Here is a 113316-nt window from a genome sequence, read left to right as displayed (position 1 = left end):
CGACTTGCTTGATCATGGCGTTGACTCCTGCACGAACGGATTGTGAATTGTGATTGCTGTGCATCAGGGTGTGGATACGGCATGCCTCATGCCGACCGGCCGTCAGGCACCGATCTCGATCAGCACCTTACGGGCTCTTTCAGGATGGTGGTCGAGCATCTCGATGGCTGATGGCATCTCGTCGAACGGCAGTCGGTGGCTGACCAACGCCGCCCCGTCGAGTGCACCGGATGCCAGTAGCTCGAGCACCTCCGGAAACTTGCGATTGTTAAGTCGTGAGCCGACCAGGGTCAGCTCCTTCTTGATCACCTCCAGCTGTACCAGGTCGCTGGGGGTAGGGTTGAAACCCAGCAGCCCGATACGCCCTGCCGCCGAGGCCAGGCGCAGCATCTGCGGCAACAGCGCAGGCACGCAGGCGGCATCGGCGATCAGCGGCACGCCCTCACCCTCGGTGAGGCGCATGATCTCGGCCTCGACGTCGTCACGGCTGCCATGCAGGGTATGCGACGCGCCGAGTTCGCGGGCCGTGGCCAGGCGTTCATCGATGACGTCGCTGACGATCACCTCTTCGATGCCCCGCGCACGTGCCATCTGCAGCACGGTCAGGCCGATCACTCCAGCGCCATAGACCAGCAGCCGGTCGCCCGGCTCGGGCTGCATGCGGTCGAGGACATTGGCAGCGATACTGTAGGGCTCGACCAGTGCCGCGATATCCAGGGATAGATGCGCCGGCAGGCGATGCAGGTTGGCCGCCGGTACGCTGACGTGCTCTTCGAAGCCACCGTCGCGATGCACACCGATCACCTGCATGGCGGTGCACACATTCGGCCGGCCGATACGGCACGGATAGCAGCGCCCACAGCTAACCACCGGATCGACGCAGACCCGCTCGCCGATGTCGACGTTCTCGACACCCTCGCCCACTGCTTCGACCACCCCGGCGAACTCGTGCCCGGTAATGCGCGGGAAGCGCACGAAGGCGTTGTCGCCATGGATGATATGCATGTCCGACCCGCAGATACCGGCGAACGCCACCTTTACCAGCACCTCGCCCGGCGCCGCCTGGGGTGCCTCAACGTCGGCGATCCGGTAGTCCAACGGCGCCTTGACCTGAAATGCTTTCATGCTCGTCTCCTCACCAGTGCCAGAGGGTGCCGTCCTCGAGCCGATTGACCGGCAGGCTGGCACGCTTGTAGGGGTATTGGGCGGCCAGCGCTTCGTCGATATCGACGCCGTGGCCTGGCGCCTCGCCGACCAGGAAGTGGCCGTCCTCGAAACGGTAGTCGTGGGGAAAGACCTGATCGGTTTCCGCGCTATGCGGCATATGCTCCTGGATACCAAAATTGGGCACCCAGGTATCGAAGTGAACCGCCGCACCCAGACACACCGGCGACAGATCGGTGGGGCCATGGAAGCCGGTACGCACATGGTAGAGCCCGGCCAGGTCGGCAATGCGCCGCACATGGGTAATACCGCCGCCGTGCGAGAGCGGCGTACGGATATAGTCGATCCACTGGTTCTCGAGCAGCTCGCGATAGTCGTGGATCGAGTTGAATACCTCGCCTACCGCCAGCGGCGTGGTGGTGTGCTGGCGAATCAGCCGGAAGCTCTCCTGATTCTCGGCCGGCACGCAGTCCTCCAGCCAGAACAGGTGGTAGGGCTCCACCGCCTTGCCCAGCCGTGCCGCCTCGATGGGCGTCAAGCGGTGGTGGACATCGTGCAATAGGTGGATATCGTCGCCGAAGCGCTCGCGCACCGCGGCGAACAGCTTGGGTACATGATTGAGGTACTTCTCGGTGCTCCAGACGTGCTCGGCGGGCAGCTCGGCATCCGCCGGCTCGTAGCGCTCGCCCTGGCGCTTGGCCACACCATAGATGGTCGGGATACCTGGCACCCCGGCCTGCACGCGCACTGCGCGATAGCCGAGCTTGATATGCGTCTCGACCTCTGCCAGGCAGCTCTCGATATCCCTGCCGGTGCAGTGGGCATAGGTCATCACCCGCTCACGGCTCTTGCCACCGAGCAGCTGATAGAGCGGCATGTCCGCCGCCTTGGCCTTGATGTCCCACAGCGCCAGGTCGACGGCGGCAATCGCGGTCATGGTCACCGGCCCGCGCCGCCAGTAGGCACCGCGGTAGAGGTAGTGCCAGATATCCTCGATGCGGTTGGCATCGCGGCCGATCAAAGCGGGAATCACATGTTCCTCGAGATAGGCCACCACCGCCATCTCGCGGCCGTTGAGGGTGGCATCGCCGATGCCGTAGGTACCCGACTCGGTGACGATCTTGAGGGTGACGAAGTTGCGCCCCGGCGAGGTGACGACGGTATAGGCACGCTCGATTCTCATTGGCTCGCCTCCATGATCAGGGAATCGACCTGCTGCGCCTCGAACATCTCCGGGAAACGCCGCACCAGATCCGGCAATGACTGCAGTATCTCGCGCTGGTGAAGACGCATGGCCTGCTCGGCGCCTTCCACGTCGCGGGCCTCGATGGCCGCGACGATCGCCGCATGCTGGTCGATCAGGCGCGGTATCGGCGTGCTGTCGGGGACGCTGAGATAACGCACCCGGTCGAACTGCGCTTTGACCTCCTGGGTCACCTTCCACGCCGCCTGCTGGCCGATGGCCAGCGCCAGGGTGCGGTGGAAATCTTCGTCGAGGCGGTAGAAGCGATCGAAGTCGTGGGGGTCGATACAGCGTCGCTGACGATCGAGCAACTCATGCAACTCTGCCAGTTCCAACGCCTTCAGCCCCTTGGCGGCGGCACTGCGCACCACCGCCACCTCAATCGCTTCACGCACGAAGCGCGCCTCCAGCACCGCGCGCTGGGAAATTTTCACCACATAGGTGCCGCGCTGCGGGCGCACCTCGACCAAGCCGGCTTCGGAGAGTCGGATGAACGCCTCGCGCACCGGCTGACGGCTGACGGCAAAGGTTTCGGCGATCTCTTTCTCCGACAGCGCCTGACCCGGCGCCAGCACCATATGAATGATCGACTGCCGCAGTACCTGGTAAAGCCGTTGGCGTACTGACTCGGCGTCGTTGGTCTCACGCCAGAGTGTCTTGAGGGTTGTGTTCATAAGCCTCTCTCATCTTCGCCGGCGTTTATCCCGGCAACTGATATGACTAGTATGGTAGTTGCGTGTACAGCCTAGCGCGGTTAGACATTGGTCTAAGCCACCTGTCATTCCTCAAGGCTGTAGCCGCAATAAACGACGATGGCCCGACTAGCGGGCCATCGAAGGAAAGCGTGAAACGAGCATCAGGCTCGACAGTCGATTAGCGGTAACCGTCGCGAATATCCACGATGCGCGGAGCCGCTCGGCACAGGCCGTCGTTAAGATCGAGCATGCGTTCCATCCAGGCATAGACGGGATCAGCGTTGGAGACCAGATCCGCAGCCGATACTACCCGCGCCCACATGAAAGGAGCGAACACCAGATAGTCAGCCGCCGCCGGCGCCTCGCCATCCAGGAAATCCGCCTCTTCGAGACGTCCACGCAAAGGTTCCAAGGCGGCATCCAGTTGACTCAGTCCTCGACTCGGCGAGTGGAAGTCCTCAAGGCTGCGCCCGAAGCGCTTCTCGCGGGTTTCACGGAAGTACGCCCGGTCGCCAGGATGCAGCGCATTGAGCAGATCCATGATGATGGTGCGCATGATCGCCGGTGCCAACGAACGTTCGGCATAGAACTTGAAGAAGCGCGCCCTGGCCTCGGCGTGCTCGTCACCGAACAGCGGCGCACCAGGATAGGTGCGATCGAGATAACGCATGATCGCATAGCTATCGCACACGACCTCCTCGCCATCGACCAGTACCGGCACCGCCCCCTGGCCCGAGAACGCCAGCGCCTCCTTGTCGGCGAAGTGCCAGGGGCGCGTCTCGACATCGAGTCCTTTATGCGCCAGGGCCAACTTCACTCGCCAACAATAGGGCGAAAAGCGCAGCCCATCATCCTTTCCACTAAGGTCGTATAGCACAGGTAACATGTCGGTTTTCTCCTCGCCGGCTGACTTATCATTTCTATGAATCAAAGCATTAGTCGACATCTATCACCACCCCATGCTTCATCGGTTCAATCGACATAACCCATTGTCCATTAGTCGAACCAAGTCGTCATCAGGATGCGAAAAAGCTAAGCAATCCACTCCAAAAACTCATTACTTCCCCTTACTTCTCAATATGTTAACTGATTACACTAGAGCCAAACGCCCACTGGTCATACCAATTATCCACGAGTGGATTCAAAGGCCCTAATGCGATTATCTTGCCACGACCCGTCCATGGCGACGGTTCGCGGGGAGGTCGGCCAGTGCTGACGTCCCATGGACACGCAAGCGTCTCGCTCCCGTTGCTGGCATCGCTGGCGATGCTTGAGTAAAACAAGAGGAATCTTGCCTCATGAATGACTCTGTACTCGCGCTATTGGCGTTCACGCCATTGCTGTTGGCCGGTGTACTGCTGATAGGCTTCCGGATGGCCGCCAAGGTGGCCATGCCGATCGTCTTCGTGGTCTCCGCTCTGATCGCCCTGGTGGCTTGGGACATGACCTTCACTCGGGTCGTGGCCTCCTCGCTACAGGGGCTCATTCTTACCGTTTCGATCCTGTGGATCATCTTTGGCGCCATCCTGCTGCTCAACGCCATGAAGTATTCGGGCGGCATTGCGGCGATCCGTAACGGTTTCTCGGGTATCAGTCCCGATCGCCGTGTCCAGGCGATCATCGTGGCCTGGCTGTTCGGCTGTTTCATCGAGGGCGCTTCCGGGTTCGGCACCCCCGCCGCCGTGGCCGCACCGCTGATGGTGGCTCTCGGCTTCCCGGCGCTGGCCGCCGTCGTCGTCGGCATGATGATCCAGTCGACCCCGGTCTCCTTCGGCGCGGTGGGTACGCCCATCGTGGTCGGCGTCACCGGCGGTGTGAACCGCAGTGCCATCACCGAACGCCTCGAAGCCGACGGCGCCACCTGGCTGGAGTACTTCCGCTTGATCGCCGCAGAAGTGGCGATCGTCCACGGTATCGTCGGCGTGCTGATGCCGCTGATCATGGTAGTGATCATGGTGCGTTTCTTCGGCGCCAACCGCTCGTGGAAGGAAGGCCTGTCGATTGCGCCCTTTGCGATCTTCGCCGGGGTGGCCTTCGTGGTGCCCTACATGCTCGCCGGGGTCCTGCTGGGTCCGGAGTTCCCGTCGATGATCGGTGCCATGGTGGGTCTCGCCATCGTCGTGCCGGCGGCCCGCCGCGGCTTCCTGATGCCCAAGGACACCTGGGACTTCCCGCCCCGCGAGCAGTGGCTCGACGAGTGGATCGGCAAGCTCGAGATCAAGATGGACGACATCGCCGGCAAGCAGCCGCTGTCGACCTTCATGGGCTGGGTGCCCTATGTGCTGCTGGCCGTGCTGCTGGTGATCTCGCGCACCGTCGATCCGGTGCGTGAGGCGCTCAACTCAGTGGTGATCAGCTGGAACAACATCCTAGGGGAAGCCGGTGTATCAGGGGCGATCGCTCCCCTCTACCTGCCGGGTGGTATCCTGGTGTTCGTCGTCCTGCTCACGGCACTGATCCATCGCATGAAGTTCACCGACCTGCAGAAAGCCTTCGGTGAGTCTACCAAGACCATCATCGGTGCAGGCTTCGTGCTGATCTTCACCATTCCGATGGTACGGATTCTGATCAACTCAGGGGTCAACGGCTCGGACCTGGTTTCCATGCCGGTGGCCATGGCACAGTTCGTGGCCAATAGCGTAGGCGACATCTATCCGCTGTTTGCGCCTGCGGTGGGTGGCCTGGGCGCCTTCATCGCCGGTTCCAACACCGCCGCCAACCTGATGCTCGCCGAGTTCCAGTTCAACGTTGCCGAGCAGCTCGGCGTCTCCACGGCCATGATGGTCGCCCTGCAGGCTGTGGGTGCAGCAGCAGGTAACATGATCGCCATCCATAACGTGGTTGCGGCATCTGCCACCGTCGGTCTGCTCGGCCGCGAGGGTACGACCATCCGCAAGACCATTCTGCCGACGATCTACTACCTGACCTTCACCGGCATCATCGCGCTGATCGCCTTCTACGTGATCGGCGTCACGGATCCGCTGATGGGCAATTGACCACGCCCTGACGCAACGTCTGTACCAGCTGCGCCCCACCTTATAGGTGGGGCGCAGTCGTTTGCTGCCAGCGAAACCGCTAAGCTAGTATTACAGTATGACACCTAAGGAGACCCCCATGACGTCGATTACCCACCTCACGGTTGAGGATATTCGCTTCCCTACTTCGCGCTCGCTGGACGGCTCCGATGCCATGAACGCGGCACCCGACTACTCGGCCACCTACGTCACCCTGCATACCGATGCTGGCCTCAAGGGAAATGGCTTGACGTTCACCATTGGCCGCGGCAACGAACTCTGCGTCAAGGCAGTGGAATCCCTGGCCTACCTGGTTGAAGGGGAAACACTCGAGACGATCACAGCTGATATGGGCAGCTTCTGGCGCCGGATCACGACTAGCGACAGCCAACTGCGCTGGACCGGCCCCGAGAAGGGGGTCATCCATCTAGCCACCGCCGCCATCGTTAATGCGCTCTGGGATCTGTGGGCCAAGTCAGAAGGTAAACCGGTATGGAAGTTGCTAGTCGACATGTCGCCTGAGCAACTGGTTAAAAGCCTCGACTTCCGTTTCGTCAGCGACGTTCTCACCCCGCAGGAGGCACTGGGCCTGCTCAAACGCCAAGCCGCCGGTCGCGATGCTCGCGAAGCCGAGCTGCGCGAGCACGGCTATCCCGGCTATACAACCTCGGCAGGGTGGCTCGGCTACCCGGATGACAAGGTACGCCGCCTGGCCCGCGAGGCTCTGGCCGAGGGCTGGACCCATTTCAAGCAGAAAGTCGGCGGGGATCTTGAGGAAGATCGACGCCGTGCGCAGATTCTGCGAGAGGAGATCGGCTGGGACCGCGCGCTGATGATGGATGCCAACCAAATGTGGGACGTCGACGAAGCCATTGCCAACATGCGCCAGCTGGCCGAGTTCGACCCACTATGGATCGAGGAGCCGACCAGCCCCGACGATATCCTCGGCCACGCCGAAATTCGCCACCGCTTGGGCTCGATCGGCGTAGCCACTGGCGAGCACTGCCACAACCGGGTGATGTTCAAGCAGCTACTGCAGGCCGAGGCCATCGACTACTGCCAGCTTGATGCGGCGCGACTCGGCGGACTCAACGAGGTGATCGTGGTACTACTGATGGCTGCCAAGTATGGCGTGCCGGTATGCCCCCACGCCGGCGGCGTCGGGCTGTGTGAGTACGTACAGCACGTCTCGATGTTCGACTACATTGCCGTGTCCGGCTCCCTGGAAGGACGCATTCTCGAATACGTCGACCACCTTCACGAGCACTTTGAACACCCGGTAGTGATCCGCAAAGGTCACTACCAGGTACCTACCGCTCCGGGTTACAGCATCACCCTAAAGGCCGACTCACTGGCAGAGCACACCTATCCGAACGGCCCCGCCTGGCAAACGCACTGATGTCAATGCGTCCTAGCTCAGCTGACGTCCAGCGCCTGCTCCAGCAGGCGCGCCACATGCACCGCCTCTCGCCCGCTGCCGTCCTTGATCTGGTGACGGCAGCTGGTCCCGTCAGCAACAACCACGGCGTCACTATCCGCCTCACGGATCGCCGGCAGCAGCGACAGCTCAGCCATCTTTAGCGAGGCATCGTAGTGTTCCACCTCGTAGCCGAAGCTCCCCGCCATGCCGCAGCAGGATGAGGTGATGGTCTCGACCTGGAGTTCAGGAATCCAACCCAGCACCTGCTCCACCGGTCGCAAGGCATCGAAGGCCTTCTGGTGACAATGGCCATGGAGCATCACCCGTTTGTGGGGCAATGGTTTGAGCGTCAGAGGCAACTGCTCGGCGGCCATGGCCTCGACTAGGAACTCTTCGAACAGGTAGGCCGCGTCGGCCAGCGCTCGCGCCTCGTCGCCGAATCCATACTGCAAGAACTCATCTCGCATGGTGAGCAGACACGACGGCTCGAGGCCGACGATCGATACGCCACGCTGCACAAACGGCATCAGATGCTCGAGGGTGCGTCGCGCTTCGGCCTTGGCCTTGTCGAACTGGCCCGACGACAGATAGGTGCGACCGCAGCAGAGTGGCCGCTGCCCCTGCTTGACGTTGAGATGCACCCGATAGCCGGCCGCCTCCAATACACGCTTGGCGGCCTCGGCATTAGCACCCTCCATGTAGTTGTTGAAGGTATCGACGAACAGCAGCACTTCGCGAGCCCCGGCAGCAATGCCGTTGGGCGCCTCGGCGGCGGCCAGGAAGTTTCCGTCGAAGACCGGCAGGGCACGCTGCGGTGCCAGCTTGAGCACTTGTTTTACGCGTCGGGCAAGGAACGGCACTCGTTCGACGCCGTTAAGCAGTCCGGAAAAGCGGCTCGCCCAGGGCGCATAGCGCGGCATTTCACCGACCATGCGGTCGCGCAAGCTCAGCCCCATGGCGCGAGCCCTGGCAGTGCGAGCCTCGATCTTAAACTTGGCCATGTCGACCCCGGTCGGGCAGTCGCGCTTGCAGCCCTTGCACGATACGCACAGATCCAGCGCCTCCTTGACATCGTCGCTGGCTAGCCCTTCGTCACCGAGTTGGCCGGACAACACCAGTCGCAGGGTATTGGCGCGCCCTCGGGTCAGGTGCTGCTCATCTTGGGTGATGCGGTAGCTTGGGCACATGGTGCCAGCATCGAACTTGCGGCAGTGCCCATTGTTGTTGCACATCTCTACCGCCATGGCCAGGCCATGGGTGGCATCCCCTCCTGAGCCGGGAGGCGTCTGATCACCAGTTAGCGGATCGCGTTTGACATTCCAGGCCGACCAGTCGAATACCGGGGTCAGCGGAATCGCCTGATAATCCTTGGCGAAGCGAAAGTAGCGCGAGTCATCCATCTTCGGCGTATCGACGATCTTGCCCGGATTGAGCAGGTTCTCGGGGTCGAACAGCTGCTTGATGTCGCGGAAGGCGTCGTTGACGGTGGGACCGAATTGCCAGGCCACCCACTCGCCGCGACACAGCCCATCGCCGTGCTCACCGGAGTAGGCGCCTTTGTATTCGCGCACCAACGCCGATGCCTGCTCGGCGATCTCGCGCATCTTTTCGGCGCCATCACGGCGCATATCGAGGATCGGACGCACGTGCAGAGTGCCAACGCTAGCGTGAGCGTACCAAGTGCCTTCAGTACCGTAGCGGTGGAATACTTGGGTGAGTTTGTCGGTGTACTCAGCAAGGTGCTCCAGCGGCACCGCACAATCCTCGATAAAGGATACCGGCTTACCGTCACCCTTCATGCTCATCATGATGTTGAGCCCCGCCTTGCGCACGTTCCACAGCGCTTTCTGCTCGGCGGCCTCGGGCATATCGACCACGCTGCCCGGCAGTCCCAGGTCGCCCATCAATTGGTTGAGAGACGCTAACGCCTGGCGCTGTGCGGCCTCGTCCTGGCCGGCAAACTCCACCAGCAGAATCGCCTCCGGCTTGCCGATCAACGCCTTCTCGATCACCGGTCGGAAGGCGGGATTCTCCAGCGACAGATCGATCATGGTGCGATCGACCAACTCCACCGCGGTGGGATCGAGTTCAACGATATGCTGGGTGAAATCCATCGCCTGATAGAAGGTGGGGAAATTCACCACCCCCAGCACCTTGTGCGTGGGCAACGGCGAGAGTCGCAGGGTAATACGCCGGCTGACCCCGAGGGTGCCCTCTGAACCAACCAGCAGGTGCGCCAGGTTAACCCGCCCATCGGGATCATAAGGCTTGGGGTTCTGACAATCGAACAGATCGAGGTTGTAACCCCCAACGCGTCGCAGCACCTTGGGAAAGTGCTCGCGAATCTCCGGGCCGACCCGCTCGGCAATCGCCTTGACCTGCGCAGCGAGTCGCTGTTCAGGCGAGCCCTCGGCCAGGCGGTCGACAAAACCGAATGCCACCTCGCTGCCATCTGCCATTCGTGCCTCGACGCCGAGCACGTTGTGAACCATGTTGCCGTAGCGAATCGAGCGCGACCCACAGGAATTGTTTCCAGCCATCCCGCCGATGGTGCATTGGGCGCTGGTCGAGACATCCACCGGGTACCAAAGGCCATGTGGCTTCAGCCAGGCATTGAGGTGGTCGAGTACGATGCCGGGCTCCACCGTCACCGTGCGCGCATCAGCATCGAACTCGATCACTTCCTTCAAATAGCGCGTGGTATCGATCACCAGCGCCTCGCCCACCGTCTGGCCACACTGGCTGGTCCCTGCTCCCCGGGCCAGCACCGGCACCTTGGCGTCGCGGGCAATATCCAGCGCCAGCCCCAAGTCCGCCTGGTGACGCGGAATAACCACTCCCACCGGTGTTACCTGATATATCGATGCATCAGTCGAGTAGCGCCCCCGCGAGGCCTGATCAAACAGCACCTCGCCTGCAAGTTCACGGGATAGCCGTGTTGCCAGCTCGGTCACCGGCTTAACCTTGGCATCGCGGGATTGGGTCTTGTCGGTCAGGGACGTCATGCCGCCCTCCTCAGTCGTTCACCTGGGCCAAGCGGTCAAACAGCGCGGTTCAGCGGGTTGGCTGCGAAGTAGTCAAGCGCCGCCGCAACGCCACTGCCTTTGAGCGAGATGCCGGCCAGTTTCATGCCAGCCTCACAGCCGCCCAGCGTCGCGATCAGCGTCAGGTCATTGCAGTCGCCCAGGTGACCGATACGAAACATCTTGCCCTTGGCCTTGCCAAGCCCCGTGCCCAGCGAGAGATCGAAGCGCTCGTAGATAATCTTGCGCACCTCATCGGCGTCGATCTCTTCCGGCACCACGACGCCGGTAAGTACCGGCGAATAGACCTCGGGTTCCTGGCACTGGATCTCGAGCCCCCAGGCCTCGACGGCGGTACGTACCCCTGCTGCCCAACGTTGATGACGAGCCAACACATTCTCCAAGCCCTCGTCGAGGAGCATGTCCAGTGCCTCGTTAAGGCCGTAGAGCAGGTTGGTGCTCGGTGTGTAGGGCCAGTAGCCGTTCTGGTTGGCCTCGAGAATCTCGTCCCAGGCCCAGAAACTCTTGGGCAGCTTGGCCGCCTTACTGACCTCGATGGCCTTGGGAGAGAGCGCATTGAAGCTGATGCCGGGCGGCAGCATCAGGCCCTTCTGGGAACCCGACACTGTCACGTCCACCCCCCACTCGTCGTGGCGGAAATCGGCACTGGCCAGCCCCGAGATGGTATCCACGATCAGCAGCGCCGGATGACCGGCAGCATCGATGGCACGGCGTACCGCGGCGATGTTGCTGGTGACGCCAGTGGAGGTCTCGTTATGCACCACGCACACCGCCTTGATGTCGTGGCCGCTATCTTCCTTGAGCCGCGCCTCGATCATGTCGGCCTGAACACCATGCCGCCAGCCCTCGTAGCCCGGCAGTCCGATGAACTCTGGCTCAAGGCCCAGGCGCACCGCCATTTTCTGCCACAGGGTGGCGAAGTGGCCGGTCTCGAACATCAGCACCCGATCCCCCGGCGACATGGTATTGGCCAATGCCGCCTCCCAGGCCCCGGTGCCTGAGGCCGGATAGATGATGACCGGATGCTTGGTCTTGAAGATCTTCTGGATCTTGGCCAGCAGCTCAAGGCCCAGGGCGCCGAACTCGGGGCCGCGGTGGTCGATGGTCGGCAGGCTCATGGCGCGCAGGATACGGTCCGGCACCGGCGACGGGCCGGGAATCTGCAGGAAGTGGCGGCCGGAGGGATGGAAATCGAGCTTCAACATGGTGGTGTCTCCAGGAACAGGTTGTACTTTTGATAATGAATGCAATTGATGTCATCAAAACAGCGTTACTTGACGCATCCCTCGGCGCGCAGCGTGGCGATATCCTGCGGGGAGAGTCCCAGGGTCGCGGTCAGCACCTCGTCGGTATGCTGGCCGAACAGCGGTGCCGGTGAGCGGATCTGCGACGGCGTGCGCGAGAACTTGCTAGGAAAGCCGATGGTCTTCATCTTGCCGATAACCGGGTGCTCCATCTCCTCGACCATGCTACGGGCCAGATAGTGCTCGTCTTGCATCGCCTGGCCGAAATCGTTGATCGGCCCCGCCGGCACCCCTGCCTTATCGCACAGCGTCAGCCAATAGTCGGTGTCCTGCTCGGCCATGAGCTCCTCGAGCAGCGCCTCAAGTTCTTCGACGTGCTGGCCGCGCTCGTGATTGGTGACAAAACGGGGATCGGCCATAAGATCGTCGCGCTCCAGCACATCGCCGCACAGGCGCTCCCAGGTACGCTGATTGGCACAGCCCAGCATCAGATAGCCATCCCGCGTCTTGAGCGCCTGATAAGGCGCCGACACCCTATGACGCCAACCGGTCGGCTCCGGCACCCTGCCCTCGGCGAAATAGGCTGCCGCCTCCCAGGCGAACCACGGCAGGCCGCACTCGGTGATCGCAATATCGATATGCTGCCCTTCGCCGGTGGTCATCTTGTGGATATGTGCGGCGAGGATCGAGTAGACCGCGGTGATTCCGGCGCCGATGTCGTAGACCGCGATGCCGGTCTTCAATGGCCGACGCCCGGGTTCGCCGGTCATCGACATCAGGCCACTCATGCCCTGGGCCACCAGGTCGAAGCCGCCGCGGTGGCTGTAAGGACCGGTCTGGCCGTAGCCGGAGATCGAGCAGTATACGATGCCCGGGTTGATGGCCTTGATGGTGTCGTAGTCTATCTTGAGCGACTTGGTGACCCCGGTACGGTAGTTCTCGACGATCACGTCGGCATCCTCGGCCAGGCGATAGAAGATCTGCCGGGCCCGCTCATCCTTGAGGTTCAAGGAGATGCTCTTCTTGTTGCGGTTGATCTGCGAGAAGCAGGTCGATTCATCGTTGACGTAGGGCCCCATCTGGCGGCTATCGTCGCCGCCGTTGGTCTTCTCGACCTTGATCACCTCGGCCCCCATGTCGGCCAGCACCATGGTGCAGTAGGGGCCGGCCATGATCTGAGAGATATCCAATATTTTCAGGTTGTCTAAGGGAAGCATCGGCTCCACCTCGCTTGTCATTAGTGACCCGTCCACTCGAACGGTGTCTTGTTGACGAACTTGTTGACCGCCGCCTTGAAATCGTCGCTCATGTAGCAAGTGATAACCCAGTCATCGCCGGCATCACGTGCGGCACGCCGCTGCTCCTGCACCCGCCCAATCAGGGCCTTGCTGGCCTGCACCGTGAGCGGTGCGCGCCGAGTGAACTGGGAAGCCACATCGGCCACCCGGGCATGGATCTCGTCGGGCTCGATCACTGCATTCACCAGGCCGGCCATGCTGGCCTCGTCAGCGCTGAACAGCTTGCCAAGCATCAGCGCTTCCTTGGTGCGTGCGATACCCACCATGTCGATCAGCCGCGACACATTGGTGATCGACAGGCAGTTGCCCAGGGTCTTGGCGATGGGCACCCCAAACTTGAGACTCGGTGTGCAGTAGCGAAAATCGCAGACCATGGCGAGTGCCGCTCCGCCACCTACGCAGGCACCCTCGACGAGTGCAATGGTCGGCTTGTTCAGCGTTTCCAGCTTGCCGACCACGCGATCGATACGGCGCTCGTAGCCGATCGCGTCCTCGGGCTTGGAAAAGTGGCTGAACTGGGTGATATCGGTGCCGGCCACGAAGGCCTCCCCGCCGACCCCATGCAGTACCACGGCGTGGACATGCTCATCCTTTGCCAGTTGATCGCAGCAGGCCTCCAGGGCGTCGTACATCTCCCAGGTCATGGCATTGCGGCTCTGTGGGCGATTGAAACCCAGCCAGGCCACCCCGTCACGCACCTCGAACAGCAGGCTCTCTTCGTTCATATGCCTCTCCATACCCCTCCTGGCGCGACTCGGCCGGGAGGGGTGCCTTGGCTAACGATAGCGGGCTTAGCGATAGAAGAACTCGACCAGCGCCATGGGAATTGCCGGGATATAGGTGACCATCAACAGCACCACCAGCAGGACGCTGATAAAGCCCAGGTTGGAGCGGGTCACCGACCAGACATCACTCTTGGCGATCGAGCAGGCGGTGATCAGCACGCTCGCCACCGGCGGCGTCTGCTGGCCAATGGCCAGGTTGAGACAGACCACCAGGCCGAAGTGCACGGGATCGATCCCGGCCGCACCGACCAGCGGCATGACGATGGGCACCACCAGAATGATCGCCGCCGCCGAGTGCAGGAACAGCCCGATCAGCAGGAAGAAGACGTTCAGCATCATCAGGATGGCGTACTTGTTATCCGTCAGGCCAAGCACCGCCTGGGCCAGCTGCTGCGGCATACGCATTTCGGTCAGGAAGACCCCGATCAGCGCCGAGGCCGCCACCAGCAGCATCACCACCGCGGTCTGCTGGCCACCATCAATGATCGCCTTGTAGAGGGTACGCATATCCAGTTCACGATAGATCACGGCGCTAATGAAGATCGCCGCCGCTACCGCCAACCCCGCGCCCTCGGTAGCCGTCACGAAGCCACCGAAGATCGAACCAAGGATGATGATCGGCAGGGTCAGCGCCCAGCTGGCCTCCTTGGCGGTCTGCTTGACCCGCTTCCACTGGAACACCTCCTCCACCGGCCAGTTGTACTTGCGCGCGTAGTAGTAACACAGCGCCGCCAGGCCACCGGCGCCGAGCAGGCCCGGCACGATACCGGCCACGAACAACTGGACGATGGAGGCCCCGGACATCACCCCGTAGAGGATCATCGGGATCGACGGTGGGATAATGATCGCCAGCGACGCCGACGACGACGTTACCGCAGCCGCGAACGAGCTGGGATAGCCGCGCTTCTTCATCGCCGGGATCAGCACAGAGCCGGTGGCCGCCACATCGGCCACCGCCGAGCCGGAAATTTCGGCAAAGAACAGCGAGACACCGACATTGATCATCGCCAGCCCGCCGCGAATAAAACCGAACAGCGCTGAAGCAAAGGCGATCAGGCGCTTGGATATCCCACCGGTGTTCATGATGGCACCGGCCAGCACGAACATCGGAATCGCCAGCAGCGGAAAGCTACTCGCCCCCTCGAACATAGTCAGCCCGATGTTGGGCAGCATCTCGAGGCCCTGAAAGGCGACGATGGCTACCGTCGCCACGATCGCCAGCGCCACGGCGATGGGCAGCCCCATCAGGATCAGCCCGATCAAGCCAATTATCATGAACGGTAGTGTCATGGCTGATCCCTCTTCGTCAGTGATTCCGCGGTGAAGCCGGCTCGCGCGTTGTCACGCTCAGCCTCGGCAATGGCGTGGCGGATCTCCTCCTCTTCCTGGGTCAGGCCGGCGCGCACCTTGGCCAAATGACCTGGCATGCTCAGCAGTTGGGCAATGATAAAGAGACCGGCGCCGATGGGGATGACCGACTGAGTGAAGGTGAGCGGAACCCAGCGCAGAGTGATCAGCGCCATGCCTTGCATGACATCGAGGACCACCAGCCCGGCCCAGCCGAGGGTAAGGAAGAAGCCGATAAACAGCGCCTCTGACACATAGGTGACAGGCATGCGGATGTGCACCGGCAAGGCGGCCACCACGCCGTCGACACCGATATGGCCGCGCTTGAGTGCCGCTAAGGCCCCAGCATAGTAGGTCAACCACACCAGCATGATGGCGGCGACTTCGTCATACCAGGAGGGGGTCCGCCAGGCGTAGCGGGTCACCACCGCATAGAGCACCACCAGCGTCAGCGACACCATCAGCACCACCGTGATGATCTCGAGCAAACGCTCCATGATGCGGGAGAGTTGGTTCACAGTACCCATGGATCTCGACTCATTGAGGTAGGGGACAGAAGCCCCCGCGCCACCCAAGCGGCGCGGGGGAGAGGTCTAGCACGGGCGTTGACTTAGTCGTTACCGAGCGCCAGGACTTGGTCGATCAGCTCCTGGGAGCCGGGCACCTCGGCCGCGAACGCCTCATAAATGGGCGAAGACGCCTCGATGAAGGTCGAGGTATCGACCTCATTCACTTCTGTTCCCGCTTCTTCAATGACCGCGATCAGGTCCTGGTCGAGCTGGGCGGCGTGCTCATAGACATATGCCTGGGTCTCCCGGGCCGCCTCGATGATAATCTCCTGTATCTCTTCGGGCAGGTTGTTGAAGCGTCGACCAGAGGTGAGATAGGCCGGGGTATAGACATGGCCCGTCAACGATAGATAGTCCTGGACCTCCTGGAAGCGCTGGCCGGCGATCTGGGCCAAGGGGTTCTCCTGGCCATCCATGACGCCGGTCTGCAGGGCCATGAACACCTCGGAGAGAGACATCGGCGAAGGCTCGGCGCCATACTCCTCGAACATACGTACCCGCCACACGCCCTGAGGCACACGCAGCTTGACGCCGCGCAGGTCCTCGGGGGTGTTGATGGCGCGGCGGTTGTTGGTGATATGGCGGAAACCATTTTCCCATACGGCCAGAATACGATAACCATTCCCTTCGGCTAGTGGCGCCAGGTGGGGCCAGAAGACCTCCTCCTCGACCCGCTGCATGTGCTCGCGGTCCTGAATCAGATAAGGCAGCTCGAACAAGCCAAACTCGTCGGCCACCGACGACATAATGGTGGAGGGTAGCGCCAGGTCGACCGTACCCAGGCGCAAGCGCTGCAGCAGTTCGGAATCGGTACCCAGCTGGCTAGAGCCGAACGGGACAACTTCGTAGGGTTCCGGTAGACGCTCGTTTACCAGTCCGGCGAAGTAGTTGGCGGAATCGGTAAATAGCGAGTCAGGCCCACCGACGTGGCCAAAGGTGATCTCGCGAGCCTGAGCCTGCAGCGATACCGACGCTACCGCGATGGCGAGCGTGGCGACAGCGACACGTGGAAAAAGCATGGCGTGTTACCTCTTTGTTCTAGTGTTGGCACGATGCCTGGTTGGATGCGCGTTGCGCTTTTTTGTGGTTATGCAGTGTTGCGAAACCGCTAGTCGGTTGGTGAACAATGCCGGCATTGATAAATTGAATTCTTTATTCAAAGCCTGACGATCAAGCTAGTCGGCGATGGCGATGGGTGTCAAGGCGCCATTGGACATAGAACGCTCCGCGCGATCACTCCGGCACCAACCCCCAGGTCAGACCAGCAGCTTCAATGCCCGCCTGAGCCGCACGCTGGTCCTCGGCGGAAGAGGCGCCACTGACGCCAACGGCACCAATGACCAACTGCTGTTCGTCGAGTATCAACACGCCACCCGCAACAGGCACGAATTGACCACCGGAAGCAACGGCGACACTAGCGAGAAACGCCGGGCGCTCGGCATTGCGCTCTCCCACCACGCCGCTGGACGCGCCGTTGCCCAGCGCGGCATACGCCTTGCCCCGGGCAACCGGAAAGCGCAGCGGAGCACAGCCATCCTCGCGTTCAACAGCCACCACATGGCCACCGCCGTCGAGAACGACCACGCTGAGCGGCTCCATGTGCGCTTCACGAGCGTTGGCGAACGCACCATCGAGGATACTTCGCGCCTGAGCGCGGGTAAGATCGACTCGGCAGCGATATACGTTTCCAGCCATGATGCAACTCCTCTCATTGTCATTATCGTTATGGGCCTGGATCCGCGACGTAGGCACAATGAAGGCCCTTGCCGGAATTATGAATTCATAATACCTTTTGCACTATGCCGTCAACATCGCCACCATAGAAAGTGAGGAGGCGGGTAGCGACACCCTGGCAAGGACGTCCTGCGGGCCGGCCGCGAACAAGGAACTCACGCATGAGCAAAATTCAGCATCGCAACCTTTACCGAGAAGTCGCCGATCGTATCCGAGAACTGATCGAACATGGCGAGTTGCCCCCCGGTGAGCGCATCTCGGAAAAACAACTGTGCGAAACCTTCGGCGTTTCGCGCACGCCGCTGCGCGAAGCCCTAAAGGTGCTGGCCTCGGAAGGGTTGGTCGAACTGCTACCCAATCGCGGCGCACGGGTCATGCAGCTAACCGTCAAAATGGTCAAGGACACCTACGACCTGATGGGGGCATTGGAGGGCTTATCTGGCGAACTGGCCTGTCAACAGATTAGCGATGAGGGTATCGTCGCCATCTGCCAGCTGCATGAGCAGATGCTGGAGCACTACCGTAACCGCGAGATGCAGCCCTACTTCGCGGTCAATCGACAGATCCACGAAAGCATCCTGGCAGCGGCCAACAATGAGGTGCTGGAGGAGATGTACAATAACCTCAGCTACCGTGTGAAGCGGGTACGCTACTCGAAGAAAATGACCGATGCCTTCTGGCGGCAAGCGGTCAATGACCACGAGATGATGATAGTGGCGCTTAAAGCGCGTGATGGAAAACGACTGGGGCAGATCCTGCGCGACCACCTGTGCCACAAGCTGGAGGTAGTTACTCTGGCCGGTGTCATTGAAGACGACGAGTTGATCAACGCCGCCAACGGCTGAGCCCTACTCCCACCCCTCCAAACGCATCGCAGAGCGCTCCAGACGCTGCGTCTCGACCTCGATGTCACGCAGCCGCTCGCCGATGCTGGTCAGATGCTCCAGCGCCACCCGCTTGGCCAGCGCCGGCTTGCCCTGCACCACTGCTTCGTGAAGGTCGGCATGCTGACGGTTGATCATCTCGCGCGGCTCGGCGCGGTGGTAGAGATTCTTGACCGAGGCGAATACCGAGCTGAGCAACAGATCGGTAAGGCTCTGCAGCGTATGCACCAACACCGGGTTGTGCGAGGCCTGGCAGATCGCCAGATGGAAGGCATGGTCGAGCCTCGCCAGACGCTCGACGTCGATGATGCCAGCCTCTGCCACATAATCCGCCATCTCCAGATAGTGACGAGTGATCAACACCCGGTCGGCAGGCGTGCCACGGCTGGCGGCAAGAAACGCCGACTCACCCTCCAACAATGCACGCACTTCCAACAGGTCATAGAGCGTGCGGGGCTGGCTCTTGAACAGATGCATCAGCGGGTTATCGTCCCGCGGCGGCACCAGCTGCGCCACGCTGGAACCTCGTCCGTGACGGGTGTCGATTACCCCCTTGCTGCGCAGTATGCGTAGCCCTTCGCGCAGCGAGGAGCGCGACACCCCCAGCTTGTCACATAGCCGCCGCTCGGAAGGCAGCAGTTGGCCGGGGCGAAACACCCCATCGAGAATCAGCTGTTCCAGGGTCGCCGCCACCCCGTCAGGGGTGCGCAGGCCGTGATCAGACGTCAAAGGCATGGCGGGCTCCTCGCATCTGCGGATGGGCAAACTAGCCTGATAGGCTGCCAGGATGTAGATTGGAAAGTATTTCCACAATATAGACCAATGTCTGGTCTGACCAGTACACCACAGGCTGGACAAGCAGTACGATAAAGGCACAGATTGGTTGCCTGACGCGCAAGCTGGGGAGTCACCATGAATATACTTTACGATGCGGCGCTGGATGGCGAACTGCCGTACAACGACAAGGGCGAGGTGCTGACACGCCTCGCCGAGGCAGTGCCTGACATGACCCTGCTGCACCGCGAAGAGGACCTGCGCCCCTTCGAGTGTGACGGGCTTTCCGCCTACCGTGTGCTGCCGATGCTGGTCGCCCTGCCGCACAACCTCGAGCAGGTTGAAGTACTGCTGAAGACCTGCCATGCCATGGGCGTGCCGGTGGTCACCCGCGGCGCCGGTACCGGCCTGTCGGGCGGTGCGCTGCCGCTGGAACAGGGCGTGCTGCTGGTGATGTCACGGTTTAAGCAGATCCTCGAGATCGACCCGGATGCGCGCGTCGCGCGCATACAGCCCGGGGTACGCAACCTGGCGATCTCCGAGGCCGCCTCGCCATACGGCCTCTATTACGCCCCTGACCCCTCGTCACAGATCGCCTGCTCGATCGGCGGCAACGTCGCCGAGAATGCCGGCGGCGTGCACTGCCTGAAGTACGGCCTCACGGTACACAACGTGCTCAAGATTGAGGTGATGACCATCGAGGGCGAACGCATGACGCTGGGCAGCGAGGCCTTCGACACTCCGGGTTTCGACCTGCTGGCGCTGTTCACCGGCTCTGAGGGCATGCTCGGCGTGGTCACCGAAGTCACCGTCAAGCTGCTGCCCAAGCCGGAGAGCGCCAAGGTGCTGATGGCAAGCTTCGATGACGTCGAGAAGGCCGGCCAGGCGGTGGGCGACATCATCGCTGCGGGCATCATTCCGGGTGGGCTGGAGATGATGGACAAGCTCGCCATCCAGGCCGCCGAAGACTTCGTCAAGGCCGGCTACCCGGTGGAGGCGGAAGCGATCCTGCTGTGCGAGCTCGACGGCGTCGAAGCCGATGTCGACGATGACTGCGAAACGGTCAAGGAGGTACTGCGTCGCGCCGGCGCCACCGATATCAGCCTGGCCCGAGACGACGCCGAACGCGCCAAGTTCTGGGCCGGTCGCAAGAACGCCTTCCCCGCCGTGGGCCGCATGTCGCCGGACTACTACTGCATGGACGGCACCATCCCGCGTCGCGAGCTACCGCGGGTGCTCAAGGGCATCGCCGCGCTCTCGGAAGAATCCGGTCTGCGCGTGGCCAATGTCTTCCACGCCGGCGATGGCAATATGCACCCGCTGATCCTGTTCGATGCCAACCAGCCCGGCGAGCTGGAACTGGCCGAGGACGTCGGCGGCAAGATCCTCGAGCTGTGCGTTGCCGCCGGCGGCTCGATCACCGGCGAGCACGGCGTTGGCCGCGAAAAGATCAACCAGATGTGTGCCCAGTTCCAGCCCGACGAGATCACCGCCTTCCATGCGGTAAAGGCGGCCTTCGATCCGACCCGTCTGCTCAATCCGGGCAAAAACATTCCCACGCTGGCGCGCTGTGCCGAGTTCGGCGCCATGCACGTGCACAACAACGAATTGCCGCACCCCGAGCTGCCGCGTTTCTGAGGAGCCACCATGGCGGATAGCGTTTCCCTGACAGACCATGACAACAGCGAGGCCTTGTGCGATCAGGTGCGCCAGGCCGACCGCGACAAGACGCCACTGCGTATCGTCGGCGGCAATACCAAGGCGTTCTACGGACGCTCTATCGACGGCCAGGAGCTGTCGACCCGTGAGCACCGCGGTATCAGCCACTACGACCCGGTGGAACTGATCGTCTCGGTGCGTGCCGGCACCCCGCTGGCAGAGCTGGAAGCGGCCCTCGATGCCGAGGGCCAACGACTGCCCTGCGAACCGCCCCACTTCGGCGCTGGCGCCACGGTCGGCGGCACGATTGCCTGCGGGCTGTCCGGACCGCGCCGGCCCTGGGTCGGCAGCGTGCGCGACCTGGTGCTCGGCACCCGCGTGATCACCCATGACGGCAAGCATCTGCGCTTCGGCGGCGAGGTAATGAAGAACGTCGCCGGCTACGACCTGTCGCGGCTGATGGTCGGCGCTCAGGGTACCCTGGGGCTGCTCACCGAGGTCTCCTTGAAGGTATTGCCCAAGCCCGCCGCCAGCCACAGCCTGCGTCTCGAGCTGCCGCTCGACGCGGCGCTGACCAAGCTCGCCGAGTGGGGCCGCCAGCCACTGCCGCTGTCTGCGGCCAGCTATCACGATGGCGCTCTCCATCTGCGCCTTGAAGGCGGTCACAGCTCAGTCGCGGCGACCCGCGAGCGCCTCGGCGGCGACACCCTCGACCCAAGCTACTGGGAAGAACTGCGCGAGCTACGTCTGGCCTTTTTCTGCCACGACCCGCGCCCGCTGTGGCGACTATCACTGCCCAACAATATCCCCCCGCTGGCCCTCGACGGCGAGGTGCTCTTCGACTGGGCCGGCGCCCAGCGCTGGCTGAAGAGTGATGCCGATGCCACCACTATTCGCGATGCCTGCGCTCGTGTTGGCGGCCATGCGACCTGCTACACCCCAGGCATTGCCGAGCCGTTCACGCCGTTGGCTCCGGCAGTGGCCAAGTATCACCGCAACCTCAAGGCCGAGCTCGACCCCAACGGGATCTTCAACCCCGGCCGACTCTACGCGGAGGTCTAAATGCAGACGCACTTTACACCCGAGGACCTCGAGCAGCCGCACATTCAGGAAGCCGACCGCGTGCTGCGCAGCTGCGTGCACTGCGGCTTCTGCAACGCCACCTGCCCCACCTACCAGCTGCTCGGCGACGAGCGCGACGGCCCGCGCGGGCGCATCTACCTGATCAAGGAGCTCCTCGAGAGTCGTGACGATGACGATCAGGTCACCGCCGAGACCCGCCTGCACCTCGACCGCTGCCTGACCTGCCGCAACTGTGAGACCACCTGTCCGTCGGGGGTCGAGTACCACAAGCTACTGGATATCGGCCGTGCCGAGATCGAGCGCCGTGTGCCGCGCAAGGCGTCGGACCGCGCGCTGCGCTTTGGCCTGCGCAAGGCGCTGGTGGAGCCCAAACGCTTCCAGGCGCTGCTCACGCTTGGTCAGACCTTCAAGCCACTGGTGCCCGGCGCGCTGAAGAGCAAGATGCCGCCGGCGCCGGTGGATGCCGGCCAGCGCCCCGACCACCGCCCGCATAGCCGCCAGATGCTGATCCTCGAAGGCTGCGTGCAGCCGGGGCTGTCGCCCAATACCAACGCCGCCACCGCGCGGGTGCTCGACCGCCTCGGCATCGGCCTGACCCCGGTCAGCGAGGCCGGCTGCTGCGGCGCCATCGACTTTCACCTCAACGCCCAGGACGACGGCCGCGCACGCATGCGTGCCAATATCGATGCCTGGTGGCCACAGATCGAGGCCGGCTGCGAAGCCATCGTCCAGACCGCCAGCGGCTGCGGCGCCTTCGTCAAGGAGTACGGCGAGATGCTTGCCGACGACCCCGCCTACGCCGACAAGGCCAAGCGGGTCAGCGCCCTGGCCAAGGACCTGGTCGAGGTACTGCGTGATGAAAACCTCGACGACCTGGCGATCAGCGACACCCGCAAGCTCGCCTTTCACTGCCCCTGCACCCTGCAGCATGCCCAGAAACTCGGCGGTGCGGTGGAGGGCGTACTCGGACGGCTAGGCTTCGCGCTGACCCCGGTGGCCGACGCCCACCTCTGCTGCGGCTCGGCGGGCACCTACTCGATCACCCAGCCCGAGCTTGCCACCGAGCTGCGCGACAACAAGCTCGACGCCCTGGAGGCCGGCAAGCCTGAGACCATCGTGACGGCCAACATTGGCTGCCAGGCGCACCTCGCCGGCGCCGGACGTACCCCGGTGCGCCACTGGATCGAGATCGTCGATGAGGCATTAAGATAATCACCGCCAACGCTAATATCAGCATCAACCGCTCACCAAGGAGCCCAACATGAAAACCAAGTCCGTTCTCACCCTTGCAGACGTCAACGTCATCCTCGATGCCGCACAGAAGGAAGCCGAGGCCAATGGCTGGCCGGTAACCATCGCCGTAGCCGACGACGGCGGCCACCTGCTCGGCCTGCGCCGCCTCGACGGTGCAGCCCCCATGACTCCCGGCGTTGCCAGCGAGAAGGCGCGCAGCTCGGCCCTCGGCGCCCGCGAGACCCAGGCCTTCGAAGACATGATCAACGGCGGCCGCAATGCCTTCCTCTCGGCACCGATGCAGGGCCTGCTATCCGGCGGCGTACCGGTGCTGGTCGACGGTCAGGTCGCCGGCACCGTAGGCGTTTCCGGGGTCAAGCCCGACCAGGATATCCAGATCGCCAAGGCCGGCGTCGCCGCCGTCTCCTGAACGACCGCCTCTCTGACCGAGACATTGGTCAGAGAGGCGTCGTCGCACCCGCCATCACCCAGTCCATGAAAGCTTGCTTGGCGGCACTCGACTCATGGGGCCGAGTGTCGATCAGGCCATACCCCTGCGGTGTAGCCAGCGCCAGGTCGTCGAGCCCGACCAGCGCCCCGCTCGCCAGCAGTTCATCGATCAATCCCTGCCACCCCAACGCGACTCCCTGCCCCACCAGAGCGGCCTGCACCAGCAAGGTGTAGTTGTTGAAGGTGAGCTCAGAGGTTTGAGCACACGCCATGCCGCCGCGCTGACGGAAGTAGGTCGGCCAATCCAACCATGGCTGGCCCTGGTCGGTCATCAAGGCTAGCAGCGGCACCTCACGCAACCGCGATAGCGAATCGATAGGTCCATGCCGCTCGAGAAAGGCAGGACTGCATACCGGCAGCACCGACTCTGCGAAGAGCCGCGGCACCCCGGCCAAGCCTTGCTCATCACTGAACATGATGGCGACGTCGACGTCCTGATCCTGCCAATCGAATACGCCCTGATTGGTCATGATGCGCACATCGATGGCGGGATGGCGCTGCCGGAAATGAGGCAGTCGCGGCATTAGCCAATAGGCCGCCAGGGCGAAGTCGGTGAGAATATTGAGACGCGGGTGTCGATGCTGGCGCTGCAGGCGATCCAGGGTGCGCTCTATGGTGCCGAAGCCTTCCTGAACGGCAACGAACAGCGCCTGGCCGGCATCGGTCAAGCGTACGCCGCGGTAGATGCGCTCGAATAGCGCCATGCCCAACTGCTCTTCCATGGCGCGCACCTGCTGACTGACCGCCGATTGCGTCGAGCGCAGCTCGCGTGCCGCGGCAGTAAAACTGAGATGTCGCGCAGCGGCCTCGAACACCCGCAGGCTGTGAGGCGATACCGTTCTACCAATCAATGACATTAGCTCATCTACTGCCTTGCATAAAAAACCAGCCAGTTTACAGGGGACGGGATTAGCCATGAGACTAGCAGACGACTAGTATTCTTACTTCTCACTCACACAGGTGCGATGCTATCCGCTCGATACCGTCACGACCGAACGTCCTCATCACCCCTCAACCCGATTCATCGCGGTGCTTCCTCTTCGCCGACCGCTGCACACCAATCGCTGAAGCGCTCGGCAACCCCATAACAATACGAGGTTTCCCCATGAACGACACAGCTGTTGCCACATTGCCGGTCTCAACTAGCCTGCTCCCCCCGGGGTTATAGACTCATGAGAAAACATCCCCGCCGCCTTGATTCCAATAATCATTAAGGAGAAAAACCTCATGAGTCGCTCAAGCGATCCATCTTCTTCATCCGAACCCAGCGACATGCAAACGGATTACGTCGTTGGCCAGGACAACGTCGAAGGACACCTTGGCCCCATCGGCTTCGATATCCATAACCGGGTCTTCGCTGTATCGGCACTCGCCTCGGTCGTCTTCATCCTGCTCACCCTGATCTTTCCAGAGCGTGCAGGAGGCATTTTTCAGTCCATCGTCGGTTTCTCAACCGGCACCCTGGACTGGTATTTCATGATGGTGGTCGATTTCTTCATTCTGTTCTGCGTGGCGCTGGTCGTGCTGCCCTATGGCTCAGTGCGGCTGGGCGGCCCCGAGGCCCGCCCGGACTATGGCTATCTTTCCTGGTTTTCGATGCTATTCGCCGCGGGTATCGGTATCGGGCTGCTGTTCTTCGGAGTGCTGGAACCGGTCTACCACGCCAACGTCTCCTTGCCGCTGGGCATCCCTTCGCCGTTTGGCGACGGCGGTGAGCTCGACCCCGAGGCGATTCCCGGCGCCACCGCCATGGGCCTTGCCGGCACCTACCTCCACTGGGGCATCCACGGCTGGGCCGTCTACGTCGTGATGGCCCTGGCGCTAGCCCTTTTTACCTACAACAAGGGCCTGCCATTCTCGATTCGCTCGGCGTTCTTCCCGATCCTCGGCGATCGCGTCTGGGGCTGGTGGGGCCATGCCATCGATATCCTGGCAGTGTTTTCCACCCTGTTCGGCCTGGCCACTTCGCTGGGACTTGGTGCTCAGCAAGCCAACGCGGGGATGAATTTCGTATTTGGTCTGGCGGTCAATACCACCACCCAGGTCATCATCATCCTGCTGGTGACGGCTGCCGCACTGGTGTCGGTATGGCGCGGCCTCGAGGGCGGCGTGAAGAAGCTTTCCGAAATCAACATGGTGTTGGCGGTACTATTCTTCTTCTTCGTGCTGTTTGCCGGTCCGACCCTGGTGGCTGTGAGTGGCTTCTTCACCGGGCTCACGACCTATGTGACCGAATTCGTCCCCCTGTCGGCCCCCTTTGGCCGCGATGACGACGCCTATCGCCAAGCCTGGACCATCTTCTACTGGGCCTGGTGGGTCAGCTGGGCGCCGTTCGTCGGCATGTTCATCGCGCGGGTGTCCCGCGGGCGTACGGTGCGCGAGTTCGTGACCTGCGTGCTGTTGATTCCCAGCCTGTTCATCTTCATCTGGATGGGCGTCTTCGGCTCCACGGCACTCGACCAGCTCTATGCCAGCCCCGATACCAGCTTGGTCAAGGACTATGTGATCGACAATTACAGCCCAGAGCTGTCGCTGTTCGGGATGCTCAACGAGCTGCCGCTGACGGGCCTGATGTCGACACTGGCCATCGTGCTGGCGCTGATCTTCTTCATCACCTCGTCGGACTCCGGCTCGCTGGTCATCGATACCATCACCGCCGGCGGCAAGATCGATGCACCGCGGCCACAGCGGATGTTCTGGGCCACGGTGGAAGGCTTCATCGCCATCGTGCTGCTGATCGGCGGCGGGCTATCGGCGCTGCAGGCCGGGGTAACCGCGACGGCGATCCCCTTCTCCGTGGTGATGCTGCTGATGTGCTATACCATTATCAAGGCGCTGAATGGCGAGCTGCGGCAACTGCGCCAAAAACCCTCTTGAGGGCGAGATAAGCCAACGGGCATGGAAGGAGGCGAGATATGGCAGGCGGCTGGTCACGCGACGGCGCCGAGCAGGAGCAGATCGAGAGTACGGTGGAAGACGCACTGCAGCGGGTACGCAGCCAGCTGCCCACCGGCGAGAGCCTGCGCCACTGCGAAGAGTGCGGCGACGAAATCCCCCAGGCGCGCCGTGAGGCGATCAAGGGGGTGCGCCTGTGCATCGCCTGCCAGAGCGAGCGTGACAAGCAGCAGACCGCCTACAGCGGCTACAACCGTCGCGGCAGCAAGGACAGCCAGCTGCGCTGACGCTGGCGACGGTATCCGTTACGCAGTGGCTATCGACGGCCCTGCCATGGCTTGCAGCCACCTCTCAGCACGATATGATGACAGCACTTCAGGGCCCCGTTCATAGCGGGGCTCTGCTTTGTCCAAGAGGTCACCATGCCGCTGCTGTATTTTCTCGCCCCGCTGGGTGCCGTGCTGATCTGGTCGGGCAACATGACCATCAACCAGCTCACCGTGGGCGCCATCGCACCAAGCAGTATCGCCTTTCTACGCTGGGTGCTGGCGCTGGTGGTGCTCACTCCCTTCGTGCTACCCGCCGTATGGCGCCATCGCCAGGCGATTCGACAGCAGTGGCCCAAGCTGGCCTTTCTCGGCCTGCTGGGCATGGCAATGTGGCAGGGGCTGGCCTATGTGGCCGCCGAGACCACTTCGGCCACCAACATGGGGATTCTCGCTGCCTCTGTCCCTCTGCTGACGGTGCTGCTCAGTGCCTTGATCCTACGTGAGCCGCCAAGCCTCGGCGGCGTAGCGGGAGGCCTGGTGGCGCTGTTCGGTGTGGCCGTGCTGCTCGGCCGTGGCGACCCGCTGTCGCTGCTGGCGCTTGACGTGTCATTGGGCGATGCGCTGATGGTGGTCGCCGCAACCTGCTATGCCACCTACGGGGTGATGCTCAAGCGCTGGCAGATGGAGCTGCCGCCCTGGGTGATGCTCTATGTCCAGGCGCTGTTCGCCACGCTACTGCTGCTGCCGGGTTACCTGCTGGGGCCGATGACCCCGGTGGACGGCGACAATGTCTGGCTGATCGCCTACGCCGGCATTCCCGCCTCGATCATCACCACCTTCCTGTGGATGCGCGCGGTACGCCAGATCGGCGCCAGCAAGGCCAGCATTTTCCTCAACCTGATGCCGCTGTTCAGCGCCATCATCGCCATGCTGTTCCTCGGCGAGCGCCTGGCCGGCTGGCACCTGATAGGCGGCGGACTGATCCTCGCTGGTGTGATCATGGCGCAGACCCTGACCCAGCCGCTGACACACCGTCACCAGCGCGAACACCAGAGCCAGCCATGAGCCTCGACACGACCCACATCAACCACCAGCGCATGCCCATCGCCGACGACGCCGAGCTGTGGCTGTTCGGCTACGGTTCGCTGATCTGGAAGGCGGGATTCCCCTATCTCGAACGCCGCCCTGCGTATATCGAGGGCTGGGCGCGGCGTTTCTGGCAGGCTTCCCACGACCATCGCGGCACGCCTCGAGCCCCCGGCCGTGTGGCCACCCTGATCCACCAGCCCGGTGCACTCTGCCACGGCATGGCCTATCGCATCAGTGGCGAGGTCTTGGGTGGCCTGGATATCCGCGAGAAGAACGGTTACCTGCGTGAAACGACCCTGATGCACTTCGCCGACGGTAGTCACGCTGAAGGCCTGCTCTACCTCGCCACCGAGGACAACGCCGCCTTTCTCGGCGACGCCCCGCTCGACACCATTGCCCGACAGATCGCCACCGCCCACGGCCCCAGCGGCGCCAACCGCGACTATCTGCTCAACCTCGCCGCCGCACTGGAAGACCTGGGCGCCGAGGATGCACACGTGTTCGCGCTGGCGGAGCGAGTGCGAGACATCAAGACATAAGCGCCCCCATTTCGCCTGTCCCACTCCGCCTCAACCGCGTCACTGATTAGCATACTCATCCTGCTTTCTCCGGTTACGCCATTGACGATATAGCGGCAACGCAATGGCTAGCACAGAGAGCAGAACGAAGGTCAGGCTGATCGGGCGGGTGAAGAAGATGCTCCAATCGCCATCGTGCATGGTCATGCCACGCCGGAAGTTGGATTCGACCATGTAACCCAGGATCATCCCCAGTACTACCGGAGCAGCACTGAAGCCATGGCGGTTAAGGAAGTAGCCGAAGATGCCGAAAATCAGCAGCACCCAGGCCGAGGTCAGGCTGCCGGTGATGCCATAGGCGCCAAGGATGCACATCACCATGATGAACGGCAGCAGGTAGGTGCGTGGTATCTGCAAAACCCGGACGAAAAGCTTGATGCCCACCGACTGGAAGCTGAACATGAAGACGTTGGCGACCAGAAAGGCGATGATGATGCCGTAGGCGATATTGGCCTGTTCGTCGAACAACATAGGTCCCGGCTGCAGCCCATGGATCAACAGCCCGCCCATCAATATTGCCGCCGAGGCATCCCCTGGGATCCCCAGCGTCATCATCGGAATCAGCGCGCCACCGGTCATGCCGTTGTTGGCCGATTCGCAAGCGATGACGCCTTCATCGTGCCCCTTGCCGAACTGCTCCGGCGTGCGTGAGATGCGTTTGGCCTGATCGTAGGCCAGGAAGGAGGCGATGCTGCCACCGGCTCCGGGAATCGCCCCGACCAGCGAACCGATCAGCGAACTGCTCGACCAGATCTTCCAACGCCTGAACGTCTCGCGAAAGCGGGGATAGGCGTTGTTGACACGCACCCGCCCCTCGCTCGCCTGATCGGCGCGTGACGTGGTGGTGTCAGTGATGATCTGCGACAGCGCAAACAGCCCGATCAGCGCCGCCATGAAATCGACGCCGCCTACCAAGGCGGGAATGCCAGCGGTAAGGCGTACCACGCCGGTCAGCGAGTCGATGCCGATCAGTGAAATCAGCACACCGATCAGGCCTGCCACGATCCCCTTGATCAGCGACTTGTCGGACACCGAGGCAATGATCGTCAAGCCGAACAAGCCCAACGTGGCGTACTCGATGGCGCTGAAGCGCAGCGCCGCCTCGGCGATCAACGGCGACATGAAGGCGAAGATCAGCACGCTGATCATGCCACCGATCATGGAGGCCACGATACACAGCCCAAGTGCACGACCCGGTTCGCCGTTGCGCGCCATGGGAAAAGCATCCAGGGTGGTCGCCACCGACGAGGGCGTACCCGGGATATTGAGTAGCGCGGCGGGAATCGAACCACCGGAGATGGCGCCGCAGTATACCCCCAGCAACATGCCCATGCCGGTCACCGGCTCCATGCCAAAGGTCAGCGGCAGCAGCAGGGCGATCCCCATGGTGGCAGTCAGCCCAGGTAGTGAGCCGAAGATCAGACCAAGCACCGTGCCGGCCGCAATCGCCAGGAAGATATAGCCGTTGGCGAACAGTGTCGCCGCCTCGGCGAAATGAGCAAACATGACCGACTCCTCCCCTCAGGGCATGGATAGTCCAAAAAGCACGGAAAACACCACATAGATGGCACTGGTCGCGATCACTGCGAACAGCCCTGAGGCCAGCAACGAGCGACGTGTGGGCCAAGCATCGTTGAGGAACTTATCGACGAGCAGGCGAAAGATGCCCAGAAACACCAAGGTGCTGACGAAGAAGCCGATGAGCGTCAGCATGATCAGGTAGAGCACGATCGCTGCCAGTGTCATCAGCAGCGTGACGGCTTCACGGCGCGCCAGCCGCACACCGCCATCGGGTTCCCGCCCAATCAGGGTTTCCACTACCAGCAGGTAGCCCACCAGCAGCATGATGATGGCGCTGACCCAAAATGGCAGGAATCCCGGCCCCGGGTCGCCGACCACCCGCATCATCGTCGGGATCGAACTTGCCAGGTGGAGGAAGTAGCCGGCCCCCAGGATCAGCAGGAGATAAAAGAGCTGTTTCTCGGTCACTCGCGTCATGGCGGACTCCCATTGTCAGCAACGGGTCAGGCCCCTCGCCGGGGGCCTGCCCGCAGTCATCACTACTTGAGTCGCTGGGCGGTGCGAATGAAGGACTCGGCGAGTTCCGCCATGCGTGCGTCCAACGTCTCGCCCGGGGCCATGTAATCCACCTCGGCACCCTGGTTAGCAATCGCCTCCTGCACCTTGGCATCGCTGGTGGCGGCTTCCAGGGCCGCTGCCCAGGCGGCCTTGACCTCTGCGTCGACGCCAGCCGGTGCCGCGATACCGCGCCAGTTGGTCAGGCTCAGCTCGTGTCCGAGTTCGCTAAGGGTGGGAACGTCCGGGTAGTCTTCCAGCCGATCATCGCCGAGGCTAACCAGCGGTATCAGCCGGCCAGAGCGCAGGCCGGAAGCGAGGTCGGCGAGGTTGAGCATCAACGCATCGATGTGGCCGCCCATGGCCGCTGCCACCGCATCCGAGGAGCCATCATGGGGAATCTGGCGAGCCCGATAGCCCACCATGTCGGCCAGGATCTCGCTGGCGACGTGGGTCGAACCCCCGGCCCCGGAGAAGCCAAAGCTCACCGTGCCAGGATTGGCCTGCATGTCGTCGACCAGCGCCTCCCAGCTATCCCAGGGACCATCGGCACGCACCGCCACGACGTAGTCCTCGCTCATGACGTTGCCGAGGTAATCGAAGTCCGAGTAGGTATAGGTGGCATTGCCCATCCCCTCGGTGGCGAAAATCACGTTGTTGGGAATGGTTACCGTATAGCCGTCGGGCTTGGCGTTGGCCACCTGGGTGAAACCGAGAATACCGCCGCCCCCCGGCACGTTGGAGACCACGATGGTTTGCCCCAGCGCCTCTTCGAGTGCCGGTTGCAGCGTTCTTGCCAGCACGTCGGTACCGCCGCCGGCACCATAGGGGATCACCATGGTGATGGTCTTGGTGGGATAATCCGCGGCAGCGATGCCTGCGGCCATCACACCGGCGAGGAGAACCGAGAGTTTAGTGATATTGTGAGTCATGGCGTTTGCTCCTTTGCGTTATTCTAATCATCTAATTAAGCCATAGCCGCCCTGTCAGCGGTCAGGTTTCTGCTATTCCCGTCGGGTCAGTAAGGCCCTCCTGTCGATTGCGCGCCAATGTGCAGGTCGACGTCCGCGGCGCGCTGACGAACCGCCTGAGCCAGCAGCGTGACGTCCAGTCCGACCGCCACGAAGGTCGCGCCCAATTCGAGGAAACGCCTGGCCAGGCCAACGTCGCCGGTCAAGGTGCCGGCAGCCTTGCCGCACGCCACAATGGTGTGAATCGCCGCCTCGATGACCGCCTGAACCTCGGGATGACCAGGGTTGCCGAGGTGCCCCATCGAGGCCGCCAGGTCGGCCGGGCCGATGAAGACGCCATCCACGCCCTCCACCGCACAGATCGCCTCGAGATTGTCGAGTGCGATGGTCGTTTCGGCCTGCACCAGCAGGCAGGCTTCATCGTTGGCGTGCTGCACGTAGTCAGGGCGGCCGTTCCAGCGCGACACCCTAGCGACTCCTGCACCGACGCCGCGAATGCCCTCGGGGGGATAGCGCGTCGCGGCAACCATGGCGGCTGCCTGCTCCGGGGTATCGACCATGGGGATCAGTAGGGTCTGGGCGCCGATATCGAGCAGTTGCTTGATCGACGCGGCCTCGCCCTGCAACGCGCGCACCACGGGGTGACCGCCATAGGCGGCTACCACCTGCAGCTGGGCGAGCGTACTGCGCACATCGTTGGGCGCGTGTTCGTTGTCGATCAGTAGCCAGTCGAAGCCCGCCGTAGCGCACAGCTCGGCACTGTAGGCATCACCCATCGATAGCCATAGCCCGACCTGAGCCCTGCCCTCGGCCAGGGCCTGCTTGAACGGGTTGCCCGCTGTCGGACCGCGGTTACTGGATACGTTCATGGCTGCTCCGGTTGTTGTTGTCGTGCCTCTTTTCAGCGCAAATTGCCCTGGCAGAGGTACTTGATGTGCTGGTAGTCGTCGAGGCCATGGACCGAGCCTTCACGGCCGTAGCCCGACTCCTTGATACCGCCGAAGGGCGCCGCCTCGGACGCCACGGCACCTTCATTGATGCCGACGATGCCGGCCTCCAGCGCATCGGCGACGCGATGGATGCGACTAACGTTCTGCGAGTAGAAGTAACTGGCGAGCCCAAACGGCGTGGCATTGGCGGCCGCCACCGCGTCTTCTTCCGTGGCGAAGCGCAGTAGCGGCACCAGTGGCCCGAAGGTCTCCTCATGGCACAGCTGCGCGTCGGACGTGACGTCGCCAAGCAGTGTCGGTGCCACGTAATTCGGGCCCAGGTCGGTGCGCACCCGCTCGCCCCCCTCCAGCACTTTTGCGCCCCGGGTCACGGCATCGTCGATATGTGCCAGGATCTTGTCCACGGCACGGGCGTTGATCATCGGTCCGATCTGACTGTCGAGGTCACTTGCCGGCCCCACCCGCAAGGCGGCAACCCGCGCGACCAGCTTGTCGGCGAAGGCGTCGAACACCGCCTCCTGCACATAGACGCGATTGGGGCAAACGCAGGTCTGGCCGCCATTACGGAACTTGGCGGCCATCAGGCCCTCCACGGCGGCGTCGAGATCGGCATCCTCGAAGACGATAAAAGGGGCATTGCCGCCCAACTCCAGCGAGAGTTTCTTGAGGGTATCGGCCGAGGCCCGCGCCAGGTGCTTGCCCACCGGGGTGGAGCCGGTGAAGCTGATCTTGCGCACCCGGGCATCCTCAAGCCAGGCATCGACCACCTCGGGTGTGCGCCCACGCGAGGCGCAAACGATATTGATCACCCCAGGCGGAATACCGGCCTCTTCGGCCAGACGCACCAGCGCCAGCGAGGTCAGCGGGGTATCCTCGGCGGGCTTGGCCACCACCGTGCAGCCTGCCGCCAAAGCCGGCGCGATCTTGCGCGCTATCATCGCCGCCGGAAAGTTCCAGGGCGTCACCACTGCCACCACGCCCACCGGCTCCTTGACGGCCAGCATGCGTCGCCCGGCGACCGGCGGCGCAATCACCTCCCCGGCAATACGCGGCGCCTCTTCGGCGAACCACTCGATATAGCTAGCCGCGTAGCCCACCTCTCCCTGACCTTCGGCGAGGGGCTTGCCCTGCTCCAGCGATATCAGGCGCCCCAGATCCTGCTGGTTTGCCATTACCAGGGCGTGCCAGCGCTTGAGCAGCTCGCCGCGTCGCTTGGCCGGCGTCGCGCGCCAGCCGGCAAAGGCGTGGTGGGCGGCATCGGCCGCCGCTCGTGCCTCATTGGCGCCGCTGTCTGGCACCTCGGCGATGGGCTGCATATCGGCCGGATTCGAGATCGCCAGGCGCGCTCCATCGGCGGCTGCACTCCAGTGCCCGGCGATATAGTTGCGGGACTGAATCAGGTCACCACGTTCCAGCGTCAGGGTCATTGTCACGCTTCCTCTCTGTGGGCTAACGCTCTGTGAGCCGACGTTGCCATCAGCTGACGATGCCGACGTGCCACGGCACGAATTCGTGATCCCCAAGCCCGAGCCGCTCGCTGCAGCTGCGCTCCCCCGAAGCGACACGCAGGATATGCGCGAAGATCTGCTCGCCCATCGCCTCGATGGTGGCGCTGCCGTCGATGACCTGGCCGCAGTTGATATCCATGTCCTCGCGCAGGCGCTCGAACATGGCGGTATTGGAAGCCAACTTGATGGTGGGGGCCGGTTTGGAGCCGAACATCGAGCCGCGGCCGGTGGTAAAGCAGATCAGATTGGCGCCGCTGGCGATCTGTCCGGTCGCCGACACCGGGTCGTAGCCCGGCGAGTCCATGAACACGAAGCCCTTGGCATCGATCGGCTCGGCGTATTCGTATACCGCCTGCAGTGGCGTGGTGCCGCCCTTCATCGCCGACCCCAGGGATTTCTCGACGATGTTGGCCAACCCGCCAGCCTGGTTGCCCGGTCCCACTACACCGTTGAACTGGCCGCTGTGGCCGCGGGTGTACGCCTTCCACCACGCCAGGCGGTCGAGCAGCTTCTGGCCCACCTCGGGCGACACGGCGCGCCGCGTGAGCATGAACTCGACGCCATGTATCTCGGGTGTCTCGGACAGAATCGCGGTACCGCCCTGGCGCACCAGGATATCCATGGCCGCCCCCAGCGCCGGGTTGGCCGAGATCCCCGAGAAACCATCCGAGCCGCCACACTGCAGACCGATGCTGAGGTGGCTGGCACTCACCGGCTGGCGCTCGATCCGGTTGGCCTCGGGCAGCATCGCCTCGATGGCGGCGATGCCGGCGGCGATGGATTCACGGGTACCGCCACTCTCCTGCATCACCAGGGTGCGCACGTTCGCCCCCACCTCCAGTCCCTGGGACTCGACCAGGCCCGAAACCTGGTTGCGTTCGCAGCCCAACCCCACGATCAGTACCCCAGCAAAGTTGGGGTGCCGCGCATAACCGGCCAGGGTGCGCCGCAGCAGGTCGAAGTGGTAGCTGGGCGAAGACATCCCGCAACCGCTGGTCTGGGCGAAAGCCACCACGCCATCGATGTTGGGGTAATCGGCCAGCCGCTCCGCGGTGAAATGGTCGGCGATATGCTTGATCACCGTGGCCGAGCAGTTCACCGAGGAGAGAATGCCGATGAAGTTGCGCGTGCCGACCCGGCCATCCGGGCGCACGATGCCCTGGAAGGTGGCCCGCTCGGCCTCCGGCACATACGTCACCGGCCGCACGCCCTGGCAGAAGGCGGGATCGCGGTCGATCTCGGTCAGGGTGACGTTATGGGTGTGTACATGCTCCCCGGGGGCGATGTCGCGGCCTGCCGCGCCAATCACCGTGTCGTACTTCTTCACCGACTCGCCGGCAGCGATCCTGCGGGCAGCGATCTTGTGCCCTGCCGGCACCTGGGCGCGAGATTTCACCTCCAGCTCGGGCAGCCACTGACCTAGACCGACGCCATCGCGGGCGATCAGGACATTATCGTTGGCGTGTAGCCGAATCAGCGTGCGGGGGGACATTTCCATGGTCAGCGGCCTGACTCCATCATCGAGCGTTGTAATAATCGTGGGTCGAGTATGGGCCGCCTCTTCATGACGATAAAATAAAACAATAGACTCTCTTCATAACCATAAGGGAATGAAGAAAGGGAGAGCCCCCTCATGAGCGATATCGATCGCGTCCTACGCTCGAACCTGAAGCTGCGCCATCTGCAGCTGCTGGTCGCACTGGATGAGTTCCGCCATATCGGCCGCGTCGCCGACTTTCTGTCGCTGACCCAGCCCGCGGTGTCGAAAATGCTGGCCGAGATAGAGCGCATGTTCGGCCTCAAGCTGTTTCTGCGCTCCACCCGCGGCACCGAGCCCACGGCCTATGGCGATACGGTGGTGCGCTTTGCCCGCTCGGTACTAGCCGACTACAGCCGCACCCAGGACGAGATCGCCGCGGTGGAGAGCGGTGCCGCCGGTCGTGTCAGCATCGGCGCCATGGTGGTGGCAACGCCGGGCCTGCTGGCTCCCGCCATGCAGCTGCTCAAGACGCGCTCCCCGCATAGCACCGCGCTGATCGAAGAGGGCGATCTCAAGCGCCTGCTACCCCGCTTGCGCGTGGGTGAACTCGACCTGCTGGTCGGCCGGCTCGAACCCGGCTACGCGGCCCCGGACCTGGAGACGCAGGCCATCTACGACGAAGCGATGTGCGTGGTCGCCGCCCCGACGCACCCCATCTGCAGCATGTCTTCACCGCAGTGGGCCGATATCGCCGAACTGGCGTGGGTCGTGCCTCCCCCATGGGCATCGTCGCGAATCAAGCTCAACCAGATGTTCTACAAGCATGGCCTCAACCCGCCCGCGGACCTGATCGAAACGGCCTCGTTCCTCGCCACCCTGACCTTCGTCCAGCAGCGCCCCGCCCTGGGCTACCTCGCCCACGGCGTGGCCCACCACTTTGCGGCGCAGGGCTTGCTCAAGATATTGCCGCTGGAGATTCCCATCGAGCTGCCGCCGGTGGGGATCATCACCCTGCGCGGCAGAATCAAGACACCGACCTGTCAGCAAGCGATCGAGTGCCTGCGGCAGGTGGCGAAGGAAACATGAAGAATGCCTACCGTATCCCCGCCCTGAGGAACGACTGCACGAACTGGCGCTGGAAGAGCAGGAAAGCGACCAGCAGCGGGGCGATGCTGAGCAGGGTGGCGGCACTGACGGTGGCCCAGTTGACGCCGGTTTCCGGCGCCGAGAACACGCCCAAGCCCACGGTCAGCGGGCGGCTCTCCACCGAGTTGGTGACCACCAGCGGCCACAGGAAGTTATTCCAGTGGTGGCTGATCGAGACCAGGCCATAGGCCAGGTAGGTGGGCTTGGCCAGCGGTACGTAGACCTTGAGCAGGATCGCCATCCAGCCGCAGCCCTCGACCCGGGCGGCATCCTCGAGCTCGCGGGGAATGGTCTTGAAGGTCTGGCGTAGCAGGAAGATGCCGAAGGCGCTGGCCACGTAGGGCAGCCCGATGCCGGTGATGGTATCGACCAGCCCCAGCCCACTGGCAATGCGGTAGTTCTCGACGATCAGCACCTCGGGGAACACGAACAGCTGAATCAGCACCAGCATGAACAGGATATCCCTGCCCGGAATCGGGAAGCGCGCAAAGGCGAAGCCCGCCAGGGTGCAGACCACGAACTGCGCCAGCACCACCCCGGTGACCAACAGGAAGGTGTTGAGGTAGTAGCGCGCGAACGGCGCCTGGGACCAGGCGTTGGCGAAGTTTTCCAGGGTCAGCGGCGCGAACAGGTCGAAGCGCACCATGAACGCCGGCGGGTGGAAGGCCGCCCACACCGCGTAGACCAACGGAAAGATCCAGATGACTGCCAGCAGCCAGGCGGCGGTGGTCTCGAGGCTTGGCACGCGCAGCGCAACGCCCCTGGCGGCAGACAGCGTGGGCAGGCTCATGATATCGCCTCGTATCGAGATGATGCGCTCATTGGTAGTGGGTCCGTCGGTCGAGAATGGCGAACTTGACGGTAGCCACTACCGCCAGCACCAGCAGGATCACCACGGTGATGGTGGCGGCATAGGTGCGATCGAAGAACGAGAAGGCGTTCTCGTAGACGTAGTAGAGCAGCAGGTTGGTGGCGTTGTTGGGCCCGCCTTTGGTGAGGATGAACAGGTGATCCACCACCCGCACGGCATTGATCAGCGCATTGATCAACACGAACAGCGTGGTCGGCATCAGCAGCGGGAAAGTCACCCGCCAGAAGAAGCTCCAGCGGCTGGTGCCTTCCAGATCCGAGGCCTCCTTGAGCTCCGGCGGAATGCTCTGTAGCGCCGCCAGGTAGAAGATCATGAAAAACCCGGCCTCTTTCCACACCGTCATCACGATCACCGAGGTCAGCGCCACGCTGGGATCCCCCAGCCAGTTGACGCCGGACAGACCCAGTGCGCCCAGCAGCTTGTTGAACAGGCCGATCTGCGGCGCGTAGAAGAACATCCAGATGTTGGCGGCGGCGATCATCGGCAGGATGGTCGGGGTGAAATAGGCCATGCGCACGAAGCCGCGCCCCGGCAGCCGGGCATTGACGAACAGCGCCATGCCCAGGGCAATGGCGATGGACGTAGGGATGGTGCCCAACGCGTAGATCAGGTTGTTGCGCGCCACCCGCCAGAAGGTAGTGTCCTCGATCAGCAGCTGATAGTTCTCGAGCCCCACGAACTCGGCGGGCTCACCGCGAAAGCCGGGCAGGAACAGGCTGTTGATCAGCGTGGCAATCGTCGGCAGGTAGGCGAAGGTCGCCAGCAGCACCGCGGCAGGTAGCAGCAGCAGCGCGCCGTAGAGCTGCATGCGTCGATATGAAGTCATCGCCGCCATGGGCCTTCCTTGTCGATGATGGATCTACACCAAGTCGCCTGGGCCAGACGGGACCGACTGGCCCAGGCGTCGCGAGAGGGCTAGCGAGCGTAGCGCCTCAGCGCGCCATCGGCTTCGCGCTGGGCCTGGGCCAGCGCTTCAGCGGGTGTCATCTGCCCGGTCAGCGCCGCCTGGACGGCGTTGTCCAGCGCCCGGCGCACGCGCCCGCCCTGGTAGGTAGAGAGCTCGGCGGTGCCGTGCTCGAGCTGGTCGCGGGCCACCGCCGCCGGCGCAAACGACTCGACGTAGTCACGCAGTAGCTCGGTCTCGTAGGCGTCCGGGCTGACACCCATGTAGCCGGTCTCGATCGACCAGGCCGCGGCGCGCTCGGGATCGGTCATCCAGCGGATGAAGGTCATCGCCGCGCGCTGCTCTTCCTCGGTGGTGTCGTTGAAGATATAGAAATTGCCGCCGCCGGTGGGGCTGCCGCGCTGGGTCTTCATCGGCAGCATGGCCACGCCGAACTCGAAGTCGGCCTCGTTGCGCACCGCGGTGAGGTTGCCGGTGGTGTGCCACATCATCGCCGTGGACTGCTCGATGAAGTTCTGGCGCAGGGTCCCCCACTCGATGGCGCCGTCGGGCATCGCCTCATGCTCCTGAGATAGCGACACCCAGTACTCCAGCGCCTCGATGGCGGCGGGATCGTCGAAATAGACCTCGGTGCCGTCATCGCTCATCAGCCGATGCCCGTTCTGGAAGGCGAAGGCCTGGAACATCCAGTAGGGATAGCCGGTGGAGGGCACCATCACGCCCCACTGGTCGCCGCCCGACGCCTCGCGCACCGCGGCGGCCATTTCGGCCATCTCGTCCCAGGTTTCCGGCGGCGTCTCGGGATCGAGCCCGGCGGCCTCGAAAGCGTCCTTGTTCCAGTAGAGCACGATGGTCGAGCGCTGGAAGGGGATGCCGTAGGTCTGGCCATCCACCTGGCCGTTCTCCATCAGCCCCGGGTAGAAGCTGTCGAGCCACTCGCGCTCCTCGTCGGTCTCGAGTAGATCATCGAAGGCGACGATGGCGTCCTGTTCGAGCAGTTCGTAGAGATCGATGGAGAACAGCACCGAGAGCTGCGGCGCATCGCCGGCCTCGATGGCCGACATGGCGCGCACCCGGGTGTCGTCGTAGTTGCCGGCGTAGATCGCGTCGACGCTGATATCGGGATGCTCGGCCTGAAACTCGTCGACCAGCTCATCGATCACATCGGTCAGCGCACCGCCCACCGCAATGGGGTAGTACATGGTCAGCTCGACGGGGTCGTCGGCCAGCGCCGGACCGGCGCTCAGCATGGCGGCAGCCAATGCCGTGAGGGGGAAAGAGAGACGCGCACGCATGGGATGACTCCTGTTCTTCACAGTTGGGATGTTCACGGATGAGTACTGCCAGCCGTCGATGACGGTGCACCGGCACCGCCCTTGCCTGCCGTGCGAGCCACGGTCGCGGAAAACGCCACTGGGGTGAGATCGTCGCGACGCAGTCCATCGGCGCCGAATAGATGCGCCGCTTCAGGCGCCCAGGCCAGCCGGCAGCGGGTGCCGGACGACAGTGAGTGCTTGCCGGGCAAGCGCGCGCGCAGCCGCTGGCTGCCCACGCCGAGCTGCAGGATGGTATCGGCGCCGAGGTACTCCTCATCGATCACCTCGGCGGGAACGCCACTGCCGTCGATGGGCTGTACCTCGATATCCTCGGGGCGAATCCCCAGCTGGCCGCCCGCAGCGGCGGCAGGCGCCACCGCCACCTCGGTCTCGCCGTCGATGACCGCCGCAGCGTCGCTTGCCGCCAGCTTCACCAGGTTCATCGCCGGGCTACCGATAAAGCTCGCAGCAAAGGCACTGGCGGGTCGGCTATAGAGTTCGTCGGGTGCACCATCCTGGACGATGCGCCCGTCCTGCATCAGGATCACCCGATCGCCCATGCTCATCGCCTCGACCTGATCGTGGGTGACGTAGATCACCGTCATCCCCAGACGCGCCTGGAGCGCCTTGATCTCGCGGCGCATCTCGCCGCGCAGGCGGGCATCGAGGTTGGAGAGCGGCTCGTCCATCAGGCAGATGGGATGTTCGGAGATAATCGAGCGCGCCAGCGCCACGCGCTGGCGCTGGCCACCAGAGAGCTGGGCCGGCTTGCGTTCCAGATAGGCCTCGAGATCGACCAGCTGGGCGACCCGTGCCAAGCGCTCGCGACGCTCGGCCTTGGGTACCTTGCGGCTGCGCAGGCCGAACACGATGTTATCGGCCACGCTGAGATGGGGAAACAGTGCGTAGGACTGAAACACCATGCTCAGGCCGCGGTCGCCCGGCGGCAGGCGTGTGACGTCGCGCTCGCCGATCTCGATGCGTCCAGCCGAGGCCTCTTCAAGGCCGGCGATCATGCGCAGCGTGGTCGACTTGCCGCAGCCCGAGGGGCCAAGCAAGATCACGAACTGACCCGGCGTGACGTCGAACGAGATGGCGTCCACGGCAGTGGTGTCGTCCCAGCGTTTGGACACCGCCTCGAGGCGAATGCGCTGATGGTTGTTATTGGTCATGGCGTGCCCGCGGTGAAATGGCGGCGAAGGGACATAACGGCTCCCATGAAACCTAGCGTAGTCGCTGATATCGACTTGTCATGTGCGGATTATGTCCACGAATCATGACCGTTGTTTGACAGCACCGTGGTCCAGCCATGACCGACGCCAGCGCTTGCGCATGCTAGAATTCAGGCTCTTTTTTTTCGTTCAGGAATTCGCTGCCCATGTCCCTCGACGATCTGCATCTCAACCTGCGCAACCTGACCGCGGACGACTACCCTCAGCTCAAGGCGCTGATGGACAAGGTCTACGACGACATCGGCGGTGCCTGGCCCAAGCTGACCATCGACAAGCTGGTCAGTGAATTCCCCGACGGCCAGATCGTCATCGAAGATGACGAGACCATCGTCGGCGTGGCGCTCACCGCGCTGGTGGATTACGACGAATTCTCCAACCCGCACCAGTACGACGACCTGATCGGTCACCGTGAGATCATCCTCAACGACCCCGAGGGTGATGCCATGTATGGCCTCGACGTGCTGATCGACCCCGATTATCGCGGCTACCGCCTGGGCCGGCGCCTGTATGAAGCGCGCAAGGAGCTGTGCCGCTCGATGAACCTGAGGGCGATCCTCGCCGGCGGCCGCATCCCCGAGTATCACCAGCACGCCGATGACCTCTCGCCTGCCGAGTACATCGAGAAGGTCTCGCGCAAGGAGATCCACGACCCTATCCTCTCCTTCCAGCTGGCCAACGACTTCCTGGTCAAGCGCCTGCTGCGCAAGTACCTGCCGGAGGATGAGAAATCCCAGGGCTTTGCCACCCTGCTGGAGTGGAACAATATCCTTTATGAGCCCGCCGAGCGGGTGCTGGAGAGCCGCAAGACCCAGGTGCGCGTCGGTGCGGTGCAGTGGCAGATGCGCGAGTTCGACTCGGTAGAGACCGTGCTCCAGCAGATCGAGTACTTTGTCGATGCGCTATCGGGTTACCAGAGCGATTTCGCGGTCTTTCCGGAGCTGTTCAACGCCCCGCTGATGGGCCTCCAGGATCGTGCCGCCCAGCAGGACCAGCTGGCCGCGATCCGCTTCCTGTCGGGCTTTACCGAGCGCTTCAAGACCGAGCTGTCGCGCATGGCGGTGTCCTACAACATCAACATCGTGGCCGGCTCGATGATCGAAGAGGCCGACGACGGCAAGCTCTACAACATCGCCTATTTGTGTCATCGCGACGGCACCCTGGAGCGTCAGGCCAAGTTGCATATCACGCCCCAGGAGCGCCGCGACTGGGTGATCGAGGGCGGCGACGACCTGCGCGTGTTCGACACCGATGCCGGCCGCGTCGGCATCCAGATCTGCTATGACGTCGAGTTCCCCGAGCTCTCGCGCCTGCTCGCCGACCAGGACATGGACATCCTGTTCGTGCCGTTCTGGACCGACACCAAGAACGGCTACCTGCGAGTGCGCCACTGCGCCCAGGCCCGCGCCATCGAAAACGAGTGCTACGTGGTGCTGTGCGGCAGCGTCGGCAACGTGCCGTCGATCGAGAACCTCGACATTCAGTACGCCCAGTCGTCGGTGTTCTCGCCCTCGGACTTCGCCTTCCCCCACGATGCGGTGCTCGCCGAGACCACCCCCAACACCGAGATGATCATGTTCTCGGACCTCGACCTGACGCGTCTCACGGTAGTACGCAGCGAAGGCTCGGTGACCAACCTCAAGGACCGCCGCAAGGATCTCTTCGACCTGCGCTGGCGCGACTGGTCGTGGAAGTCCGGCGCCAACCTGGAGGACAACTGACGCCATGCTGGGGCGGCTCAAGCGCTGGCGCAGCAGGCAGTTCGAGCAGCGCCACCCGTTCCCCGATGGCGCCTGGGCCGAGGCCCGGGCGCGTATCCCGCTGCTCGATGCACTGACTGACGACGAGGCGGAGCGTCTCGGCCAGCGCGCCTGGCGTTTTGCCCATGCCAAGCGCCTGACCCTGCACCCCGAGCTCGCCGCCACCACCGACTTCGACCTGCCGGCGCGGCTGGCGCTGGCCGCCCAGGCCTGCCTGCTGACCCTGGGCTGGCACGACGACGAGCACGCCGAGGCCTTCGCCAACGTCCACGAGGTGCTGGTGCTGCCCGAGGCCTTCCAGCGCCAGGTGGAGGAGATGGACGAATTCGGCGTGATGCACGAATACGTCGACGAACGCGCCGGCGAGACCTCCTACCAGGGGCCGGTGGTGGTCGCCTTTCCCGACCTGATGGAGAGCGGCGAGTGGAGCGGTTTCAACGTGCTGATCCACGAGTTCGCCCACAAGCTCGACATGGGCAATGCCAGCGATATCGACGGCTTTCCGCCGCTGCCCCGGGACATGGACCCGCGCGAGTGGTACCGGGTATTCACTGCGGTATGGGACGACCTGCAGGCGCGCCTCGAGCGCGACGAGGAGACGCCCATCGACGACTATGCGGCGAGTCACCCCGGCGAGTGCTATGCGGTATGCTGTGAATACTTCTTCAGCGCCCCCGATGTGCTCGAGGCCGCCTATCCGGCGCTTTACACGCTGCTGGCCCGCTACTTCCGTCAGGATCCGCTGTCCCGCCAGCCACCCGACGCCCGCGGCGCGGCCTATGACAATGACCGACACCGCCACGAGGACACCGATGATCGATTTGCGTAGTGATACCGTGACCCGCCCTTCCCCGGCGATGCTCGCCGCCATGGCCGAGGCCCCGGTGGGCGACGATGTCTGGGGCGACGATCCCAGCGTGCAGCGCTTCCAGGACGCCGTTGCCGAGCGTACCGGCATGGCCGCCGCGCTGTTCTTTCCCTCTGGCACCCAGAGCAACCTGGCCGCGCTGCTGGCCCACTGCCAGCGTGGCGACGAATACATTGCCGGCCAGCAGGCCCACACCTATAAGTACGAGGGTGGCGGTGCCGCCGTGCTCGGCAGCATCCAACCCCAGCCGCTGGAGAACGCCGCCGACGGCTCGCTGCCGCTGGACAAGATCCGCGCCGCCATCAAGCCCCGCGACTTCCACTTCGCCCGTACCCGACTGCTGGCGCTGGAGAACACCATCGGCGGCAAGGTGCTGGATGCCGACTACGTGAAGGCGGCCACCGACCTGGCCCGCGAGCACGGCCTGGCCACCCACCTCGACGGCGCGCGGCTGTTCAACGCCGCGGTAGCCAGCGACACGTCGCTGGCAACGCTCTGCGCCCCCTTCGACAGCGTCTCGCTATGCTTCTCCAAAGGGCTTGGCGCCCCGGTAGGCTCGGCGCTGGTGGGCTCGCAGCAGTTGATCGACGAGGCGCGCCACTGGCGCAAGGTGCTCGGCGGCGGTATGCGCCAGTCGGGCCTGCTGGCCGCCGCCTGCCACCACGCCCTCGACCATCACGTCGATGATCTCGCCCTCGACCACGCCAAGGCAGCGCGGCTTGCCGAGGCCATTGCGGCCCTGCCCGGCGTCGAGGTGACCTCGGTGGCGACCAACATGCTCTTCGCCCACTTCCCCGAGGCTCACCGCGAGCCGCTGGTGGCGCACCTCAAGTCACGCGGCATTCTGGCCGAGCTGCTCTACGCCACCCGCTTCGTGGTCCACCGCGATATCAGCGACGCCGACATCGACACGGTGATCGAGGCCTTCGGCGAGTATTTCGCTAGTCACTGACATCGCGCTCGGCAGACAGCCAACGCCATAGCTGCTCGGCATCCTCTCCAATGTTGCGGCGGCTAGGGCGCACCAGCCAGAAGCGCTCGTCGCTGGCCAGGCCATAGCCAAAGGGGATGGCCAGATCGTCACGCTCGGCCAGCAGTCGGCGGTGCGCCAGGGCAATCCCCGCCCCCTGGCTGGCCAGCGCCAGGGTCATCACCTGATTGTCACAACTCAAGGCGCGGCACTCGGCCTCCAGGCCCGACACGCCGGCCCCCTCCAACCAGGCCGGCCAACCCACGCCGAACCCCAGCGCATGCAACAGGGTATGGCCGGCGAGGTCCCGCGGCGAGTTGAGCTGTGCCGCCAAGGACGGTGCGCAGACCGGCACCAGCCACTCCGCCCCCAGCGACAGGGCCTCCATCCCGGACCAGTCACCGTGGCCGTAGCGGATCTCGATATCCGCCCCCTCGGGCCCGAAATCGTCCGGCCAGATGGCGCTAACCAGCCGTATCGCAATCAGCGGGTGCGCGCGCTGCAGCCGCGGCAAGCGCGGTGCCAGCCAATTCTGCTGGATCACCGGCGTGGTGCGCAGCGTCACCGAATGATCCGCGGCACTGCCGAACACCTCGGCAGTACCTTCGCCAAGCCGCGTAAAGGCGTCGTTGATACTCGGCAGCCAGGCCTGGCCGGCCGGCGTCAGGCTGAGGCTACGCGGATGACGGACGAACAGCTTGTGCCCCAGGCGATCCTCGAGCAGCCGAATGCGTTGACTGATCGCCGCCTGGGTCACACCCAGTTCGCGACCTGCGGCGGTAAAGCTCAGGGTACGCGCTGCAGCCTCGAAGGCCTGCAGCCAGGATAACGGGGGCAACTGGCTCATGAAAAAGTCCGCTATAAGATATTCTTGGCCTCAGAGGCCAGATTAATCGTTTGTCACTGCTGTGGCGAGCCACCATCCTGTTTGGCGTCATCCACGCCTGAACAGAGGACAGCCAGCATTACGATGAACAGCACCGTCTCTCATCCCGATAACAGCACCACGCGCCTCTACACCGAATCGCCGAGCGACGCCGCCACGCCGGACATGGCCGAGCTGATGCCCTACCCAGCCACCCCACGGCTGCGTGAGGTGAACGCGCACAGCGAAGGTGTCGAGCTGAGCTGGGAAGATGACGAGCGGGCTCGCTTTCCACTGATCTGGCTGCGCGATCACTGCGCCTGCGGCGCCTGCCGTCACCCTCAAACCCGCGAACGTCTGGTGTTGCCTCTCGATGACGTGACCGAGCCTCCCGAGGCGAGCCTCGAGGACGGCCACCTGTGGTTGCGCTGGGCCGACGGCCACCTTAGCCACTTTGCCGCCGGCTGGCTCTACCAACGCCGCCCCGAGGCGCCGGCCGAGAGTGCACTGCCCCTGCGCCAAGCCTGGCGCGAGGCGTTCACTCCAACCCGAGTCGCCCACGCCGACGTCTTCTCGCCCCATGGTGAAGCCGCCTGGCTCGAGGCGCTGCTGCGCGACGGCCTGGTGCTGCTGGAGGATGGGCCCCTGGCCGATGAGGAAGTCAGCCGGATTGCCGAGCGCATCGGCCCCCAGCGCCCCACCAACTTCGGCGCCCGCTTCGATGTGCGCTCCAAGCCCAACCCTAACAACGCCGCCTATACGGCCATCGGCCTGGCGCTGCACACCGACCTGCCCAACTGGCGCCAACCGCCGGACATCCAGCTGCTCTACTGCCTGCAGAACGAAGCCGAGGGCGGTGAATCGCTGTTCGCCGACGGCATTCAGGTCGCCGAAGCGCTGCGTCAACAGGCCCCCGAGCACTTCCGTCTGCTCAGCGAGCTGGCTATCGATTTCCGCTTCCAGGACGACACCCAGGACATCGCCGTGCGTGCGCCGATCATCGAGTGCGACGCCAGTGGCCAGGTGGTGGAGATCCGTTTCAACAACTGGATTCGCGACACCCTGCGTCTCCCCGCCGAGCAGATGGCGGACTGGTACCGGGCCTATCGTCACTTCTGGACACTGCTCCACTCGCCGCGCTACCAGCTCGACTTCGCGCTGGCGCCGGGGGAGATGGTGGCCTTCGACAACCGCCGCGTACTGCACGGGCGCCGCGCCTTCGACCCCAACACCGGTGCCCGGCACCTGCAGGGCACCTACCTCGACCGCGACATGCTCGAATCGCGGCTGCGCGTCCTGGCGCGCCACCACTGACGCCACTCACCTGTGATGCCGCTGGCACGTCCCCATGAGCCCGCGGCATCGACCCATCATCACAATAGGAGACACTCCATGACGGCACCCCTGACCTCTTCGCGTGCACTACTTGCCGGCAGTTTGCTGGCCGGCCTGGCACTACCGACGCAAGCCGACGACGCGACCCTCGACTTCGGCGTTCCGGCCTGGCCCGGCATCACCGTCAAGACCGAGATCGCCGAACAGCTGCTGGCCCCACTGGGCTATCAGACACGCACCCACGAGCTGGGCCTGCAAGTGGTCTATCAGGGCATGGACAGCGGTGACATCGATGTCTTCCTGGGGGGCTGGATGCCCGCGCAGCGTGACATGTTCGATCCACGCGAGGCCGACGACCGACTGCGTGCCGTGGCCAACAACGTCGACGGCGCACAGATGACCCTGGCGGTCCCCGAGTACCTCTACGAGCAGGGCATCCAGAGCTTCGCCGACCTCGACGCCAACCGTGAGCAGTTCGACGGCCAGATCCACGGCTTCGGTGCGGGCTCGGCCGCCAGCGAGATCCTCGAGGCAGCGATCGCCGACGATGTCTGGGGCCTCGGCGACTGGCGTCTGGTCGACACCAGCGAAGTGGGCATGCTCAGCGCTGCGCGCGATGCCATATCCCGCGAGGAGGCGATCGTTTGGGTCGGCTGGACGCCGCACTGGATGAACCTCGAACTGCCAATGCGCTATCTCGACGACCCGCAAGACCTGTTCGGCGAGAACAACGGCGAAAGCGATGTACTGACCATACTTCGCAGCGACTTCGCCGAGGCCAACCCCGAGCTGGTCAGCTTCTTCGAGGCCTTCACCTTCAGCGCCGAGGAGCAGAGCTGGATGATCCAGGAGTACGGCCAGCAGGAGCGCGACCTCGACGAGGTGGCCGCCGAGTGGATCCGCGATAACGTCGAGCGCGTCGAAGCGATGCTCGCCGACGTCAATGACCGCGACGGCGAACCGGCCTGGCCTCAGGTGCAAGCCGCGCTCGATCTGTAATCGCGCGGTTGGGCTGACCGATCGGCGCTTGGCGCCGATCGGTCGTCCACGTCACGCCCTCCCTGGCAAGCGACACTCTGCTACTCACCGCGTGGAAAGCGCTGCGACGCCTCGACCTGATTGAGGTCCATGTGGTTGCGCATATAGCGTTGCGACGCATCCTGTAGCGGCTGATGATCCCAGGGGTAGAAGTGGCCATTGCGCAGGGCCTCATAGACGACGAGGCGCTGGGCCTGACTCTCGCGCACGTCGGCATCGAAGCGCTGCATGTCCCAACGCTCATGCACCTTGGCGGTGAACGTGGCCAGCTCTTGCGCATAGTCCGGCACTTCGGCCAGGTTGCGCGTCTCACCGGGATCGGCGTCCAGGTCGAACAGCTGGGGCGGATCGAGCTCGCAGTAGTTGAACTTCCATTTGCCTTCGCGAATGGTCACCAGCGGTGCATACGACCCCTCGGCAGCATATTCCAGATAGACCGGCGCCTCGCGCTCCCCGCCATTGGCTAGCGTCAGCAACGACTGGCCATCGGTCCAGGGCGCGACCTCGGACAGGTCGATCTCCACCAGATCGGCCAGGGTGGCATTGACGTCGATGATCGACACCGGCGTGTCTACCGAGCGAGACGCCAGACCAGGAGCAGCGATCATCAAGGGTACTCGCGAGGAGCCTTCGAAGGGGCTCATCTTGAACCACAGCCCCTTCTCGCCAAGCATGTCGCCGTGATCCGAGGTCACCACGATGATGGTGTTGTCGGCCATGCGAGTGCGTTCCAGCACGTCGAGGATCGAGCCGACTTTTTCGTCGATATAGGAGATATTGGCGAAATAGCCCCGCCGCGCCCGCCGCACGTCCTCGGGCTGGATATCGAAACGTGTGTAATCATTGGCTTCGAAGATTCGCTGCGAGTGCGGGTCCAATGCGTCGAACGCCACGGCGCCCTGCGTCGGCTCGAGATTGTCACAGTCCGCGTAGAGATCCCAGAACTTGCGCCGTGCCACATAGGGGTCGTGGGGATGGGTAAAGCTGACGCACAGCGCCCAGGGCCGATCGTCATGCCCCCGCGACAGGTCAAATAGCTTCTGTTCGGCATGGAAGGCGACTTCGTCGTCATACTCCATCTGATTGGAGATCTCGGCGACGCCGGCCCCGGTGACCGACCCCAGGTTGTGGTACCACCAGTCGATACGCTCACCCGGCTTGCGGTAGTCCGGCGTCCAGCCGAAGTCGGCAGGATATACATCCGTGGTCAGCCGCGATTCGAAACCGTGGAGCTGGTCAGGACCGACGAAGTGCATCTTGCCCGACAGGCAGGTCGCATAGCCGGCGCGACGTAAGTGATGCGCCCAGGTAGGGATCGACGAGCGGAATTCGGCAGCGTTGTCGTAAACCCCGGTGCGCGAAGGCAGCTGCCCCGACATGAAGGCGGCACGTCCCGGAGCACACAGGTAACTCGGCGTATAGGCGTTGTTGAAATTAACGCTACGTTCGGCCAGCTTCTTGAGATTGGGCGCGTGCAGGAAATCGGCGGGGCCGTTCTCGAAAAGCGTGCCATTCAACTGATCGGCCATCAGCACCAGTACGTTGGGTCGTGTCATGCTGTCCTCGCGCGTTGTCGGTATTTGAGCCTCCAGATTGCGCGCGAGCTCAAGGCAGGCACAAACGATTTATTTGATGCCTATGACCAAGACAAGCTAACTCTAGCCCCCTTTCTGCTATTGCATGAGCTGATACAAACCACTCCCTATTCATTCAGCACCGGCACTCGGCCGGCCATGCCGGTCTCGAGATGGTCGATAAAGGCACGGATCCGCGCCGGCACATGACGGCGTTGTTCATAGACCGCATAGAAGTCCGCGCGCACCCCACGCCACTCGGACAGTAGCGGCACCAGCGCCCCGCTGGCCAGGTGATCGTGGACATCCCACCATGAGCGCAGCATCACGCCGTGGCCGTCGAGGGCCAGCCGCGTGACCACCTCACCGTCGTTGCTGGCCAACCGACCGCTCACCTTCACCGACTGCACGACCTGTGGATCGTCGTCGCGCTCGAAGCGCCACACTGGAAAATCGCTGTCGTTCTCGCGAATCACCAGACAGGCGTGGCGATTAAGGTCGTGCGGCGCGGCCAATGGCGGCATGACGTCGAGGTAGGCCGGTGCCGCACACAGCACGCGACGATTGGCGAGAATGCGCCGTGCCACCAAACGCGAATCCGGTGGCTCGCCGACGCGAATGCCGATATCGAAGCCATGGTCACCGAGATTGAGGGGGAAATTGGTCAACTCCAGCCAGCCGTCCAGCCGCGCATGCTCGGCGCAGAAGGCCGAGAGCAGCGGCGCTACGTGGCGACGCCCGAAGCCGAAGGTGGCATTGACCCTCAGCCGACCGGAAAGCTGGCCCCGGTCGCTGCCACCACGCGCCTCCTGCAGCCCCCCTTCCAGGGCCACCAGCTCGTCGAGAATCAACGACCCGCGGGACAGATAGAGTTCGCCCTCGGCAGTCAACGTCAGGCGCCGCGTGGTGCGATGGGCGAGCGGCACGCCGAGCCGCGCCTCGAGCTGCTTGAGACGCTTGCTAACCGCCGACAGCGACAGCCCCAGCTCACGTGCGGTAGCGGTGAGGCTCCCGGCACGAGCCAGATGCTGAAAGAACGCCAAATCGTCCATCTGAGACACGCTATTCTCCACCAAAATTCAATAATGCATTGAATTTTACCCTGATTATCGAACACGCAATAGGAACTAGACTAGGCTCAGGAAACAGGAGGCACACCATGTTCCAAGGCTTTCGCCACCTCGACATAACCCTGGGCGCCAACAGGATCCACGCCAGGGTGGGCGGTAGCGGACCCGCCCTGCTGCTGCTACATGGCCACCCCCAGAACCATGTCATCTGGCACCGCGTCGCCGAGCAGCTGGCCGCTCACTTCACGGTGGTGGCCAGCGACCTGCGCGGCTACGGAGACTCCTCCAAGCCGGCCGGCGAGCCCGACCATGCCAACTACAGCAAGCGTGCCATGGCCGCCGACCAGGTCGCGGTGATGCACGAACTGGGCTTCGAGCGCTTCTATGTGTGCGGCCACGACCGCGGTGGGCGAGTCGCCCACCGCATGGCGATGGATCATCCCGATGCGGTGAAGAAGTTGATGCTGCTCGATATCGCACCGACCCTGGCCATGTACGAGCAGACCGATCGCACCTTTGCCACGGCCTACTTCCACTGGTTCTTCCTGATTCAGCCCGCGCCACTGCCGGAGACGTTAATCGAGGCTTCGCCGGCCGACTACATCACCCGCACCATGGGCGGCCGCCACGCCAGCCTCGCGGCCTTCGACCCGGCAGTCATCGCCGACTACCAGCGCTGCCTGGCCCAGCCCGGCGCTGCTCACGCTCTATGCGAGGACTACCGTGCCTCGAACACCATCGACCTGGAGCACGACCGTGCCGACCGCGAAGCTGGCAGGCGAATTAGCTGCCCGGTCAGCGTGCTATGGGGCCAACACGGCGTGATCGAGCGCTGCTTCGACCCCCTGGCGGAGTGGCGCGCGGTGGCCGATATGGTCGAGGGCGAAGCCCTGCCGTGCGGACACTACATTCCCGAGGAGGCGCCGGCGGCTCTGCTCGAACACCTCTTGCGTTTCATGACGACCCACCACTGACCCAAGGACTCGACCATGACCCATCGTATTGCGGTAATTCCTGGCGACGGCATCGGCACCGAAGTGATGCCCGAAGGCCTGCGCGCCCTCGAGGCCGCCGCCAAGCGCTTCGGCATCGACCTGGAGCTGACCCACTTCGATTTTGCCTGCTGCGACTACTACGCCAAGCACGGCCAGATGATGCCCGACGACTGGTTCGACCAGCTCAAGGACTTCGATGCCATCTTCTACGGCGCAGTGGGCTGGCCCGACACGGTGCCCGACCACGTCTCGCTGTGGGGTTCGCTGCTGCAGTTCCGCCGCCAGTTCGACCAGTACATTAACCTGCGCCCCTGTAAGCTGCTGCCCGGCATCAAGAGTCCGCTGGCCGACCGCCAGCCCGGCGACATCGACTTCTACGTGGTCCGCGAGAACACCGAGGGCGAATACTCCAGCGTCGGCGGCAAGATGTTCGAGGGCACCGAGCGCGAAGTGGTGATCCAGGAAACGGTGATGACCCGCCACGGCACCGACCGCGTACTCAAGTTCGCCTTCGATCTGGCTCAGAGCCGGCCTAGAAAAAAGCTTACCTCGGCGACCAAGTCCAACGGCATCGCCATCACCATGCCGTGGTGGGATGAGCGGGTCGTGGCCATGTCGGGCCACTACCCCGAGGTCAGCGTCGACAAGTTCCATATCGACATCCTGACCGCCAATTTCGTCATGCACCCTGACTGGTTCGACGTAGTGGTGGCCAGCAACCTGTTCGGCGACATCCTCTCCGACCTCGGCCCCGCCTGCACCGGCACCATCGGCGTGGCACCCTCGGCCAACATCAACCCCGAGGGCAGCTTCCCGAGCTTGTTCGAGCCGGTCCACGGCAGCGCCCCGGATATCGCCGGCAAGGGCATCGCCAACCCCATCGGCCAGATCTGGTCGGGTGCCATGATGCTCGAGCATCTCGGCCACAAAGAGGCCGCCGACGCCATCGTCACCGCCTTCGAAGCGGTGCTGGCAGACGCCGACCCGGCCGTGCTGACCCCGGACGTTCGCGGCCAGGGCAGTACCGAGACTCTGGGGAGGGCTATTGCAGAGCGCATCAGCTAACTATTAGGCGCAACAGGATAGTTGACCTGCGTCAACATAACGCGCAATACAGCAGGCGGCGGCGGCGAAAAGGCAATAGGTTATAAGAATATAACCGAAATTCTCTGGTTAACACCCCGCTGGAGACCCGCCGCCCATGCCTCGACACAACTCCGACCTATCACGCCTGGATCGACGCCAGTTCCTCAAGTGGAGCGCAAGCGCCGGCGCCGCAGGCCTACTCTACTCTACTGGCCTTCGCGCCAGGCCACTCTCCACTAACGCGCGCGTCGTCATCCTCGGCGGTGGCGCCGCAGGCATGGCGATGGCCAATCGCTTGTCACGCCGCCTCGACGGTGCGCGGATTTCGCTCGTTGAACCCCGCGAAATTCACCACTACCAGCCAGGCTGGACCCTGGTTGCCTCCGGGGTCTGGCACCCCGACAAGACCGTCCGGCCGAATGCCCGTTTCGTGCCAGCCGGCGTCTTCTGGGTTCGCCAGCCTGCCGCCGGCATCGATGCAGCCAATCGCCGGGTCGAACTGGAGGATGGATCATCACTCGACTATGACTACCTGATCGTGGCAACCGGGCTACAGCTCAACTACCACTTGATCGACGGGATGTCACCCGAGCTGGTCGGCACCCAGGGTATTGGCAGCGTCTATGCCAGCCTCGAGGGTGCCACTCGCACCCGCGATGCCATCGACGCGTGGATTGCTCAGGGCAGCGGCAAAGGCATCTTTACGGCGGCCCCCACACCGGTGAAGTGTGCCGGCGCCCCGCTCAAGATGACGTTCACCACGCTGTCCCGTTTGGAGAACAGCGGCCACCGCGATGACTTCCAGATCGAGTTCATGGCCCCCGGCGCGGCGCTATTCAGCCAGCCTTGGGTCAACGACTTCGTCAAGCAGCGCTTCGACGACCAGGGTGTCACCCGACGCCACCACTACCGGCTCTCCGCCATCGACCCCGGCGCCCGTCAGGCAGAATTCGTTTTCGTCGGTCCCGACAGTGAGTTCACCTCCCACCATCAGCTACGCGAGGCGGAATTCTCAGAGGAGGGCCAACGCAAGGTGATCGCCGACTACGACTTCATCCACGTGGTGCCCCCCATGAGCGCACCGGATTTCGTCAAGGAGAGCGACCTGATCGCACAGGCTGGCCCATTTCGCGGCGAGTGGCTGGATGTCGACATCCATACCCTGCAGCACAACCGCTACTCAGAAGTGTTCGGCATCGGCGACGTGATCGGCGCACCGATCAACAAGACCGCCGCCAGCGTCAAAGCCCAGGCCCCTGTGGTGGAGGACAACCTGCTGGCCCAGATGCAGAACCAGCCATTGCCGGCACGCCACAATGGCTATACGTCCTGTCCGATGATTACCGGCATTGGCAAGGCGATGTTGGTGGAGTTCGGCTACGACAACGACCTGGCGTTTCTGCCCTCCTTCCCGTTTATCGACCCACGCGACGAATCCTGGGTGGCCTGGACGATGAAGGATCGCATGCTGCAGCCAGCCTACTACGCCGTGCTGGAAGGCCAGGCCTGAGGAAACCAGACGATGACGATTCAAGGTGCACTGACCATTCTGATCTACGCGCTGGCCCCTTTCCTGTGGCTTATCGTTGCCGGGATAGCACTGCTGGCGACCATCCAACTGGTCGCTCGCCTACGCGGCTACCGTACCTTCGGCTATCGTTGCCTGGCTGCCAACCTGGCGGCACTGGCGGTGGGCCTCGCCGGGCTGTGGTGGATACCCGTCTTCACCAACTCGCAACTTGCCTACGTGGTCACCGTCTTCGACTGGGTAGCGCTAATCGGGGCAGTGATTGGCCTGGCCATCCCCGCCTGGCTGATACTCCATCCGCTCAGCTACCTGCTGCGAGGGCGTCGGTTAGCAGCGCCCCCTTGATGTTCATCGCCACCCAGTCACTAAACGACGATGCCCCTGCCAGCGCGAGCTGACAGGGGCATGTTTGCCGCAGCGACTCGAGGCCGCCACGGGGTTGAGTTAGGCTTGATCAGCTCGCCAGCTTGGCGGCGATGCCGGCCACGTGCTCACCCTGGAAGCGGGCGATCTTCAACTCGCGCTCGTCGGGCTGGCGCGAGCCGTCGCCGCCGGCGATAGTGGCGGCACCGTAGGGCGTTCCGCCGCTGACCTTGGAAATATCGAACTGCTCCTCGAGACCGTAGCCGATCGGCACGATCACCATGCCGTGGTGAGCCAAGGTGGTCCAGGTCGAGGTGATGGTCATCTCGTCGCCGCCGCCAGTACCGGTCGAGGTAAACACGCTGGCCACCTTGCCACGCAGCGCGCCCTTGGCCCATAGACCGCCGGTCTGGTCGAAGAAGGTACGCATCTGACCGGCCATGTTGCCAAAGCGGGTCGGCGTGCCGACGATAATAGCGTCGTAGTCGGCCAGCTCATTCGGCGCAGCTTCGGGGGTATCGTTATCCTGTTGACCACCGGCATTGGCAAATGCCTCGGCGCTCATGGTTTCCGGCACGCGCTTGACGGTCACTTCCACACCCGCCACTTGGGCAGCGCCTTCGGCCACGGCCTTGGCCATGGTGTCGATATGCCCATACATGGAGTAGTAAAGCACCAGTACCTTGGTCATTGCATGAACCTCACTGCATTGGTTGATGTATGCGGTATACGATAGCGTAGCCGTGAATGAGAAAAAGCGAATGATTTCGACCGCTCAGTGCGATTTTATCGACGCGTCCCAGCGCGAGACCGCCGCTTGAGCGACGCTCCCATCAGCTCAGGTACCACCAGAAGGAACCCCATGCCAAGCATTAAGCCGTTCATCGACCGCCGCGGGCATTGGCTCGTGGCCACTACCGCCTCGGCACTGCTGCTGGTTGGCTGCACCGGCATCCCCAGCGGTACCCAACCGGTCACCGGTTTCGAGCTCGAGCGCTATCTGGGGAAGTGGTACGAGATCGCCCGCCTCGATCACTCCTTCGAGCGTGGCCTTGACTGCGTCACCGCCGACTACTCGCTGCGCGACGACGACGGCGTGCGCGTCATCAACCGCGGCTACAACTTCGAGGAGCAGGCGTGGGACGAGGCCGAAGGGCGCGCCTACTTTGTCGATGACGAGGACGTGGGACGACTCAAGGTGAGCTTCTTCGGCCCCTTCTTCGGTGGTTACAACATCCTCGAACTCGACGACGACTACCAGTACGCCCTGGTAGCCGGCCCCAACCGCGACTACCTGTGGATACTCGCCCGGGACCCCGAGCTCGATGACGCCACCTACCAGCAGCTGCGCGATACCGCCGAGCGCCTCGACTTTGCCGTCGATGAACTGATCGACGTGGAACACGGCGAGGCCTGCCCTTAGCGCTGATCCAGGCCAGTGTTTTCATTCTGGCACCCGGGTTTTTCACCAGCTCGACGTGAGTGCTTGCCGCACCAGTCAGTGACTTGGAAGGTGGACGCCAATTCGGTCACACCACAAGGGATCACGGCATGCTGAGCGACTGGCTCGACTTGACCCTGGACGGCAACGCCAGTGCCCGCCTTAGCGGGCACTTGGCCAGCGGCAGCTATCACTGCCACGGCCCCGGTATCCTGGAGCTCTTGCCGGACAGCGGCCCCATTGAGGCGCCCGCCTGCGTGATTTCCGCGGGTATCCACGGCAACGAGACCGCTCCCATCGAGCTGGTCGGCGAGCTGCTGGCACGCCTCGAAGCAGGCCAGCTGTCGCTCGGCGCGCCGCTGCTGATCCTGCTCGGCAATATTCCGGCGATCCGCCGGTCTCAGCGCTTCATCGGCACCAACCTCAATCGGCTGTTTCAGCGCGACCTGAGCGATGCCGGTGACGAGCCCGAACGGGCGCGGACGCTGATGGCAAGCGTCGACGCCTTCTACCAGCGTCACGCCGGCCGGCCGCGACTGCACTACGATCTGCACACCGCGATCCGCGACAGCCGCTACCCACGTTTCGTCGTCGAGCCGTTCGCCGATGCCACCACCGAGCACGCTCAATGGCAATGGCTCGCGGCAGCGGATATGCAGGCGGTATTGCATCAGCATCAGCACAGCTGGACCTTCTCGCACTACTCGAAGCACTATCATGGCGCCCAGGCATTCACGCTCGAGCTGGGTCGGGTCGCGCCTTTCGGTGCTAACGATATGGCCGCGCTGCGCCCTCTGCGCACCATGCTCGAAGCGCTACTGGAAGGCCGCGAGCCATTACGCAGCGACCCCAGGGACATGGCCTTTTTCCGCGTCGAGCAGGAGCTGATGCGACATGCAGACGATTTCTGCCTGTGCTTCGCTGACGACGTGGCCAACTTCACAGAGTTCACACCCGGTACCCGCCTGGCCCGTGACGCCGTTGCCGGCGACTGCGTGGTCGGTGAGCATCCGCTGGCGGTGGTTTTCCCCAACGCCGAGGTCGAACTCGGTGCCCGCGCAGCGCTGCTGGTCAAAGCCAGCGAGGCACCGCCAGGCGACACCGCCAGCCAGAAAATACGCGCGACAACGCAGCCCTAAGCAAGACGATTTTCCACATTACAACAACAGTTTGGAGATTTACGATGCCCACTTGCCCGACACCCCTAGACCAACGTCTAATCAAGCGCTCCGAGATCGGCCCTGTCCACGCTGCGCTGGCCTGTTAGAATCGCCCCCTTTTCGCGCCAGCCACGCTTACGCACCCCACTCTGAATCAGGGCCCGCCCTCAGCCCATGTACTGGAGCTTATGTCATGGCCGCAACGCCAATGCCCCTCGAAGCGCGCAATATCAAGAAGCGATTCGGCGATACCGAGGTACTCAAAGGTCTGTCGCTGCAGGCCCACAAGGGTGACGTCATCACCTTGATCGGCGCCTCCGGCTCCGGCAAGAGTACCTTCCTGCGCTGCATGAACCTGCTCGAGCAGCCCGATGAGGGCGACCTGCTGATGCACGGCGAAGAGATCCGCTTCAAGCAGACCCGACGCGGCCGCGAGCCGGCCGACTGGAAGCAGGTGGTGCGCATGCGCGCCAAACTGTCGATGGTGTTCCAGGGCTTCAACCTGTGGGCACATATGACGCTGCTCGAGAACATCATCGAAGCCCCCGTCCATGTGCTCGGCAAGCCCAAGAAAGAAGCCATCGAGCAGGCCCATGCGCTGCTCGAGCGGGTCGGCCTGAGCGCCCGAGCCAACGCCTACCCGGCACAAATGTCGGGCGGCCAGCAGCAGCGCGGGGCGATCGCCCGGGCGCTGGCCATGGACCCCGAAGTAATGCTGTTCGACGAGCCCACCTCGGCGCTCGACCCGGAGCTTGTCGGCGACGTGCTCAAGGTAATGCGCGACCTCGCCGCCGAAGGCCGCACCATGGTGGTAGTCACCCATGAGATGAGCTTCGCCCGGGATGTCTCCAGCCAGGTGATCTATCTGCACCAAGGGCTGATCGAAGAAGCCGGCCCGCCCAAGGACGTGCTGACCAATCCCAGCTCGCCGCGCCTGCAGCAATTCCTGGCGCCCAAGTACTGACCGCGGGAGACTCACCATGCTTGACCTGCAAGGCTACGGCCCGCGACTGATCGAAGGCGCCGGGGTCACCATTCAGCTGGCACTGCTGTCGCTGATCCTGGCCATCGTACTGGGGCTACTCACCGCCAGTGCCAAGATGTCGCGCAGCTGGCTGCTGCACAAGATCGCCACCCTCTACACCACGGTGATCCGCGGCGTGCCCGATCTGGTGCTCATGATGCTGCTGTTCTTTGGCGGACAGATGGCCCTCAACGTGGCCACCGACGCCCTTTACGATCGCTTCGGGGTGGACTGGTACGTCAATCTCAACGCCTTCGCCGCCGGAGTGCTGACCATCGGCTTCATCTTCGGCGCCTACATGGGCGAGACCTTCCGCGGCGCCTTTCTGGCCGTCGATGAAGGCCAGATCGAGGCCGGCCGCGCCTACGGTATGAGCGACTGGCTGGTCTTTCGACGCATCCGTTTTCCGCTGATGATGCGCCACGCCCTGCCGGGACTCTCCAACAACTGGATGGTACTGCTCAAGACCACCGCGCTGGTCTCGGTGATCGGCCTCTCTGACATGGTGCGGGTGGCCGCCGAGGCGTCCCGTGCCACCCATGAGCCGTTCGTGTTCCTGATCCCGGTGGCATTGATCTATCTGGCCATTGCCAGCGTCTCTGAGTGGATCTTCGCGCGGCTGCAGAAGCGTTACAACGTCGGCTTCGGAGGGCACTGACATGGAACTCATGACCTGGTTCACCGAGCTGCTCGAAGGCAACCTGATCTTCACGCCTCAGACCCTGAGCTACTACTGGGATGGCCTGGTGACGACCACCCAGCTGGTGTTCCTGTCGCTGCTCGCCGGGCTGGTGCTGGCAGTGCCGCTGGCCATCGGCCGCAGCTCGCGCCACCGCTGGATCAGCCTGCCGATCTACGCCTACACCTATGTGTTCCGCGGCACCCCGCTGCTGATCCAGCTCTACATCATCTACTACGGCGTGGTGTTCGTGGACGGCATCCAGGAGTCTATTTTCTGGCCGCTACTGCGCGAGGCCTTCTACCCGGCGCTGATCGCCTTCACTCTCAATACTGCAGCCTATACCACTGAGATCTTTCGCGGTGCCATCAAGGCCACCGCCCGCGGCGAGATCGAGGCGGCCCGCGCCTATGGCATGTCCCAGTCGCTGATGATGCGCCGCATCATCCTGCCCAGTGCCTTTCGCCGGGCGCTACCGGCCTACGGCAACGAGGTGATTTTCATGCTCCACGCCAGCGCGATTGCCAGCGTCGTCACGCTGATGGACCTCACCGGCGCGGCACGCTTCGTGTATGCGCGCTTCTACGCGCCCTTCGAAGCGTTTCTGTTCGTGGCGGCGATCTACCTGTGCCTGACCTTTGCCATCCTGTATTTTTTCCGCTTCCTCGAGAAGCGGCTGCTGGCGCACCTCAAGCCGGCATGACGCCAGCCGTCAAACGAGCGTTGGGAAATTGGCCAGACAAGGTCTCTTTCCCCCTTCCGGCCAGTCGCGAGCTGCGCTAATGTGGCCGAGTTCTCACCTTCGGGTGACACCGACAACAACAGGGAAATGCACCATGAAAAAACTGTTCACTATCTCGATTCTCGGCGCCGCTCTGGTGGCCGGTACCGCCCAGGCCCGCGACTATGATCACGTGCGCTTCGGCGTCGACGTGCCCTACGAGCCGATGGAGTATCGCACGCCGGACGGCGAGCTGACCGGCTTCGATATCGACCTGGGTAACGCCCTGTGCGAGGAGATCGGCATCACCTGCGAGTGGATCGTGCAGGAGTGGGACGGCATCATCCCCGGCCTGATGTCGCGCAACTATGACGCCATCATGTCGTCGATGACCATCAACGATGAGCGCCGCCAGACGGTGCTGTTCTCCGACCCCTACTTCACGCCGCCATCGGCCTGGTTCGCGCCGGCAGATAGCGAGCTTGAGGACGCCACCGAAGCCAGCCTCGACGGCAAGACCATCGGCGTGCAGCGCGGCACCTTGCAGGACAACTACGCCACCGACATGTTCGGCAGCGTGGCCAGCGTCAGCCGCTACTCCACCGCCGACGACATGGTGCTGGACATGCAGGCCGGCCGCCTGGATATCGTGTTCCTCGACTACCCGGTCGGCAAATCGACCCTGCTCGACAGCGAGAGCCGCGACTACAAGGTGGTCGGCGAGATGATCACCGAGCCCAAGGAGTACTTCGGCGACGGCTTCGGCATTGCCTTCCGTCAGCGTGACGAAGCCCTCGCCGAGCGCTTCAACGAGGCCCTGGCGACGCTGCAAGACGACGGTACCTACGACGAGATCTACGAGCGCTATTTCGGCGACGACGAGTAATCCCGTCCTGCGCTCCCGGCCATGCCGGGAGCGTCCCCTCCTGCATTTACCACGGCTCCTGTCACAGGCAGGATCGCTGATGCTCCCCTGTATCTGCACAGCAACAAGGACGTTTTCATGTACCGCTTTCTTGGCATCACCCTATTCGGCGCCGCCCTGGTCGCCGGCCATGCCCATGCCCGCGACAGCTACGATCACGTACGCTTCGGCGTCGACGTGCCCTACGAACCGATGGAGTATCGCACCGCCGACGGTGAACTGACCGGCTTCGACATCGACCTTGGTAACGCGCTGTGCGAGCAGATGGGCATCACCTGCGAATGGATAGAGCAGCAGTGGGACGGCATCATTCCCGGTCTGATGGCGCGCAACTACGACGCCATCATGTCGTCGATGACCATCAACGAGGAGCGCCGCGAGCAAGTGCTGTTCTCCGATGCCTACCTGACCGTTCCCTCGGCCTGGTTCGCCCCACAAGACAGCGATATCGAGACACCCAATGAGCAAACCCTCGACGGCCTGACCCTCGGCGTCCAACGCGGTACCCTGCAGGACAGCTACGCCACCGACTTCTACGGCGACGTGGCCAATGTGCGCCGCTACGCCACTGCCGACGACATGCTGCTCGACATGGAGTCGGGGCGTCTCGACCTGGTGTTCGTCAACTACCCGGTGGGCAAGACCACCCTGCTCGACAGCGAGCGCGGCGACTATCGCGTAGTCGGCGAGATGATTCGCGACCCCTACGAGTACTTTGGTGACGGCATTGCTATCGCCTTCCGCCCTCGCGACGAGGCCCTCGCCGAGCGCTTCAACACGGCCCTCGCCGAGCTTCAGGAGAGCGGCGTCTACGACCAGATCCACGACCGCTACTTCAGCGAATAAACCAAATCACCGCGCCTGTCTGTCAGACGCCGCCGTGGGGCGGAGTGCTTGACAGGTGCGGCCCGATCACGCATGTTTTCGTGGTAGTTTCGCCACCTGTAGAGGTTCACTTCCATGACTGTCCACCCCAGGATTGTCCAGGCGAGTTTCGTTGAGAGCTTCTATCTCAGCGAATGGTTCGACGAGTAGCTCCCCCCTTCGGCCACCCTCTGGCCTCTTGGCACCCTGTGCCTGATACCGCGAATGCCGTCACATAACGACGCACCTGAACTTATCCAGGGCGCATTTTCTGACGCCACTCGCGACTAGCCCGACGCGTATCCAACAATCACAAGCTGCCACGTGCGGCGATCTACTCCATGGAGACTCCCATGCGCTATTCCACGCTGTTTCTGAGCGCCACCCTGTGCGCCACTCTGGTCAGCGGCACCGTCCAGGCCCGCGATTACGACGAGGTCCGCCTTGGCGTCGATGTCCCCTACGAGCCCTTCATGTACCGCCAGTCCGACGGCGAGCTCACCGGCTTCGAGATCGAGCTGGGCGAGGCGGTCTGCGACTATCTCGACATCACCTGCACCTGGGTGGAACAGGACTGGGACGGCATCATCCCCGGCCTGATGGCGCGTAACTACGACGCCATCATGTCGTCGATGGCGATCACCGAGGAGCGCGCCCAGCGGGTGCTGTTCTCCGAGCCGTACTACACCACCCCCAGCGCCTGGATCACCACTCACGCGCATGACATCGATATCGACGACCGTGACAGTCTCGACGGCCTGACGGTGGGCGTGCAGCGCGCCACCCTGCAGGACAACTACGTCACTGAGCTTTACGGCGACGTGCTCGACATTCGCCGCTACACCGGCGTCGACGACGTGGTCACCGATCTGCGCGCCGGGCGCCTCGACCTGACCTTCATGGACTACCCGATCGCCGAGGCGGCCATCGAGATCGACACCGACGGCAGCGATTTCCAGCGCATTAGCGACTTTATCAAGGAGCCCGAGCATATCTTCGGCCAAGGCGTAGGCGTCGCCTTCCGCCCCCGCGACGAGGCGCTGGCCGAGCGCTTCAACAAGGCCCTGGCGGCACTCAAGGAGGACGGCACCTATGATGAGATCATGCAGCGTTACTTCAGCTACGACGTAAAGCTTTAACATCGTATGAGCCCTGCAACGCCGACCCATGGCCGGCGTTGCAGGTTACCTGCCACTAAGAGAACTGCCATGCTGACACTGCTCAAGAACGCACGCCTCTACGCCCCCGAGCCGCTGGGGCTATGCCACCTGCTGATCGCCGACCGACGCATCGCCGCGATCTCCGATGCACAACAGCCCCCGCCCATTGACGGGGCCGCTGTCGAGGTAATCGATCTCGGCGGTCGCCGGGTGATCCCCGGTCTGGTCGATCCGCTGGTGCATATCACCGGCGGCGGCGGCGAAGGCGGCTTTGGCACCCGTACCGCAGAACTGACCCGCGACGATGCGCTCGCCTCCGGCGTCACCACCCTGGTGGCGGCGCTGGGCACCGATGCGCTGACCCGGACCCCCGCCAACCTGATCGGCAAGGCCCGCGAACTGATGGCCGCCGGCCTGAGCGTCTACGCCTACACCGGCTCCTACCAGCTGCCGCCGGTGACCCTAACCGATTCGGTGGCCAGCGATATTCTCTACATCCCCGAGTTCATCGGCGTCGGCGAAGTGGCAATCAGCGACCACCGAGGCTCGCAGCCTACCGCCCAGGAGCTGACGCGGCTGGCCTCAGAGGCGCGCACCGCCGGCCTGCTGGCCGGTAAGGCGGGGGTCGTGTTCATTCATACCGGCGATGCACCCAGCCACCTGGAGCCTCTACGCGAGGTCGCGCGCAGCAGCGCCATCCCGCTGTCGCAGTTCTACCCTACTCATATCAACCGCACCGCTGCGCTGTTCGAGGACGGCCTACGCTTCGCCCGCGAGGGTGGGCGTATCGACTTCACCACCAGCACCACCGACGAGCTGCTGGCCGGCGGCGAAGTGGCCGCCTCAGAGGCCGTGGCTCGCGCTCGCCACGCCCGCGTCGACCTGGCCCGGGTCAGCCTCTCCTCTGACGCCAACGCCTCGCTGCCGCAGTTCGATGCCGAGCGCCGCTTCATGGGCCTCAAGCCCGGCCGCCTGGCCAGTCTGTTCGAGGTACTCGGCGAGTGCGTCACCCACCACGATATCCCGTTGGAGCAGGCCCTGCCCTGCGCCGCCACCAACGCCGCCGATGCCCTGAAGCTGCCGCACAAGGGGCGTTTGGCGGCAGGTGCCGACGCCGACCTGCTGGTGCTGTCAGACAGCGGCTGGGCCATCGATGAGGTGTGGGCACTGGGTCGCCGGGTCAACTGAGCACTGCTCAGCGCAGCACGCGGCGAATCAGGAAGGGGCCGATCACTTCGAAGACCACGGTGGAGGCCACCACCGCCGAGAGCAGCAGCGAGCGGTGCTCGGGGAAGCGTTCCACCACCAGCAGCGCCATGCCCATGGCGATACCGGCCTGGGGCGTGAGCGCCAGGCCGATGTCCCGCGGTAGCTCGCGCCCTCGCCCGGTCAACTGCACGCCCAGGGCTCCGCCCATCAAGCGCCCGGCCAGGCGTAGCACGATGTAGGCCAGCGTCAGCCACAGCGCCGCGCCCATATAGCTGAGGTCGACGTGAGCCCCGGAGAGCACGAAGAAGAACACCAGGAACGGCCACTCAATATGCTCGATCTGGCGGAACGAGCGAGTATGGTGGGAGGAGAAATTGGCCACCAGCGCCCCAGCAAACATCGCCGCCAGCAAGCCCGAAACGTCGAACCAGGTCGAAAAGCCGGTCAGCAGCAGGATCAGCGCGAACGCCTCGACCTGCGTCGGCTCCCCCGGTCGCAGGCGGCCGGTGAGCCAGGCGGCTGGCAAGCCGATGGCCGCGCCTAGCACCAGCGCACCGCCCAGCTCCCAGCCGGCATAGGCCAGCGCCAGGCTGCCGTCGCCGGTCAAATGCCAGCCGAGCAGCGCCATCGCCAGCCCGAACAAAAGAATACCCCAGGCATCGTCGATGGCGACCATGCCCATCAACAGCCGGGCACGCAACCGGTCATCGCCACGGGCATAGACTTCATCGCTGATTTCCGCCGGCTCGGTGGCCACCGAGATCGCCGCCAACGCGACCACCACCACCAGCGGGAAGCCCAGCAGCCACAGCCCAACGCCCACCAGTAGCGCACCGCTCAACACGATGGCCAGCGAGATCACCACCAGCAACCAGCCGTTTCGGCGCAGCCGCGCCAGGGTCAGCTCGCCGCCGAGCAGGAACGACACCAGCACCAGCGCCAGGTGGATCAGCGGCTCGCTCATCCCCCCCAGCGGCGCACTGCCGTCGCGCCCCAGCAGCAGCTGCTGCACCAGTGCCAGGCATACGCCGACCAGCACCAGCAGCGAGATACGCGGCAGGTGCCAACGCCTGGCCAACGCATCCACCCCGATGCTGACGCTCAGGATCACACCCAGCAGGATCAGGTTAGCCGTCGCCGTGCTGAGCTCGGCCATCGGCCACTGCCAGGTTTCGCTCGCGGTCATGCCGCGAGCTTAGCGAGCCTGCTGCATGAAGTTCAAGATCCAGCGCACGGTCAGCTCGGCATCCAGCGGGGCGTTCAAGGCGTCGAGCCCTTCGTCGCCCCGTGTCTCGCTGGCTAATTCGACTCACAGGTAAGCTAGAAAAGTGGAACCATCAGCAGTATCAGCGTTATCACTCCCAGTGAAATCAAAGTGCCGCTTGCTACGAATCTTGCAGACTCGCCTGTGCCTCGGAAGTAAGTTTCCAGTACGACAATGTTAGCTGCAGGAGGGAGCAGCGGGAGAATGAACAGCGCCAAGGCATTGTCAGTGACAACATCTATCCCCAAGCGCCAGCTTACCCAAAGAAACCCAGCAACTATCGCACCACCTGCCAGCGCACGAAGACATGCAACAGGAATCGATGCACGAAGATCACCAAGAGTAACTTTGGAGCTGTATAACCACATTCCAAGCACAGCCATCCCAGCAATTGACATTAACTGTTTAGCCGCCTCATACCCTACGGCTATTATGTTCAGATCAGAACCAAATGGCACTAGTTGCAAAGACAATCCAGCCAGAACAGCCAGCACGGGAGGGGCCTTCAGAGCACGCACCATCGACATACCCCAGTGAGCTTCTGGCTGAAGCGCTGTAGAAGAGGCAATGTTCCCAAATACGGAACTACCAATATAAGCCGCGATGATAATTCGACTCGCTTCATCACCGAAAACTGCTATAGCAAGCGGCAGGCCAAGCCAGCCAATATTGAGATAACTAAAGGACAAAGCAGTGATACGATCACGCCAGATGAGACCTGCCAAAAAATATAATAAAACACAGAAAACGAACCCAAATATCGCAACCTCTGCTGTACCAGGCTGGTACGTCAAAAGGTTATACACAATCACATACGGTATAAAAATCCTGATCAGAAGCTTTGAAAGCAGCGCTTTAGCTTGTGGAAAAAAACGTCCTAACAGCATGCCGCCTAGCACGTAAAAAAATGGCTGCATTATGCTCATTGCCGGCACCCCTCCTCGAAAGAGGAAAATCTAATCTCTATTGCCAAATAGTGAGCCAAGTTAGAGGCGCACAGTGAGTTAAACCAGAACGCATTAGTAGAGAAAAGAGAACCTTTAGCCAGCGGCCCCAAACAATAAATTCCTGAGTTTCTCAATTTGCTTTGCAGGCCATAAGTCAATCCATCAACTTTCAGCCCACCACATGGATGTTCCATAGCCAAACCTCGCACCAAGAGATTTCTTATTAAGGTGGACTTCACATCCTTCACACCACCCACCCCGCCCGTCCCATCTATAAGCGCATCAGCGCATATCTTCTTGCGAGAAGTTTCAAGAATATATTTTCCGCCTTTGATTTTTATCGGCGCGACTGGCCGATGCAGCTGCAGACGCCCTTCCTTAGCATAGACATTCAACTCTTCCACCACGTCCATAGGGATAGGATGACGCCAGCATGCCCAGAAAGCACCAAAGCTCTTCTGAAACTCTAAACACTCCTTCTCGCTTAGCTTCAGCCAAATTTTGTGAGCGAAATATCTTGTAGATGACAATGTGTCTTGGAACGGTAAATCTGACTTATCTGCACGATCTATAAGATAATCCCAGTAGCCACTTAGATCACCTTTCGCTCTCAATTCATCAGCTTTGAGTATTTCTGGATTTCGCATATACGCCACTTCTCGGCGAAGCAGGCTAACAATTCTTGAAAGCCGCTCTCCACGCTCCCTCTTGTTCAATTCACTCTTAATTTTATCCCAGGTAAAAACCTCCGGCTCATATTTTGCCTGTCGTGATATGACTGTAGGAACATAGCCGCTCCTAGAGAACCAATGGATAGATTGGCAACCCTTTTTTACCAACGACCTCACACAGTCTACAGCCGTTAGTCCAGTACCGGCAACTATGCTGAAACGAATGATACTGCTAAAAGTGTGACACTGGCATGTCTTCACAGCACCTCAACTTGTAGTATATTTTATAAAAATAATGTAAGAAATAGCTTACAGCTGTAAGCCATTCACCACGCCAAAAACATCAGCGGTCTCAATGACAAAGTGAAACACCCGACCCATTCGGTATGGTATTGCCATGGCTCACTGCTGCCGCCACCTTACTGCTGAAGTACGAGCTGCCATCATGTTGATGTGGGCGCACTACGCTATCCGAGCCATTATACAGCGGCATGCCTCCCGGCTAGCTCAGGAAGGATCGGAACACCTGTCCATGACGTACGACCAAGGCAGGGAAAAGGTGAAGCATGCCGAGATTACTCAGAAGGCCGGCACCGCTATCTACTTCTCTGACCCGCGCAGCCCATGACAGCGTGGGTCCACGCGGATGGCCGTCCCCTCAACAGCAATGGGCTGTTGCGTCGGTACCTGCCAAAGGGCACGGACCTATCGGTCCACATCAGGCAAGAACTCGACGAGATCGCCGAATCCCTGACTATACAGCCGCTCAAGGAACTGGACTGGCGAACGCTGTTGGAGGTTTACGCCGGGCTACTCAAGAAATCCATCTCGATTCGAGCACCATTCAATAGCGTTGCGCTTGGAACTTGAGACCGCCGAGGCATGAGGTTTGTTTGCTTACCTCCGGGACTGCATCTGAATATGTCAACTGCCACCCGGAGACAGGCGTTATTCCTTTCTGCTCGCTTTATGAGCGCATTGATCTTTAACCTACCATAGCTGCTGGTTATTTGAGCTGCTTAGTCGCTCGAACGTAACGCACGCCGCATGAAGTTCAAGATCCAGCGCACGGTCAGCTCGGCATCCAGCGGGGCTGACAGTGAATCGAGTCCCTCGGCGACCCTCGCCGCCCCGACCAGGTCGCAGCGTAGCTGCATCAGGTCATGGGAGTAGGGCTTATTGAACTCGGGGTGCCCCTGTACGCCAAGGAAGTGCTCGCCGACCTGCATCAGGTAGTAAGGGCAGAAGTCGCTGCCGGCCAGCACACGGGCCTCCGGCGGTAGCCGCTCGACCTGGTCCTGGTGGCTGACCAGCAGATCGAGATTGGGCTGCCACGGCTGCATCCATTCGGTGCGGGCATTGACGCAGTTGAACGACATGCCCACCCCCCAGCCTCGCGGACTCTTCACCACCTCGCCGCCCAGCGCCTTGGCGATCAACTGATGACCGAAACAGACCCCGACCAGCGGCTTGCCGGCGTCCCATAGCTCGCGCACGAAGTCGCACAGCGCATCGACCCATGGCAAGCCGTCGTTGACGCCGAACTTGGAGCCGGTGGTCAACCAGGCGTCGGCGGCGTCCACGTTGTCGGGAATCTCGCCGTCGAGGCAGCGCCACACGCGAAACTCTAGACTCGGATCAACGCGCTTGAACAGCGCTTCGAACATCGCCGGGTAGTTGCCGTGAGTCTCGATCAACTCAGGCGCCACATCGTCACACTGCAGCAGTCCTATGCGCATGGCCCGGCCTCCTCTTTCCAAGTCTGGCGCCATATCTTATGCCAAGTTGGCAGCTATCGCTCAAAGACGCCCCTCCACCGCTGCGACGAAGATGTCGCGATACTGGCCGGCATCGAAAGCGATCGGATTGGTACCCGACGAGGGATCGGCCACCGCCATCTGCCCCACCTTGTCGGCCTGCTGGGTATCCATCTTGAGCTCGGCCAGTGTATGCGGAATCGCCAGCCGCTGGCGCATTTCCAACACCCAGTCGATCACCGTCGCGGTGCCTGGCTGGCGCAGGTCGAGGTAGCGCCCGAGGCGCACCATCTGCTCGCCAATCGCCTGCTCGTTGGCGCGCAGCACATAGGGCATCAGAATCGCATTGAGCGTGCCGTGATGGGCGTCGTACAGCGCCCCCAGCGGATGCGCCAGGGCGTGCATCGCGCCGAGGCCGCGCTGGAAAGCGGTGGCGCCCATGCTCGAGGCTACCAGCATGTTCATGCGTGCCTCGAGATCGCTACCGTCGGCGTAGGCACGCGGCAAGTAGTGGCAGACCCTCCGCATGCCCTCCACGGCGATGCCCTCGGCCATGGGGTGATAGAGCGGTGAGCACCACGCCTCGAGGCAGTGGGAGAGGGCATCCATGCCGGTGGCGGCAGTGATCGTGGGCGGCAGGCCGGCAGTCAGCTCCGGGTCGAGTATTACCGTAGCCGGCACCATGCCGGGGTGGAAGATGATCCGCTTGACGTGCTCGACCTCGTCGGTGATCACCGAGGCGCGCCCTACCTCAGAGCCGGTGCCGGCGGTAGTGGGTACCGCCACGATGGGCGCGATGGCATCGCCATCGGCGTTCTTCCAGTTGTCACCGACGTCCTCCAGCGACCACAGCGACAAGCCTTCGCGCTGGTTGGCCATCAGCGCCACCGCTTTGGCGGCGTCGAGACCAGAGCCACCGCCGAAGGCGATCACGCCGTCGTGACCGCCGTCACGGAAGGCGGCCATCCCATCGAGCACATTCTTGCCGGTGGGGTTGCCCTTGATCTCGCTGAACACGGCGATGCCCAGGCCGCTGTCGTGACAGGCCAGCACGATGTCGCGCACCATGGGCAGATTGGCAAGCCCGGGATCGGTGATCAGCAGCGGCGCCTTCATCCCCAGCGCCTGGCATGCCTCAGGCAGCTCGCGGATGCGCCCGACACCGGTAAGAATATTGGCGGGGTAGTTCCAGCCCATATGGAACTGGCTCATATCCTGGCTCATTGGCGACTCCTAGGCATGTTTGAGGTGAAAGGACTTGGGCCGGGTCAGTGTCTCGTAACCGAGCCGTGACAGCGAACAGCCGCGCCCCGACTGCTTGACGCCGGTCCAGGCCAGTTCGGGGTCGAGGTAGTCGCAGCGGTTGGTGAACACCGTGCCCGCCTCGAGGCGCTGCGCCAGCCGCTCGCCGGCCGCCATGTCGCGGGTAAACACCGCCGCGGTCAGTCCGAAGGCACTGTCGTTCATCAGCGTCACCGCTTCGTCGTCGGAGGCCACCGGCATGATGCCGACCACCGGCCCGAAACTCTCTTCGTGCATGACCCGCATCGAGTGGTCGACCCCGGTGAGTATCTGCGGCGCCAGGTAGGCGCTACCCGGCACCGAGAGCGGATAGTCGCCGGGATCGATCCACGCCCTGGCGCCGCCGGCCACCGCCTCCTCGATCTGGCCGCGCACGAAATCCGCCGCCGCCGGGCGCACCAGCGGGCCAAGGGTGGTGGCGGGGTCGCTGGGGTTGCCCAGTCTGAGCTGCCTGACCCAGGCCACCGCACGCTCGACGAAGGCGTCGAAGATCGCCTGGTCGACGTAGATGCGTTCGATGCCGCAGCAGCTCTGCCCCGAATTGAAGAAGGCGCCGTCCATCACGCCTTCCACCGCTGCGTCGAGATCCACGTCAGCGCGAATATAGGCCGGGTCCTTGCCACCCAGTTCCAGGCCGGTAGCAATGAAGCGGCCGGCGGCGTTGCGCTCGACCATCGCGCCGCCGGCCACCGAGCCGGTGAAGGAGACGTGGTCGACGCGCCGGTCGCGGATCAGCTGTTCGGTGGCCGCATGCGACAGGTGCAGGTGTTGGAACACCCCCTCGGGCAGGCCCGCGGCATCGAAGGCCTGCTGGATGCGCTCGGCGCACAGCGGGGTCTGGGCGGAGTGTTTGAGAATCACCGTATTGCCGGCCATGATCGCCGGCACGATGGCATTCACTGCGGTCATGAAAGGAAAATTCCACGGCGCGACGATGAACGACACGCCCAGCGGCTCGCGGGTGATATAGCGGGTAAAGCCCGGTTTGTCGGCTAGCCGAACTGGCGCCAGCGCTGCCTCGGCTAGGCCGATCATGCCCCTGGCGCGCTCCTCGAAGCCGCCGATTTCGCCACCCGCGGCGCTGATCGGACGGCCCATCTGCCAGGTCAGCTCGGTGGCGAGCTCATCGCGCCGGGCGACGAAGGCATCGACCATCGCCGAGCAGTAGCGCGCACGCTCGGCGATCGATACGTCGCGCCAGCTGCGCTGAGCGCTGGCCGCCCGCGACAACGCCGCCTCGATCTGCGCCGGATCGGCCAGCTCCCGCTCGACATAGACCGAGCCGTCGACGGGAGATATCGTTTTCTGTGTGGGCATACGCGTCTCTTTCCTTCCAGTAACGAGTGACAAGGCTCAGTTCGCTGCTTCCCGACGCCGCCAGGCAGCCGGCCCGCGGCTTATCCGGCGACAGGCCACCGCGGGGGCGCTGTGAATCCCTCCCTGGACGCTACTTCTTCCTTCCCTGGAAGAAGACCCCCGCTTTGCCCTGTCCCCGACGCCGCTCATCGTTCTGCCAACCAGTACGACCAAGGTGAGCACTGAGCGAGCTCAAATAATCTCGAAATAGCGGTCTAACTCCCAATCAGTAATATGGCGTCGGAACTCGCGCTCCTCCCACTCCCGGGTCGCCGCGAAGTGCTCGACGAAGTCGTCGCCGAACAGCGCCCGAGCCGGTTGCGATGCCTTGAGGCGCTGGGCAGCTTCCCACAGGGTACGCGGCAGCGCCTGGTGCTCGGGGTGGTCGAGTTCGTAGGCGTTGCCGCGTACCTGCTCGTCCGGCTCGAGGCGTTGCTGAATGCCGTACAGGCCCGCAGCGATGGCCGCGGCCAGCGCCAGGTAAGGGTTGGCATCGGCGCTGCCGAGTCGATACTCAACGCGCTGCGACTTGGCGCTGCCGGGAATCACCCGCAGCGCCGTGGTGCGGTTCTCGACCCCCCAGGTTGCCTCGGTAGGTGCCCAGAAGCCGGGGATCAGCCGCGTGTAGCTGTTGATGGTCGGCGCGAACATGGCCAGAAACTCGGGCATCAGCTGCTGCTGACCGGCCACGAAGTGGCGCTGTATATCGCTCATGCCATAGGGCTTGTCGGCATCGAAGAACGCCGAGTCGCCGCTGTCGGTGTGGGTCAACGACAGATGAATATGGCCGCTCTGGCCGGGATAGTCCGGCGACCACTTGGCCATGAAAGTGGCCATCAGGCCGCGGCGCTGCGCCCACACCTTGGTGAACGTCTTGAACAGCGCGCCCTTGTCGCCGGCCGCCAGCGCACCGTCGACGCCGATGGCCGCCTCGAGCACCCCGGGGCCGGTTTCGGTGTGCAGCCCCTCGATGGGGAAGTCCATGGCTTCGGATAGCGCCAGCAGTTCATGATAGAGCTCGGCGTGCACCGAGCTTCGCAGCATCGAGTAGCCCATCATGTCCGGCGTCAGCGGGGTCAGGTTGCGAAAGCCCTTCTCGCGGATCGATTCGGGGGTCTCGCGGAACATGAAGAACTCGTACTCCAGCGAGCCATGGGCGTTGAAGCCCATCGCGCTGGCCTGATCGAGTACCCGCCGCAGCAGCCCACGCGGGCAGATCGCCTCGGCCTTACCGCTGAACTCGGCGAGAAACAGCAGCATATCGCCCTCCGCTGGCACCTCGCGGCAGCTCTCGGGGACGATGCGTAGCTGGGCGTCCGGGTAGCCGGTATGCCAGCCGGTGTACTTGACGTTGTCGTAGAGCTCGTCCTTGCTGTCCCAGCCCAGCACTACGTCGCAGAACGCGAAGCCCTCGTCCAGGGCGTGGAAAAACTTGTCGCGACGCATGTACTTGCCGAGCATCACGCCGTCCATGTCGAACATCCCGACCTTGACGTGGGTCAGGCCGCGCTCCTCGACCAGGCGTCGGGCATCATCGGCGCTGGTGATGTGTCGGGGTGATAATTGACTCATGGCAACTTCCTTAGTGGGCCAACGGTCGTTAGGCTCTGTACGAAAAATGTCCGCGCTCGCCGACTTTTCGTACAAAGCCTAGGCAGCAGGTATGCGGGGCGGGCAGTGCCCGCCCCGGACATGCCTCAACTGTAGCGGTAGGGAGGCCCTGCCTGCTGCATGGTCTGACGATAATCCTTGAGGATCTGCACCACCTTGGCGCTGCGCTCGCTCTGTTCGGCGATCTCGTCCCAGAACTCCAGCGCCGCATCCTCCAGCGTTTGCCACTCCTCTTCGGGGATCGAGGTGAGCTCGAGCTTGCCACCGGTGGTGCGATAGTGCGCCTCGCCCCACCAGTACCAGTGCTGCCGGTAGTAGTGCGAATTGTCCATGCACAGCTTGAACAGCGTCTGCAGGTGCTCGGGCACCTCGTTCCAGCGGTCACTGTTGGCGAAGTAGGAACCGGCCCAGGCCCCGGAGATGTTGTTGGTCAAGTAGTAGTTGGCGACGTCCGCCCAGCCGACGGTATAGGCCTCGGTGATACCGGCCCAGGCGATGCCATCGAGTTCACGGGTCTGCATGGCGACTTCGATGTCCTCCCACGGCAGGGTCACCGGTACCACGCCGAAGCGACTCAGGAAGCGCCCAGCGGTGGGGAAGGTGAAGACGCGCTTGCCGCGCAGGTCCTCGAGGCTGCGGATCGGCTCGCGGGTCACGAAGTTGCAGGGGTCCCAGGCGCCGGCACCCAGCCAGGTCACGCCGTCGACCTCGGCGTAGGCCTCCTCCCAGATCTCCTTGAGCCCGTAGTGATTGAACAGCGCCGGCACGTCGAGGCTGTAGCGCGAGGCAAACGGGAAGTAGCCGCCGAACACCGAGACATCCACCGGCGCGGCGATGGAGTCATCGTCGCTCTGCACCGCATCGATGGTGCCGCGCTGCATGGCCCGGAACAGCTCCCCGGTAGGCACCAGCTGGTCGGCGTAATAGAGTTCGATCTCCATCTCGCCGTTGGCCGCCTTGTTGAAGGCATCGATGGAGGGCTTGATGACGTGGGCCGCCAGCGCCGGACCGGCGTAGGTCTGCATGCGCCAGCGGATTGGGCTCGACTGGGCATGCACATAGGGCGCCCCCACGGTAGCCGCGCCCACCGTGGCGGCCGTGGCCACCCCGGCCTTCTTGAGGAAATTACGCCTGTTGCGATCGGTCATGATATGTCTCCCATGGATTGTTGTTGTTACCACTACATCGCGTTCATGCTTCCCTACTTGCTACTTCCTTGCCCGTCGCCGGGCATACTCGCCTCTCAGCCGTAGTAGAGCTCCGGTAGCCACAGCGCCAGCTGCGGAAAGGCGGTGATCAGTCCTAGCCCCAGCACCATGATCGCCACGAACGGCCAGACGCTGCGGTAGATGTCCATCAGCGTCACCTCGGGAGGTGCCATGGCGCGCATCAAGAACAGGTTGTAGCCGAACGGCGGCGTCATGTAGGCGATCTGCACGGTGATGGTGTAGAGCACCCCGTACCACACCGGGTCGAAGCCCAGGCTCACCACCAGCGGCACGTAGAGTGGCGCGACGATCACCAGCATCGCGGTGTCGTCGAGGAACATGCCCATCAGGATGTAGGAGAGCTGCATCATCAGCAGGATCTCCCAGGGGCCGAGCCCCATGCGGTCGAGGAACACGTTCTCGATGGCACGCACCGCGCCGAGACCGTCGAACACCGCGCCGAAGCACAGCGCAGCCAGAATGATCCACATGAACATGCAGCTGATGCCCAGGGTGCGGCGCACTGTGACCTCGATCACCGCTCGGGTCAGGCGCCCCTTGACCAGCGCCGCCAGGGTGGCGGCGAAGGCGCCGTAGGCAGCGCTCTCCACCAGGCTGGTGACGCCCATCAGGAACAGCCCGGTCATCGAGAAGAAGATCAGCAGCGGCAGGATACCGGCGCTCAACAGCTTGAGCTTGGCACCCAGGCTCATGGTGCGCTCCTCGACGGGCAGCGCCGGGCCCAGGCTCGGCTGCAGCCGGCAGCGCACCACGATATAGATCACGAACATCGCCGCCAGGATCAAGCCGGGAATGGCTCCGGCCAGCCACAGCTTGCCGACCGGCTGGCGAGCGATCATGCCGTAGAGCACCAGCACCACGCTGGGCGGCACCAGGATGCCCAATGAGCTGCCCGCTTGAATCACCCCGGTGACCATGATCTTGTCGTAGCCGCGGCGCAGCAGTTCGGGCAATGCGATGCTGGCGCCGATCGCCATACCCGCCACGCTCAGGCCGTTCATCGCCGAGACCACGACCATCAGGCCGATGGTGCCGATCGCCAGCCCGCCCTTCAGCGAGCCCATCCAGACGTGAAACATCTCGTAGAGATCGCCGGCAATGCCCGACTCGGAGAGCATATAGCCCATGAACACGAACAGCGGCAGGGTCAGCAGCGGGTACCAGTTCATCAGCACGAAGCTGGCGTTGAACGGCATCTCCACCCCGCCGTCGCCCCACAGCAGCAGCGCCGCGGCGGCGCCGACGAAACCGATCACCCCGAACACCCGCTGGCCGGTCAGCAGCAGCAGCATCATGGTCGAGAACATCAGCAACGCGATCATCTCGTAGCTCATGCCTCGCCCTCCGCGTCGATGGGGCGCCCCAGCGCCGCGCCGAGATCACGAAAGAAGGTGGCGAAGGCCTGCAGCAGCATCAGCAAGATGCCGAAGCACATGATCAGCTTGATCGGCGCCAGCGGCGGCGCCCAGGAGGAGTGGTTACGCTGCCCATACTCCAGCGCGTACTGGGTGCTGGAGATACCACCCAGTAGCAGGGTGACCAGGAAGATGATCAGAAACACGATGGTAACGGCATCCACCGCTGCCTGAGTGCGCGGCGACCAGCGGCTATAGAACAGGTCCATGCGCACATGCGCGCCCATCTGCATGGCGTAGGCGCCGCCCAGCAGGTAGTAGCTGGCCAGCATGAATTGCGACATCTCCACGCCCCACAGCAGCGGCGCATTGAGCACCGAGCGCGAAAACGAGGCGTACAGCAGCAGCCCCATCATGATGAAGATTATGTACATCACCAGCCGCCCCACCCCACGGTTGAGGCGCTCTACCCAGCGGACATAGACGCATATTGTTGTTGGCATTGGGTGGCAATCCCGCGTCGCACATCGAATGGCTATCAGTCTTGGACGCGGATTCACGATCTGGCAAAGAGCATCGGTCGCACCGACGCCGTTACTATCGAAAAAATCGATAGTGCACGCCTTAAGCGCACTCGGCAGGATGCGATGCGCCAACTCAGGGCTGGGTAGAGACCTCGGAGGAGAGCCACGGCAGGCCGCGCTCGAGCTCCTGACGGAAGCGCAGTTCCAACAGCCGGCGGGCATCACGGGCCAACTGGGCAGGCAGGTCGCCGAGCTCGTCGCGACGTGCAACCAGCGTCAGCTCACGCTGCAGGGAGGGTATCGGTAGCGGCGCCACTCGCACCTGCAGGGTGTCGAGGCCGGCCTGGAAGAGGCATAGCGGCGTGGTGATGGTCCAGCCGGCCCCGGCGCTGACCAGGCGTAGCACGGCGAAGGTGTTGTCGAGGTGCAGGCGCGCCGGCAGCTCAAGCTGATTGAGGCGCAGATGGCGCTCGATGGCCTGGCCGATCAGCGACTGCGGCGTATAGCGCACGAAGTCGAGCTGGCGGGCCAGCCAGCGCAGGTTGTCGAGCGGCCCCGACCAGCTGACCGGCGCCACCAGCACGAAGGGCTCGCGCAGTACCGCGTGACGCTCGAGGCCGTCGTAGTTCTCCAGGCGATCGTCGGAGACGATGATATCGACATGCCGGGTCAGCAGGGCGTGACTGTGCATGTGCGACAGCCCGGTGGTCAGGGTGTAGTCGCGGGTGTGCCGCCTGATCAGCTCGATCAGCGGCTGGCCAACCGCCGTGGCCAGCGAGTCGACCAGCGCCAGGCGCACCTGATGCAGCTGGCCAAGGGCTCCGGAGACCAGTTCACGGCGGGTGCTGCGCGCCTCATCGAGCAGCCGTCTGGCGCGGTCATAGAAGAAGCGCCCGGCCGTCGTCGGCTCCAGCGGTCGCGCATTGCGCTTGAACAGGCTGACGCCGAGGCCCTCCTCGAGGGTGGCAAGACTCTGGGACACCGACGACTGCTTGAGCCCCAGGCGCCGCGCGGCGGCGCTCTGGCTGCCCTGCTCCAGGGTCTCGACGAAGATTTCCATGCTGCGTAGATCGAACCCGAAACCGCTGCGCATCCCAGTGTCCTTGAATGAGCTGTCCTTGACCCTGTCTCTCCAGCATCAGACTATCCTGTCAGGACGACCAGGCCCAGCCTGACCGGGAGGATCCCATGCCCCATCTACTTTTCGTGTACGGCACCCTCAAGCGCGGCTTCGCCAACCATGCCGGCTACCTCGGCGAGGCAGAATTCCTAGACCTCGCCGTGACCTGCGAGCCCTTTCCACTGGTACTCAACGGCCCACGCTTCTCACCGGTACTGGTAGATGCCCAGGGCAAGGGCCTCAAGGTCCAGGGTGAACTCTACCGGGTCGATGCGCCGACCCTGGATGAACTCGACCGACTGGAGCGGGTCAATGAGCGCGACGGCTATCGCCGCCGCCGGCTGGCGATAGCCGATCCGAGCGGTCAGGTGCGTGCCGCCTGGAGCTACCTCAAGCCACCCAGTTGGGTCGAGGACGTGAGGAGCGAGCCCATGGCCGTGTATGATGACGACCGCTATCGGCCCAGGCCAGACGCCTGACAATCCACTGCTTCATCGCTACAACCCGGAGGTAACGATGAGCGCAACGGCAAGCGCCGCCCCTGACACGTTTCGCCCTACCTCGACCTGGACCGCCTGGGGCCAATGGCTGGCCCTGGCAACCATGAGTATCGACCACCTGACCCGCTACGTGCTGCCCGACAGCTGGCAGCTCGACTGGGCCGGTTCGTCCATTGGCCGCATCGCCTTTCCGCTGTTCGCCGCCATGGTCGCTTGGCACGGGCTATTCAACACCCGCGATCCACAGCGCTATGCGCGGCGCATCCTGATCATCGGGCTCGCTGCCCAGTTACCCTACATGATGATGCCGCGGGCCTCGGACGCCTTGATCCTCAACGTCTGCTTCACGCTGGCGGCAGGGCTCGCCGGCGGCGCCTGGCTGCGTGAACTGGCGGACCGCCAGCAGCGCGGTGAGCTGGCCGCGCACTGGACAGCCCTGGGGGCTACAGCGGTGCTGGTCTGCTGGTACCTGCTGGGTCACTGGGTCGAGTACGGCCACAACGGCCTGCTGCTGATTCCGCTGTTGATGTTCGCCATGCACCATCTCAGTCAGGCCGGTCATAGCCTGCCGGAACGCCTGCTGGCGGCCGCCGCGGCGCTGCCGGTGCTGTGGGTGGCGGGTCAGATGAACGCCTCGGACATGGCCAAGTCGTTCACCGTCGCCACCTGCATCGCAGTGCTGCTGCTCGCCGCCGGCGCCGCCCAGCGCGTGCCGCGGCTCGGCATGCTGATGCCTCGCCGGCTATGGCTGGCCTGGTATCCCGGCCACTTTGCGTTGATCGCCATATGGCTATGGGTTATAGGCGCCGCGAGCTGGCCGCTCGGCTAGGCTTTGTACGAAAACTGCCTGCGCTCGGCCATGCGGCGTTAAAAATCGGCTCAAAATGCTCATTTACACCCCGTAAACTCCGCTTTTTCGCCGATTTTTGCTTTGCGACCCACATGGATGTGGGAAGTGCGTTGGCCCGTCGGGAACGGGCCTAGCCCTGACCTTCGCTCGCCGACTTTTCGTACAAAGCCTAGTGGCCTAACGCGCTCCTAGGGCCAGCTGTATACCCCGCGGTTGAGGCCGTCGCGCATCGCCGAAATCACCTTGGCGCCGCGCAGGGTGGCGCCGCTGAAACCGTCTACCTCTTCGACCACGCGCTCGGGCTCGTAAAGAGCGAAGATCGAGGTCAAGGGCTCGCCCTCCAGCCATTCGGTGATGCGTCGATGCTGCACCATCACCGGATACAGATCTTCGTCCTCCTCCAGCGTCAGGTAGTCGACGCCGCGGTAGGCGAGGTGGCGGAAATTCACCTCGGTCAGGTGGCCATCGCGCAGATCGAAGGTGATATTGACCTGAATCTCGCCGCGATCGGTGAACACGCCGCGGTAGTGGCCATCCATAGGCTGGCCCAGCATGGCCCTATGCAAGCGCAGGTCCTCAGCGGGTGACGGCGCGGTGTCCGCCGCTTCTTGCTCCATCGGCTGATCTTCCGCCTGGCTGGGCGGCTCGGCGGCCTCGGCGCGTTCCAGCGGTTCGCCCTGGTCGTCGACCAGCCTACCGATGCGATAGTCCTCCAGTTGGCGCTCAGCGGCCGGGCTATGCGGCCGCCCGGGGCGCTTGTTGTCCCACGCCTCGCTGGATTCTCGTCCGCACCATTCGAGGATCACCTCCTCTTCGGTGGGGTGATCGGGGATGTAATCCGTGATGTCGTAGACGCCACCGTGGATGGCTTTCCAACAGCTCTCGGCGCTGGCATGTTCGGCCAGCTCATCGAGGGTGATATCGCGCGCTTCACTGCTATCGTCGGCCTCGTCCGAGGAGAGCGCCTGCACCGACACCAAGGTGCCGATACTGGCCAGGAAGGCGATGAATGCGCTATAGGCAATCTTGTTCATAGGAAGTCGAAGACCTCGCAGTGGATGCGCAATGCCGGCACGCCCTGGGCGGCGAGCAGGTCACGCAGGTGGCTGATCATGCCCGGCGGGCCGCACAGGTAGATCTCGCGGTCGACGTAGTCCGGGCAGTGGTGTCGCAGGAAGGCCTCGCTGAGCGGGCCTTGTTCACGGTAGAAGTGGGCGGTCACCGTCAAGCGCTCGACGTCCTCGGCACAGCGAGTGAGCTCATCGAGGTAGTAGGCACGGTCGGGGCCGTTGGCCAGGTAGAACAGCTGGGCATGACGTCCTTCATCTTCAGCAGCCATTCCCCTGGCTGCGCTGACGAATGGTGTGATGCCGATGCCGCCGCCGAGCCATAGCGCGTCTCGCTGAGCATAGTCCACGGCGAAGAAGTCGCCGTAAGGCCCTTCGAGCATCGCCCGACTGCCCACACTGACGGTCTGCAGGGCATGGCTGGCATCGCCGAGGTCCTTGATGCCGAGCCTCAGTAAAGGGTCGTCCGGGGCCGAGGCGATGGTGTAGGGGTGTTCCTCGCCGCGTCCCGCCGTCAGCGACTCGTCGAGCGGGGTAAGGTAGACGAACTGGCCGGGGCGATAGCGGAGCCCGCGGCCCTCCGGGCGCAGCGCAATTTCCACCACACCTCGGGCCAGCGGCGCGACACTCTCCACCCGGTAAGGGTGGCGAGCCAGCGACGGCGACAGCAGCTTGCGCCATACCATGGCCGCCATACCCAGCGCACCGAGCAGCCACCACGGCCAGGTCTCCCCCGCCAGCGGCAGCGCATGCCCCAGCGCCAGCAACAAGGCGGCGGCCGACAGCAGATGCAGGCGCTTCCAGCGCTGGTAGTCGAGCCGGCCGAAGAACTGGAAGGTCGGCGCCAGGAAGATCACCATCGCCAGCCAGGCCAGCCAGCCGCTCCACAATGCCAGCTGCGACAGCGGCGGGAACAGCGTCAGTACCGCCACCTCGAGGCCGGCCGGCACCCGCGCCAGGCCGAGGGCCAGGACGTGCAGCATGATCAGAATAAAGGCGCCAAAGCCAAGCAGGCGGTGCAACCACCAGAGCCGGTCGAGTCCGCCGAACCAGCGGTCGAATCCCGGCAGCCGAATGCTCAAGGCCGCGGTCACCAGCAGCATGGCAAGCCCCAGGATACCGCCGACGCGCCCTACCCAACCAAGCAGTGCCGCCGCCTCTCCCGGCGGTCCACCCAGTCGCGGCGCGGCAATCGCCAGCGGCAGTAGCAGTACGGCGATCAGCAGCAGATCGCCGCGGTAGAGACGCAACGGCATAGGCACTCCTCGTCAGCATGACCTTCAGTGTCGACGAGATGCGATGTGGCGCAAGGGCAGACCCGGCGTGACTTGATCCATGTCAACCGATGCCCCCAAAATGACATCATAAGGTCATGCTAATGTCATCGAGACTGCCAACAATGGCCTCTCGCTTCCTATGAGGAGACATGGCCATGAAACACCCGCAGCGACCCGGCGCGGTCGATCCGATTCTCGCCGACGGCGACGAGCCACTCAGCAATCGATCCCACAACCGCTATTTCGGCGATATCCTGGAGACCCGCCTCAGCCGGCGCAGCATGCTGCGCGGCAGCCTGGCCACTTTTATCGCCGGTGCCATGGCCACTCGTCTGCCATTCTCCTCGGCCTTTGCCGGCGAGGCAGCCGCCGCCCCCAGTCTCGGCTTCCAGGCAATTCCCACCAGCGCCGCCGACACCGTCGTCGTGCCCGACGGTTACCGGGTACACGCCATGCTGCCCATGGGCACCCCCATCAGTGGCCACATGCCGGCCTACTCGCTCTCCGCCAGCGGTGAGGATCAGGCCCACCAGGTCGGTAGCCACCACGACGGCATGCACTTCTTCCCGCTGCAGGGTAGCGCCCGTGACGGCCTGCTGGTGATGAACCACGAGTACATCGAGCCGCGCTTCCTGCACGCCGCCGCGGCCGGACTGGCCCTGGACCGCAGCGGCTTCCCGCAGAACGAGGATGGCAGCCGCGACGACGACCAGGTACTCAAGGAGCTCAACGCCCACGGCGTAAGCGTGGTGCGCGTGCGTGCTGACGACCAGGGCCAGTGGCAAGTGGTCGAGGACGTCCACAACCGCCGCATCACCGGCCTGACGCCAATGCGCCTGGCCGGGCCGGTCGCCGGCACCGAGCACTTGGTGACCCAATACAGCCCGGACGGCACAATGACCCGCGGCACCCTCAACAACTGCGCCCACGGCGTCACCCCATGGAACACCTACCTGGCCGCCGAGGAGAACTGGGCCGGCTACTTCGCCAACAGCGATGTCGAGATCGACCGTCGCCAGGCGCGCTACGGCATCGAGACCCGCGACAGCGGTCGCTATCAATGGCACCGTGCGGCCAGTGGCGCCGACGAGTATGTGCGCTTCGACGCCAGCGTCCGCGGCGCCTCCGCCAGCGAGGACTACCGCAACGAGCCCCATGCCTTTGGCTGGATGGTCGAGATCGACCCCATGGACCCAGCCTCCACGCCGATCAAGCGCACCCATCTGGGTCGCTTCGCCCACGAGGGGGTGATCTTCGCGCCGGCGGTGGAGGGCCAGCCGGTCGTGGCCTACTCTGGCGACGACGCGCGCTTCGAATACATCTACAAGTTCGTCTCGGCGCGCCCCTTCGAGGCCGCCACGGCCGACGGTTCACTGCTCGACGAAGGCACCCTATATGTGGCGAGATTCAACGATGACGGCAGCGGCGAGTGGCTGGCGCTGGCCCCGGGTGAGAACGGCCTGACCCCGGAGAACGGCTTCGCCGACCTGGCCGATATCCTGGTCAATACCCGCAGCGCCGCCGACCAGGCCGGCGCCACCAAGATGGATCGCCCCGAGTGGGGAGCGGTGGATCCCGCCACCGGCCAGGTCTACTTCACCCTGACCAACAACACCCAGCGCGAGGAGAGCCAGACCGATGCCGTCAACCCGCGCGCCGAGAACAGCTTCGGCCAGATCGTGCGCTGGCAGGAAGAGGACAGCCATGCCGGCACCCGCTTCGCCTGGGACCTGTTCGTGCTGGCCGGCGACCAGGACGACAGCCGTGACCTAGCCGGCGAGCCGCTGGACCAGGAATCCATCTTCGCCAACCCCGACGGCCTGTGGATCGACCCGGACCGCCGCGTGTGGATTCAGACCGACATCAGCGAATCGGTGATGAACAGCGGTATCTATGAAGTGTTCGGCAACAATCAGATGCTGGCGGCCAATCCCGAGACCGGTGAGATCAAGCGCTTCCTCACCGGCCCCGTGGGCCAGGAGATCACCGGCGTGATCACCACCCCGGACCAGCGCACCATGTTCGTCAACGTACAGCACCCGGGGGCCACCACCGACGCCGACGCCTTCGCGGCAGGCGACCTGGTTAGCCACTGGCCGGACGGCGGCAGCGCCATCCCCCGCTCCGCCACCCTGGTCATCACCCGCGAGGACGGCGGTATCATCGGCGCCTGAGCGATCCCCTGAGCCCCAAGGGCCACCGGCCATACAGCCGGTGGCCCCGGCGTATCTGCCCACCATCGCACCCACAAAAAGACCGCCCCGTCGGGCGGCCAACCACGCGATCGAAACATCGGCTCAGAGCAGGATCAGAAGTGCCATTCGAGGTTGACGGTCAGCGCGTCGGTATCCACCCCGGGCACATTCTGATTGCCGAACTTGTTGCGCCAGTACTCATAGCCGACCCCGGCCCACAGCTGGTTGCTCTCCCCCCATGCCAGCTGCCCCGCATCCAGCATCAGCGCGCTGCGCAGCAGCTGCTCGGTAGCGGTATCGTTGCCGAAATAGTCTTCGCCCTTGCTACCGTTGAGGTTGTAGAACCCCTGGAATTTCATTGGCATCGCACCGGCATCGAAGGGCACGCTCCAGGCAATATTGAGCTGATAGTAAGGGTCGAAGCTGATGCGGTTATCGACGCCGGCGTTGTCACAGACCTGGCCGCAGTGGTTCCACTCGCGGCTGAAGAACAGGCTGACGTCGAGAAAGCCGCGCGGCAGATCGAACTTGAGGGTCGGCCCCAGCACCACCTGGCGCTTGCGCGGCGCAAAGGCAGTGTTCTTGGTATTGAGATCGAAACCGCCAGTCAACGCCACATCGCCCACCGGCCCGAACGCCAGCGGCTCGCCGAACAGCTTGCCGTAGTGCAGCTGGTGGCGATAGACCAGATAGGCCTCGGTGGCGCCGCTTTCGCTCCCCGCCGCCGGATCGTTGCCGTCTGACTGCAGCAGGTCGAGACTGAAAAAATTCTGGCCACGCGAGTAGCCGCTGGCATGGCTCAGGTTGAGGATATGCTTGCTGACATCCTTGGGGTTGTTGGGCTCGGTGAAATCGCTGCCGTAGCGGTAGCCGATCGACGTATCGCTCCAGGTGGCGGCCTGAGCCTGAGTCCCCAGCGTGAACACCAGCGCCAGGCCAGCAGCAGTATGAAAAAAGCTTGCGTGATTCATCGGAAAAGCATCTCCAGCGTCTTGTCGTTGTCGTGGATGCAGTCGCGCTGCACCCGCCCCAGTCTAGGGACGCCAGAGAAGATGAAAACCGATATACTTCAATACCACTTATAAAAGAAACAGTATGACCAACAGGTCAACACGGAGCCGACATGACGTCTCGCCAGGCATCCCTCGACCCCTATCTATTGCGTGTGCTGTGCTTGCTGATCGCGGAACGCAGCGTGTCGCGAACCGCGCTGCGGTTGCACCAGTCGCAGCCCGCGATCAGCGCCGCGCTGCGCAAACTGCGCGAGACCTTCGACGACGCCCTGCTGGTCAGGGAGAAAGGCGGCATGGTGCCCACCGAGCGCGCCCTGCAACTGCTGCCCGATGCCCAGGCGGCGCTGGCCGCTCTCGACAAGCTGACCCGGCCGCCGGAAGCGTTCAGCCCCTTCGACAGCCGCCAGCGTTTCCGCCTCGGCGCCCCCGACTACCTGGCGCCGGTCTTCATGACCACCGCTGTGGCCCGTTTCTGCCGTGAGGCACCGCAGGCGCAGCTGGAGATTCAGGCGCTGGGACCGGAATTCGACGTGGAGAGCGCGCTGGCCGAGGGCGAGCTGGACGTGGTGATCGGCAACTGGCCCGAGCCACCGGAGCGCATGCACCTGTCGATGCTGCTGGAGGATGAGATCGTGTGCCTGGTGTCATCGCGCCACCCGCTGGCACGTCGCGGCATGAGCCGCGAGCAGTACCTGGCCGCCCGCCACGTGGTGCCGCTGCCCTATTCGATGAGCCAGCGTGGGCTGATCGACAGTCAGCTGGCCAGCCTGCGCGAGCGCCGCAACGCGGTGGTCGAGGTGCAGTCGTTCACCCTGGCGCCCTATCTGCTGCCGGACAGCGACCTGGTGTTCACCACCAGTCGTCATTTCGCACGCTTCTACGCCAACCTGCTGCCGCTGAGCATCCTGCCCGCACCGATCGATTTCCCGCCGATGCGCTTCTACCAGCTGTGGCACGAACGCAGCCACCAGGCGCCACCCCAGCGCTGGCTGAGGCGGCTGCTCGGTGAGGCCGGGCGGCAGGTGCAGTAGGCGCTACTCGAAGCTGAAGCGCGGCGCCGGGGCATCGGGCAGCAGGGCGGCGCAGGCGCGCACCTTGGCCAGCAGCTCGGCGTGGGTCGGCGCGACCAGATTGACATGGGCCAGCTTGCGGCCGGCGCGCTCGGCCTTGTCGTAGCGATGCAGGTGGGCATCGGGGATTGCCAGGATCTCGGCGGGATCGCCTTCGCGGCCGATCACATTGACCATGCAGGTCGGCAGGCGCGCGGCGGTATCGCCCAGCGGCAGGCCCTGAATGGCGCGCAGATGATTCTCGAACTGGCTGGTGACTGCGCCGTCCATGCTCCAGTGGCCGGAGTTGTGCACCCTAGGGGCCATCTCGTTGGCCAGAAGCCCCCCGTCGCGAGTCTGGAACAGCTCCAGGGTCAGCACGCCCACGTAGTCGAGCTCGTCGAGCAGCGCGCGGATATAGCCGTCGGCGGTCTGCTGCACAGCGTCGTCGAGGTCCGGCATCGGTGCGATGGAGTAGCGCAGGATGCCATCCTCGTGCTGGTTCTCGGCCATGGGATAGAACACTACCTCGCCGTCGCGACCACGTACGGCGATGATCGAGACTTCACGCACGAAGTCGACGAAGGCCTCGACGATCAGCCGTGGATGACCAATCGCACGCCAGGCGTCGTGCGCCTCGGCGGGATCGCGGAGTACCGCCTGCCCCTTGCCGTCGTAGCCTTCGGTGACCGACTTGGCGACCACCGGGCAGCCCAGCTCGCGAGCCGCCGTTTCCAGTTCATCGGCGTGCTCCACCAGACGATAGGCCGGCGTGGGGATGCCCAGCCGGTCGAACAACGCCTTCTCCTCGGCGCGGTTCTGGCACACGCGGATCGCCTCGCTGGAGGGGTAGACCGGCTTGACCTCCTCGATGGCCTGCACCAGCGATACCGGCAGGTGCTCGAACTCATAGGTGACGAGATCAACCTGTTCCAGAAAGCTGTCGAGGTGCTTCCTATCGGTATCGATCATCACGTCGCCGATCCCGGCGCTGGGGTGGCCAGTGGTATCGAGGAAAGTGAAGCGGTTGGCCAGGGGGTAGCCGGCCAGCGCCAGCATGCGGCCCAGCTGGCCGGCTCCGAGTACGCCTATGTTCATCTGGGTCACCTCACTGCGCGTCCGATCGGGGATCGGGATGGTCGAGCACCGCCTGGGTCTGTTCGGCGCGGAAGGCCTCTACTGCCTCGCGCACCTTGGCGTCCTGCAGAGCGACGATCTGCGCCGCCAGCAGACCAGCATTGGTGGCACCGGCCTTGCCGATGGCCAGGGTGCCAACGGCGATACCGCCCGGCATCTGGGCGATCGACAGCAGCGAGTCGAGGCCCTTGAGCGATTTGGACTCGACGGGTACGCCCAGCACCGGCAGCGGCGTCTGGGAGGCAACCATCCCCGGCAGGTGGGCGGCGCCGCCGGCGCCGGCGACGATCACCTGCAGGCCACGCTCGGCGGCACTCTTGGCGTAGTCGAACAGCAGGTCGGGGGTGCGGTGGGCGGAGACCACCTTGGTCTCGCAGGCCACGCCGAGACGCTCGAGCATGGCCACCGCATGCTCCATCACCGGCCAGTCGGACTTGGACCCCATGATCACGCCTACGCGTGGCTGCTGATTGGATGGCATCTATGGCTCCCGGAAGTGACGCTGAAATGCGAAGGGCAGGTATTCTAACGGCGCCCGTAGGCGCCGTCATCTTGACCAAGCGGGCAGGCCTGCCACATTGGTAGGCCGCACCGCTCCGGACTGATCCGGGGGCAGGCCTACGAGGAGGCGCTGTAAACCATCCCTGGGCGCTACCTACGCCATCCATGGCGTAGAACCTCCTCTTCGGCCTGCCCCCGGCGTCCTTCGCTATGCGCGACGCTGATCACCTTGAACAGTCAATGCCGCCTCACGGCGGCTGGCCACCCAGTTGCCGCCGATCGCCAGTGCCATCACCACCACCCCGGCAATCTCGGCCATCAGGTTGGGGTAGAACACCGCCACGATCGACGGCACGATGGCCAGCCGCGGCAGCAGCGACATGCGCGTAAACAGATAGCCCTCCAGCGCCGCGGCGAAGGCGCATAGCGCGAAGATCGCGATCACCCCGTTCCAGATCACCACCGGTACCGGGCCACCAACGATGATCTCCGGATTGAAGACCATGAACAGCGGGATCAGGTAGAGCCCCTTGGCAAACTTCCAGGCCTGGAAGCCGGTTTCCATCGGCTTGGAGCCGGCGATCGCCGCCCCGGCAAAGCCGGCCAGGGCGATGGGTGGCGTGACGTTGGAATCCTGGGAGTACCAGAACACCACCAGGTGAGCGATCAGCAGCGGCACGCCAAACTCGGCGGTCAACGCCGGGCCGACCAGCACGATCAGCACGATGTAGCTGGCGGTGACCGGCAGGCCCATGCCCAGGATCAGGCTGGCCAGCAGCACCATCACCAGCGCCAGCACCAGGTTGCCGCCGGAGAACGCCATCATCATCGACGAGAACTTGAGGCCCAGCCCGGTCAGGCCAACCACACCAACGATGATGCCGGCCACGGCACATGCCATGGACACCGCCACCGCATTGCGCGCGCCGAGCTCGAGGCCCTCGACCAGCTTGAGAAAGCCAGCGATCACCACCCGCTTGATGCTCTCGAAGGTCACCTTCTGGCCCTGCTGGGGGGCCACGAAAAGGAACCAGATCGCATAGCGCAGCACCGCCACGGCGACCATGGTGACCACCGCGTAGAAGCCCACCCGCATCGGCGAGAGGTTCATCACCAGCAGCCATACCAATACGCCCAACGGCAGCAGGAAGTGCCAGCCGTCACGCATCACGTCGCGCATCTTGGGCAGCTCGCTGCGTGCCATGCCCTGCATGCCCTGCTTGAGGGCGATGATATGCACGAACAGATAGACGGTGGCGAAGTACATGATCGCCGGCAGGATGCTGACCTTGACCACGTCAAGATACGGGGTATTGGTGTACTCGGCGATTAGGAAGGCGCCGGCACCCATCAGCGGCGGCATGATCTGGCCACCGGTAGACGCCGCAGCCTCGATGCCGCCGGCCTGGTGCGGCTTGTAGCCGAGGCGCTTCATCAGCGGGATGGTGAAGGCACCGGTGGTTACCACGTTGGCGATGGCGCTACCGGAGATCGAGCCCATGCCCGCCGAGGCGATGACCGCGGCCTTGGCAGGCCCGCCGCGCTGGCGACCGGTGGCCGCATAGGCCATGTCGATGAAGAACTTGCCGGCCCCGGTGCTTTCGAGAAAGGCGCCAAACAGCACGAAGATGAAGATGTAGGTCGCCGCCACGCCCAGTGGCAGGCCGAAGATGCCCTCCTGCCCCAGGTACAGCTGGCCGGCGACGCGATCCAGGTTATAGCCACGGTGTTCGAGAATCCCCGGCAACCATTGGCCTAACCATGGCAGCTCGCCACGCGGCCCGGCGAAGGCATAGACGATGGCCAGCACGCCGATCAGTGTCATCCCAAAGCCCACCGCACGACGGCTGGCCTCGAGGACGGTCACGGTGGCAATACAGGCGATCAGGATATCGGTCTCGTTCCAGAACCCGGCCCGCGAGATGATCTCGTCGAGGAAAAACACCAGGTAGCCCCCGGTTACCGCAGCCCCGGCCAGGAATATCATGTCGATCAGCCAACCCATGGCCCCACGCTTGCGGTGGGGGCCGAAGACCGGAAAGATCAGGAAGGCCAGCGTCATGATCAGCGCTAGGTGAATCCCGCGCTGGTAGAACAGCCCCAGCGGCTGGATCCCCGCCGAGTAGAGCTGGAACAGGGACAGCCCTACCGCCACGATGGTAATCAACCACAGTATTGCACGCGGCTGGATGGCGTTGCCGCCCGGCATCTGCACCGGTGGGCTCGTCGAGTCGCTCATGGATTCCTCGTCAGACGTCGTCTGGATCGCTCAATGATCGAGCGTAATAAGTTGAAAAATGACCCGTTCACCGCTGGCCTGATCGCTAAGACTCAAGGTGTGCGTTTCACCGCCCTCCTCCCAGATCAGGCGATGGTCGACCTCGCGAGACCCAACTCTCAACGCGTAGCGATTGTCGGCAACGGGCTCATGAATATCATTGATCCAATAGCCACCCTGGCCATCGGAGACCTGCTCGCCGCGCCCGGGGGAATGCCCAAGGCCCGCGGCAAAATCGGGTTGATGACTGCGCTCCAGCTGCATCTCACCTGCGACATTGCGGTAGCAGTCGAGCACCGTGAAATGCCGCACCGAGTGATTCCACGCCAGGCACCAGCCCTCGCCGGGCGCCCGCGCAAGCTCGGCGACAATCTCGCCATCCGTGCCCAGCGCCTGCAGGGTATCGGGCTGCGAGGCATTATCTGCTAGCGCTAATATGGGGATGGCGCAACACGACAGCAGGGCGGACATCAGTGTCCGCCCTGCCAGGTTACCGAATCGCACGATGCGCATCGTTCATCACATCAGTGGATGTCACTGCGACCCAATTACTGGCGCAGGCGATCCGGGATATCGGCCTCGACTTCCTCGAAGTAGCGAATCGCGCCCGGATGCAGCGGCACCGGCGTGGATTCCATGGTGAACTCGATGGTGGTGTCGTTGGCCGCCGGGTGCACGGCAATCAACTCGTCGGTGTGCTCGAACAGCAGCTTGGTCAGCTGGTAGGCCAGCTCTTCGTCCATGTCGGAATTGACCACCAGGACGTTGGGGATACCGATGGTCTGCACCGCTTCGTCCATGCCGTCGTACATGCCGGCAGCCAGCTCGTAGGGCGCGAACACCGGCTCACTTTCCTGGGCATTGGCGATCTCTTCGTCGGAGAAGCCGATCAGACGAATGTCGCGGGTCGCCGCCAGGTTGAGGATCGAGCTGGTGGGCGGGCCCACGCTCCAGAAACCGGCGTCGATGTCGCCGTCGCGGATGGCATCGGCGGTCTCGTTGAAGTTGAGACGCTGGGGATTGAAATCGTCATAGCTCATGCCGTTGGATTCGATCAGGGCACGAGCGTTGAGCTCGGTACCGCTGCCCGGGGCACCCACGGAGACGCGCTTGCCTTCCAGATCGGCCAGTGACTCGATATCGGAGTCGGCCAGGGTCACCAGCTGCACGGCATTGGGGTACACCGACGCCAGGGCGCGGATGTTCTCGATCTGGCGCTCTTCGAAATCGCCGGTGCCGTTATAGGCCTGGTAGACGGTATCGGCCAGTGCCAGGGCCAGGTCGGCATCGCCGCGCATGATCAGGCCCATGTTCTCCACCGAGGCGCCGGTCACTTCGGCGGTGGCGTCGGCGCCTTCGATATGGTCGTTGATCATCTCGGCAAAACCGCCGCCGATCGGGTAATAGACCCCACCGGTGCCGCCGGTGGCGATGGACAGCTGCTGAGCTGCGGCCAGCGGGGCGGTGGCCAGCAGCGAAGCGGCAACTGCATATTTGATAGTGCGCATGGACTTCCTCCGGTCGTGAAACCTGACGTTCGTTATGATTGTTGGCGATCCGCCTCGTATTGCATCTGAACAGTGGGCGGCCGCACTCCTGAAAAACCTAGCACGTCAGTAGTCTGGGTGACTACAACGACAATTTCACCATTGCCTGGCGCGACAGGATATGCCCTCTATTCAACGTTCGCCGCTCAACCAGGTCGGGATTAACTCATGCTGACCGCCACCGTCGGTCACATAGAGCGTGCCCTCGCTGATCATCACCGCCCAGTCGATGCTGCGCGGCAGGTCCTCGGCCAGCGCCGCCAGCGGCGCCTCGGGCAGGCTCGCCACGTGCACATTGGCCAATGCCTCGGCCGTGGCAAGCACCCGCGACGCCCAGGCGTCGACCTTGCCGTAGGCGAGCAGCGAGACCCGCTCGGCGCGACGCGAGCACCAGGTCAGGCGATCCGCATCGGGAAGGCCGACCTCTATCCAGTGCAACACCCGGCCATCGAGACTCTTCTGCCACAGCGCCGGCTCGTCGACATCCGACAGTCCGCGCCCAAAGGCCAACGTCTCGTCATACCACAGCGCATGGGCCAACAGCCGCACCGCCATGCGTATCTCGGTTTCTGATGGATGCCGGGCCACGGTGAAGCGCTCGGTGGCATAGACGTCGCGGTCCAGGTCGGTGAGCGACAGGTTCACTTTATAGGGGGTCGCGCTGAGCGCCATTGCAAGATCCTGATGTTCAAGGCAATAAATGAGGCCGTTTGGGGCAGTCTACGCGCTCTCGCCAGGCAGGTCTGCGCAGGGTAAAAAAATCTCCGAGAAGCGCTGGAAGATTGTCGCAAAACCTTGCATCCTGAGCAGGTCGCAAGCCAAGCCAACGGAGCCCCATGAGCACGGCACGATTAACGACCGGTTGGGACCTGCGCGAGCCTTCGCCAGCGGCACCCGACCTGGACGTCCGGGAACTCGAGAAACGTTCCCGCCTGATGCGCGTCGTCACCCGTCGCATCGCCCTATCAGACCTGCCCAACCGCGAGATAGCCCAGCGCGCCGGCATCCCCACCCAGCGCCTCAGCGACCTGCTGGCCGGCAAGATCGAGCACTTTTCCGTCGAAGAACTGGAAACCCTTCGCCATAGCGTCGAAGACGAGACCTAGATGGCCCGCGAGCTGCTGCTGGTGGGGGGCGGTCACAGTCACGTCGAAGTCCTGCGTCGCTTTGCGCTGGCTCCCGAGCCCGATGTACGCCTGACCCTGATCAGTCGCGACCGCTTTACGCCCTACTCTGGCATGCTGCCCGGCTATCTCGCCGGGCACTATGCGTTCGATGACGTGCATATCGACCTCGTGCCATTGGCCGAAGCCGCCGGTGCGCGCTTCCTGCGCGACAGCGTCGATGGCCTCGACCTCGCTGCCCAGCGGGTGATTCCCCATGACCACTCGCCGCTGACCTACGACCGTCTGTCGCTGAATATCGGTGCCTCGCCACAGTTGACCAGCGTGCCCGGCGCCGCCGAGCACGCCACGCCGCTCAAGCCCATCGACGGGCTCAACGCGCGCTGGCTGGCACTTCTCGAGCGCCTGCAACAGCGCCCGGTCCGCAAGACCATCATGATGGTCGGCGGCGGCGCCGGCGGTGTGGAGGTACTGCTGGCCATGCAGCAGCGTCTTCAACATCTATGCCGGGAGCGCGGCGTGCCCGACGGTCTGCTGCGCTTCTGCCTGGTGACCCGTGGTCCACGCCCACTGGCTACCCACAATGCCCGCGTGCAGCGCCATTTTTCCCGTCTGCTGACACGCCGCGGCGTCGCGCTACACAGCGATGCCGAGGTGGTCAGCGTCGATGCCGACCAGTTGCACACCGCCGACGGCCGCACGCTGGCTTACAATGAGCTGCTGTGGGCGACCCAGGCCGGCGCCGCCGCGTGGCTGGCCGATACCGGTCTGGCGTTGGACGGCGCCGGCTTCATCCGTGTCGACGACCACCTGGCCAGCATCAGCCACCCCCACGTATTCGCCGCCGGCGACATCGCGTCCATGGTCAACTACCGCCGCGAGAAAGCCGGGGTACACGCCGTGCGCCAGGGGCCGGCGCTTGCCGACAACCTCCGCGCCAGCCTCCACGACCGGCCGCTGGCCCGCTACCGCCCGCAGCGCCGGCATCTCGCGCTGATCAGTACCGGCGACCGCTATGCCGTGGCCTCCCGCGGCCCCTGGAGCTGGTCCGGCGACTGGGTATGGCGCTGGAAGGATCGCATCGACCGTCGTTTCATGGCCCGCTACCGGCCACCGCTAACAGCGCCATAAGCGATACGCCAATCTGCTATCATGCGGACCTTCCTGGTCCACAACTAGAATGGATAGCCCGACATGGAACGCCCCTCTATGCTGCGTCGCCCGATGCTCGCCGGCAGTGCTAGCCTGGCCCTGCTGATAGCCCTGCTGGGCGCACCGCTGGCCGCCGCCAACACCCTGGTCTTCACCGCCATCCCCGACGAGGATGAAACGCGCCTCCAGCAGCGTTTCCAGGCGGTGGCCGACTACCTCGCCGACGAGCTCGAGATCGAGGTGCGCTTCATTCCTGTGACCTCCTATGCCGCCTCGGTCACCGCCTTCCGCAACAACCAGGTACAGCTGGCCTGGTTCGGTGGCTTCACCGGCGTTCAGGCCCGCGAACGGGTGCCCGGCTCCAGGGCCATCGCCCAGGGGGTCGAAGACCCCGAGTACAAGAGCTATTTCATCGCCAACCACCAGAGCGGGCTCGAACCGCACAGCGGCGACACCGCCCCCGAGGGGCTGCGCGGCCTGACCTTCAGCTTCGGCTCCCAGAGCTCCACCTCCGGGCGCCTGCTGCCGGAGTACTTCCTGCGCGAACACCTCGGTAGCTCGCCGGACGAACTGTTCGCCCGAGTCGGCTTCAGCGGCAACCACAGCCGCACCATCTCGGTGGTGCAGTCCGGTGCCTATCAAGCCGGCGTGGTCAGCTACAAGGCATGGGAGAACGAACTCGAGGCCGGCACTATCGATCTCGAGCGCGTGCAGGTGATCTGGGAGAGCCCGCCCTACCCTGACTACCAGTGGACGGTACGCGGCGACGTCGACGAGCGCTTCGGTGAGGGCTTCACCGAGCGCCTGCAGCAAGCGCTGCTCGACATGGACGACCCCGAGCTGCTGGCGAGCTTCCCCCGCAGCGGATTCATTCCCGCCACGAACGACGACTACCGGGAGATCCTCGACGTCGCCCGCCAGCTGGAGTTGCTCGACTGATGACCCCGCTGGCGCTCACCGATGCCGAGGCCGCCTACGGCGAGACCCGCGTGCTTGGCCCGCTGAGCCTTGCGCTGGCGCCGGGTGAGCGGATTGCCCTGGTCGGCAAGAGCGGCGCCGGCAAGTCGACGCTGCTGGCGCTGATGTATGAGCAGTGGCAGCAGCGCGAGGTGGCGCTGATGCCCCAGGCGCTGGGGCTGGTGGACACCCTGTCGGTGTTCCACAACGTCTACATGGGGCGCCTGGATCGCCACCCTTGGTGGCGCAACCTGATCACCCTGATGCGGCCGCGCCGCAGCGATATTGCCGATATCGAGGCGCTGCTCGAGGGCCTCGACATCGCCGACAAGTGCTGGATACCCTGCGGCGAACTTTCCGGGGGCCAGCGCCAGCGTGTCGCCGCCGCCCGGGTGCTCTATCAACGCGGTCAGGTGTTGCTCGCCGACGAGCCGGTCTCGGCCCTCGACGGCCCCCAGGCCGCCAGCGTGATGCAGGCGCTGGCCGACGGCTACCCGACCGCGGTGCTGGCGATGCATGACCTCGACCTGGCGCTGCGTTACTGCACCCGTGTGATCGGCATCCAGGCCGGCGAGATCGCCATCGACCAGCCCAGCCAGCGCTTGAGCGTCCACGACCTCCAGCCACTCTACTGACCCCACGCCATGTCGATGCCGCTCTCCGCCACCGTCCGCGTGACCCTGGGCCTGATCGCCGTGGCCCTGGCCTGCCTGGTATTCGGTGACTTCGAGATCAGCGCTCACGAACCCTGGCGGGAACTCGGGCGACTGTTTCTGGGTCTGGTTCAGCCCGATTTCTCCAGCGTCGATTTCCTCGGCGAAGCGATCCTGCGCACCGTGGCCTTCGCCTTCGTCGGGGTGGGGCTGGGGGCGGCGGCAGGACTGCTGTTGGCGCTGCTCTTCCAGCACCTCTGGGTGCGCACCTTCTGCGCCTTCATTCGTGCCATCCACGAGTTGTTCTGGGCGCTGATCTTCCTGCAGAGCTTTGGGCTGCATCCGATTACCGGGGTGCTGGCCATCGCCATCCCCTATGCCGGGATCTTTGCCAAGGTCTATGCCGAGATCCTCGACGAGACCGATCCGGAGCCGGCACGCATCCTGCCACGCCGCACCGGACATCTCTCGGTGCTGCTCTATGCGCGCATCAGCCAGGCCTGGCCGCATCTGGTCAGCTACACCGCCTACCGCCTCGAGTGCGGGCTGCGCTCGAGTGCGGTGATCGGCTTCGTCGGCATGCCCACCCTGGGGTTCCACCTCGCCGGCGCCTTCGCCCAAGGCCACTACGCCACCGTCGGCGCGCTGCTGATCCTGTTCTACGTGTTGATCGGCACCCTGCGGCTATGGGTTCGCCCCCGGTTGCTGCCGCTCTACCTGTTGGCCGCCCCCTTCTGCCTGGGCACCGGCCTGCCGATCGTATGGAGCAATGTCAGCCGCTTCTTCAGCCACGACATCGTGCCCGCACCGCTGCGTCGCGGCGAGGGCCTCGAAGGTTTGCTGCCGTGGTTTGGCGATCTGTTCGTGCAGCAGGCGCTGCCAGGGATATGGAACACCCTGCTGCTGACCCAGATGGCGCTGGTAGTCACCGGGGTGCTGGCGATGGCGCTGTTCCCGTTGATCTCGCGACACTTTACCGGTCGCCTGGGCGGCACTGCCGGCCACGTGGTGTTGGTGGTGATGCGCTCGACGCCGGAGTATCTGCTGGCCTTTATCCTGCTGCAGCTGTGGGGACCCTCGATGCTGCCGGCAGTGGTGGCGCTGGCGCTGCACAACGGCGCCATCATCGGCCACCTGGTGGGACGGCGCAGCAACGAGATCGCGCTGCGCCAGGACGCGCCGCACGGCCTCGACCGCTACGCCTATGAAGTGGCGCCACGGGTCTACGGCCCGTTCCTGGCGCTGCTGTTCTACCGCTGGGAGATCATCATGCGCGAGACTGCCATCCTTGGCATTCTCGGCATCGCCACCCTCGGCTTCTACGTCGACAGCGCCATTCAGGAGATCCGCTTCGACCGTGCCATGGTGCTGATCCTGATCACCGCCCTGCTCAATATCGGCATCGATATCCTCGCCCGGCGGCTACGCAGCTACCTGCGGCTGAGGCACACCATCAACCGCCAGAGCTGCTAGCCCGATTACTCGGGCAGGTCAGTCACCGCGCCCTGCGATGCCGAACTCACCGTTCTGGCGTACTTGGCCAGCACGCCGCGGGTGTAGCGCGGAGCCGGCTGCTGCCAGGCACTGCGCCGACGCGCCAGTTCCTCATCGGAGAGAGCAACCTCGATGATGTCGGCCTCGGCGTCGATGGTAATGGTGTCGCCGTCCTCGACCAGTGCCAGGGGCCCACCCTCGAAGGCTTCCGGGGCAACATGCCCGACCACGAAGCCGTGGCTGCCGCCGGAGAAGCGCCCGTCGGTGATCAACGCCACCTGACTGCCCAAGCCGCGGCCCATGATCGCCGAGGTAGGGGTCAGCATCTCACGCATCCCTGGGCCACCCTTGGGCCCCTCATAGCGAATCACCACCACGTCGCCGGCCACCACGGTGCCGTCGTTGATACGTGCCTGAGCCTCCTCTTCTGAGCCGAACACCCGCGCGCTGCCGGAGAAGCGCGTGCCCTCTTTGCCGGTGATCTTGGCCACTGCGCCCTGAGGCGCCAGGTTGCCGTAGAGGATGCGCAAATGGCTCTCGGGCTTCTGCGGCGCCTCGAGAGAGGCAATGATGCGCTGATCGTCAGGGTAAGGCGCCACCCCGGCGAGGTTCTCGGCCAGCGTCTTGCCGGTCACGGTCAGGCAGTCGCCGTGCAGCATGCCAGCATCCAGCAGTATCTTCATCAGCGGCTGGATACCGCCGATGGCCACCAGCTCACTCATCATGTAGTGGCCGCTGGGGCGCAGGTCGGCCAGCACCGGCACGCGCTTGCCGATCTCGGTGAAATCCTCGAGCGACAGCTCGACGCCAATGGTGCTGGCCATGCCGATCAGGTGCAGCACGGCATTGGTGGAGCCGCCGAGCGCGATCACCACGGTGATGGCATTCTCGAAGGCCTTGCGGGTCATGATGTCAGAGGGCTTGATATCGCGTGCCAGCAGCTCCAGCACCGCGGCGCCAGCGGCCTCGCAGTCGGCGGACTTGGCCTCGGAGACGGCGTTCTGCGCCGAACTGCCCGGCAGGCTCATGCCCAGCGCCTCGATCGCCGAGGCCATGGTGTTGGCGGTATACATGCCACCGCAGGAGCCCGGCCCGGGAATCGCCGTCTCCTCGATCTGCTTGAGCTCGATGAGATCGAGATCGCCACGCGAGTGCGCGCCCATGGCCTCGAACACCGAAACGATATCGGTGTGGCCTTCGCCGGGCATGATGGTGCCGCCGTAAACGAACACACTGGGCCGGTCGAGCCGCGCCAGCCCCATCATGCAGCCCGGCATGTTCTTGTCACAGCCACCGATGGCCACCAGGCCGTCGAAGCCCTCGCAGCCGGCTACGGTTTCGATGGAGTCGGCAATCACCTCCCGCGATACCAGCGAGTACTTCATGCCCTCGGTGCCGTTGGCGATACCGTCGGAGATGGTGATGGTGTTGAAGATCACCCCCTTGCCGCCGGCCGCATCGGCACCGTCGCTGGCGCGCCACGCCAAGGCGTCGATATGGCTATTGCAGGGCGTGAGGTTGCTCCAGGTGGAGGCGATACCTATCTGGGGCTTGGTGAAATCACTGTCGGTAAAGCCCACCGCACGCAGCATGGCGCGGCTGGCCGCCTTGCCGGGGCCATCCACCACAGGAGCGGAGTGGCGGCGTCGGGAATCCTCGGGGGTATCGCTCATGTAACACTTTCCTCTTCAGTAATCGGGAAGACATCTAGAGAGTGGCGCTCAATTCAAGCGCTGACAACCAGCGGCTTCCTGTGCATCGGAACGGGGTACGGGGACTGATCGGCTGCTAGAGTGTCGGTCGCTTCGACCTATCTCGCAACCCGCCAAGGAACGTGACATGGACAACAACTCTCATGAGCTGGTACGTGACCTCATCGAGCCACTCTACCGCGGCAAGTTCTGGATGCAGCTGACCGGGGTGATGCTGATCCTCTCCGGTATTCTTACCGCCCTCTCCATCATCGGCCTGCTCGTGGCCTGGATCCCCATCTGGGCCGGCTGGGTGCTGATGCAGGCGGCCAGCACTGCCGGGAGGGTCTTCGAGAGCGGCGACCCGCGTGACATGAAGTTCGCCCTGAGCAAACTCAAGACCTACTTCACCATCTTCGGTGTCCTGATCCTGATCTATCTGGCCGTTGCCGCGGGCGGCATACTGTTCGGCACAATCGGCATGATGGGAATGTCGGGCATGATGGAAGGCCACCTCTAACCTCCCGGCTTGGCCCGTCAACACAGGAGTACCACTTAGCGCGAATGGACCGCGTCATGGAAGGCGCGCTCCTTGGTCACCGTGTCGCGAAAGCGCGCGGCCATGGCGGCAAAACCGGCCGGGTCGAGCTGCGCCGCCTCTTCGTCGAGGCGCCGGCGCAGCCAGGCCACGAAGTCCTGAAAAGCCGCGCTGTCGTGCAGGTCGATCCACTCGGCGTAGAGCGGATGCAGGCTCTCGGCGCGGGTAATGCGCGTCGCCCAGCCGAGATACAGCCACTCGGTCACCACCAGCACCGCCAGCATCTCGGCATAACCGCCGCGCTGGCCGGTGTCGCGCAGCAGCTGCTGAAACGCCCGCGTCTCGGGCAGATAGTCGGGCGCCTGCCCAGCCACGCCAAAGGTCTCGAAGGTGCGCTGGAAGGTGCTGTTCTCGTCGCTGGTCAACATACCCATGAACTGCCCCAGCACCACCCGGTCGCCCATGCTCGGGGCATGCCCGATGGCATGGCCGATCAGTGCCGTGAAAGGATCGACGAAGCCGTAGTCCTGCACCATGTAGGCGGCAAACTCGGCTTCCGGCAGGCGCGCCTCGGCCAGGGCATCGAACAGCGGATGCTCGACGGTGGCCGTCCAGTCCGGCTCGCTGATCTCTTTCAGCCAGTCGCTGACGCGCGACGCAGTACGCCCCGCGGCCCAGTCGTGGTATTGCTCGAGCGTGCTCATGAAGCGCTCCTTGGCATGCGGGAGAAGTGAGAGGGGCGGCGCCAGGCAATCAGCAGGCTGACCAGGGTCGAGGCCAGCAGCGCGCCGAGGAATGGCGCCAGAGTGGGAATGCTGTCGGGGAAGCTCGCTGCCAGCAGGCCCGCGCTCAGGCTACCGGAAGCGACCCAGCCCGGCACCACGGCGCCGAGCATGCCGGCAATGCCACCGGCCACCGCGGCCAGCGGGCTCATGCGCCGCCACAGTCCCAGCAATACCGGCACCACAATGGCCGCGCACAGTAGATCGGCGATCAGGAACAGCCGCAGTACCGAGTAGCCCTGCAGGGCCACGGCCACCACCGGCACCATCAGCGCCACCGTGGCCAGCCGTGCGCCGCCAATCGACAACCCCGGTTTGCCGGCATCCGCCACCACCAGCGAGGCGATGCCGTTCTGCAGGGTATCCACGCTCGACGCCACCAGGGTCACCGCCAGCACCAGGGCCGGCAGCGCCAGCCAGGCCGGCGCCTCGGCCAGCAGTGCAAAGAACGGGATCGGCGGTTCGCCGAGGGCGATGCCGCTCATCGCCGCCAGCATGCCGAGCCCGCCAATCAGCATCACCACCACCACGCAGATACCCGCGCCCAGCCAGGCCCCCTGCCCCAGCGCGCGGTCATCGCGAGCCGACCACACACGCTGCCAGTAGCCCTGGTGGAACAGGTTGGCCGCGGTGACCGCGATCACCAACGTCAGCGCCACCGACAGCGAATTGCCCAGTGGCGCGCTCGGCAGCGCTGCACCCGCCGGCATCTCCGGCAACCGCCATAGGGCCACGCCGCCCACCAAAACCAACAGCACCAGCAGCAGCCAGGCCTGCCAGCGATCGGTGGCGAGGCTCGCACGCAGCCCGCCCAGCGCGGTATACAGCAGCGTCACCAGCGCCACCCCAATCACCACCAGGGAAGGTGGAACATCCGAGAGTAACGCGGCAATCGCGCCGATGGCCGTGAGCTCGGCGGCCAGGAAACAGGCCATATAGGCCACCGAGACCAGCGACACCCAGCGTCGCACACCGACCCCGTAGCACGCCTCGGCAAACTCGCCGATGCTGCGCCCCTCAGGCAGGCGCTGGCGGATTGCCGGGCCATACAGGCCCAGCACGATAAAAGGGAGAGACGAGCCGATGGCATAGCCCGCCAGCGCCAGCGGACCGACAAAAGCGCCGATCTCGGGAGGCGCAAACAGGATCCAGGCGCCCATGCTCGAAGCCAGAAACGACAGCCCCAGGGTCTGGGCGCCCTGGGAATTACGCGCCGTCACATAGTCATCGAGGGGGCCATCGGCGCGGCGCGCGCGCAGGCCAAGGTAAGCAAAGCACAGCAGCGCCGCACCGAGCACGGCAGACGTCAGATAGGGCATGTCGCACTTCCTCCGCCGGTTTGAACCGGATCAGGTTCCAGGGTCGGCGCATGGCCCTCTCAGCCCCCGCGCGTGCGGTGGGACTCCCCTGGCGACAGTGAATCGTTGGGTTGTGTGCCCGGCCGTAGGCCGGGACGGCCATCATCGGTCGCATCCTCTTGGAAGTCAAAATCGCCGCCGACCGATTCAAGTCGACGCCCGATGCAGCCGATACTAATGTGATGGACGAATGATGCTGCCGCGCCTGCAGGTGCGATGCCGACAACAAGACTCACCGCCACCGAGACTGCACCATGCATTTCAAGGAAGCCAAGGAACACGCCCCAGGCCGCTTGCACGCGCTATTCGCCGAGCCCTACAGCGCCTTCGAAAACGACGCCATGGAGCGCCAGCTGCACCTGGTCGTGGCGCTAAAGGCGCTGTTCGAGGCCCCGCTGCGCAAGGGTCAGCTGTTGCTCCGGGTCATTCACGGCTGGGAGAATGGCAACGCGGAACCCTCCGCGCTGGCGCATAGCGAACATCGGATCGGCGCGCTGGCCGACGCCCAGGCAGTGGCCGAGCGCTACCAGCGCGCAACCGAACGGGGTGACCAACTCCCCTCCTCTAGCGGCTCACTGCTTGCCACCCCGCTCGCCGAGGCGATCGCCGCCGCCGAGGCGCAGGGTCAGTCGGTCGATGACGAGACGCGCCACAACCCCGCTCACTGGCCAGAGTTCGCCAGGGGACTATCGCTGTATACCTTCTTCAAGGTCTACCACCGGCTGACCTACGGTGAAGACGACTCCTACCGCGCCAGCCGCTGCGATACCCCAGAGGGCATCCGCGAGATCCATGAGTTTCACCTCGAGGAGGGCGAATTCGCCATCGTCACCCCACCCACCGATGCCGAAAGCGGCGACACCCAGCTGATCCTTCACGAGAGTCAGCTGGCGACCGTGCTGGCATTGATGGAGGAGTGCCTGGTCGCGGCCCGCAAATGGGGGTTGGTCGGCTAGGTTCCGCAGAAGGTGCGAAACACCCGCGCGGTAGATGGCGCCGGCTGTGCGTAGTCGGCGTCCTCGGGGCGCTCCTCGAAGGGCCTCGCCAACACCGCCATCAGCCGCTCGAAGGGCCCGAAGTCCTGGTCATCGATGGCCGCGGCCAACGCCTCCTCGACGCGATGATTGCGCGGGATATAGGCCGGATTGACCGCCCGCATCTGCTGCGCGATCTCGCCGGCCTCGGCGTCTTCCTGCACCAGCCGCTGGCGCCACTCGGCCAGCCAGGCCTGGATCGGCTCGCTGCGTTCGAACAGCGCCAGCAACTCGTGGTCATGCGCGTCACCCTCGGCGGCATCGCAAAGCCGTCGAAACGTGAGGGTGAAGTCAGCGCGTCCGGCCTGCATTGCCTCGAGCAGCGAGTCGGCGAGCTCGCGATCCGCCTCGTCACGACTGGCCGCCGTCTCGCCAAGGCCCAGCTTGGCGCGCAGCACCGCCAGCCACTCGGCTTCGTACAGCGCCGTATACGTTTTGAGCACCTCGGTCGCACTGTCGATGGCGCGCTGCTGGTCGTCATCGATCAGCGGCAGCAGCGTCTCGGCAAAGCGTGCCAGGTTCCACTGCGCAATCCACGGCTGATTGGTATAGGCGTAGCGGCCACCCTCATCGATGGAGCTGAACACCGTGGCCGGATCATAGCGCTCCATGAAGGCGCAGGGGCCGTAGTCGATGGTCTCGCCGGCAATCGAGGCGTTATCGGTGTTCATCACCCCATGAATGAAGCCAAGCCCCATCCACTTGGCCACCAGCGCCGCCTGGCGCGCCAGCACCGCCTCGAACAGTGCCAGATAGCGCTTCCCTGGCGTCTCGATGTCGGCAAGTGTCGGAAAGTGACGCTCGATGGCGTGATCGGCGAGCTGCCTCAGGGCGTCGTTGTCGCCACGCGCGGCGAAATACTGGAAGGTGCCGATACGCAGATGACTGGAAGCCACGCGGGTCAGCACCGCACCGGGGACCGGTACGTCACGGATTACCCGCTCACCGGTGGTGACCGCCGCCAACGCCCGGGTAGTGGGTACGCCCAGCACCTGCATCGCCTCGCTGATCAGATACTCGCGCAGTACCGGTCCCAGCGGCGCTCGACCATCGCCCCCGCGGGAGAACGGCGTGCAGCCGGCCCCCTTGAGCTGAATATCGCGTAGCCGACCATCGCGGTCGGTCACCTCGCCGAGCAGTACCGCCCGGCCATCGCCCAGTCGCGGGTTGAAGTGACCGAACTGGTGGCCGGCATAGGCCTGAGCCAGCGGCGCCGCCCCCTCAGGCACGCGGTTGCCGGCGAACCACTCGGTCGCCTGCACCTCGTCGAAGGCGCTCAGATCGAAGCCGAGCTCTTCCGCCAGCGGTCGATTGAACGCCACCAGTCGCGGCGCCTTGACCGGCACCGGATCGAAGCGGACATGGAAATGTTCGGGAAAGCGCGCATAGCGCAGGGTGAACTCGGGAAACATGGCGGCTCCGGTCGCTGACGAGAGGCATTCACGGCCAAAACCCGAGTGTAACGCTCGGAATTGAGACTTTCGACCTATTGTCGCTCGCCTCGGCCTCTGCGCCCCGCCGGCCATGCTCAGCCCGCGTCGCTGGGCGATAGCTCCTCGCGTATCAGCTCGGCCAGGCGGCGAGCGGGCTCGGTGGGCCGGCGGGCGGCACGATGCAGTGCCAGTTCAATGGTCGGAAGGCGTGGCAGCCCACTCACCTCCTCCAGCGCGCGCAACTGGGGCCCCAGCATGCTGCGCGTGACCACCACGATCGCCAACCCCGCTTGCACCACCGGCCCCAGCCCGGCCATGGATTGGCTGGTGTAAGCCACTCGCCAGTCGCGCCCCGCCTCGGCCAGTGCCTGCTCGGCTACCTCGCGGAACAGGTCGGCGCCCTGCGAGTAGAGGGCCAGCGGCAGCGGGTCGGAGAGCGGTGGCTGGCGCTCAAGCCCCACGGCCCAGGCCAGCGGCTCACGGCGGATCACTTCACCCCCTGGCGAGCGACGCTGGCGAGTCACCAGCGCCAGGTCCAGCTCGCCGTCACGCACCCGTTCGACCAGATCGACGCTGGTGCCACAGATCACCTGCAGGCTCACTTCAGGATAGAGCTGGTGAAACCAGGAGAACACCGAGGTCAGCAGGCTGGCGTAGTCCTCGGGTATGCCCAGGTTCAGCGCGCCGGTGACGCGCTTGGCGCGCATGTCGGTCAGCGCCTCATCGTTCAGCGTCAGCAGACGCCGGGCGTGGTCCAGCAACCGCTCGCCGTCGGCGGTAAAGCGGATCCGCCGTCCCTTCTTCTCGTGGAGCGTTACGCCCAACGACGCCTCGAGCCGGCTCAGCTGCATGCTGACCGTGGACTGGGTATAGGCCAGACGCCGCGCAGCTGCAGTGACGCTGCCCGTATCAGCGATCGCCACCAGGGTACGAAGCAGGCTCAGGTCGAGGGTCGAGGCGCGCATATATCATCATGATCCTTGATGAATATTATCAATAAAGATCGTTATTGTGATGATTCTGCAACGAATAGCATGACGGTGTCATCCCTAGCCCCCATTCACCACCTGCACGGAGAACATGGCCATGCTGCTGAACACCCGACTCCTTCACTTGCCCTGGCTTGGCGGCGGTGCCGCGGCGCTTGCGGTGGTGCTGTGGGCGTTGGTGCCACTGCTGGTCACCCAGGCCGAAGCGCTGCCGCCGCTGCGTCTATCGGCCCTGGCCCTGCTCGCCGGGGCGCTGGGCACCCTGCCGATGGCCCGCCAGGGTCGTAACCCCAACGCAAAGCGTAACGTCAAGGAAGCACTGATCTATCTGGGAGTGGCGCTACTGATCGTCGGCGCGGTGTGCGCCAGCTTTACCGCCTTCAGCCTGGCACCCGCTGCAGAGGCGTCGCTGATCCTCTACGCCTGGCCGGTACTGTTCCTGCTGGCCAGCCGGCGGCTGGCGCTGGGGCGGCTGCCGGCCACCACCCTGGCCGGGGCGCTTCTGGCCTTCAGCGGCGCAGCGCTGCTGGTGGCCCCCCAGGCGCTGTCCGGCGGCGTGTCAGGCGCCTGGAGCGGCTACCTGCTGGCTGCGGTCGCGGCACTGTGCTGGGCGCTCTACTCCCTGGCCTGCCAGGTGCCTGCCTGGCACCTGGGTGAGCGTATGCCCCACCTGCTTCTGATCGCCAGCGTAATGACCGGCATCGCCAGCCTGGCCCTTGAGGGCACCATCTCCATGCCCTCACAGGAGACGCTGCTGGTGACCGCCGCTCTGGGAATGGGCCCCTACGGGATTGCCATGCTGGCCTGGGATCGCGCCATGCGCGATCCCCAGGCACATCATGTCGGCCACTTGGCCCATGCGGTGCCCGTGCTGGCCACGCTGAGCCTGGTGGTGGCAGGGGTGAGCGCGCCGGACTGGAGGCTCCCGGTAGCGGCGCTGCTGGTGGTGGCGGGCAGCATAACCGCCGCTCGCCCACCCCGCGGAGGCATGGGCATGCGGCAAGATTGATGGCATCGTGTTATCGGTTATCTCCATGGGCCGGCATCGCCATAATGGAGAATCCAGCATGGCACCAACGGCAACGGGCCCTGATAACAGGGCCCGTTGCGTTTATGAGGTCGGTTGGTTATTCAGCGCCCGATCAGGCCAGTGGTCAGCCATGGCTGCCAGGCCAGCAGCACCAGGGTCGCCAGGGTTGCGAGCAGAAATGGGATCAGAGCCCGGAAGATGCGCAGCGGCGAGGCGCCGGTCATCGACGAGGCAATGAACAGCCCCGCCCCCACCGGCGGCGTGAGCAGGCCGAGCACCAAGGTCAGGCACACCACCACGCCGAACTGGTAGGGGCTGATGTCGAACTGCTGGGTGGCAATGGGCAACAGGATCGGCACCACCAGGATCAGCGCGGCGATGCCGTCGATGATCATGCCCACCAGCAGCAGCGAACCGATCACCAGCAGCAGGAACAGGAAGGGGTCGGTGGTCAGCGCCGAAATCGCCGCCGCCGCCATCTGTGGCAGGCGCTCATAGGTCACCACCCAGCCGAACACCCCGGCGGCGGCGATCAGCATGATCACCAATCCGGCGTTGACCGCGGTACGCGTCAGCACCCGTGGCAGCTGGCCGAGCGAGAGCTCGCCATACAGCAGGCGGCCCAGCAGCAGCGCCGCCAGTGAGGCCAGCGCCGCCGACTCGGTGGGCGTCGCCACCCCGAGCAGAATCCCACCGATGATGATCAGCGGAATCGACAGCGCCGGCAACCCCATGAGCAGCGCCTGACGCGCCTCGTCGCCGGTCGGCCAGTTGCCCTTGGGGTATTGCTGCAGCAGGCCGACCACGGCGATGGCCAGAAAGAAACTGAAGCCCAGCAGCAGTCCCGGCAGGATGCCAGCGATGAACATCTCGGCGATCGGTACCTGGGCGATCACCCCGAACAGCACGAACAGCATCGAGGGCGGGATGATCGGCGACAGCAGACCGCCGGCGGCAGTGATCGCCGCGCTGTAGGGCTTGTCGTAGCCCTCACGCTCCATGGCCGGCACCATCGCCCGCGACATGATCGCGATCTGTGACGCCGCCGAGCCGATGATCGCCGCCATCATCATGTTGGCGACCAGATTGATATAGGCCAGCCCACCGCGAAAGCCTCCCACCAGCAGGCGCGCCAGGTCGATCAGCCGCCGGGTCACCCCGCCTTCATTCATCAGCTCGCCGGCCAGCATGAACAGCGGGATTGCCAGCAGTCCATAGCTCTCAATGGCACCAAACAGCTGCTGCGGATAGGACTCGAACAGCACCGTATTGCCCGAATCGGCGATATACCACGCCGCGGTGAGCGCCAGCACCAGCGCAATGGGCACCGCCGCGAGCAGCAGGAGGGCAAACACCACCACGGTCATGGGCTGGGCTCCTCGGCCGGCGCGCGCAGGTCGCGCAGCGCCTGCCACAGGTTGCTGACGCCATGCAGCGTCAGCGACACGGCGAACAGCGGCATGATCAACCACACCCAGAACTTCCTGATGCCCAGGGTCGAGGTATTCTCGGCGTAGATGAAGTTGAAGGTCTGGCCCTGGAAGGCCTGGGTATCGAAGCCGGCACGCCACAGCGCCAATGGCTGATACCAACGCCAGCACAGCCACAGCATGAGTAGCGCGAAGGTCAGCACGGTCAGGTCGACGAACAGCGAAAGCCAGCGCCGCGAGCGGCCCGGCAACGCATCGCTAATCAGCGTCACGGCAATCCCTTGGCGGCGCTTGAGCACCGCCGAGGCGATCAGGAAGGTCATCCAGATCATCGCGTAGATGGCCAGCTCGCTGATCCAGTAGAGCGGGCTACCCGCGGCGCGAAAGGCGATATTGACCAGGATCAGCAAGGTCACCGTGGCAGCAAGCGCTGCCGCGGCGATCTCTTCGATCCTGGCCAGTCCCAATGAGAGGCGTGACAGCATGGCGCGCTCGTTCACTCCTCGCGCAGGCGCTCGGCTTCCTCACGCAGCGCCTCGAGGGACGGCGCCTTGTCGGCCCAGATACCTTCCCACTCGGCGATGGCGTCGCTGAAGAACGCGGCGTCGGCCTCGACGATATTGAGGTCGAGCGCGCGGATCTCCTGCTCCTGCTCGGCGTCCTTCTGCTGGAAGCCGGTGATCACGTTGTCGAGGTGTTCGGCCATGGCGGTACGGATCAGCGTCTGGTCGTCCTCGTCCAGCTCGTTCCACACCCGGCCTGAGACCACCCCCACCATGGGGAACATCATGTGGTTGGAGATCAGCAGGTTATCGGCCTGCTCATGGAATTTGAGAATCAGGATCGAATCGAAATCCATGTCGATGGCATCGACCTGGCCGTTGGCCAGCGCATCGTAGACCTCGAGCAGCGGCAGCGGTGCCGGGGCGGCACCAGTGGCGGTGTAGAAGTCGCGAATCGGCTCGAACGGCGTGATGCGCAGACGCTGGCCGCGCATATCGTCGACGCTCTCGATGGGCGAGCGCGACAGCACCTGGCGCATGCCCACCATGCCATAGCCCATGCCGACCATGCCGACGCCGCTGGGCAACTGGTCGAGCAGCGCATTGGCAGCATCGGACTGCAGCAAACGCGCAGCGTGGTCGACGCCATCGACCAGGTACGGCGCGTAGAGAGCGCCGAAGTCCGGCACCCGGTTGGAGATCTCGGCGATGGTCAAAAAGGCCATGTCCAGCGCGCCGGTCTGCAGCTGCTGGACCATCTGCGCCTCGTTGCCCAGCTGCTGGGCCGGATAGACACTGACGCTGTGCTCGCCGTCGGAGCGTTCGGCGAGGGTCTCGGCGAAGGCCTCGGCCTCCTGGGACCACATATGTTGAGGTGGCGTAATCAATCCCAACCGGAATTCCCGCGCCTGGGCGGAAAGCGAAGCAGCAGCGAAGGTGGTGGCCAAAACGGCCAGTGTCAGCGTCTTGAAGGGGCGCATGAGAGCCTCGTGTTTATCGGAATAGTGACAGCCCGACAAGGTTACCTCAGCGCCAGCGTTGATGGCACCCACCTGCCGCGCCAGACGCCGGCCGCTGGGTGCCGCTCGGTCTCAGAACAGCAACGAGGGCGGTAGCGTAATACCGATCATCTGGATGAACAGCAGCCAAACCACCGCCGCCACCAGCAGCGGTACGACCAGGATACTGATGGTCCTGGCGCCTGGCGCCAGCACGGCGATCAACAGGGCATTATAGAGGTAGGTCGAGACGATCAGCCCCAGGTTGAGCACCATCCAGAAGTACACGACGGCGCCTCCCAACATCAGCCCCGACGCCAGTCCAATCGCCACCAGATCCTGCGCCGGCCCCTCATCGGCCCCATGGCCCTGACGGCGACGCCGGGCCTCCAGGCCCAGCATGGCCAGCACCCAGATCCCGGAGGCAATCAGAAAGTAGTAGGCCGTCTGCGGCATGATGTAGGACGGCACCAGCGGCGCCACCCGCCAGTTGCCGTACTGGATATGCACTAGGCCGGCCACCCCAAGCGACAGCATCAAGGCCACCGACAGCAGCTCTCTTACCATGGTGCGGTTCATTTCTTGGCCCTCAGTGCAAAGGTGAATAGCAGGATCAGCGCGACCGCCGCCACATAGAAGCCGATGGCAATCGGGCTCTTGACCAGCACCCACCAGTCACCGCCGCCCATGATCATCGACTGGCGCAGGGCACGCTCGGCACCTGGGCCGATGATGAAGCCCAGCACCAGCGGCGCCAGCGGGAACTTGAGAAGACGCAGTGTCACCCCCAACACCCCGGCGAACAGCAGCACCCACACATCCACCACCGAGTTATTGGCGGCGTAGGTGCCGACGATGGCCAGGATGAACACGGCGGGTATCAGGTAGCCAGGCTGGATCATGGCGATCCGCGAGTAGTAGGGCAGCAGAATCTTGCCCAGCACCAGGTTCACCAGGTTGGCGAAGATCAGCGTGAAGAAAAGCGCATAGATGATCTCGGTATTATCGTTGAGCAGGCTCGGCCCCGGCGTCATGCCCATCAGAATGAAGGCCGCACCGAACAGCGCCGCCGTGGCACTACCAGGAATCCCGAAGGCGAACAGCGGAATGAAGGTCGAACCCGCGGTGGCACTGTTGCCCGACTCGGCGCTGGCTATTCCCTCCAGCGAACCCTTGCCGAACTCTTCCGGCGTTTTCGAGAAGCGCTGTGCCAGGCCGTAGCTCATAAAGGCCGCCAGCGACTGCCCTGCGCCGGGCAGCGCGCCGATGAAGGTGCCCACCGCCGCGCCGATGTAGGTCGCCTTGAGCGTGGCCTTGAACTCCTTCCAGCTGAGCTGATCCTTGCGGATATCGTACCCCTGCAGCAGGCTGGCCTGTTCGGCCACGTCGTCCATCAGGTCGTCGACCTTGCGCCGCCACAGCTTGGCACCCTGCACCACCACTTCGGAAATCGCGAAGATACCGATCAACACCGGGATCAGGCTCAAGCCGCCCGACAGCCCGGGCATACCGAAGGTCAACCGCGCCGAGCCGGTAATCGGGTCGCGCCCGATCATCGCCAGCAGCACGCCGATAGCCGCCACCGCAAGCCCCTTGGCCACCATGCCCTGGCTGAGGGCGGCGATCAGCATCAGCGAGAAGGCGTAGAGAGCGAAGAACTCGATGGGCCCAAAGCTCAGCGCCACCGCGGCCAGTGGCACCGCAATGAAGATCAACACCAGGTCACTGGTGGTATCGCCGATCACCGAGGAATAGAGCGCCGTGTGCAGCGCCTTGCTTGGCTTGCCCTTGAGCTTGGCCTGGTAGCCGTCGATGCTGGTCGCCGCAGCCCCCGGAGTGCCGGGCACACCGAATGAGATGGCGGCGATCGAACCCCCGAATAGCCCCCCTTTATAGATACCCACCAGCAGGCCCATGGCCATGGCCGGCTCCAGAAAGAATACGAAAGGCAGTAGCAGAGCGATGGCCATATCGCCGGACAGGCCAGGAATCGCGCCCAGGGTGATGCCCAGCAGCACCCCTAGCATCACATACATCAACACATACGGATGAAAGGCCAGCGCACTGGCCTCAATGACAAGGTCTAGCATCGGTGCTCTCCGAGGAGCCAGAAAGTATCACGCAGACAAAGGAAGCCGGCAGAGCCGGCTTCCTGTGCGATCAGCGTCAGTCTTGCTCGATGGCGGCGAGCACTTCTTCAACCCGCACGGTGGTGTCGCGGTAGATCTGCTGTGCGCTTTCACGGCCCTGAACGTTGTTCAGCCCTGCCGAGGCCTGACTGGACATGGTTTGAGCGGTCTCGGTTTCAAGGCCGGCCATGATGCAGTCCGAAAGGGCCTGCTGGATTTCATCGGAAACATCCGAGTAGGTGTACACCAGCAGCGGCGCTTCGAAGGAAACGTCGTAGCCGGCCTCCTGGAAGGTCGGCACGTCGGGCAATACGTCGGAGCGCTCATCGGCAAACACACCGATGGCCGTGACTTCGCCCTCTTCAACGTTGGACACAATGGATGGCGGTAGTGTCATGCCGAGGTGGGCGTGGCCACCGAGAATCATGGTGCGGGTTTCGCCGCCACCGGTGGTCGGCAAATGCACATTCTCGATGCCGGTTTCCATCTCCAGCAGTACCAGCGGCAGGTGCACCAGGCTCAGTGGATCGGCGTGACCGAATACCAGCGTATTGGGCTCGGCTTCGGCCATTTCGACCCAATCCTCGATGCTCTGGATAGGATGGTCGGCCTTGACGTAAACAGTGGGCTTCCAGTCGGTGAGGTGAACGATCGGCACCCAGTCCTCCACCTCCCAGTCGGTGTCTTCGGTGAGGGTCTGGGTAATGGTCGCGGAGTAGTCCGCCATCAGAATGGTATGGCCGTTAGGTTCAGCATCGGCCACGAACTGCAGCCCCTCCATGCCACCGGCCCCCGGCATGCTGACAACATCGATACGCGTCCCGCAATATTCCGCGGCATTGGCGGCAATAATACGTGCGGTAATGTCGGTACTTCCCCCAGCACCATAAGGCATCACAATTCGGATGGGATCGCTTCCCAGAAGTGACTCTGCATCCGACGCAGCAACAGAGGTGGCCATCATGGCAGTGGAAATCATGGCGGCACTGACGGCCACGCTCATTTTCGACATTTTAGGCGTCATCATTAGTTCCTCAGTACTCTTCATGTTCTTGTTAAGACAGGAGATAGCAACCGCTTTGGGCGACGGATTACCTCGCATTCCAGGAGTCCTCAGCGGCCATTTGACGAGTCAGTCGACAAGCACACTTGCGTTTATATTTGCCTGCTAAAGATATGCTGATTAACCGTATCGCCAATGGCTTTTAACTCCTGTTAAGAGCCTAGAGGGCAAGCGATCATGGCACTTGCCGATTCCTGGGAAATCTTTGTCAATTACCCGGCGATATATCCGTTAGCACGGATTTTTCCTAATAAAGGCGTGATGAACATTGCCACATAATGTCGATATTTCACGCTACACTAGCGCCGACGATGACCAGCATGCGGGAGTCCCTAGATGCCAGATGACACAAGCGGCCACATCGACGCTCCTGCCGGCCCGGTGCGTGTCGAACTCACCTACCATCCACCCTATGCCTGGCAAACACTGCGCGACTTCTATGCGCATCGTGCCATCGATGGGCTGGAGTGGGTCGGTGCCGACCACTACGGCCGCACCATTCGCTGGGGAAAGGCGCGCGGCCGCTTTACTGCCGTGCACCACCCCGAGCGCCACGCCTTCGAGGTCCACCTGAGTTACGACGATCCAACGCGGCTCGAGCCGCTGGTGGGCAATATTCGCCGGCTGCTCGATCTCGATGCCGACACGACACTGATCGAGTCTCACCTGGCCGAGGCGCTGCCGGGGCTGGCACTGGTGGAAGGACTGCGCCTGCCCGGCATCTGGTCGCCGTTCGAGGCCGGGGTGCGGGCGATCCTCGGCCAGCAGGTGTCGGTGGCCGCCGCGCGCCGGCTGACCACCACACTGGTGAGCGAACTGGGCGACCTGGAGCCGGATGGGCAACGCCATTTCCCCAGCGCAGCGCAGATCGCGGCGAGCGAGTTGGCTTTCCTCGGCATGCCCGATGCCCGGCGGCAGACGCTGCGCCGTTTCGCCGCCTGGCATGCCTGCGGAGAGGCGAGTGAGGATCCGCGTACCTGGACCACCCTCAAGGGCATCGGCCCATGGAGCGCCGACTACGCCGCGCTGCGCGGCGCTTCACACCCGGATATCTGGCTAGCCGGCGACCTGGGGATCCGCAAGGCGTTGCCGGCGCTGCAAGACGCCGCCCCCCAGCGTGCCGCTCCCTGGCGAAGCTACCTCACCTTCCAACTCTGGAGTCGTTGATCCATCATAGAATCTGACAATTACGATCATCCAGAAAGCTTATTAAACATGGCGATATATCTCGGCCAGAACCGCACTCAATGAAAATTAGCAGGATTGAGCAATTCTCCGCGATAAATGCGCCTACTGGTGATGGCCATCCCCCCCTATCATCTCTCTCACGGTCGTCACGACCGACATGCTGTCCCCCGGGCATCCACGGGCAACGCCCATCAGGTCGCCGCAACAGGCAAGCCCGGCAAGACGGATATGTCATTCAACGAGAGGGTTATCACCATGAAGTACACCACCATCATCATGCAGACCATCACCGCCGGCGCCCTGGTCATGGGCCTGGCCGCCCAAGCCACTGCCGCCAACGCCACCCAGGTACGCTTCGAGGTTGGTAGTCCTGCCCTCGGCGGCACACAGGAAGGCGTCCACGAGTACCGCGTCGCTGCCGAGGATAACCCGTCCAGCGAGCACTACGGCGCAGGCCACTATCGCACCACCTTCGAGGTCGGCAGCCCGGCACTCGGTGGCACGCGGGAAGGCGTCCACCGCCAGCGCGTCGAGGTCGAGATCAACCAGGCTGCTGATCGGGATGTCGCCCAGTCCTTGCATGCCGGCCCCAGCGTCGACAATCCGACGCAAGGCACCCGCGGCTAAGCTCAGTGCCACTAGCGCAACAGCCCGGCATAGCCATAACGGGCCACCCACTTGGGTGGCCCGTCTGCGTATTGGGGCCCTCCTCTCTGCGACGCAGGTCCTATCAGCATGGAATCTGGCTTATGGCCAACGCGGCAGCAAAAACACGCCTCCCCATGGCAGACCGCAACGGGCGCTATCACAGCTACACTGAGCCCAGCGCCCGCTGATGCCAGCGGCCGAAGCACAGGGAACCACCATGCCCAAGCACATTACTTACTACTTCAGCCAGGTCTCTCCCTGGTCCTACCTGGGCCACGCCAAGATCGGCGAGCTCGCCGCGCGATACGCGGCCACGCTCGACTATGTACCGGTTACCTTGAGCGCGGTCTTCCCGCGCACCGGCGGGCTGCCGCTCCCCAAGCGAGCACCCGAGCGTCAGGCCTATCGAATGGCGGAGTTGAAACGCTGGCCGCAGCTGCGTGGCGTGCCGCTCAACGTGGAGCCACGGCACTTTCCCACCGATGATCGCCCGGCTGCCCGCCTGGTGTTGACCGCCAAGGCACAAGGGCACGACATCGCCCAGTTGTCACTGGCTATCCTGCGGGCCTGCTGGCATGAAGAGCGTAACGTGGCCGATCTCGCCACCTTGGGTGACATTGCCACGGCGCTTGGCCTGAATGGGCCGGCCCTCCTCGAGGCGTCGGAAGCCGAGCCGGGGCAGAAACGCCTCGATGACGCCTGCGAGCAAGCGATTGCCGCCGGCTGCTTCGGTGCCCCCTGGTACGACGTCGATGGCGAACCGTTCTGGGGCCAGGACCGCCTCGAGCTGGTGGAGAAGAAGCTGGCCGGCGAGCTGTAGCCTGCGCCGACACGACTGAGCCCCTCAATGCGCCAGTGACATGCCAGCGGCCTGCGGCGGGGGCTGCAGCGCCAGCGAAGCCTTCATTTCGCGCACCTCCTCGCCCGGCGGCCGCCCGAACAGGCGCTTGAACTC

106 protein-coding genes, 1 pseudogene and 1 riboswitch (2 of these 108 running past the window's edge) are annotated in these 113316 nt (G+C 63.9%); of the genes and pseudogenes, 46 read left to right on the top strand and 61 right to left on the bottom strand.

What is annotated here, in order from left to right:
• The 5 genes from BLT16_RS05575 to BLT16_RS05555 form a co-directional block, all read right to left on the bottom strand.
• Window positions 1-16 carry the 5' end (the start) of a TRAP transporter substrate-binding protein gene (locus BLT16_RS05575; RefSeq protein ID WP_089657534.1) on the bottom strand. Its footprint begins 953 nt before the window's first position, so the window shows 16 of its 969 coding nt (coding positions 1-16); the start codon lies at window positions 14-16; its stop codon lies off the left edge, out of view.
• A gap of 86 nt (window positions 17-102) precedes the next feature.
• Entirely contained in the window at window positions 103-1125 is a 1023-nt protein-coding gene (locus BLT16_RS05570; protein ID WP_089657533.1) for a Zn-dependent oxidoreductase, read from the bottom strand.
• A 10-nt stretch (window positions 1126-1135) separates the two neighbouring features.
• Entirely contained in the window at window positions 1136-2347 is a 1212-nt protein-coding gene (gene manD / locus BLT16_RS05565) for a D-mannonate dehydratase ManD (RefSeq protein WP_089657532.1), read from the bottom strand.
• Window positions 2344-3081 carry a GntR family transcriptional regulator gene (locus BLT16_RS05560; RefSeq protein WP_089657531.1) on the bottom strand — a complete coding sequence of 246 codons (738 nt, stop codon included), beginning with the start codon at window positions 3079-3081 and terminating at the stop codon, window positions 2344-2346. The genes manD and BLT16_RS05560 overlap by 4 nt, the downstream gene beginning before the upstream one ends.
• Before the next feature lie 199 nt (window positions 3082-3280).
• Window positions 3281-3988, bottom strand: coding sequence for a glutathione S-transferase N-terminal domain-containing protein (locus BLT16_RS05555; RefSeq protein WP_089657530.1), 708 nt, complete (start codon window positions 3986-3988; stop codon window positions 3281-3283).
• Between the two features lie 412 nt (window positions 3989-4400).
• Between BLT16_RS05555 and BLT16_RS05550 the strand changes: the two genes are divergently transcribed.
• Both BLT16_RS05550 and BLT16_RS05545 read left to right on the top strand, forming a co-directional pair.
• Window positions 4401-6098, top strand: coding sequence for an L-lactate permease (locus tag BLT16_RS05550; RefSeq protein WP_089657529.1), 1698 nt, complete (start codon window positions 4401-4403; stop codon window positions 6096-6098).
• 118 nt (window positions 6099-6216) lie between these two features.
• Entirely contained in the window at window positions 6217-7515 is a 1299-nt protein-coding gene (locus BLT16_RS05545) for an L-fuconate dehydratase (RefSeq protein WP_089657528.1), read from the top strand.
• Window positions 7516-7532: 17 nt separating this feature from the next.
• Here the strand turns inward: BLT16_RS05545 and BLT16_RS05540 are convergent, their stop codons facing one another.
• The 8 genes from BLT16_RS05540 to BLT16_RS05505 all read right to left on the bottom strand — a co-directional run bounded on the left by BLT16_RS05540 (window position 7533) and on the right by BLT16_RS05505 (window position 17518).
• Window positions 7533-10541, bottom strand: coding sequence for an FAD-binding and (Fe-S)-binding domain-containing protein (locus BLT16_RS05540; protein WP_089657527.1), 3009 nt, complete (start codon window positions 10539-10541; stop codon window positions 7533-7535).
• A gap of 35 nt (window positions 10542-10576) precedes the next feature.
• A complete protein-coding gene (locus BLT16_RS05535) occupies window positions 10577-11785 on the bottom strand; it encodes a pyridoxal-phosphate-dependent aminotransferase family protein (RefSeq protein WP_089657526.1) in 1209 nt (402 codons plus the stop codon).
• A gap of 65 nt (window positions 11786-11850) precedes the next feature.
• Window positions 11851-13041 (bottom strand): CaiB/BaiF CoA transferase family protein, encoded by a 1191-nt coding sequence (locus BLT16_RS05530; protein ID WP_089657592.1) that lies wholly within the window; start codon window positions 13039-13041, stop codon window positions 11851-11853.
• Between the two features lie 20 nt (window positions 13042-13061).
• Window positions 13062-13847, bottom strand: coding sequence for an enoyl-CoA hydratase/isomerase family protein (locus BLT16_RS05525; protein WP_089657525.1), 786 nt, complete (start codon window positions 13845-13847; stop codon window positions 13062-13064).
• 66 nt (window positions 13848-13913) lie between these two features.
• Complete coding sequence (locus BLT16_RS05520; protein ID WP_089657524.1) at window positions 13914-15197, bottom strand: TRAP transporter large permease; 1284 nt, start codon at window positions 15195-15197, stop codon at window positions 13914-13916.
• Complete coding sequence (locus BLT16_RS05515; protein ID WP_089657523.1) at window positions 15194-15781, bottom strand: TRAP transporter small permease; 588 nt, start codon at window positions 15779-15781, stop codon at window positions 15194-15196. Before BLT16_RS05515 ends, BLT16_RS05520 begins: the two co-directional genes overlap by 4 nt.
• Before the next feature lie 83 nt (window positions 15782-15864).
• Window positions 15865-16842, bottom strand: coding sequence for a TRAP transporter substrate-binding protein (locus tag BLT16_RS05510; protein ID WP_089657522.1), 978 nt, complete (start codon window positions 16840-16842; stop codon window positions 15865-15867).
• Between the two features lie 214 nt (window positions 16843-17056).
• Window positions 17057-17518, bottom strand: coding sequence for a GlcG/HbpS family heme-binding protein (locus BLT16_RS05505; protein ID WP_089657521.1), 462 nt, complete (start codon window positions 17516-17518; stop codon window positions 17057-17059).
• Window positions 17519-17718: 200 nt separating this feature from the next.
• On the opposite strand from BLT16_RS05505, the gene BLT16_RS05500 reads away from it, so the two are divergent.
• The gene (locus tag BLT16_RS05500) at window positions 17719-18402 is read left to right on the top strand and encodes a GntR family transcriptional regulator (protein WP_089657520.1); all 684 of its coding nucleotides are present in this window, start codon (window positions 17719-17721) and stop codon (window positions 18400-18402) included.
• Between the two features lie 3 nt (window positions 18403-18405).
• On the opposite strand, the gene glcC is transcribed toward BLT16_RS05500, so the two are convergent.
• A complete protein-coding gene (gene glcC, locus BLT16_RS05495; RefSeq protein ID WP_089657519.1) occupies window positions 18406-19176 on the bottom strand; it encodes a transcriptional regulator GlcC in 771 nt (256 codons plus the stop codon).
• A gap of 177 nt (window positions 19177-19353) precedes the next feature.
• On the opposite strand from glcC, the gene glcD reads away from it, so the two are divergent.
• The 4 genes from glcD to BLT16_RS05475 are packed head-to-tail and all read left to right on the top strand — an operon-like array spanning window position 19354 to window position 23620.
• On the top strand, window positions 19354-20853 hold the full coding sequence (gene glcD / locus BLT16_RS05490) for a glycolate oxidase subunit GlcD (RefSeq protein ID WP_089657518.1): 1500 nt from the start codon (window positions 19354-19356) through the stop codon (window positions 20851-20853).
• A gap of 9 nt (window positions 20854-20862) precedes the next feature.
• Window positions 20863-21936, top strand: coding sequence for a glycolate oxidase subunit GlcE (gene glcE, locus BLT16_RS05485; RefSeq protein ID WP_089657517.1), 1074 nt, complete (start codon window positions 20863-20865; stop codon window positions 21934-21936).
• A complete protein-coding gene (glcF, locus tag BLT16_RS05480) occupies window positions 21937-23169 on the top strand; it encodes a glycolate oxidase subunit GlcF (RefSeq protein WP_089657516.1) in 1233 nt (410 codons plus the stop codon). It begins immediately after the preceding gene.
• A gap of 49 nt (window positions 23170-23218) precedes the next feature.
• Window positions 23219-23620 (top strand): GlcG/HbpS family heme-binding protein, encoded by a 402-nt coding sequence (locus tag BLT16_RS05475; RefSeq protein WP_089657515.1) that lies wholly within the window; start codon window positions 23219-23221, stop codon window positions 23618-23620.
• Between the two features lie 28 nt (window positions 23621-23648).
• Here the strand turns inward: BLT16_RS05475 and BLT16_RS05470 are convergent, their stop codons facing one another.
• Window positions 23649-24557 (bottom strand): choline sulfate utilization transcriptional regulator, encoded by a 909-nt coding sequence (locus BLT16_RS05470; RefSeq protein WP_089657514.1) that lies wholly within the window; start codon window positions 24555-24557, stop codon window positions 23649-23651.
• A 370-nt stretch (window positions 24558-24927) separates the two neighbouring features.
• Here BLT16_RS05470 and BLT16_RS05465 point away from each other — a divergent pair, with 370 nt between their 5' ends.
• The 4 genes from BLT16_RS05465 to BLT16_RS05450 all read left to right on the top strand — a co-directional run bounded on the left by BLT16_RS05465 (window position 24928) and on the right by BLT16_RS05450 (window position 28492).
• Complete coding sequence (locus BLT16_RS05465) at window positions 24928-26577, top strand: BCCT family transporter (RefSeq protein ID WP_245701479.1); 1650 nt, start codon at window positions 24928-24930, stop codon at window positions 26575-26577.
• A gap of 38 nt (window positions 26578-26615) precedes the next feature.
• Window positions 26616-26882, top strand: a complete 267-nt coding sequence (locus BLT16_RS05460; protein ID WP_089657513.1) for a DksA/TraR family C4-type zinc finger protein — start codon at window positions 26616-26618, stop codon at window positions 26880-26882.
• 135 nt (window positions 26883-27017) lie between these two features.
• Window positions 27018-27929: a DMT family transporter gene (locus BLT16_RS05455; protein ID WP_089657512.1), complete on the top strand. Its 912-nt coding sequence runs from the start codon at window positions 27018-27020 to the stop codon at window positions 27927-27929.
• On the top strand, window positions 27926-28492 hold the full coding sequence (locus BLT16_RS05450; RefSeq protein ID WP_089657511.1) for a gamma-glutamylcyclotransferase: 567 nt from the start codon (window positions 27926-27928) through the stop codon (window positions 28490-28492). Before BLT16_RS05455 ends, BLT16_RS05450 begins: the two co-directional genes overlap by 4 nt.
• A 39-nt stretch (window positions 28493-28531) precedes the next feature.
• On the opposite strand, the gene BLT16_RS05445 is transcribed toward BLT16_RS05450, so the two are convergent.
• The 6 genes from BLT16_RS05445 to BLT16_RS05420 all read right to left on the bottom strand — a co-directional run bounded on the left by BLT16_RS05445 (window position 28532) and on the right by BLT16_RS05420 (window position 35534).
• Window positions 28532-30037, bottom strand: a complete 1506-nt coding sequence (locus BLT16_RS05445; protein ID WP_089657510.1) for a tripartite tricarboxylate transporter permease — start codon at window positions 30035-30037, stop codon at window positions 28532-28534.
• A 15-nt stretch (window positions 30038-30052) separates the two neighbouring features.
• On the bottom strand, window positions 30053-30529 hold the full coding sequence (locus BLT16_RS05440) for a tripartite tricarboxylate transporter TctB family protein (protein WP_089657509.1): 477 nt from the start codon (window positions 30527-30529) through the stop codon (window positions 30053-30055).
• 62 nt (window positions 30530-30591) lie between these two features.
• A complete protein-coding gene (locus tag BLT16_RS05435) occupies window positions 30592-31539 on the bottom strand; it encodes a tripartite tricarboxylate transporter substrate binding protein (RefSeq protein ID WP_089657508.1) in 948 nt (315 codons plus the stop codon).
• 86 nt (window positions 31540-31625) lie between these two features.
• Window positions 31626-32447 (bottom strand): 4-hydroxy-2-oxoheptanedioate aldolase, encoded by an 822-nt coding sequence (gene hpaI / locus BLT16_RS05430; protein WP_089657507.1) that lies wholly within the window; start codon window positions 32445-32447, stop codon window positions 31626-31628.
• 32 nt (window positions 32448-32479) lie between these two features.
• Window positions 32480-33955, bottom strand: coding sequence for an NAD-dependent succinate-semialdehyde dehydrogenase (locus BLT16_RS05425; protein ID WP_089657506.1), 1476 nt, complete (start codon window positions 33953-33955; stop codon window positions 32480-32482).
• Between the two features lie 49 nt (window positions 33956-34004).
• The gene (locus BLT16_RS05420; protein WP_218124410.1) at window positions 34005-35534 is read right to left on the bottom strand and encodes a UxaA family hydrolase; all 1530 of its coding nucleotides are present in this window, start codon (window positions 35532-35534) and stop codon (window positions 34005-34007) included.
• 135 nt (window positions 35535-35669) lie between these two features.
• On the opposite strand from BLT16_RS05420, the gene BLT16_RS05415 reads away from it, so the two are divergent.
• Window positions 35670-36602, top strand: a complete 933-nt coding sequence (locus tag BLT16_RS05415; protein WP_089657505.1) for a LysR substrate-binding domain-containing protein — start codon at window positions 35670-35672, stop codon at window positions 36600-36602.
• A 7-nt stretch (window positions 36603-36609) separates the two neighbouring features.
• Here BLT16_RS05415 and BLT16_RS05410 read toward each other — a convergent pair whose 3' ends face one another.
• From BLT16_RS05410 to BLT16_RS05395, 4 genes are all read right to left on the bottom strand, one after another.
• Complete coding sequence (locus BLT16_RS05410) at window positions 36610-37452, bottom strand: carbohydrate ABC transporter permease (protein ID WP_089657504.1); 843 nt, start codon at window positions 37450-37452, stop codon at window positions 36610-36612.
• A gap of 28 nt (window positions 37453-37480) precedes the next feature.
• Window positions 37481-38368, bottom strand: a complete 888-nt coding sequence (locus tag BLT16_RS05405) for a carbohydrate ABC transporter permease (RefSeq protein ID WP_176817169.1) — start codon at window positions 38366-38368, stop codon at window positions 37481-37483.
• 80 nt (window positions 38369-38448) lie between these two features.
• Window positions 38449-39732 carry an ABC transporter substrate-binding protein gene (locus BLT16_RS05400; RefSeq protein ID WP_089657503.1) on the bottom strand — a complete coding sequence of 428 codons (1284 nt, stop codon included), beginning with the start codon at window positions 39730-39732 and terminating at the stop codon, window positions 38449-38451.
• A gap of 32 nt (window positions 39733-39764) precedes the next feature.
• Window positions 39765-40925, bottom strand: coding sequence for an ABC transporter ATP-binding protein (locus BLT16_RS05395; protein WP_089657502.1), 1161 nt, complete (start codon window positions 40923-40925; stop codon window positions 39765-39767).
• A gap of 206 nt (window positions 40926-41131) precedes the next feature.
• Between BLT16_RS05395 and BLT16_RS05390 the strand changes: the two genes are divergently transcribed.
• The 3 genes from BLT16_RS05390 to ltaE are packed head-to-tail and all read left to right on the top strand — an operon-like array spanning window position 41132 to window position 44562.
• A complete protein-coding gene (locus BLT16_RS05390) occupies window positions 41132-42703 on the top strand; it encodes a bifunctional GNAT family N-acetyltransferase/carbon-nitrogen hydrolase family protein (protein WP_089657501.1) in 1572 nt (523 codons plus the stop codon).
• Window positions 42704-42707: 4 nt separating this feature from the next.
• Window positions 42708-43571 carry a M90 family metallopeptidase gene (locus BLT16_RS05385; protein ID WP_089657500.1) on the top strand — a complete coding sequence of 288 codons (864 nt, stop codon included), beginning with the start codon at window positions 42708-42710 and terminating at the stop codon, window positions 43569-43571.
• Window positions 43555-44562 (top strand): low-specificity L-threonine aldolase, encoded by a 1008-nt coding sequence (ltaE, locus tag BLT16_RS05380; protein WP_089657499.1) that lies wholly within the window; start codon window positions 43555-43557, stop codon window positions 44560-44562. Before BLT16_RS05385 ends, ltaE begins: the two co-directional genes overlap by 17 nt.
• On the opposite strand, the gene BLT16_RS05375 is transcribed toward ltaE, so the two are convergent.
• Window positions 44552-45427, bottom strand: coding sequence for a LysR substrate-binding domain-containing protein (locus tag BLT16_RS05375; protein ID WP_089657498.1), 876 nt, complete (start codon window positions 45425-45427; stop codon window positions 44552-44554). The two genes, ltaE and BLT16_RS05375, sit on opposite strands and share 11 nt — an antisense overlap.
• 123 nt (window positions 45428-45550) lie before the next feature.
• Between BLT16_RS05375 and BLT16_RS05370 the strand changes: the two genes are divergently transcribed.
• Window positions 45551-46759 (top strand): TauD/TfdA family dioxygenase, encoded by a 1209-nt coding sequence (locus BLT16_RS05370; protein ID WP_422717917.1) that lies wholly within the window; start codon window positions 45551-45553, stop codon window positions 46757-46759.
• 78 nt (window positions 46760-46837) lie between these two features.
• Complete coding sequence (locus BLT16_RS05365; protein ID WP_089657497.1) at window positions 46838-47779, top strand: ABC transporter substrate-binding protein; 942 nt, start codon at window positions 46838-46840, stop codon at window positions 47777-47779.
• An 80-nt stretch (window positions 47780-47859) separates the two neighbouring features.
• Here the strand turns inward: BLT16_RS05365 and betC are convergent, their stop codons facing one another.
• Window positions 47860-49374, bottom strand: coding sequence for a choline-sulfatase (gene betC, locus BLT16_RS05360; RefSeq protein WP_089657496.1), 1515 nt, complete (start codon window positions 49372-49374; stop codon window positions 47860-47862).
• A gap of 146 nt (window positions 49375-49520) precedes the next feature.
• Complete coding sequence (locus BLT16_RS05355) at window positions 49521-50453, bottom strand: LysR family transcriptional regulator (RefSeq protein WP_089657495.1); 933 nt, start codon at window positions 50451-50453, stop codon at window positions 49521-49523.
• Between the two features lie 98 nt (window positions 50454-50551).
• Here BLT16_RS05355 and BLT16_RS05350 point away from each other — a divergent pair, with 98 nt between their 5' ends.
• The 4 genes from BLT16_RS05350 (at window position 50552) to BLT16_RS05335 (ending at window position 54416) form a co-directional block, all read left to right on the top strand.
• Window positions 50552-51436 (top strand): alpha/beta fold hydrolase, encoded by an 885-nt coding sequence (locus tag BLT16_RS05350; protein WP_089657494.1) that lies wholly within the window; start codon window positions 50552-50554, stop codon window positions 51434-51436.
• Between the two features lie 15 nt (window positions 51437-51451).
• Window positions 51452-52522, top strand: a complete 1071-nt coding sequence (locus BLT16_RS05345; RefSeq protein WP_089657493.1) for a tartrate dehydrogenase — start codon at window positions 51452-51454, stop codon at window positions 52520-52522.
• Window positions 52523-52658: 136 nt separating this feature from the next.
• On the top strand, window positions 52659-54053 hold the full coding sequence (locus BLT16_RS05340; RefSeq protein ID WP_089657492.1) for an FAD-dependent oxidoreductase: 1395 nt from the start codon (window positions 52659-52661) through the stop codon (window positions 54051-54053).
• A gap of 12 nt (window positions 54054-54065) precedes the next feature.
• The gene (locus BLT16_RS05335) at window positions 54066-54416 is read left to right on the top strand and encodes a hypothetical protein (RefSeq protein ID WP_089657491.1); all 351 of its coding nucleotides are present in this window, start codon (window positions 54066-54068) and stop codon (window positions 54414-54416) included.
• A 109-nt stretch (window positions 54417-54525) separates the two neighbouring features.
• On the opposite strand, the gene wrbA is transcribed toward BLT16_RS05335, so the two are convergent.
• Window positions 54526-55125, bottom strand: a complete 600-nt coding sequence (gene wrbA / locus BLT16_RS05330; protein ID WP_089657490.1) for an NAD(P)H:quinone oxidoreductase — start codon at window positions 55123-55125, stop codon at window positions 54526-54528.
• A 171-nt stretch (window positions 55126-55296) separates the two neighbouring features.
• On the opposite strand from wrbA, the gene BLT16_RS05325 reads away from it, so the two are divergent.
• The 9 genes from BLT16_RS05325 to iadA all read left to right on the top strand — a co-directional run bounded on the left by BLT16_RS05325 (window position 55297) and on the right by iadA (window position 63596).
• On the top strand, window positions 55297-55857 hold the full coding sequence (locus BLT16_RS05325; protein WP_089657489.1) for a lipocalin family protein: 561 nt from the start codon (window positions 55297-55299) through the stop codon (window positions 55855-55857).
• 128 nt (window positions 55858-55985) lie between these two features.
• Window positions 55986-57014, top strand: coding sequence for a succinylglutamate desuccinylase (locus BLT16_RS05320; RefSeq protein WP_089657488.1), 1029 nt, complete (start codon window positions 55986-55988; stop codon window positions 57012-57014).
• A gap of 214 nt (window positions 57015-57228) precedes the next feature.
• Complete coding sequence (locus BLT16_RS05315; protein WP_089657487.1) at window positions 57229-57999, top strand: ABC transporter ATP-binding protein; 771 nt, start codon at window positions 57229-57231, stop codon at window positions 57997-57999.
• 16 nt (window positions 58000-58015) lie between these two features.
• The gene (locus tag BLT16_RS05310) at window positions 58016-58717 is read left to right on the top strand and encodes an ABC transporter permease (RefSeq protein WP_089657486.1); all 702 of its coding nucleotides are present in this window, start codon (window positions 58016-58018) and stop codon (window positions 58715-58717) included.
• 1 nt (window position 58718) lies between these two features.
• Window positions 58719-59441 carry an ABC transporter permease gene (locus BLT16_RS05305; protein WP_089657485.1) on the top strand — a complete coding sequence of 241 codons (723 nt, stop codon included), beginning with the start codon at window positions 58719-58721 and terminating at the stop codon, window positions 59439-59441.
• A 133-nt stretch (window positions 59442-59574) separates the two neighbouring features.
• Entirely contained in the window at window positions 59575-60345 is a 771-nt protein-coding gene (locus tag BLT16_RS05300; RefSeq protein ID WP_089657484.1) for a transporter substrate-binding domain-containing protein, read from the top strand.
• A 117-nt stretch (window positions 60346-60462) separates the two neighbouring features.
• A complete protein-coding gene (locus BLT16_RS05295) occupies window positions 60463-61230 on the top strand; it encodes a transporter substrate-binding domain-containing protein (protein WP_089657483.1) in 768 nt (255 codons plus the stop codon).
• A 371-nt stretch (window positions 61231-61601) separates the two neighbouring features.
• Window positions 61602-62387 (top strand): transporter substrate-binding domain-containing protein, encoded by a 786-nt coding sequence (locus BLT16_RS05290; RefSeq protein WP_089657482.1) that lies wholly within the window; start codon window positions 61602-61604, stop codon window positions 62385-62387.
• A 69-nt stretch (window positions 62388-62456) separates the two neighbouring features.
• On the top strand, window positions 62457-63596 hold the full coding sequence (gene iadA, locus BLT16_RS05285; protein ID WP_089657481.1) for a beta-aspartyl-peptidase: 1140 nt from the start codon (window positions 62457-62459) through the stop codon (window positions 63594-63596).
• 7 nt (window positions 63597-63603) lie between these two features.
• Here the strand turns inward: iadA and BLT16_RS05280 are convergent, their stop codons facing one another.
• The 3 genes from BLT16_RS05280 to BLT16_RS20555 all read right to left on the bottom strand — a co-directional run bounded on the left by BLT16_RS05280 (window position 63604) and on the right by BLT16_RS20555 (window position 66475).
• Window positions 63604-64803, bottom strand: coding sequence for a cation:proton antiporter (locus BLT16_RS05280; RefSeq protein WP_089657480.1), 1200 nt, complete (start codon window positions 64801-64803; stop codon window positions 63604-63606).
• Window positions 64804-64937: 134 nt separating this feature from the next.
• Window positions 64938-65807, bottom strand: coding sequence for an AEC family transporter (locus BLT16_RS20560; RefSeq protein ID WP_143025045.1), 870 nt, complete (start codon window positions 65805-65807; stop codon window positions 64938-64940).
• Window positions 65804-66475, bottom strand: a complete 672-nt coding sequence (locus tag BLT16_RS20555) for an FAD/NAD(P)-binding protein (RefSeq protein ID WP_143025044.1) — start codon at window positions 66473-66475, stop codon at window positions 65804-65806. Before BLT16_RS20555 ends, BLT16_RS20560 begins: the two co-directional genes overlap by 4 nt.
• A 553-nt stretch (window positions 66476-67028) precedes the next feature.
• Between BLT16_RS20555 and BLT16_RS20985 the strand changes: the two are divergent.
• Window positions 67029-67369, top strand: a pseudogene (locus BLT16_RS20985) (transposase); the annotation flags it as partial.
• Window positions 67370-67518: 149 nt separating this feature from the next.
• On the opposite strand, the gene BLT16_RS05270 reads toward BLT16_RS20985, so the two are convergent.
• From BLT16_RS05270 to BLT16_RS05235, 8 genes are all read right to left on the bottom strand, one after another.
• On the bottom strand, window positions 67519-68238 hold the full coding sequence (locus tag BLT16_RS05270; RefSeq protein ID WP_089657479.1) for a glutamine amidotransferase-related protein: 720 nt from the start codon (window positions 68236-68238) through the stop codon (window positions 67519-67521).
• A gap of 60 nt (window positions 68239-68298) precedes the next feature.
• Window positions 68299-69480 carry an iron-containing alcohol dehydrogenase gene (locus BLT16_RS05265; RefSeq protein WP_218124409.1) on the bottom strand — a complete coding sequence of 394 codons (1182 nt, stop codon included), beginning with the start codon at window positions 69478-69480 and terminating at the stop codon, window positions 68299-68301.
• 9 nt (window positions 69481-69489) lie between these two features.
• Window positions 69490-70875 carry an aldehyde dehydrogenase family protein gene (locus tag BLT16_RS05260; RefSeq protein ID WP_089657478.1) on the bottom strand — a complete coding sequence of 462 codons (1386 nt, stop codon included), beginning with the start codon at window positions 70873-70875 and terminating at the stop codon, window positions 69490-69492.
• Between the two features lie 231 nt (window positions 70876-71106).
• The gene (locus BLT16_RS05255; RefSeq protein WP_089657477.1) at window positions 71107-72486 is read right to left on the bottom strand and encodes a glutamine synthetase family protein; all 1380 of its coding nucleotides are present in this window, start codon (window positions 72484-72486) and stop codon (window positions 71107-71109) included.
• Window positions 72487-72611: 125 nt separating this feature from the next.
• On the bottom strand, window positions 72612-73673 hold the full coding sequence (locus tag BLT16_RS05250) for a TRAP transporter substrate-binding protein (RefSeq protein ID WP_089657476.1): 1062 nt from the start codon (window positions 73671-73673) through the stop codon (window positions 72612-72614).
• A gap of 95 nt (window positions 73674-73768) precedes the next feature.
• The gene (locus tag BLT16_RS05245; protein WP_089657475.1) at window positions 73769-75088 is read right to left on the bottom strand and encodes a TRAP transporter large permease; all 1320 of its coding nucleotides are present in this window, start codon (window positions 75086-75088) and stop codon (window positions 73769-73771) included.
• Window positions 75085-75612 (bottom strand): TRAP transporter small permease subunit, encoded by a 528-nt coding sequence (locus BLT16_RS05240; protein ID WP_089657474.1) that lies wholly within the window; start codon window positions 75610-75612, stop codon window positions 75085-75087. Before BLT16_RS05240 ends, BLT16_RS05245 begins: the two co-directional genes overlap by 4 nt.
• A gap of 154 nt (window positions 75613-75766) precedes the next feature.
• Window positions 75767-76726: a LysR family transcriptional regulator gene (locus BLT16_RS05235; protein ID WP_089657473.1), complete on the bottom strand. Its 960-nt coding sequence runs from the start codon at window positions 76724-76726 to the stop codon at window positions 75767-75769.
• 95 nt (window positions 76727-76821) lie between these two features.
• On the opposite strand from BLT16_RS05235, the gene BLT16_RS05230 reads away from it, so the two are divergent.
• Window positions 76822-77232, top strand: a complete 411-nt coding sequence (locus BLT16_RS05230; RefSeq protein ID WP_089657472.1) for a gamma-glutamylcyclotransferase family protein — start codon at window positions 76822-76824, stop codon at window positions 77230-77232.
• A 37-nt stretch (window positions 77233-77269) separates the two neighbouring features.
• Window positions 77270-78082, top strand: coding sequence for a TraX family protein (locus BLT16_RS05225; RefSeq protein WP_089657471.1), 813 nt, complete (start codon window positions 77270-77272; stop codon window positions 78080-78082).
• Window positions 78083-78291: 209 nt separating this feature from the next.
• Here the strand turns inward: BLT16_RS05225 and BLT16_RS05220 are convergent, their stop codons facing one another.
• Window positions 78292-79137, bottom strand: a complete 846-nt coding sequence (locus BLT16_RS05220; RefSeq protein ID WP_089657470.1) for a cytochrome b5-like heme/steroid binding domain-containing protein — start codon at window positions 79135-79137, stop codon at window positions 78292-78294.
• On the bottom strand, window positions 79134-80426 hold the full coding sequence (locus BLT16_RS05215) for a ferredoxin reductase family protein (RefSeq protein WP_089657469.1): 1293 nt from the start codon (window positions 80424-80426) through the stop codon (window positions 79134-79136). Before BLT16_RS05215 ends, BLT16_RS05220 begins: the two co-directional genes overlap by 4 nt.
• A 176-nt stretch (window positions 80427-80602) precedes the next feature.
• Between BLT16_RS05215 and BLT16_RS05210 the strand changes: the two genes are divergently transcribed.
• Window positions 80603-82621, top strand: coding sequence for a PhoX family protein (locus BLT16_RS05210; protein WP_218124408.1), 2019 nt, complete (start codon window positions 80603-80605; stop codon window positions 82619-82621).
• A 134-nt stretch (window positions 82622-82755) separates the two neighbouring features.
• Here BLT16_RS05210 and BLT16_RS05205 read toward each other — a convergent pair whose 3' ends face one another.
• Window positions 82756-83613 carry a hypothetical protein gene (locus BLT16_RS05205; protein WP_245701476.1) on the bottom strand — a complete coding sequence of 286 codons (858 nt, stop codon included), beginning with the start codon at window positions 83611-83613 and terminating at the stop codon, window positions 82756-82758.
• Window positions 83614-83765: 152 nt separating this feature from the next.
• Between BLT16_RS05205 and BLT16_RS05200 the strand changes: the two genes are divergently transcribed.
• Window positions 83766-84686 carry a LysR family transcriptional regulator gene (locus tag BLT16_RS05200; protein WP_089657467.1) on the top strand — a complete coding sequence of 307 codons (921 nt, stop codon included), beginning with the start codon at window positions 83766-83768 and terminating at the stop codon, window positions 84684-84686.
• A 3-nt stretch (window positions 84687-84689) separates the two neighbouring features.
• Here BLT16_RS05200 and BLT16_RS05195 read toward each other — a convergent pair whose 3' ends face one another.
• The 6 genes from BLT16_RS05195 to BLT16_RS05170 form a co-directional block, all read right to left on the bottom strand.
• On the bottom strand, window positions 84690-85802 hold the full coding sequence (locus tag BLT16_RS05195) for a 5-(carboxyamino)imidazole ribonucleotide synthase (protein ID WP_089657466.1): 1113 nt from the start codon (window positions 85800-85802) through the stop codon (window positions 84690-84692).
• 10 nt (window positions 85803-85812) lie between these two features.
• Window positions 85813-86322, bottom strand: coding sequence for a 5-(carboxyamino)imidazole ribonucleotide mutase (gene purE / locus BLT16_RS05190; RefSeq protein ID WP_089657465.1), 510 nt, complete (start codon window positions 86320-86322; stop codon window positions 85813-85815).
• Between the two features lie 228 nt (window positions 86323-86550).
• Entirely contained in the window at window positions 86551-88581 is a 2031-nt protein-coding gene (locus BLT16_RS05185; protein ID WP_089657464.1) for a TRAP transporter permease, read from the bottom strand.
• Between the two features lie 30 nt (window positions 88582-88611).
• The gene (locus tag BLT16_RS05180; protein WP_245701474.1) at window positions 88612-89133 is read right to left on the bottom strand and encodes a DUF1850 domain-containing protein; all 522 of its coding nucleotides are present in this window, start codon (window positions 89131-89133) and stop codon (window positions 88612-88614) included.
• 35 nt (window positions 89134-89168) lie between these two features.
• Window positions 89169-90128: a TAXI family TRAP transporter solute-binding subunit gene (locus BLT16_RS05175; protein ID WP_089657463.1), complete on the bottom strand. Its 960-nt coding sequence runs from the start codon at window positions 90126-90128 to the stop codon at window positions 89169-89171.
• A 171-nt stretch (window positions 90129-90299) separates the two neighbouring features.
• Entirely contained in the window at window positions 90300-90839 is a 540-nt protein-coding gene (locus tag BLT16_RS05170; protein ID WP_089657462.1) for a YaeQ family protein, read from the bottom strand.
• A 164-nt stretch (window positions 90840-91003) separates the two neighbouring features.
• Between BLT16_RS05170 and BLT16_RS05165 the strand changes: the two genes are divergently transcribed.
• The 5 genes from BLT16_RS05165 to BLT16_RS05145 all read left to right on the top strand — a co-directional run bounded on the left by BLT16_RS05165 (window position 91004) and on the right by BLT16_RS05145 (window position 95526).
• On the top strand, window positions 91004-91273 hold the full coding sequence (locus BLT16_RS05165) for an XRE family transcriptional regulator (RefSeq protein ID WP_089657461.1): 270 nt from the start codon (window positions 91004-91006) through the stop codon (window positions 91271-91273).
• Window positions 91274-92422 (top strand): FAD-dependent oxidoreductase, encoded by a 1149-nt coding sequence (locus tag BLT16_RS05160; RefSeq protein ID WP_089657460.1) that lies wholly within the window; start codon window positions 91274-91276, stop codon window positions 92420-92422.
• A 63-nt stretch (window positions 92423-92485) separates the two neighbouring features.
• Window positions 92486-93382: a putative selenate ABC transporter substrate-binding protein gene (locus BLT16_RS05155; protein ID WP_245701472.1), complete on the top strand. Its 897-nt coding sequence runs from the start codon at window positions 92486-92488 to the stop codon at window positions 93380-93382.
• Complete coding sequence (locus tag BLT16_RS05150) at window positions 93382-94035, top strand: ATP-binding cassette domain-containing protein (RefSeq protein ID WP_089657458.1); 654 nt, start codon at window positions 93382-93384, stop codon at window positions 94033-94035. Before BLT16_RS05155 ends, BLT16_RS05150 begins: the two co-directional genes overlap by 1 nt.
• Window positions 94036-94044: 9 nt before the next feature.
• Window positions 94045-95526 (top strand): PhnE/PtxC family ABC transporter permease, encoded by a 1482-nt coding sequence (locus BLT16_RS05145; protein ID WP_245701471.1) that lies wholly within the window; start codon window positions 94045-94047, stop codon window positions 95524-95526.
• Window positions 95527-95531: 5 nt separating this feature from the next.
• Here the strand turns inward: BLT16_RS05145 and ilvD are convergent, their stop codons facing one another.
• Window positions 95532-97220, bottom strand: a complete 1689-nt coding sequence (ilvD, locus tag BLT16_RS05140; RefSeq protein ID WP_089657457.1) for a dihydroxy-acid dehydratase — start codon at window positions 97218-97220, stop codon at window positions 95532-95534.
• 166 nt (window positions 97221-97386) lie between these two features.
• On the opposite strand from ilvD, the gene BLT16_RS05135 reads away from it, so the two are divergent.
• Window positions 97387-97758 carry a DUF5362 family protein gene (locus tag BLT16_RS05135; RefSeq protein ID WP_089657456.1) on the top strand — a complete coding sequence of 124 codons (372 nt, stop codon included), beginning with the start codon at window positions 97387-97389 and terminating at the stop codon, window positions 97756-97758.
• 35 nt (window positions 97759-97793) lie between these two features.
• On the opposite strand, the gene BLT16_RS05130 is transcribed toward BLT16_RS05135, so the two are convergent.
• Both BLT16_RS05130 and BLT16_RS05125 read right to left on the bottom strand, forming a co-directional pair.
• Window positions 97794-98480, bottom strand: coding sequence for a TenA family protein (locus BLT16_RS05130; RefSeq protein WP_089657455.1), 687 nt, complete (start codon window positions 98478-98480; stop codon window positions 97794-97796).
• Entirely contained in the window at window positions 98477-99877 is a 1401-nt protein-coding gene (locus BLT16_RS05125) for a sodium:solute symporter family transporter (RefSeq protein ID WP_089657454.1), read from the bottom strand. The genes BLT16_RS05130 and BLT16_RS05125 overlap by 4 nt, the downstream gene beginning before the upstream one ends.
• Window positions 99867-99977, bottom strand: a riboswitch (TPP riboswitch). It overlaps the preceding gene by 11 nt.
• A gap of 193 nt (window positions 99978-100170) precedes the next feature.
• Between BLT16_RS05125 and BLT16_RS05120 the strand changes: the two genes are divergently transcribed.
• Window positions 100171-100872, top strand: coding sequence for a hypothetical protein (locus tag BLT16_RS05120; RefSeq protein WP_089657453.1), 702 nt, complete (start codon window positions 100171-100173; stop codon window positions 100870-100872).
• On the opposite strand, the gene BLT16_RS05115 is transcribed toward BLT16_RS05120, so the two are convergent.
• On the bottom strand, window positions 100869-102362 hold the full coding sequence (locus BLT16_RS05115; RefSeq protein WP_089657452.1) for a protein adenylyltransferase SelO: 1494 nt from the start codon (window positions 102360-102362) through the stop codon (window positions 100869-100871). The genes BLT16_RS05120 and BLT16_RS05115 overlap by 4 nt on opposite strands.
• Before the next feature lie 116 nt (window positions 102363-102478).
• A complete protein-coding gene (locus tag BLT16_RS05110) occupies window positions 102479-103348 on the bottom strand; it encodes a LysR substrate-binding domain-containing protein (protein WP_089657451.1) in 870 nt (289 codons plus the stop codon).
• Window positions 103349-103469: 121 nt separating this feature from the next.
• Between BLT16_RS05110 and BLT16_RS05105 the strand changes: the two genes are divergently transcribed.
• Window positions 103470-104381, top strand: a complete 912-nt coding sequence (locus BLT16_RS05105) for a DMT family transporter (protein WP_089657583.1) — start codon at window positions 103470-103472, stop codon at window positions 104379-104381.
• A gap of 122 nt (window positions 104382-104503) precedes the next feature.
• On the opposite strand, the gene BLT16_RS05100 is transcribed toward BLT16_RS05105, so the two are convergent.
• The 6 genes from BLT16_RS05100 to BLT16_RS05075 all read right to left on the bottom strand — a co-directional run bounded on the left by BLT16_RS05100 (window position 104504) and on the right by BLT16_RS05075 (window position 110486).
• Complete coding sequence (locus tag BLT16_RS05100) at window positions 104504-105769, bottom strand: TRAP transporter large permease (RefSeq protein WP_089657450.1); 1266 nt, start codon at window positions 105767-105769, stop codon at window positions 104504-104506.
• A complete protein-coding gene (locus BLT16_RS05095) occupies window positions 105766-106317 on the bottom strand; it encodes a TRAP transporter small permease (protein ID WP_089657449.1) in 552 nt (183 codons plus the stop codon). Before BLT16_RS05095 ends, BLT16_RS05100 begins: the two co-directional genes overlap by 4 nt.
• An 11-nt stretch (window positions 106318-106328) precedes the next feature.
• Complete coding sequence (locus tag BLT16_RS05090) at window positions 106329-107315, bottom strand: TRAP transporter substrate-binding protein (RefSeq protein WP_089657448.1); 987 nt, start codon at window positions 107313-107315, stop codon at window positions 106329-106331.
• A gap of 111 nt (window positions 107316-107426) precedes the next feature.
• On the bottom strand, window positions 107427-107900 hold the full coding sequence (locus BLT16_RS05085) for a tripartite tricarboxylate transporter TctB family protein (RefSeq protein WP_245701469.1): 474 nt from the start codon (window positions 107898-107900) through the stop codon (window positions 107427-107429).
• Window positions 107901-107908: 8 nt separating this feature from the next.
• Window positions 107909-109423, bottom strand: coding sequence for a tripartite tricarboxylate transporter permease (locus BLT16_RS05080; protein ID WP_089657446.1), 1515 nt, complete (start codon window positions 109421-109423; stop codon window positions 107909-107911).
• A 76-nt stretch (window positions 109424-109499) separates the two neighbouring features.
• Window positions 109500-110486 carry a tripartite tricarboxylate transporter substrate binding protein gene (locus BLT16_RS05075; RefSeq protein ID WP_089657445.1) on the bottom strand — a complete coding sequence of 329 codons (987 nt, stop codon included), beginning with the start codon at window positions 110484-110486 and terminating at the stop codon, window positions 109500-109502.
• A gap of 375 nt (window positions 110487-110861) precedes the next feature.
• Here BLT16_RS05075 and BLT16_RS05070 point away from each other — a divergent pair, with 375 nt between their 5' ends.
• The 3 genes from BLT16_RS05070 to BLT16_RS05060 all read left to right on the top strand — a co-directional run bounded on the left by BLT16_RS05070 (window position 110862) and on the right by BLT16_RS05060 (window position 113181).
• A complete protein-coding gene (locus BLT16_RS05070) occupies window positions 110862-111692 on the top strand; it encodes an AlkA N-terminal domain-containing protein (protein ID WP_089657444.1) in 831 nt (276 codons plus the stop codon).
• A 276-nt stretch (window positions 111693-111968) separates the two neighbouring features.
• Window positions 111969-112340, top strand: a complete 372-nt coding sequence (locus BLT16_RS05065; protein WP_089657443.1) for a hypothetical protein — start codon at window positions 111969-111971, stop codon at window positions 112338-112340.
• Window positions 112341-112578: 238 nt separating this feature from the next.
• Window positions 112579-113181, top strand: coding sequence for a 2-hydroxychromene-2-carboxylate isomerase (locus BLT16_RS05060; RefSeq protein WP_089657442.1), 603 nt, complete (start codon window positions 112579-112581; stop codon window positions 113179-113181).
• A gap of 24 nt (window positions 113182-113205) precedes the next feature.
• Here the strand turns inward: BLT16_RS05060 and BLT16_RS05055 are convergent, their stop codons facing one another.
• Window positions 113206-113316: the end of an AraC family transcriptional regulator gene (locus tag BLT16_RS05055; RefSeq protein ID WP_245701467.1), read on the bottom strand. 834 nt of this gene lie beyond the right edge of the window; 111 of the gene's 945 nt are visible here — the last part of the coding sequence; the start codon falls outside the window, past its right edge — the gene reads right to left on this strand; its stop codon occupies window positions 113206-113208.

The sequence above is a fragment of the Franzmannia pantelleriensis genome (assembly GCF_900102875.1).
GTDB lineage: Bacteria > Pseudomonadota > Gammaproteobacteria > Pseudomonadales > Halomonadaceae > Franzmannia > Franzmannia pantelleriensis.
The sequence above is the reverse complement of the archived record's forward strand: the minus strand, read 5'-3'. Positions and strand labels throughout refer to the sequence as shown.

Coding starts and splice junctions, on each gene's coding strand:
- BLT16_RS05510 (WP_089657522.1), bottom strand. CDS start 16,842: ATGCTTTTTCCACGTGTCGCTGTCGCCACGCTCGCCATCGCGGTAGCG.
- glcE (WP_089657517.1), top strand. CDS start 20,863: ATGGCGGATAGCGTTTCCCTGACAGACCATGACAACAGCGAGGCCTTG.
- BLT16_RS05520 (WP_089657524.1), bottom strand. CDS start 15,197: ATGACACTACCGTTCATGATAATTGGCTTGATCGGGCTGATCCTGATG.
- BLT16_RS05290 (WP_089657482.1), top strand. CDS start 61,602: ATGCGCTATTCCACGCTGTTTCTGAGCGCCACCCTGTGCGCCACTCTG.
- ltaE (WP_089657499.1), top strand. CDS start 43,555: ATGATCGATTTGCGTAGTGATACCGTGACCCGCCCTTCCCCGGCGATG.
- BLT16_RS05500 (WP_089657520.1), top strand. CDS start 17,719: ATGAGCAAAATTCAGCATCGCAACCTTTACCGAGAAGTCGCCGATCGT.
- BLT16_RS05065 (WP_089657443.1), top strand. CDS start 111,969: ATGAAGTACACCACCATCATCATGCAGACCATCACCGCCGGCGCCCTG.
- BLT16_RS05440 (WP_089657509.1), bottom strand. CDS start 30,529: ATGACGCGAGTGACCGAGAAACAGCTCTTTTATCTCCTGCTGATCCTG.
- wrbA (WP_089657490.1), bottom strand. CDS start 55,125: ATGACCAAGGTACTGGTGCTTTACTACTCCATGTATGGGCATATCGAC.
- BLT16_RS05165 (WP_089657461.1), top strand. CDS start 91,004: ATGAGCACGGCACGATTAACGACCGGTTGGGACCTGCGCGAGCCTTCG.
- BLT16_RS05420 (WP_218124410.1), bottom strand. CDS start 35,534: ATGGAAATGTCCCCCCGCACGCTGATTCGGCTACACGCCAACGATAAT.
- BLT16_RS05415 (WP_089657505.1), top strand. CDS start 35,670: ATGAGCGATATCGATCGCGTCCTACGCTCGAACCTGAAGCTGCGCCAT.
- BLT16_RS05325 (WP_089657489.1), top strand. CDS start 55,297: ATGCCAAGCATTAAGCCGTTCATCGACCGCCGCGGGCATTGGCTCGTG.
- BLT16_RS05350 (WP_089657494.1), top strand. CDS start 50,552: ATGTTCCAAGGCTTTCGCCACCTCGACATAACCCTGGGCGCCAACAGG.
- glcD (WP_089657518.1), top strand. CDS start 19,354: ATGAATATACTTTACGATGCGGCGCTGGATGGCGAACTGCCGTACAAC.
- BLT16_RS05160 (WP_089657460.1), top strand. CDS start 91,274: ATGGCCCGCGAGCTGCTGCTGGTGGGGGGCGGTCACAGTCACGTCGAA.
- BLT16_RS05075 (WP_089657445.1), bottom strand. CDS start 110,486: ATGACGCCTAAAATGTCGAAAATGAGCGTGGCCGTCAGTGCCGCCATG.
- BLT16_RS05155 (WP_245701472.1), top strand. CDS start 92,486: ATGGAACGCCCCTCTATGCTGCGTCGCCCGATGCTCGCCGGCAGTGCT.
- BLT16_RS05125 (WP_089657454.1), bottom strand. CDS start 99,877: ATGCCCTATCTGACGTCTGCCGTGCTCGGTGCGGCGCTGCTGTGCTTT.
- BLT16_RS05150 (WP_089657458.1), top strand. CDS start 93,382: ATGACCCCGCTGGCGCTCACCGATGCCGAGGCCGCCTACGGCGAGACC.
- BLT16_RS05100 (WP_089657450.1), bottom strand. CDS start 105,769: ATGACCGTGGTGGTGTTTGCCCTCCTGCTGCTCGCGGCGGTGCCCATT.
- BLT16_RS05375 (WP_089657498.1), bottom strand. CDS start 45,427: ATGAGCCAGTTGCCCCCGTTATCCTGGCTGCAGGCCTTCGAGGCTGCA.
- hpaI (WP_089657507.1), bottom strand. CDS start 32,447: ATGAACGTATCCAGTAACCGCGGTCCGACAGCGGGCAACCCGTTCAAG.
- BLT16_RS05265 (WP_218124409.1), bottom strand. CDS start 69,480: ATGAGCCAGGATATGAGCCAGTTCCATATGGGCTGGAACTACCCCGCC.
- BLT16_RS05230 (WP_089657472.1), top strand. CDS start 76,822: ATGCCCCATCTACTTTTCGTGTACGGCACCCTCAAGCGCGGCTTCGCC.
- BLT16_RS05270 (WP_089657479.1), bottom strand. CDS start 68,238: ATGCGCATAGGACTGCTGCAGTGTGACGATGTGGCGCCTGAGTTGATC.
- BLT16_RS05455 (WP_089657512.1), top strand. CDS start 27,018: ATGCCGCTGCTGTATTTTCTCGCCCCGCTGGGTGCCGTGCTGATCTGG.
- BLT16_RS05245 (WP_089657475.1), bottom strand. CDS start 75,088: ATGAGCTACGAGATGATCGCGTTGCTGATGTTCTCGACCATGATGCTG.
- BLT16_RS05280 (WP_089657480.1), bottom strand. CDS start 64,803: ATGACCGCGAGCGAAACCTGGCAGTGGCCGATGGCCGAGCTCAGCACG.
- BLT16_RS05460 (WP_089657513.1), top strand. CDS start 26,616: ATGGCAGGCGGCTGGTCACGCGACGGCGCCGAGCAGGAGCAGATCGAG.
- betC (WP_089657496.1), bottom strand. CDS start 49,374: ATGACACGACCCAACGTACTGGTGCTGATGGCCGATCAGTTGAATGGC.
- BLT16_RS05105 (WP_089657583.1), top strand. CDS start 103,470: ATGCTGCTGAACACCCGACTCCTTCACTTGCCCTGGCTTGGCGGCGGT.
- BLT16_RS05540 (WP_089657527.1), bottom strand. CDS start 10,541: ATGACGTCCCTGACCGACAAGACCCAATCCCGCGATGCCAAGGTTAAG.
- BLT16_RS05110 (WP_089657451.1), bottom strand. CDS start 103,348: ATGCGCGCCTCGACCCTCGACCTGAGCCTGCTTCGTACCCTGGTGGCG.
- BLT16_RS05435 (WP_089657508.1), bottom strand. CDS start 31,539: ATGACTCACAATATCACTAAACTCTCGGTTCTCCTCGCCGGTGTGATG.
- BLT16_RS05235 (WP_089657473.1), bottom strand. CDS start 76,726: ATGCGCAGCGGTTTCGGGTTCGATCTACGCAGCATGGAAATCTTCGTC.
- BLT16_RS05370 (WP_422717917.1), top strand. CDS start 45,551: ATGAACAGCACCGTCTCTCATCCCGATAACAGCACCACGCGCCTCTAC.
- BLT16_RS05295 (WP_089657483.1), top strand. CDS start 60,463: ATGTACCGCTTTCTTGGCATCACCCTATTCGGCGCCGCCCTGGTCGCC.
- BLT16_RS05215 (WP_089657469.1), bottom strand. CDS start 80,426: ATGCCGTTGCGTCTCTACCGCGGCGATCTGCTGCTGATCGCCGTACTG.
- BLT16_RS05525 (WP_089657525.1), bottom strand. CDS start 13,847: ATGAACGAAGAGAGCCTGCTGTTCGAGGTGCGTGACGGGGTGGCCTGG.
- BLT16_RS05315 (WP_089657487.1), top strand. CDS start 57,229: ATGGCCGCAACGCCAATGCCCCTCGAAGCGCGCAATATCAAGAAGCGA.
- BLT16_RS05555 (WP_089657530.1), bottom strand. CDS start 3,988: ATGTTACCTGTGCTATACGACCTTAGTGGAAAGGATGATGGGCTGCGC.
- BLT16_RS05260 (WP_089657478.1), bottom strand. CDS start 70,875: ATGCCCACACAGAAAACGATATCTCCCGTCGACGGCTCGGTCTATGTC.
- BLT16_RS05390 (WP_089657501.1), top strand. CDS start 41,132: ATGTCCCTCGACGATCTGCATCTCAACCTGCGCAACCTGACCGCGGAC.
- BLT16_RS05085 (WP_245701469.1), bottom strand. CDS start 107,900: ATGGTAAGAGAGCTGCTGTCGGTGGCCTTGATGCTGTCGCTTGGGGTG.
- BLT16_RS20560 (WP_143025045.1), bottom strand. CDS start 65,807: ATGAGCATAATGCAGCCATTTTTTTACGTGCTAGGCGGCATGCTGTTA.
- BLT16_RS05305 (WP_089657485.1), top strand. CDS start 58,719: ATGGAACTCATGACCTGGTTCACCGAGCTGCTCGAAGGCAACCTGATC.
- BLT16_RS05225 (WP_089657471.1), top strand. CDS start 77,270: ATGAGCGCAACGGCAAGCGCCGCCCCTGACACGTTTCGCCCTACCTCG.
- BLT16_RS05340 (WP_089657492.1), top strand. CDS start 52,659: ATGCCTCGACACAACTCCGACCTATCACGCCTGGATCGACGCCAGTTC.
- BLT16_RS05400 (WP_089657503.1), bottom strand. CDS start 39,732: ATGCGTGCGCGTCTCTCTTTCCCCCTCACGGCATTGGCTGCCGCCATG.
- BLT16_RS05185 (WP_089657464.1), bottom strand. CDS start 88,581: ATGAGCGACTCGACGAGCCCACCGGTGCAGATGCCGGGCGGCAACGCC.
- BLT16_RS05530 (WP_089657592.1), bottom strand. CDS start 13,041: ATGCTTCCCTTAGACAACCTGAAAATATTGGATATCTCTCAGATCATG.
- BLT16_RS05395 (WP_089657502.1), bottom strand. CDS start 40,925: ATGACCAATAACAACCATCAGCGCATTCGCCTCGAGGCGGTGTCCAAA.
- BLT16_RS05335 (WP_089657491.1), top strand. CDS start 54,066: ATGACGATTCAAGGTGCACTGACCATTCTGATCTACGCGCTGGCCCCT.
- BLT16_RS05250 (WP_089657476.1), bottom strand. CDS start 73,673: ATGACCGATCGCAACAGGCGTAATTTCCTCAAGAAGGCCGGGGTGGCC.
- BLT16_RS05180 (WP_245701474.1), bottom strand. CDS start 89,133: ATGCGCATCGTGCGATTCGGTAACCTGGCAGGGCGGACACTGATGTCC.
- BLT16_RS05450 (WP_089657511.1), top strand. CDS start 27,926: ATGAGCCTCGACACGACCCACATCAACCACCAGCGCATGCCCATCGCC.
- glcC (WP_089657519.1), bottom strand. CDS start 19,176: ATGCCTTTGACGTCTGATCACGGCCTGCGCACCCCTGACGGGGTGGCG.
- BLT16_RS05090 (WP_089657448.1), bottom strand. CDS start 107,315: ATGCGCCCCTTCAAGACGCTGACACTGGCCGTTTTGGCCACCACCTTC.
- BLT16_RS05345 (WP_089657493.1), top strand. CDS start 51,452: ATGACCCATCGTATTGCGGTAATTCCTGGCGACGGCATCGGCACCGAA.
- BLT16_RS05240 (WP_089657474.1), bottom strand. CDS start 75,612: ATGCCAACAACAATATGCGTCTATGTCCGCTGGGTAGAGCGCCTCAAC.
- BLT16_RS05135 (WP_089657456.1), top strand. CDS start 97,387: ATGGACAACAACTCTCATGAGCTGGTACGTGACCTCATCGAGCCACTC.
- BLT16_RS05405 (WP_176817169.1), bottom strand. CDS start 38,368: ATGGCGGCGATGACTTCATATCGACGCATGCAGCTCTACGGCGCGCTG.
- BLT16_RS05210 (WP_218124408.1), top strand. CDS start 80,603: ATGAAACACCCGCAGCGACCCGGCGCGGTCGATCCGATTCTCGCCGAC.
- BLT16_RS05060 (WP_089657442.1), top strand. CDS start 112,579: ATGCCCAAGCACATTACTTACTACTTCAGCCAGGTCTCTCCCTGGTCC.
- BLT16_RS20555 (WP_143025044.1), bottom strand. CDS start 66,475: ATGCGAAATCCAGAAATACTCAAAGCTGATGAATTGAGAGCGAAAGGT.
- BLT16_RS05515 (WP_089657523.1), bottom strand. CDS start 15,781: ATGGGTACTGTGAACCAACTCTCCCGCATCATGGAGCGTTTGCTCGAG.
- glcF (WP_089657516.1), top strand. CDS start 21,937: ATGCAGACGCACTTTACACCCGAGGACCTCGAGCAGCCGCACATTCAG.
- BLT16_RS05320 (WP_089657488.1), top strand. CDS start 55,986: ATGCTGAGCGACTGGCTCGACTTGACCCTGGACGGCAACGCCAGTGCC.
- BLT16_RS05385 (WP_089657500.1), top strand. CDS start 42,708: ATGCTGGGGCGGCTCAAGCGCTGGCGCAGCAGGCAGTTCGAGCAGCGC.
- iadA (WP_089657481.1), top strand. CDS start 62,457: ATGCTGACACTGCTCAAGAACGCACGCCTCTACGCCCCCGAGCCGCTG.
- BLT16_RS05410 (WP_089657504.1), bottom strand. CDS start 37,452: ATGAGCCTGCCCACGCTGTCTGCCGCCAGGGGCGTTGCGCTGCGCGTG.
- BLT16_RS05200 (WP_089657467.1), top strand. CDS start 83,766: ATGACGTCTCGCCAGGCATCCCTCGACCCCTATCTATTGCGTGTGCTG.
- BLT16_RS05115 (WP_089657452.1), bottom strand. CDS start 102,362: ATGTTTCCCGAGTTCACCCTGCGCTATGCGCGCTTTCCCGAACATTTC.
- BLT16_RS05175 (WP_089657463.1), bottom strand. CDS start 90,128: ATGCGCACTATCAAATATGCAGTTGCCGCTTCGCTGCTGGCCACCGCC.
- BLT16_RS05545 (WP_089657528.1), top strand. CDS start 6,217: ATGACGTCGATTACCCACCTCACGGTTGAGGATATTCGCTTCCCTACT.
- manD (WP_089657532.1), bottom strand. CDS start 2,347: ATGAGAATCGAGCGTGCCTATACCGTCGTCACCTCGCCGGGGCGCAAC.
- BLT16_RS05475 (WP_089657515.1), top strand. CDS start 23,219: ATGAAAACCAAGTCCGTTCTCACCCTTGCAGACGTCAACGTCATCCTC.
- BLT16_RS05255 (WP_089657477.1), bottom strand. CDS start 72,486: ATGAGTCAATTATCACCCCGACACATCACCAGCGCCGATGATGCCCGA.
- BLT16_RS05425 (WP_089657506.1), bottom strand. CDS start 33,955: ATGACCCTGACGCTGGAACGTGGTGACCTGATTCAGTCCCGCAACTAT.
- BLT16_RS05465 (WP_245701479.1), top strand. CDS start 24,928: ATGAGTCGCTCAAGCGATCCATCTTCTTCATCCGAACCCAGCGACATG.
- BLT16_RS05570 (WP_089657533.1), bottom strand. CDS start 1,125: ATGAAAGCATTTCAGGTCAAGGCGCCGTTGGACTACCGGATCGCCGAC.
- purE (WP_089657465.1), bottom strand. CDS start 86,322: ATGCCATCCAATCAGCAGCCACGCGTAGGCGTGATCATGGGGTCCAAG.
- BLT16_RS05130 (WP_089657455.1), bottom strand. CDS start 98,480: ATGAGCACGCTCGAGCAATACCACGACTGGGCCGCGGGGCGTACTGCG.
- BLT16_RS05300 (WP_089657484.1), top strand. CDS start 59,575: ATGAAAAAACTGTTCACTATCTCGATTCTCGGCGCCGCTCTGGTGGCC.
- BLT16_RS05205 (WP_245701476.1), bottom strand. CDS start 83,613: ATGAATCACGCAAGCTTTTTTCATACTGCTGCTGGCCTGGCGCTGGTG.
- BLT16_RS05095 (WP_089657449.1), bottom strand. CDS start 106,317: ATGCTGTCACGCCTCTCATTGGGACTGGCCAGGATCGAAGAGATCGCC.
- BLT16_RS05070 (WP_089657444.1), top strand. CDS start 110,862: ATGCCAGATGACACAAGCGGCCACATCGACGCTCCTGCCGGCCCGGTG.
- ilvD (WP_089657457.1), bottom strand. CDS start 97,220: ATGAGCGATACCCCCGAGGATTCCCGACGCCGCCACTCCGCTCCTGTG.
- BLT16_RS05365 (WP_089657497.1), top strand. CDS start 46,838: ATGACGGCACCCCTGACCTCTTCGCGTGCACTACTTGCCGGCAGTTTG.
- BLT16_RS05080 (WP_089657446.1), bottom strand. CDS start 109,423: ATGCTAGACCTTGTCATTGAGGCCAGTGCGCTGGCCTTTCATCCGTAT.
- BLT16_RS05120 (WP_089657453.1), top strand. CDS start 100,171: ATGCATTTCAAGGAAGCCAAGGAACACGCCCCAGGCCGCTTGCACGCG.
- BLT16_RS05535 (WP_089657526.1), bottom strand. CDS start 11,785: ATGTTGAAGCTCGATTTCCATCCCTCCGGCCGCCACTTCCTGCAGATT.
- BLT16_RS05445 (WP_089657510.1), bottom strand. CDS start 30,037: ATGTTTGCTCATTTCGCCGAGGCGGCGACACTGTTCGCCAACGGCTAT.
- BLT16_RS05195 (WP_089657466.1), bottom strand. CDS start 85,802: ATGAACATAGGCGTACTCGGAGCCGGCCAGCTGGGCCGCATGCTGGCG.
- BLT16_RS05560 (WP_089657531.1), bottom strand. CDS start 3,081: ATGAACACAACCCTCAAGACACTCTGGCGTGAGACCAACGACGCCGAG.
- BLT16_RS05470 (WP_089657514.1), bottom strand. CDS start 24,557: ATGTCATTGATTGGTAGAACGGTATCGCCTCACAGCCTGCGGGTGTTC.
- BLT16_RS05310 (WP_089657486.1), top strand. CDS start 58,016: ATGCTTGACCTGCAAGGCTACGGCCCGCGACTGATCGAAGGCGCCGGG.
- BLT16_RS05550 (WP_089657529.1), top strand. CDS start 4,401: ATGAATGACTCTGTACTCGCGCTATTGGCGTTCACGCCATTGCTGTTG.
- BLT16_RS05220 (WP_089657470.1), bottom strand. CDS start 79,137: ATGAACAAGATTGCCTATAGCGCATTCATCGCCTTCCTGGCCAGTATC.
- BLT16_RS05170 (WP_089657462.1), bottom strand. CDS start 90,839: ATGGCGCTCAGCGCGACCCCCTATAAAGTGAACCTGTCGCTCACCGAC.
- BLT16_RS05145 (WP_245701471.1), top strand. CDS start 94,045: ATGTCGATGCCGCTCTCCGCCACCGTCCGCGTGACCCTGGGCCTGATC.
- BLT16_RS05505 (WP_089657521.1), bottom strand. CDS start 17,518: ATGGCTGGAAACGTATATCGCTGCCGAGTCGATCTTACCCGCGCTCAG.